99 protein-coding genes, 2 tRNA genes and 1 other RNA gene (1 of these 102 cut by a window edge) are annotated in these 113,527 nt (G+C 63.0%); 61 read left to right on the top strand and 41 right to left on the bottom strand.

The window, feature by feature from the left end:
* On the bottom strand, positions 1 to 575 hold the 5' portion of the coding sequence (thiE, locus tag JKP78_RS06175; protein WP_170032850.1) for a thiamine phosphate synthase. It extends 49 nt beyond the left edge of the window; only the first 575 of its 624 coding nucleotides appear in the window; it begins with the start codon at positions 573 to 575; its stop codon lies beyond the left edge, outside the window.
* Positions 576 to 588: 13 nt separating this feature from the next.
* A complete protein-coding gene (locus JKP78_RS06170) occupies positions 589 to 1,386 on the bottom strand; it encodes a hydroxymethylpyrimidine/phosphomethylpyrimidine kinase (RefSeq protein WP_186686602.1) in 798 nt (265 codons plus the stop codon).
* A 265-nt stretch (positions 1,387 to 1,651) separates the two neighbouring features.
* Here JKP78_RS06170 and JKP78_RS06165 point away from each other — a divergent pair, with 265 nt between their 5' ends.
* The 4 genes from JKP78_RS06165 (at position 1,652) to JKP78_RS06150 (ending at position 7,877) form a co-directional block, all read left to right on the top strand.
* Complete coding sequence (locus JKP78_RS06165; RefSeq protein ID WP_186686605.1) at positions 1,652 to 3,640, top strand: sensor histidine kinase; 1,989 nt, start codon at positions 1,652 to 1,654, stop codon at positions 3,638 to 3,640.
* A 202-nt stretch (positions 3,641 to 3,842) separates the two neighbouring features.
* The gene (locus JKP78_RS06160) at positions 3,843 to 5,495 is read left to right on the top strand and encodes an acyl-CoA dehydrogenase family protein (protein WP_186686608.1); all 1,653 of its coding nucleotides are present in this window, start codon (positions 3,843 to 3,845) and stop codon (positions 5,493 to 5,495) included.
* A 273-nt stretch (positions 5,496 to 5,768) separates the two neighbouring features.
* Positions 5,769 to 7,232: an AMP nucleosidase gene (gene amn / locus JKP78_RS06155; protein WP_170032837.1), complete on the top strand. Its 1,464-nt coding sequence runs from the start codon at positions 5,769 to 5,771 to the stop codon at positions 7,230 to 7,232.
* A 6-nt stretch (positions 7,233 to 7,238) separates the two neighbouring features.
* Positions 7,239 to 7,877: a pseudouridine synthase gene (locus tag JKP78_RS06150; RefSeq protein WP_234454555.1), complete on the top strand. Its 639-nt coding sequence runs from the start codon at positions 7,239 to 7,241 to the stop codon at positions 7,875 to 7,877.
* A gap of 136 nt (positions 7,878 to 8,013) precedes the next feature.
* Here the strand turns inward: JKP78_RS06150 and JKP78_RS06145 are convergent, their stop codons facing one another.
* Positions 8,014 to 8,217, bottom strand: coding sequence for a DUF2788 domain-containing protein (locus tag JKP78_RS06145; protein ID WP_003249787.1), 204 nt, complete (start codon positions 8,215 to 8,217; stop codon positions 8,014 to 8,016).
* A 54-nt stretch (positions 8,218 to 8,271) separates the two neighbouring features.
* On the bottom strand, positions 8,272 to 8,748 hold the full coding sequence (locus JKP78_RS06140) for an Lrp/AsnC family transcriptional regulator (RefSeq protein ID WP_003249795.1): 477 nt from the start codon (positions 8,746 to 8,748) through the stop codon (positions 8,272 to 8,274).
* 398 nt (positions 8,749 to 9,146) lie between these two features.
* Here JKP78_RS06140 and JKP78_RS06135 point away from each other — a divergent pair, with 398 nt between their 5' ends.
* Positions 9,147 to 9,929 carry a DUF6515 family protein gene (locus JKP78_RS06135; protein ID WP_200626258.1) on the top strand — a complete coding sequence of 261 codons (783 nt, stop codon included), beginning with the start codon at positions 9,147 to 9,149 and terminating at the stop codon, positions 9,927 to 9,929.
* A 41-nt stretch (positions 9,930 to 9,970) separates the two neighbouring features.
* Here the strand turns inward: JKP78_RS06135 and JKP78_RS06130 are convergent, their stop codons facing one another.
* Positions 9,971 to 10,843, bottom strand: a complete 873-nt coding sequence (locus JKP78_RS06130) for a cation diffusion facilitator family transporter (protein ID WP_170032833.1) — start codon at positions 10,841 to 10,843, stop codon at positions 9,971 to 9,973.
* A 22-nt stretch (positions 10,844 to 10,865) separates the two neighbouring features.
* Entirely contained in the window at positions 10,866 to 11,285 is a 420-nt protein-coding gene (locus JKP78_RS06125; protein ID WP_200626257.1) for a polyribonucleotide nucleotidyltransferase, read from the bottom strand.
* Between the two features lie 116 nt (positions 11,286 to 11,401).
* Between JKP78_RS06125 and hrpB the strand changes: the two genes are divergently transcribed.
* Complete coding sequence (hrpB, locus tag JKP78_RS06120; protein WP_200626255.1) at positions 11,402 to 13,930, top strand: ATP-dependent helicase HrpB; 2,529 nt, start codon at positions 11,402 to 11,404, stop codon at positions 13,928 to 13,930.
* 14 nt (positions 13,931 to 13,944) lie between these two features.
* Here the strand turns inward: hrpB and JKP78_RS06115 are convergent, their stop codons facing one another.
* Positions 13,945 to 14,439 (bottom strand): hypothetical protein, encoded by a 495-nt coding sequence (locus tag JKP78_RS06115; RefSeq protein ID WP_186686615.1) that lies wholly within the window; start codon positions 14,437 to 14,439, stop codon positions 13,945 to 13,947.
* A gap of 489 nt (positions 14,440 to 14,928) precedes the next feature.
* Between JKP78_RS06115 and JKP78_RS06110 the strand changes: the two genes are divergently transcribed.
* Positions 14,929 to 15,474, top strand: a complete 546-nt coding sequence (locus JKP78_RS06110; protein WP_200626253.1) for a hypothetical protein — start codon at positions 14,929 to 14,931, stop codon at positions 15,472 to 15,474.
* Positions 15,475 to 15,486: 12 nt separating this feature from the next.
* On the opposite strand, the gene JKP78_RS06105 is transcribed toward JKP78_RS06110, so the two are convergent.
* Positions 15,487 to 16,143, bottom strand: coding sequence for a YciC family protein (locus tag JKP78_RS06105; protein ID WP_186686619.1), 657 nt, complete (start codon positions 16,141 to 16,143; stop codon positions 15,487 to 15,489).
* 167 nt (positions 16,144 to 16,310) lie between these two features.
* On the opposite strand from JKP78_RS06105, the gene JKP78_RS06100 reads away from it, so the two are divergent.
* From JKP78_RS06100 to JKP78_RS06090, 3 genes are all read left to right on the top strand, one after another.
* Positions 16,311 to 17,066: a DUF2076 domain-containing protein gene (locus JKP78_RS06100; RefSeq protein WP_200626251.1), complete on the top strand. Its 756-nt coding sequence runs from the start codon at positions 16,311 to 16,313 to the stop codon at positions 17,064 to 17,066.
* A gap of 159 nt (positions 17,067 to 17,225) precedes the next feature.
* Positions 17,226 to 17,705, top strand: coding sequence for a LabA-like NYN domain-containing protein (locus tag JKP78_RS06095; RefSeq protein ID WP_200626249.1), 480 nt, complete (start codon positions 17,226 to 17,228; stop codon positions 17,703 to 17,705).
* A gap of 9 nt (positions 17,706 to 17,714) precedes the next feature.
* Positions 17,715 to 18,320: a 3'-5' exonuclease gene (locus tag JKP78_RS06090; protein ID WP_200626248.1), complete on the top strand. Its 606-nt coding sequence runs from the start codon at positions 17,715 to 17,717 to the stop codon at positions 18,318 to 18,320.
* On the opposite strand, the gene JKP78_RS06085 is transcribed toward JKP78_RS06090, so the two are convergent.
* On the bottom strand, positions 18,317 to 18,766 hold the full coding sequence (locus JKP78_RS06085) for an Lrp/AsnC family transcriptional regulator (RefSeq protein ID WP_015271918.1): 450 nt from the start codon (positions 18,764 to 18,766) through the stop codon (positions 18,317 to 18,319). The two genes, JKP78_RS06090 and JKP78_RS06085, sit on opposite strands and share 4 nt — an antisense overlap.
* 154 nt (positions 18,767 to 18,920) lie before the next feature.
* Here JKP78_RS06085 and yedA point away from each other — a divergent pair, with 154 nt between their 5' ends.
* A complete protein-coding gene (gene yedA / locus JKP78_RS06080) occupies positions 18,921 to 19,841 on the top strand; it encodes a drug/metabolite exporter YedA (RefSeq protein ID WP_200626246.1) in 921 nt (306 codons plus the stop codon).
* Between the two features lie 55 nt (positions 19,842 to 19,896).
* Complete coding sequence (locus JKP78_RS06075) at positions 19,897 to 21,228, top strand: DEAD/DEAH box helicase (protein ID WP_170032812.1); 1,332 nt, start codon at positions 19,897 to 19,899, stop codon at positions 21,226 to 21,228.
* A gap of 136 nt (positions 21,229 to 21,364) precedes the next feature.
* Here the strand turns inward: JKP78_RS06075 and JKP78_RS06070 are convergent, their stop codons facing one another.
* From JKP78_RS06070 to JKP78_RS06060, 3 genes are all read right to left on the bottom strand, one after another.
* Positions 21,365 to 22,606 (bottom strand): TIGR03862 family flavoprotein, encoded by a 1,242-nt coding sequence (locus tag JKP78_RS06070; protein WP_200626245.1) that lies wholly within the window; start codon positions 22,604 to 22,606, stop codon positions 21,365 to 21,367.
* A gap of 148 nt (positions 22,607 to 22,754) precedes the next feature.
* Positions 22,755 to 23,669, bottom strand: a complete 915-nt coding sequence (locus tag JKP78_RS06065) for a histone deacetylase family protein (RefSeq protein WP_186686637.1) — start codon at positions 23,667 to 23,669, stop codon at positions 22,755 to 22,757.
* 284 nt (positions 23,670 to 23,953) lie between these two features.
* Positions 23,954 to 24,640: a histidine phosphatase family protein gene (locus JKP78_RS06060; protein ID WP_186686639.1), complete on the bottom strand. Its 687-nt coding sequence runs from the start codon at positions 24,638 to 24,640 to the stop codon at positions 23,954 to 23,956.
* Positions 24,641 to 24,820: 180 nt separating this feature from the next.
* Between JKP78_RS06060 and JKP78_RS06055 the strand changes: the two genes are divergently transcribed.
* The 4 genes from JKP78_RS06055 to JKP78_RS06040 all read left to right on the top strand — a co-directional run bounded on the left by JKP78_RS06055 (position 24,821) and on the right by JKP78_RS06040 (position 28,118).
* Positions 24,821 to 25,390, top strand: coding sequence for a GNAT family N-acetyltransferase (locus tag JKP78_RS06055; RefSeq protein WP_186686641.1), 570 nt, complete (start codon positions 24,821 to 24,823; stop codon positions 25,388 to 25,390).
* Between the two features lie 95 nt (positions 25,391 to 25,485).
* Positions 25,486 to 26,355: an acyl-CoA thioesterase II gene (gene tesB / locus JKP78_RS06050; RefSeq protein ID WP_170032802.1), complete on the top strand. Its 870-nt coding sequence runs from the start codon at positions 25,486 to 25,488 to the stop codon at positions 26,353 to 26,355.
* A complete protein-coding gene (locus tag JKP78_RS06045; RefSeq protein ID WP_170032800.1) occupies positions 26,352 to 26,942 on the top strand; it encodes an HAD family hydrolase in 591 nt (196 codons plus the stop codon). Before tesB ends, JKP78_RS06045 begins: the two co-directional genes overlap by 4 nt.
* A gap of 165 nt (positions 26,943 to 27,107) precedes the next feature.
* Positions 27,108 to 28,118, top strand: coding sequence for a zinc-dependent alcohol dehydrogenase family protein (locus tag JKP78_RS06040; RefSeq protein WP_200626243.1), 1,011 nt, complete (start codon positions 27,108 to 27,110; stop codon positions 28,116 to 28,118).
* 145 nt (positions 28,119 to 28,263) lie between these two features.
* On the opposite strand, the gene JKP78_RS06035 is transcribed toward JKP78_RS06040, so the two are convergent.
* On the bottom strand, positions 28,264 to 28,971 hold the full coding sequence (locus tag JKP78_RS06035; RefSeq protein WP_170032796.1) for a FadR/GntR family transcriptional regulator: 708 nt from the start codon (positions 28,969 to 28,971) through the stop codon (positions 28,264 to 28,266).
* A 261-nt stretch (positions 28,972 to 29,232) separates the two neighbouring features.
* On the opposite strand from JKP78_RS06035, the gene JKP78_RS06030 reads away from it, so the two are divergent.
* The 5 genes from JKP78_RS06030 to JKP78_RS06010 all read left to right on the top strand — a co-directional run bounded on the left by JKP78_RS06030 (position 29,233) and on the right by JKP78_RS06010 (position 37,177).
* Positions 29,233 to 30,585: an MFS transporter gene (locus JKP78_RS06030; RefSeq protein WP_186686650.1), complete on the top strand. Its 1,353-nt coding sequence runs from the start codon at positions 29,233 to 29,235 to the stop codon at positions 30,583 to 30,585.
* 19 nt (positions 30,586 to 30,604) lie between these two features.
* A complete protein-coding gene (gene gudD, locus JKP78_RS06025) occupies positions 30,605 to 31,960 on the top strand; it encodes a glucarate dehydratase (RefSeq protein ID WP_186686653.1) in 1,356 nt (451 codons plus the stop codon).
* A 486-nt stretch (positions 31,961 to 32,446) separates the two neighbouring features.
* Complete coding sequence (gene gabP, locus JKP78_RS06020; RefSeq protein ID WP_186686656.1) at positions 32,447 to 33,838, top strand: GABA permease; 1,392 nt, start codon at positions 32,447 to 32,449, stop codon at positions 33,836 to 33,838.
* Between the two features lie 196 nt (positions 33,839 to 34,034).
* Positions 34,035 to 36,428, top strand: a complete 2,394-nt coding sequence (locus JKP78_RS06015) for a TonB-dependent siderophore receptor (protein WP_200626241.1) — start codon at positions 34,035 to 34,037, stop codon at positions 36,426 to 36,428.
* A gap of 188 nt (positions 36,429 to 36,616) precedes the next feature.
* A complete protein-coding gene (locus tag JKP78_RS06010) occupies positions 36,617 to 37,177 on the top strand; it encodes a hypothetical protein (RefSeq protein ID WP_200626239.1) in 561 nt (186 codons plus the stop codon).
* A gap of 67 nt (positions 37,178 to 37,244) precedes the next feature.
* Here the strand turns inward: JKP78_RS06010 and JKP78_RS06005 are convergent, their stop codons facing one another.
* From JKP78_RS06005 to JKP78_RS05975, 7 genes are all read right to left on the bottom strand, one after another.
* Positions 37,245 to 37,508, bottom strand: coding sequence for a DUF3077 domain-containing protein (locus JKP78_RS06005; protein ID WP_170032786.1), 264 nt, complete (start codon positions 37,506 to 37,508; stop codon positions 37,245 to 37,247).
* A 95-nt stretch (positions 37,509 to 37,603) separates the two neighbouring features.
* Positions 37,604 to 37,846: a hypothetical protein gene (locus JKP78_RS06000; RefSeq protein WP_170032784.1), complete on the bottom strand. Its 243-nt coding sequence runs from the start codon at positions 37,844 to 37,846 to the stop codon at positions 37,604 to 37,606.
* 385 nt (positions 37,847 to 38,231) lie between these two features.
* Positions 38,232 to 38,623: a transfer-messenger RNA gene (gene ssrA / locus JKP78_RS05995) on the bottom strand.
* 99 nt (positions 38,624 to 38,722) lie between these two features.
* Positions 38,723 to 39,010: a hypothetical protein gene (locus JKP78_RS05990; RefSeq protein WP_186686668.1), complete on the bottom strand. Its 288-nt coding sequence runs from the start codon at positions 39,008 to 39,010 to the stop codon at positions 38,723 to 38,725.
* Between the two features lie 251 nt (positions 39,011 to 39,261).
* Positions 39,262 to 42,072, bottom strand: a complete 2,811-nt coding sequence (locus JKP78_RS05985) for an FAD-binding and (Fe-S)-binding domain-containing protein (RefSeq protein WP_200626237.1) — start codon at positions 42,070 to 42,072, stop codon at positions 39,262 to 39,264.
* A gap of 74 nt (positions 42,073 to 42,146) precedes the next feature.
* Positions 42,147 to 43,292: an FMN-dependent L-lactate dehydrogenase LldD gene (gene lldD, locus JKP78_RS05980; RefSeq protein WP_200626235.1), complete on the bottom strand. Its 1,146-nt coding sequence runs from the start codon at positions 43,290 to 43,292 to the stop codon at positions 42,147 to 42,149.
* A gap of 63 nt (positions 43,293 to 43,355) precedes the next feature.
* Complete coding sequence (locus JKP78_RS05975) at positions 43,356 to 45,026, bottom strand: lactate permease LctP family transporter (RefSeq protein ID WP_200626227.1); 1,671 nt, start codon at positions 45,024 to 45,026, stop codon at positions 43,356 to 43,358.
* Positions 45,027 to 45,282: 256 nt separating this feature from the next.
* Here JKP78_RS05975 and JKP78_RS05970 point away from each other — a divergent pair, with 256 nt between their 5' ends.
* Complete coding sequence (locus JKP78_RS05970; protein WP_170032774.1) at positions 45,283 to 46,050, top strand: FCD domain-containing protein; 768 nt, start codon at positions 45,283 to 45,285, stop codon at positions 46,048 to 46,050.
* Between the two features lie 159 nt (positions 46,051 to 46,209).
* Here JKP78_RS05970 and smpB read toward each other — a convergent pair whose 3' ends face one another.
* Positions 46,210 to 46,692: an SsrA-binding protein SmpB gene (smpB, locus tag JKP78_RS05965; protein WP_186686688.1), complete on the bottom strand. Its 483-nt coding sequence runs from the start codon at positions 46,690 to 46,692 to the stop codon at positions 46,210 to 46,212.
* A gap of 163 nt (positions 46,693 to 46,855) precedes the next feature.
* On the opposite strand from smpB, the gene JKP78_RS05960 reads away from it, so the two are divergent.
* On the top strand, positions 46,856 to 47,290 hold the full coding sequence (locus tag JKP78_RS05960; RefSeq protein WP_170032772.1) for a type II toxin-antitoxin system RatA family toxin: 435 nt from the start codon (positions 46,856 to 46,858) through the stop codon (positions 47,288 to 47,290).
* Between the two features lie 62 nt (positions 47,291 to 47,352).
* On the opposite strand, the gene JKP78_RS05955 is transcribed toward JKP78_RS05960, so the two are convergent.
* Positions 47,353 to 47,886, bottom strand: coding sequence for an outer membrane protein assembly factor BamE (locus tag JKP78_RS05955; protein ID WP_186686691.1), 534 nt, complete (start codon positions 47,884 to 47,886; stop codon positions 47,353 to 47,355).
* Between the two features lie 97 nt (positions 47,887 to 47,983).
* On the opposite strand from JKP78_RS05955, the gene fur reads away from it, so the two are divergent.
* Positions 47,984 to 48,388, top strand: a complete 405-nt coding sequence (fur, locus tag JKP78_RS05950; protein ID WP_012274258.1) for a ferric iron uptake transcriptional regulator — start codon at positions 47,984 to 47,986, stop codon at positions 48,386 to 48,388.
* A gap of 208 nt (positions 48,389 to 48,596) precedes the next feature.
* On the opposite strand, the gene recN is transcribed toward fur, so the two are convergent.
* The gene (gene recN / locus JKP78_RS05945; protein WP_170032768.1) at positions 48,597 to 50,270 is read right to left on the bottom strand and encodes a DNA repair protein RecN; all 1,674 of its coding nucleotides are present in this window, start codon (positions 50,268 to 50,270) and stop codon (positions 48,597 to 48,599) included.
* A gap of 193 nt (positions 50,271 to 50,463) precedes the next feature.
* Here recN and grpE point away from each other — a divergent pair, with 193 nt between their 5' ends.
* From grpE to JKP78_RS05905, 8 genes are all read left to right on the top strand, one after another.
* Positions 50,464 to 51,021, top strand: coding sequence for a nucleotide exchange factor GrpE (grpE, locus tag JKP78_RS05940; RefSeq protein WP_170032766.1), 558 nt, complete (start codon positions 50,464 to 50,466; stop codon positions 51,019 to 51,021).
* A gap of 101 nt (positions 51,022 to 51,122) precedes the next feature.
* Positions 51,123 to 53,048: a molecular chaperone DnaK gene (gene dnaK, locus JKP78_RS05935; RefSeq protein WP_170032764.1), complete on the top strand. Its 1,926-nt coding sequence runs from the start codon at positions 51,123 to 51,125 to the stop codon at positions 53,046 to 53,048.
* A gap of 197 nt (positions 53,049 to 53,245) precedes the next feature.
* A complete protein-coding gene (gene dnaJ / locus JKP78_RS05930) occupies positions 53,246 to 54,370 on the top strand; it encodes a molecular chaperone DnaJ (RefSeq protein ID WP_170032762.1) in 1,125 nt (374 codons plus the stop codon).
* Between the two features lie 13 nt (positions 54,371 to 54,383).
* Positions 54,384 to 55,190, top strand: a complete 807-nt coding sequence (dapB, locus tag JKP78_RS05925) for a 4-hydroxy-tetrahydrodipicolinate reductase (protein ID WP_170032760.1) — start codon at positions 54,384 to 54,386, stop codon at positions 55,188 to 55,190.
* Positions 55,191 to 55,499: 309 nt separating this feature from the next.
* The gene (carA, locus tag JKP78_RS05920) at positions 55,500 to 56,636 is read left to right on the top strand and encodes a glutamine-hydrolyzing carbamoyl-phosphate synthase small subunit (RefSeq protein WP_013974294.1); all 1,137 of its coding nucleotides are present in this window, start codon (positions 55,500 to 55,502) and stop codon (positions 56,634 to 56,636) included.
* Between the two features lie 105 nt (positions 56,637 to 56,741).
* Complete coding sequence (gene carB / locus JKP78_RS05915; RefSeq protein WP_015271865.1) at positions 56,742 to 59,963, top strand: carbamoyl-phosphate synthase large subunit; 3,222 nt, start codon at positions 56,742 to 56,744, stop codon at positions 59,961 to 59,963.
* On the top strand, positions 59,960 to 60,442 hold the full coding sequence (gene greA, locus JKP78_RS05910; protein WP_046613135.1) for a transcription elongation factor GreA: 483 nt from the start codon (positions 59,960 to 59,962) through the stop codon (positions 60,440 to 60,442). The genes carB and greA overlap by 4 nt, the downstream gene beginning before the upstream one ends.
* Positions 60,420 to 60,860, top strand: a complete 441-nt coding sequence (locus JKP78_RS05905; RefSeq protein ID WP_170032758.1) for an MFS transporter — start codon at positions 60,420 to 60,422, stop codon at positions 60,858 to 60,860. The genes greA and JKP78_RS05905 overlap by 23 nt, the downstream gene beginning before the upstream one ends.
* Before the next feature lie 165 nt (positions 60,861 to 61,025).
* Here the strand turns inward: JKP78_RS05905 and yhbY are convergent, their stop codons facing one another.
* Positions 61,026 to 61,334 (bottom strand): ribosome assembly RNA-binding protein YhbY, encoded by a 309-nt coding sequence (gene yhbY / locus JKP78_RS05900; RefSeq protein WP_186686708.1) that lies wholly within the window; start codon positions 61,332 to 61,334, stop codon positions 61,026 to 61,028.
* Positions 61,335 to 61,436: 102 nt separating this feature from the next.
* Between yhbY and rlmE the strand changes: the two genes are divergently transcribed.
* The 16 genes from rlmE to JKP78_RS05820 all read left to right on the top strand — a co-directional run bounded on the left by rlmE (position 61,437) and on the right by JKP78_RS05820 (position 77,417).
* Positions 61,437 to 62,063 carry a 23S rRNA (uridine(2552)-2'-O)-methyltransferase RlmE gene (gene rlmE, locus JKP78_RS05895; RefSeq protein WP_015271862.1) on the top strand — a complete coding sequence of 209 codons (627 nt, stop codon included), beginning with the start codon at positions 61,437 to 61,439 and terminating at the stop codon, positions 62,061 to 62,063.
* A 204-nt stretch (positions 62,064 to 62,267) separates the two neighbouring features.
* A complete protein-coding gene (ftsH, locus tag JKP78_RS05890; protein ID WP_170032756.1) occupies positions 62,268 to 64,172 on the top strand; it encodes an ATP-dependent zinc metalloprotease FtsH in 1,905 nt (634 codons plus the stop codon).
* An 8-nt stretch (positions 64,173 to 64,180) separates the two neighbouring features.
* On the top strand, positions 64,181 to 65,032 hold the full coding sequence (gene folP, locus JKP78_RS05885) for a dihydropteroate synthase (RefSeq protein ID WP_170032754.1): 852 nt from the start codon (positions 64,181 to 64,183) through the stop codon (positions 65,030 to 65,032).
* Positions 65,033 to 65,048: 16 nt separating this feature from the next.
* On the top strand, positions 65,049 to 66,389 hold the full coding sequence (gene glmM / locus JKP78_RS05880) for a phosphoglucosamine mutase (protein WP_186686711.1): 1,341 nt from the start codon (positions 65,049 to 65,051) through the stop codon (positions 66,387 to 66,389).
* Positions 66,390 to 66,454: 65 nt separating this feature from the next.
* Entirely contained in the window at positions 66,455 to 67,210 is a 756-nt protein-coding gene (gene tpiA, locus JKP78_RS05875) for a triose-phosphate isomerase (RefSeq protein WP_186686714.1), read from the top strand.
* 4 nt (positions 67,211 to 67,214) lie between these two features.
* Positions 67,215 to 67,613, top strand: coding sequence for a preprotein translocase subunit SecG (gene secG, locus JKP78_RS05870; RefSeq protein WP_170032748.1), 399 nt, complete (start codon positions 67,215 to 67,217; stop codon positions 67,611 to 67,613).
* A gap of 21 nt (positions 67,614 to 67,634) precedes the next feature.
* Positions 67,635 to 67,720, top strand: a tRNA-Leu gene (locus JKP78_RS05865).
* Between the two features lie 100 nt (positions 67,721 to 67,820).
* Positions 67,821 to 67,897: transfer RNA gene (locus JKP78_RS05860), tRNA-Met, on the top strand.
* Positions 67,898 to 68,027: 130 nt separating this feature from the next.
* Positions 68,028 to 68,486, top strand: a complete 459-nt coding sequence (gene rimP / locus JKP78_RS05855) for a ribosome maturation factor RimP (protein ID WP_003249960.1) — start codon at positions 68,028 to 68,030, stop codon at positions 68,484 to 68,486.
* Between the two features lie 59 nt (positions 68,487 to 68,545).
* Entirely contained in the window at positions 68,546 to 70,027 is a 1,482-nt protein-coding gene (nusA, locus tag JKP78_RS05850) for a transcription termination factor NusA (RefSeq protein WP_170032746.1), read from the top strand.
* 27 nt (positions 70,028 to 70,054) lie between these two features.
* Entirely contained in the window at positions 70,055 to 72,595 is a 2,541-nt protein-coding gene (gene infB, locus JKP78_RS05845; RefSeq protein ID WP_170032744.1) for a translation initiation factor IF-2, read from the top strand.
* Positions 72,596 to 72,711: 116 nt separating this feature from the next.
* Positions 72,712 to 73,110, top strand: coding sequence for a 30S ribosome-binding factor RbfA (rbfA, locus tag JKP78_RS05840; protein ID WP_170032742.1), 399 nt, complete (start codon positions 72,712 to 72,714; stop codon positions 73,108 to 73,110).
* A 3-nt stretch (positions 73,111 to 73,113) separates the two neighbouring features.
* Positions 73,114 to 74,031: a tRNA pseudouridine(55) synthase TruB gene (gene truB / locus JKP78_RS05835; RefSeq protein ID WP_170032740.1), complete on the top strand. Its 918-nt coding sequence runs from the start codon at positions 73,114 to 73,116 to the stop codon at positions 74,029 to 74,031.
* Between the two features lie 147 nt (positions 74,032 to 74,178).
* On the top strand, positions 74,179 to 74,448 hold the full coding sequence (gene rpsO, locus JKP78_RS05830; RefSeq protein ID WP_003249971.1) for a 30S ribosomal protein S15: 270 nt from the start codon (positions 74,179 to 74,181) through the stop codon (positions 74,446 to 74,448).
* A 250-nt stretch (positions 74,449 to 74,698) separates the two neighbouring features.
* On the top strand, positions 74,699 to 76,804 hold the full coding sequence (gene pnp, locus JKP78_RS05825; protein WP_170032738.1) for a polyribonucleotide nucleotidyltransferase: 2,106 nt from the start codon (positions 74,699 to 74,701) through the stop codon (positions 76,802 to 76,804).
* Between the two features lie 262 nt (positions 76,805 to 77,066).
* Entirely contained in the window at positions 77,067 to 77,417 is a 351-nt protein-coding gene (locus JKP78_RS05820; protein WP_170032736.1) for a BON domain-containing protein, read from the top strand.
* Between the two features lie 70 nt (positions 77,418 to 77,487).
* Here JKP78_RS05820 and JKP78_RS05815 read toward each other — a convergent pair whose 3' ends face one another.
* Positions 77,488 to 77,790 carry a putative quinol monooxygenase gene (locus JKP78_RS05815; protein WP_186686717.1) on the bottom strand — a complete coding sequence of 101 codons (303 nt, stop codon included), beginning with the start codon at positions 77,788 to 77,790 and terminating at the stop codon, positions 77,488 to 77,490.
* A 60-nt stretch (positions 77,791 to 77,850) separates the two neighbouring features.
* Here JKP78_RS05815 and JKP78_RS05810 point away from each other — a divergent pair, with 60 nt between their 5' ends.
* A complete protein-coding gene (locus JKP78_RS05810; RefSeq protein WP_170032732.1) occupies positions 77,851 to 78,267 on the top strand; it encodes a VOC family protein in 417 nt (138 codons plus the stop codon).
* A gap of 77 nt (positions 78,268 to 78,344) precedes the next feature.
* Here JKP78_RS05810 and JKP78_RS05805 read toward each other — a convergent pair whose 3' ends face one another.
* From JKP78_RS05805 to dksA, 13 genes are all read right to left on the bottom strand, one after another.
* Positions 78,345 to 81,287, bottom strand: a complete 2,943-nt coding sequence (locus JKP78_RS05805; protein ID WP_200626225.1) for a DUF748 domain-containing protein — start codon at positions 81,285 to 81,287, stop codon at positions 78,345 to 78,347.
* A gap of 78 nt (positions 81,288 to 81,365) precedes the next feature.
* Complete coding sequence (locus JKP78_RS05800) at positions 81,366 to 82,235, bottom strand: oxygenase MpaB family protein (protein ID WP_200626224.1); 870 nt, start codon at positions 82,233 to 82,235, stop codon at positions 81,366 to 81,368.
* A 42-nt stretch (positions 82,236 to 82,277) separates the two neighbouring features.
* The gene (gene acs / locus JKP78_RS05795; RefSeq protein WP_200626222.1) at positions 82,278 to 84,212 is read right to left on the bottom strand and encodes an acetate--CoA ligase; all 1,935 of its coding nucleotides are present in this window, start codon (positions 84,210 to 84,212) and stop codon (positions 82,278 to 82,280) included.
* A gap of 238 nt (positions 84,213 to 84,450) precedes the next feature.
* The gene (gene pgi / locus JKP78_RS05790) at positions 84,451 to 86,115 is read right to left on the bottom strand and encodes a glucose-6-phosphate isomerase (protein WP_186686725.1); all 1,665 of its coding nucleotides are present in this window, start codon (positions 86,113 to 86,115) and stop codon (positions 84,451 to 84,453) included.
* A 184-nt stretch (positions 86,116 to 86,299) separates the two neighbouring features.
* Positions 86,300 to 87,163, bottom strand: coding sequence for a pantoate--beta-alanine ligase (gene panC / locus JKP78_RS05785; RefSeq protein ID WP_170032723.1), 864 nt, complete (start codon positions 87,161 to 87,163; stop codon positions 86,300 to 86,302).
* Entirely contained in the window at positions 87,160 to 87,960 is an 801-nt protein-coding gene (gene panB, locus JKP78_RS05780) for a 3-methyl-2-oxobutanoate hydroxymethyltransferase (RefSeq protein WP_170032721.1), read from the bottom strand. The genes panC and panB overlap by 4 nt, the downstream gene beginning before the upstream one ends.
* Before the next feature lie 259 nt (positions 87,961 to 88,219).
* Positions 88,220 to 88,699 (bottom strand): 2-amino-4-hydroxy-6-hydroxymethyldihydropteridine diphosphokinase, encoded by a 480-nt coding sequence (gene folK, locus JKP78_RS05775; RefSeq protein WP_186686727.1) that lies wholly within the window; start codon positions 88,697 to 88,699, stop codon positions 88,220 to 88,222.
* The gene (locus tag JKP78_RS05770) at positions 88,696 to 90,084 is read right to left on the bottom strand and encodes a polynucleotide adenylyltransferase PcnB (RefSeq protein WP_200626221.1); all 1,389 of its coding nucleotides are present in this window, start codon (positions 90,082 to 90,084) and stop codon (positions 88,696 to 88,698) included. Before JKP78_RS05770 ends, folK begins: the two co-directional genes overlap by 4 nt.
* A gap of 838 nt (positions 90,085 to 90,922) precedes the next feature.
* On the bottom strand, positions 90,923 to 92,362 hold the full coding sequence (locus JKP78_RS05765) for a sigma-54-dependent transcriptional regulator (protein ID WP_170032715.1): 1,440 nt from the start codon (positions 92,360 to 92,362) through the stop codon (positions 90,923 to 90,925).
* Between the two features lie 4 nt (positions 92,363 to 92,366).
* Positions 92,367 to 95,342, bottom strand: a complete 2,976-nt coding sequence (locus JKP78_RS05760; RefSeq protein ID WP_186686733.1) for a sensor histidine kinase — start codon at positions 95,340 to 95,342, stop codon at positions 92,367 to 92,369.
* Positions 95,326 to 95,502 carry a hypothetical protein gene (locus tag JKP78_RS05755; RefSeq protein WP_003250005.1) on the bottom strand — a complete coding sequence of 59 codons (177 nt, stop codon included), beginning with the start codon at positions 95,500 to 95,502 and terminating at the stop codon, positions 95,326 to 95,328. The genes JKP78_RS05760 and JKP78_RS05755 overlap by 17 nt, the downstream gene beginning before the upstream one ends.
* Before the next feature lie 245 nt (positions 95,503 to 95,747).
* Positions 95,748 to 96,635 carry a tRNA glutamyl-Q(34) synthetase GluQRS gene (gluQRS, locus tag JKP78_RS05750; protein ID WP_186686762.1) on the bottom strand — a complete coding sequence of 296 codons (888 nt, stop codon included), beginning with the start codon at positions 96,633 to 96,635 and terminating at the stop codon, positions 95,748 to 95,750.
* Positions 96,636 to 96,697: 62 nt separating this feature from the next.
* Entirely contained in the window at positions 96,698 to 97,141 is a 444-nt protein-coding gene (gene dksA / locus JKP78_RS05745; protein ID WP_046613112.1) for an RNA polymerase-binding protein DksA, read from the bottom strand.
* Positions 97,142 to 97,351: 210 nt separating this feature from the next.
* Between dksA and JKP78_RS05740 the strand changes: the two genes are divergently transcribed.
* Positions 97,352 to 98,524, top strand: a complete 1,173-nt coding sequence (locus tag JKP78_RS05740; RefSeq protein WP_170032711.1) for a pyridoxal phosphate-dependent aminotransferase — start codon at positions 97,352 to 97,354, stop codon at positions 98,522 to 98,524.
* A complete protein-coding gene (sfsA, locus tag JKP78_RS05735) occupies positions 98,524 to 99,237 on the top strand; it encodes a DNA/RNA nuclease SfsA (protein WP_170032709.1) in 714 nt (237 codons plus the stop codon). The genes JKP78_RS05740 and sfsA overlap by 1 nt, the downstream gene beginning before the upstream one ends.
* Here the strand turns inward: sfsA and JKP78_RS05730 are convergent.
* Complete coding sequence (locus JKP78_RS05730) at positions 99,200 to 99,544, bottom strand: Rieske (2Fe-2S) protein (protein ID WP_200626220.1); 345 nt, start codon at positions 99,542 to 99,544, stop codon at positions 99,200 to 99,202. The two genes, sfsA and JKP78_RS05730, sit on opposite strands and share 38 nt — an antisense overlap.
* Before the next feature lie 230 nt (positions 99,545 to 99,774).
* Between JKP78_RS05730 and JKP78_RS05725 the strand changes: the two genes are divergently transcribed.
* A complete protein-coding gene (locus JKP78_RS05725) occupies positions 99,775 to 100,659 on the top strand; it encodes a ChaN family lipoprotein (RefSeq protein ID WP_200626218.1) in 885 nt (294 codons plus the stop codon).
* A 183-nt stretch (positions 100,660 to 100,842) separates the two neighbouring features.
* Here JKP78_RS05725 and JKP78_RS05720 read toward each other — a convergent pair whose 3' ends face one another.
* Both JKP78_RS05720 and JKP78_RS05715 read right to left on the bottom strand, forming a co-directional pair.
* Complete coding sequence (locus JKP78_RS05720) at positions 100,843 to 101,121, bottom strand: TfoX/Sxy family protein (protein WP_170032702.1); 279 nt, start codon at positions 101,119 to 101,121, stop codon at positions 100,843 to 100,845.
* A 239-nt stretch (positions 101,122 to 101,360) separates the two neighbouring features.
* Positions 101,361 to 102,923 (bottom strand): bifunctional aminoglycoside phosphotransferase/ATP-binding protein, encoded by a 1,563-nt coding sequence (locus JKP78_RS05715; protein ID WP_170032700.1) that lies wholly within the window; start codon positions 102,921 to 102,923, stop codon positions 101,361 to 101,363.
* 114 nt (positions 102,924 to 103,037) lie between these two features.
* Here JKP78_RS05715 and mrcB point away from each other — a divergent pair, with 114 nt between their 5' ends.
* The 9 genes from mrcB (at position 103,038) to msrQ (ending at position 112,911) form a co-directional block, all read left to right on the top strand.
* Positions 103,038 to 105,359 carry a penicillin-binding protein 1B gene (mrcB, locus tag JKP78_RS05710; RefSeq protein ID WP_200626216.1) on the top strand — a complete coding sequence of 774 codons (2,322 nt, stop codon included), beginning with the start codon at positions 103,038 to 103,040 and terminating at the stop codon, positions 105,357 to 105,359.
* Between the two features lie 15 nt (positions 105,360 to 105,374).
* On the top strand, positions 105,375 to 106,175 hold the full coding sequence (locus JKP78_RS05705) for a tetratricopeptide repeat protein (RefSeq protein WP_200626214.1): 801 nt from the start codon (positions 105,375 to 105,377) through the stop codon (positions 106,173 to 106,175).
* Positions 106,175 to 106,507 (top strand): YqcC family protein, encoded by a 333-nt coding sequence (locus tag JKP78_RS05700; protein WP_200626212.1) that lies wholly within the window; start codon positions 106,175 to 106,177, stop codon positions 106,505 to 106,507. The genes JKP78_RS05705 and JKP78_RS05700 overlap by 1 nt, the downstream gene beginning before the upstream one ends.
* 408 nt (positions 106,508 to 106,915) lie before the next feature.
* Positions 106,916 to 108,640 (top strand): acetolactate synthase 3 large subunit, encoded by a 1,725-nt coding sequence (locus tag JKP78_RS05695; protein ID WP_170032692.1) that lies wholly within the window; start codon positions 106,916 to 106,918, stop codon positions 108,638 to 108,640.
* Between the two features lies 1 nt (position 108,641).
* On the top strand, positions 108,642 to 109,133 hold the full coding sequence (gene ilvN, locus JKP78_RS05690) for an acetolactate synthase small subunit (protein WP_003250040.1): 492 nt from the start codon (positions 108,642 to 108,644) through the stop codon (positions 109,131 to 109,133).
* A 56-nt stretch (positions 109,134 to 109,189) separates the two neighbouring features.
* Positions 109,190 to 110,206, top strand: coding sequence for a ketol-acid reductoisomerase (gene ilvC / locus JKP78_RS05685; RefSeq protein WP_013974255.1), 1,017 nt, complete (start codon positions 109,190 to 109,192; stop codon positions 110,204 to 110,206).
* Between the two features lie 149 nt (positions 110,207 to 110,355).
* On the top strand, positions 110,356 to 111,207 hold the full coding sequence (gene pssA / locus JKP78_RS05680; RefSeq protein ID WP_170032690.1) for a CDP-diacylglycerol--serine O-phosphatidyltransferase: 852 nt from the start codon (positions 110,356 to 110,358) through the stop codon (positions 111,205 to 111,207).
* A 79-nt stretch (positions 111,208 to 111,286) separates the two neighbouring features.
* Entirely contained in the window at positions 111,287 to 112,300 is a 1,014-nt protein-coding gene (gene msrP / locus JKP78_RS05675) for a protein-methionine-sulfoxide reductase catalytic subunit MsrP (RefSeq protein WP_170032688.1), read from the top strand.
* Positions 112,300 to 112,911 (top strand): protein-methionine-sulfoxide reductase heme-binding subunit MsrQ, encoded by a 612-nt coding sequence (msrQ, locus tag JKP78_RS05670; RefSeq protein ID WP_186686752.1) that lies wholly within the window; start codon positions 112,300 to 112,302, stop codon positions 112,909 to 112,911. Before msrP ends, msrQ begins: the two co-directional genes overlap by 1 nt.
* Positions 112,912 to 113,527 lie beyond the last annotated feature (616 nt).

The following is a 113,527-nucleotide window of genomic DNA, read 5'->3' as shown; positions in this document are numbered from 1 at the left end:
TGCGCGCTGTCGGCACCGAACAGGCCGTGGATCACCGCCAGCAGGTCGGCACCATGGGCGACCAGCGGGGCGGCGTTGTCGAGGGTGATGCCGCCGATCACCGCGATCGGCAGTTTCACCTGGGCGCGGGCCTGCTCCAGCAGTTCGATGCTGGCCGCGGGGGCGCCCGGCTTGGTGACCGAATTGAAGAAGCGGCCGAAGGCCACGTAGCTGGCACCTTCCTTGGCGGCCTGGGCGGCCAGGTCAAGGTTGGCGTGGCAGGTGGAGCCGATGATCGCCTGGCGGCCGAGCAAGGCGCGGGCTGGGGTCAACGGGCCGTCGGTCTGGCCCAGGTGCACGCCGACACCCAGGCGCGCGGCCAGTTCGGCGTCGTCGTTGATGATCAGCTGGGTGCCGTAGCGCTCGCAGAGCTTCATCAGCCCTTCGGCCTCGCGCAGGCGCCGGGCCGCGTCGTCGCTCTTGTCGCGGTACTGCAGCAGGCATACGCCGCCGTCCAGTGCCGCTTCGACATGCGAGAGGAAACGGCCGGCGAGCAGCTGGCTATCGGTGATGGCATACAGACCACGTAGCTTCATTGAAGGCCTCGTATCAGGAGCAGAAATCCAGCGGCAGACGGCGTGGTACGAACTGGCCCTTGCCCAGTTGCTCGGCGTCACGCAGGGTGCGCCAGGTGTAGTCCAGGGCGCTGCGCACGGCACTGTCCAGTTGCTCGCCCAGGGCCAGGCGCCCGGCCAGGGCACTGGCCAGGGTGCAGCCCGAGCCATGGTAGCTGCCCGGCAGGCGCTGGCAGGTCCAGGTGTGGCGCTGGCCGTCGCGGCTGTAAAGACGGTTGTGAATTTCGTCCTCGTCGCCGTGACCGCCGGTAATCAGCAGGTGTCTACAGAATGGCAGCAGTTTTTCCGCACACTCATCGGCGCTGCCTTCGGGCAGTTCGGCCAGGATGCGTGCTTCGGGCAGGTTCGGCGTGGCGATGGTGGCCAGGGGCAACAGGCGTTCGCGCAGGGCGTAGCCCACCTCGTCCTTGCCCAGGCGGCCACCACCACCGGCACGCAGCACCGGGTCGCACACCAGCGGCAGGTGCGGGTGCGCGGCCAGCAGCTCGGCGACGGTGTCGACCATCTCGATCGAGCCGAGCATGCCCAGCTTGACGGCGGCTACCGTGGAGTCGGCCAGCACGGCGTTGGCCTGCGCCAGCACCCACTCGCGGTCGAGCACGCGGAAGTCGGAAACGTTGACGGTATCCTGCACGGTCAGGGCGGTCACCGCGGGTGCGGCGTGACAGCCTTGGGCGAGCAGGGCTTCGATATCTGCCTGCAGGCCGGCGCCGCCACTGGGGTCGTGGCCGGAGAGACAGAGGACAACGGGGCGGGAGCTGTAGATATTCATGGTCGGCGAGCTTACCACCAATCCTGTTTGGGCGAATCGTCCAGCCAATGGGTTTTGTTGATCAAGCAGTCAGTTTTTTCTTTTGCTTAGTTCTGAAAGCATTGATTTAGAGCCTTTTCTTTGTGCAGGGATGTGGCCGATTGCCAGGTTGCAAAGCTATGCTAGAGTGCTCGGATAACTCGACAAACGGGTTCTGCCGGATCAGGTCGTCTCAAACGGATAGGAGGCAACCGCGACTCGACCGGACAGGCCATGCTGGGGCTGTATGCGCTATTTGCTGATTGTGCTTCTGGGGGTATTGCCCTTGCTGGCCGGAGCGGTCGATTTCGACGACGCCACCGGTCATCTTCCGCTGGGCAAGGCGATGCAGGTCTATGAAGACCCCGCTGGCAGCGCCAGCATCGCTCAGGTCACCGCCCCAGAGTTTGCCAAGCGCTTTCGCCCTCACCACGAAGAGGTGCTGAACGCCGGTTATTCCACCTCGGTATTCTGGCTCAAGGTCGAACTGCGCCCCCTGGCTGCACCTGGTGCAGCCGCCCGGCAATGGCTGCTGGAGCTGGCCTATCCGCCGTTGGACCACCTCGAGCTGTACCTGCCTGACGGCAGCGGCGGCTACCGCCTGGCCCGGCGCACCGGCGACGCCTTGCCCTACGACAGCCGGCAGATCCGGCAGAACAACTACTTGTTAGAGCTGCAGCTGCCGCCCGGCCAGGTGACCACCGTCTACCTGCGCCTGCACAGCCAGGGCTCGCTGCAGGCGCCGCTGGCGCTATGGTCCGCCGAGGCCTACCTGGAAGCGCAGCCTACGCGCCTGTACGTGCTGGGCATGATCTATGGCGTGCTGTTGGTGATGCTGGTGTACAACCTGTTCATCTACCTCAGCGTGCGCGACGTCAGCTACCTCTACTACATCCTCTATATCGCTTCGTTCGGCTTTTACCAGGTGTCGGTGAATGGCGCCGGCGTGGCTTACCTGTGGCCTGACAGCCCCTGGTGGGCTAATGCCTCGACGCCGCTGTTCATCGGTGCTGCTGGACTGTTCGGCTGCCAGTTCGCCCGGCACTTCCTGCAGTTGGCCAGCATCAGCCGTGGCTTCGACCGGCTGCTGCAAGCGCTGATGCTGGGGGGCGCGCTGGTCATGGTACTGGCCGTCGCCATGCCTTATGGCGTGGCCCTGCGCATGGCCACGGCGCTGGCACTGTTGTTCACCGTGAGCATCTTCAGCGCCGGGCTGTACGCCTGGTGGCATGGCTTGCGCGTGGCGCGCTGGTTCATCATTGCCTGGACGGCATTCCTGCTCGGCGGCCTGGCCAACACCCTGATGGTGTTGGGCTACCTGCCGAATGTGTTCATCACCATGTATGCCAGCCAGCTGGGTTCGGCGCTGGAGGTGGCCTTGCTGTCGCTGGCCCTGGCCGACCGCATCAACAACTTGCGCGAGCAGCAGGCGCAGACCTTGCGTGACGCCGGGCGGACGCTGGAGCAGTTGAACCTGCAGCTGGCCAGGAGCAACCGCCTGAAAGATGAGTTCCTGGCCAGCGTGACGCATGAGCTGCGCACGCCGATGAACGGTGTGATCGGCTCGCTCGAGCTGATGGACACCCTGCCAATGGAGGCCGAAATGGCCCAGTACCACCGCACTGCAGTGGGCTCGGCGCAGGGCATGATGGACATGGTCGATGCCCTGCTGACCCTGTCCGAACTGCAGGCCGGCCGCCTGCGCGCGCAGCCGGCGCCGTTCAGCCTGCGCTCGCTGCTGCACGGCTTGCGCGCCGGTTATGCCGGGCAGGCGTTGGGCAAAGGCCTCTACCTGAGCCTGGACATCCCGGCCGAGCTGCCGGACGGGTTGCTGGGCGATGGCCAGAAACTGGCCCGTTGCCTGGGTTGCCTGGTGGACAACGGCCTGAAGTTCACCCACCAGGGCGGCGTGCTGGTGCAGGTGCGCGGCCGCCGGGTAGGGCCGCACGACCTGGCGTTGACGTTCATTGTCAGCGACAGCGGCATTGGCTTCGATGACCTGGACCAGTCGACCTTGTATCAGCGCTTCTTCCAGGTCGATGGTTCGATGACCCGGCGTTATGGCGGGCTGGGGATTGGCTTGTCGATCTGTCGGCAAATGGGCGAGTTGCTGGGGGCGAGGTTGGCGCATGAGTCGACCCGGGGGTTGGGGAGCCGGTTCGAGTTGAGTTTGAACATGGCTGTGGCGCAGGTGCAATTGCCCTCGCATACGCTGCAGACGGGGAATTCGTTGTGAGCGCATGGCATCAGGTTGGGTCTGACAGGTGTTCGCCGTGACGGGGGGAGCGCCTGTGGGATCGAGTGTGTTATGGCGAGCCGGTCAACCTGCTGCATTCCCAAGACATGCCCCCCACACGTTTAGTCATTAATGTCACTTTGACTGGCCCACAGGGAGTGCTTCACTGGTGCTTCAAGCTACCCGGATCCAGGAGCCCCCGATGAACCTGCACCAGTACGCTGAAACCCACGAGGTCACCAACCAGCCACCGCCCCTCGACGGTGCCAACCTGTACCGCCTCGACCTGCCGCTACAGGAATGGTCACGGCGTTTCGGTGCCGGTTGGGCCGAGTCGCGGATCGATGCCTACGGTGCCCTGGCCGGCGGTCCGCTGATGCAGGCGGGTTTCCTGGCCAATGCGCACAAGCCGGAATTCAGCAGCCACGACCGTTACGGCCATCGCATCGACCTGGTCGAGTTCCATCCCGCCTACCACGAGCTGATGCGCACCGCCGTCGAGCACGGCCTGCCTTCATTGCCGTGGGCCGAGCCCCGCCCTGGCGCGCATGTGGCTCGGGCGTCGATGACCTACCTGCACAGCCAGGCCGAGGCCGGCAGCGGGTGCCCGCTGACCATGACCTTCGCCGCTGTCCCGGCGCTGCGCCTGCAGCCAGAACTGGCCGAGTACTGGCTGCCGAAAATCCTCGCCTGCGAATATGACCCGCGCAACGTCGGCGACCGCCACAAGGCTGGGGTCACCCTGGGCATGGCCATGACCGAGAAGCAAGGCGGCACCGATGTACGGGCCAACACCACCCGGGCCTATCCAGTCGGCGCGGCGGGCCCGGGCCAGGCCTATGAGCTGGTCGGGCACAAGTGGTTCTGTTCGGCGCCCATGTGCGATGCCTTCCTTACCCTGGCACAAACCGAAAAAGGCCTGAGCTGCTTCCTGCTACCGCGCCATCGCCCGGATGACAGCCGCAACCAGTTCTATATCCAGCGCTTGAAGAACAAGCTGGGCAACCACTCCAACGCCTCCAGCGAGGTGGAGTTCCGCGGTGCCCTGGCATGGATGGTCGGGGAGGAGGGGCGAGGGGTGCCGACCATCATCGAAATGGTGGCCATGACCCGCTTCGACTGCATGGTCGGTTCCAGCGCCCTGATGCGTCAGGCGTTGACCCAGGCGGCGCACCACTGCGCGCACCGCAAGGTTGGCGGGCGGTTGCTGAACGAGCAGCCATTGATGCAGAACGTGCTGGCTGACCTGGCCCTGGAAAGCGAGGCGGCATTGGCCTTGAGCCTGCGCATGGGGCAGGCGCTGGAACAGCCGGACGACCCGCAGCAGGCGCATTTCGCCCGCTTGGTCACGGCGGTGGGCAAGTACTGGATCTGCAAACGTGCGCCAGCCATGATCAACGAGGCCGCCGAGTGCCTGGGCGGTGCGGGTTATGTGGAGGACAGCATCCTGCCACGGCTGTACCGCGAGGCACCGGTCAACTCGACCTGGGAAGGCTCGGGCAACGTGCAGTGCCTGGATGTGCTGCGTGCGTTGTCCAAGGAACCGGGTGTGCTCGACGCGTTGTTCGCCGAATTGGGTGATGGGCACGGCGACCCGCGCCTGGCGGCGCATATCGGCAACCTCAAGGGGGCGTTTGCCGACACTGGCGACATGCAGTATCGCGCGCGGCAGCTGACCGAGGATATTGCCCTGGCGTTGCAGGCCAAGCTGCTGCTTGAGGCCGGGAATGCGCTGGTGAGTGATGCGTTCATCGACAGCCGGCTGACGGGTGGTGGCCGGGTTTACGGGGCCTTGCCGCGGGGTGTAGATGCGCAGGCGTTGGTGATGCGGGCCACGCCAGTCTGGAGCGACTGAGCTGGCGTGGCCCGCTGCAACAGGTCTTGCGCTGCCTCCAAACCATGCACGGAACTTGTAGGAGCGGCCTTGTGTCGCGATGGGCTGCGAAGCAGCCCCGGCAATTTGTGCACCGGCGCTGAACCCCGGGGCTGCTTTGCAGCCCATCGCGACACAAGGCCGCTCCTACAAGGAACAGCGCTGGCCTGCTGATTAACACCGATCAATGGGGGTGTATTTACCCACGAAGGCAGGCAAGATGGTTCACATGCATGTCCAGACAGGAAGCACAGTGTGAGCCAAGCGTTTGTAGTCGTTGATACTCCCGAACAGGCCGTCGACCGTCTGGCGGCCTTGCATGACCAGGCCACCGGGGCCCTCAGCCAGGCCCTCAAGCGTTACCTGAAGGACCGTACCGAGCCGGACGCCGAAGCGCGCGACCTGTTTCGCTACCCCGCGCTGCGCCTGACCTACTACAGCCACGGTGAAGTCGCCGCCACCACGCGCGCCTATGCCAAGGTGCAGGTGGCCGGCACCTACAGTGTCACCATCACCCAGCCAGCCGCATTCCGTGCCTATCTGCTCGAGCAGCTGCGCCCGCTGATGCACGATTACACGGTGACGGTAGAGGTCGGCGTCAGCGAGCAGAACATCCCTTACCCCTACGTGGTCGACCAGGGCGACGAGCTGGCCGGCAGCGGCATTACCGCCGCCCAGTTGGCGCGGGTGTTCCCCAGCACCGACCTGTCGGCGGCCACCGACAATATTGCCGACGGCCTGTACGACTGGGGCGGCGCCGAAACCCTGCCGCTGGCGTTGTTCGATGCCGCGCGAGTCGACTTCTCGCTGCGTCGCCTGGTGCACTACACCGGCAGCGACTGGCGCCACGTGCAGCCGTGGATCCTGCTGACCAACTACCACCGCTATGTCGACCAGTTCATCAGCCACGGGCTCGACCAACTGCGTGATGACCCGCGCTTCGTGCGTATGGTCCTACCGGGCAACGTGGTGATCGAAAAGGGCATGGACCACGGTGAAACCCAGGCCTTGGTGGCCAGTGTGGTGTGGCACCGCTACCAGATGCCGGCCTACCACCTGATCGCCGCCGACGGCGACGGCGTCACCTTGGTCAACATTGGCGTCGGCCCATCCAACGCCAAGAACATCACCGACCACCTCGCCGTGCTGCGCCCGCACTGCTGGTTGATGATCGGCCACTGCGGCGGCCTGCGGCAGTCGCAGACCATCGGCGACTATGTGCTGGCGCACGCCTACATGCGCCGTGACGGCATCCTCGACCGGGTGGTGCCGCCGAACATCCCGATTCCGGCGTTGGCCGAAGTGCAACTGGCCTTGCAGGAAGCCGCCGCGCAGGTCACCGGCGAGCGTGGCGAACAGCTGAAGAAGCGCTTGCGCACCGGCACCGTGCTGACCTACGACGACCGCAACTGGGAGCTGCGCTGGGCTCAGGAGCGGCCGCTGATCAACCTGTCGCGTGCCGTGGCGGTAGACATGGAAAGCGGCACCATTGCCGCCCAGGGTTACCGCTTGCGCGTGCCATACGGCACCTTGCTGTGCGTTTCCGACAAGCCGTTGCACAGCGAAATCAAGCTGCCGGGTTCGGCCAACGCGTTCTACAACCGGGCGGTCAGCCAGCACCTGAAGATCGGCATTGCCGCGCTCGACCTGCTGCGTACCGAGCTCAACTCGCTGCACTCGCGTAAACTGCGCAGTTTCGATGAGCCGCCGTTCCGCTGAGGCCCCATGTCACTGCCCCCCCGTTCCAAGCCGCGCCGCCCCCAGGCGCGGCCTGCCACCGGCCCGCGTCGCCAGCCCAAGGCGCCCCCCGCCGAGCCACGCCTGATCCTGTTCAACAAGCCGTTCGACGTTCTGACCCAGTTCAGCGACGGCGACGGGCGGGCGACGCTCAAGGACTATATCGACATCCCCGGCGTGTATCCGGCCGGGCGCCTGGACCGCGACAGCGAAGGCTTGTTGCTGCTGACCAACGACGGTGGCTTGCAGGCGCGCATCGCCGATCCGAAGCACAAGCTGGCGAAAACCTATTGGGTGCAGGTGGAAGGGCAGCCGAGCGAGGAGCAGTTGCAGTGCTTGCGCGATGGCGTGGCGCTGAACGACGGGCCGACCTTGCCGGCCGAGGCCCGGCGCCTGGAAGAGCCCGAGCTGTGGCCGCGCAACCCGCCGGTACGCTTTCGCAAGAGCGTGCCGACCAGCTGGCTGGAGCTGGTGATTCGCGAAGGACGTAACCGTCAGGTGCGGCGGATGACGGCGGCGGTGGGGTTGCCAACCTTGCGCCTGGTGCGGGTGCGGATCGGCGATTGGGCGCTGGATGGGCTGGAGCAGGGCTGCTGGCGTGAGGTGCCGGCGAAGTTGCAGCGCTAGCAGGGGGCCGCTTTGCGGCCCATCGCGACACAAGGCCGCTCCTACAGGTAGAGCGCAAGCTCAGCATCGTGCGATCCCTGTAGGAGCGGCCTTGTGTCGCGAAAGGAGCGCAAAGCGCTCCCGGCTTTCTCCAGCCCTACACCCCTTCGAGAAATCCCACCACCACGCTCTTGATGATAAAGGCCAACACCCCCAGCCCCAGCACGAAGAACAGGATCAACGTACCAAACTTGCCTGCCTTGGACTTTTTCGCCAGGTCCCAGACGATAAAGCCCATGAAACCGATCAGCACGGTGACCAGGATGATCATCATCCACTCTTCAAATACGGCGGGATCCATCAGTGTTCTCCAGGCAGGCTGAGCAGCCGATTATACGCCGGCTGGCGAGAGCGTTCAGCGCAGGTGGGTCAATGGCAGCTCGGTGCTGGCCAGCACCTGGTTGAGCACGAAGCTCGAGCGCACGCTGGTGACGCCTTCGATACGGGTCAGGCTACCCAGCAACAGCTTCTGATAATGGTCCATGTCCGGCACCACCACCTTCAGCTGGTAGTCGGCATCCATCCCGGTCACCAGGCTGCATTCGAGTACCTGGGGCAGGTTGCGGATGGCCGCCTCGAAGGTTTCGAAGCGCTCCGGGGTGTGGCGGTCCATGCCGATCAGCACGTAGGCAGTCAGGCTCAGGCCGAGCTTCTTGCGGTCGAGCAGGGCCACCTGGCGCGAGATGTAGCCATCATCCTCCAGTTGCTTGACCCGACGCGAGCATGGCGAAGGCGACAGGCCAATGCGTTCGGCCAGTTCCTGGTTGGAAATGCGCGCATCGCGCTGCAATTCGGCGAGGATGCTCAGGTCGTAGCGGTCAAGTTTGCTCATGGTTTATGCCTTTTCTGTTCCGATTGCGGCGAATTATCAATCCGGGGCGAAAAATTGCGCAAGTGCTATTTATCCGAGCAATCTTCGCAATCCGCTGCCGCACCCTGTCCGGTATCTTTATCCACAGAATCACTGCCCGGACATCAGTCCACGGCGACGTGCCCCAGGCGGGCGGTCGCGGCCAGCCATCCAACAGGATGTGCCAGGCCCCCGGGCTACACACCTTCCAGAAGACGGTGTGAGGTGAGCCGGCGCCACAAGTGCCGAGCACGGACGACAAATTTCTGAAGGGAGGCCCTGCGGCCTCCCTTTTTTCATGCCCGTGAAAATTCCTTGGCCCGTGTGTTAGGCGCGGTAGACTGCTTGCCAGCGCCGTTTTTTCTACCGAGAGGAATACCATGAAGTCGCGCATCTGGCAGTTGGCAGGTGTTGGTGTGTTGGGGGTGGGCATCAGCTTCGCGGTGATGGCCGAAGGGCCTGGCGAGGCGCCCGCTCGCGCACTCAACTCGCGCGACGAAGTGCAACAGACGCAGCCGCCACGCCAAGGCTACTACCAGGACATTCCGCGTCGCCATGGTGAACACCGCTACTGGCAAGCCGGCGGCCCGGGGCAACGGCCCGGCGGCGACTGGCAGGGGCGCCCGGATGGGCATGGCGATGGCTGGGGCCCAGGGCCGCAGTATCGCCCTGGGCACACCCTCGATCAGTTCCCGGACCGTTACTGGAAACTGCCCTACCGTGGCGATGACTATTTCTACTCCGGTGGCTACTGGTTCCGCCCGCACGCGGGCAGGTATGTCGTGGTTACCCCGCCCTACGGCATGCGTGTCGAATACCTGCCGCCCTATGCGCGGGAAGTCTGGTTGGGTGGGGCGCTGTTCTTCGTGGTGGCCGATACCTATTACCAGTACCTGGCCGACAGCCGCGAGTACGTGGTGGTCAACCCGCCTGAAACCGCGTCGCCCCCTGTGGGCGGTGGTTATGATGTGGTGGCTTACCCGATGCATGGGCAGGGGCAGGAGCAGCAGGACCTAGACCGTTACCTGTGCCACCGCTGGGCGGTCAGCCAGTCAGGGTTCGACCCGGCGACAGCGGCGTATGCGCCGCCGGCCAATGTGGCCGATAACTATCGGCGAGCGCTGGGGGCCTGCTTCAGTGGCCGAGGCTACAGCATCAACTGACGCGTGGCAGCGGGCTTGCCAGCGACAGGGCCCTGGCAGGTTCACACCGGGTCGGCATGCACCATTACATCGGCCTGCGGATAGCGCTGACGGATGACTTCCGAGGCCTTGACGCACAGGCCATGCGCTTCATCCAGCGGCAACATCCCCGGCAGTTCCAGGTGCAACTGCACGAACCACTGGTTGCCTGATACCCGCGTACGCAGGTCGTGCACGCCTTTCACGCCGGGTATGGCCAGTACCAGCGTGGCCATGTCCTCGCCGACATCGCCGGGCAGTTCCTTGTCCATCAGGATGGCCGTGCTCTCCCTGGCAATCTGCAGCGCGCTCCACAGGATGTAGGCAGCGATGCCCAGGCCGAACAGTGCGTCCAGCTGCGGCCAGCCAAAGCGTGCCAGCAGCAACGCCAGGAGGATGCTGCCATTGAGCAGCAGGTCCGAGCGGTAGTGCAGGGAGTCGGCGCGCACCGCCGTGGAGCCGGTCAGGCGGATGACCTTGTACTGCAAAGCCAGCAGGGCGAGCGTCAACACCAGCGACAGCACCATCACTGCGATGCCGATGTCGGTATCGCCCAACGGCTTCGGGCTATGCAGGCGCTCGGCCGCCTGCACCCCGATCAGCACTGCACTGACCCCGATGAACAACGCCTGTGCCATGCCGGCCAGGGCTTCGGCCTTGCCGTGGCCGTAACGGTGATCGTCGTCGGCCGGGCGCAGCGCATAGTGCACGGCGAGCAGGTTGAGGAACGAGGCAACGGCATCCAGTGCCGAGTCGGTCAGCCCGGCCAGCAGGCTGACCGAGCCGCTCAGCCACCAGGCCACGGCCTTGCTCAGGACCAGGATGCCGGCTACTGCCAATGAAGCGCGCGTGGCCAGGCGCAGCAGGCGCTGGTGTTCAGCCGGGGTGGTGGTCATCCTTGGGCAGTGTCCTTACGGTTCAGGCCGACGGTACCAGGTCCAGGGTGGCAAGTTGTTCGATGCTGCCGCGATGCTGGGTCAGCCGTGGGTCGTTCAACGGCAGGCGTTGGCCCAGTTCGCTCTCGAGGATGGCTTGTAGCTTCAGGTTGTCGACCTTGCCATCGGGGCTGACCGCCTCGCGCAGCTTGACCGGATCGACCTGGGCGCTGCGCCCGCCTGAGTAGTAGATGGCGCCCGTGGCGAAGTCGATGCCGAAGGCGATCAGCCCCGGAATCACATAGAACAGGATGCCGATGGCATCCATTGCAGCAACCACAGGGTCGATCTTGCCGCCGATCTGGCCGCGACGTTCCGGGTAGAGAATGGTGCCGCAGGCAGTCAGTTGGGCCAGCAGGGTGACGATGAGGGCGCTACCGATGACGCGGGTTGGGATGCGCATGTGAATCTCCGAAAAGGTGTTCAGCAGGGCAAGCGAAGCGCCTGCACCTGAAGCTAAGACCATGATAGAGCAGGCTGGGTTCGCCGTTATACTCGCGGGATTGTTCGAGGACCACCATGATTTCATTACCGATCGATGTTGTCTTGCCCGCCTTGCGCGAAGCCCTGCAAAACCGTGACGAAGCGGTGCTCGAGGCGCCGCCCGGCGCCGGCAAGACCACCCGCGTACCGCTGGCGCTGCTCAGCGAGCCCTGGCTGGCCGGGCAGAGCATTCTGATGCTCGAGCCACGGCGCCTGGCGGCCCGGGCTGCAGCCGAGCGCCTGGCCAGCGAGCTGGGCGAAAAGGTCGGCGAAACGGTGGGCTACCGCATTCGGCTGGACAGCAAGGTTGGGCCGAACACGCGCATCGAAGTGGTGACCGAAGGCATCCTCACCCGCCGCCTGCAGGCCGACCCGGCGCTGGAGGGGGTAGGGTTGCTGATCTTCGACGAGTTTCACGAGCGCAGCCTTGACGCCGACCTGGCCCTGGCGCTGAGCCTGAATGGTCGCGAATTGCTGCGGGACGACCCGCCACTGAAGATCCTGCTGATGTCTGCGACTCTGGAAGGGGAGCGCCTGTCGCGCTTGCTGGACGAGGCCCCGGTGGTCAGCAGCCAAGGCCGCATGCACCCTGTGGATATCCGCTGGGGACGCCCCTTCCAGCCGGGTGAGTTCATCGAGCCACGGGTAGTGGACAGCGTGTTGCAGGCGTTGGCCGAGCAAGCCGGTAGTGTGCTGGTGTTCCTGCCTGGCCAGGCCGAGATCCGCCGGGTGCACCAGAGCCTGCAGGAAGCGCTGGGAGAACGGCGCGAAATCCTGCTGTGTCCGCTGCATGGCGAACTCGACCTCGATGCCCAGCGCGCGGCCATCGACCCGGCGCCCAAGGGCCTGCGCAAGGTAGTGCTGGCCACCAATATTGCCGAGACCAGCCTGACCATCGACGGTGTGCGGGTGGTGATCGATGCCGGCCTGGCACGGGTACCGCGCTTCGATCCCGGCAGCGGCATGACCCGCCTGGACACCCAGCGCATCTCGCGCGCCAGCGCCACCCAGCGCGCCGGGCGTGCTGGCCGCCTGGAGCCCGGCGTGTGCTACCGATTGTGGTCCGAGGCTCAGCATGAGCAACTGGCTGCCCATGGCAGTGCCGAAATCCTGCAGGCCGACCTGGCCGGTTTGGCCTTGCAACTGGCGCGCTGGGGCGTGACGCCCGAGCAGTTGCGTTGGCTCGACCAGCCACCGGCTGCCGCGTTCGCCCAGGCCCAGGACCTGCTGGCACGGCTCAATGCCTACAAGCCCGGCAGCCGCGACAGCCTCAGCGAGCATGGCCAGGCCATGGCCGAGCTGCCGGCACACCCCCGTATTGCGCATTTGCTGCTGCGCGGTCAGGACCTGGGGTTGGCACAGATGGCCTGCGACGTCGCTGCGCTACTGGGCGAGCGGGATATTCAGCGGGGCGGCGGTGCCGACCTGCATGGTCGGTTGGCGCTGGTCAGTGGCGAGAGCAAGGCCGCCCGTGGCAGCCAGGGCGGCGTGCAGCGGGCCCGCCAGCTGGCGCGTCAGTACCGTGGTTTGCTGCGCGGCAAGCCGCGGGCGCCGGTGGCCGACCCGGACCACCCACGCTGGCTGGGCGCCCTGCTGGCGCTGGCCTACCCAGACCGCATCGCCCAGCAGCGCCGCGAGGGTGGTGCGGAGTACCGGCTGGCCAATGGCCGTGCGGCGCTGTTTGCCGAGGTCGATGGACTGATGAAGTGCCCCTGGTTGGTGATTGCCGATCTGGGCAGCCGCCAGGGCCAGCGTGAAGAACGCATCTACCTGGCGGCGGAATTCGACCCGGCACTGCTCGATGGCGTACTCGCCGAGCAGGTGGAGCGGGTTGATCTGCTCGACTGGGATGAGCGCGAGCAGGTGTTGCGTGCCGAGCGACAAGTCAAGGTTGGCGAGCTGATCCTCAGCCGCCAACCGTTGCCCGGCCTGGACGACGAGGCGCGGGCCCGGGCGCTGCTGGGGCTGGTCCGGCGCAAGGGTCTGAACCTCTTGAGCTGGACCCCAGAGCTGCGCCAATGGCAGGCACGTGTAGCGTTGTTGCGCCAGCTCGACCTGGCCAAGGAGGGCCACAGCGAATGGCCCGACCTCAGCGACGAGGCCCTGCTCGCCAGCCTGGAAGACTGGTTGCAGCCGTACCTGGGCAAAGTCTCGCGCCTCAGCCATTTCACCGCGCTGGACCTGCCGTCGATGCTGCGCAACCTGTTGCCCTGGCCGTTGCCGCAGCGCCTGGAAGAACAGGCCCCCGCGCACCTGGCAGTGCCGTCCGGGTCGAATATCCGCCTGGATTACAGCGAAAACCCGCCGATCCTCGCGGTGCGCCTGCAGGAGCTGTTCGGCCTGGCCGACACGCCACGCATCGCCAATGGCCGCCTGCAGGTCAAGCTGCACCTGTTGTCACCGGCACGCAGGCCGGTGCAGGTGACCCAGGACCTGGCCAGCTTCTGGCGTACGACCTATGCCGAAGTGAAGAAAGACCTGAAAGGACGCTACCCGAAGCATTACTGGCCGGATGACCCGTTGGTGGCCGAAGCTACCGCACGGGCGAAGCCGCGCGGCACCTGAAGCGAGCGGAGAATTCAGTTTGGCAGGCTACGTTCGATCAAAAACTCGTGTAGCTGCCCTTCGCCTACGGTGAGGTAGGCCCTATGGTCGCAAGCAAACGTTTCCGTGGCCTTGGCCTTCACCTGGTGTCCCAAATGGTCGCGCCAGCGGCATCGAATAAACCGTTCTGTGATTTCCAAGGGCTCGAGCTTGAAGTAGTCGCCTTGTGTTACTGGCAGGTAAAGGCCCAAGTAACCGTTGTCGCTGATCATCAACTGTCGTTTCACGGCGTAATGGGTGCTGAAGATATGATGATGCAGTCGGTCTTTGGTTCTGGAGTGGAACCTGAAGTTGAACCTTGTCGCTTTATCGCCCCCTGACTCCAACCAATCGTTGGCGATCAGGCTTGCTACGGGGATATCGGTTGCCTTGCTGAGATGGATCGGGATCTTGCGATCCCCATGAATCATGTAGATACGGCCATGAAAACTGTGTTCCGGCCAGGAAGTGTCACTGGAAGTATTTTCCATCGGAGTGCTCCACCCGTGAGGTTCAGGTTGACGGTTTCAGCAGGAAGGTCAGATTTGACCTTCGTTGATGCGCTCCTGTGCAGGCATTCAAGGTTCATCACCTTATTGCCAAGGCTGGCCACTACGCAGAACGAAGTCTTTCCTTCATGCCCTGACCGCGAGCTTCGCCTTCCAGCAACATGAACCGGCGGTACAACACCACAGTGCTGAACAGTCGTAAGAAGCCGCTGAGGCTGTCCATGGCCGGATGACCCATTGGTGGCCGAGGCGACGGCACGTGCCAAACCCCGAGGAACATGGGGGAACTGTGGCACTCGAGGCGGCGGGGCGCGCTGCATGGCGCGGGTTATGTGGCGTTCGGAGGGATATCCGGCATGTGAGGCTACCGAGTGGGAACCCTTTCGTGCTGCTGTTGGGCCGCAGCAATGAAAAGAATGGAGTGAGGCGGCGTCAGCTGCCTTTCTTCCCATTCACAAATTGGGGCTCTACATGATGAATCTCAGCGATATCTCCACCGATGATCCGATGTCCTTCGGTACACTGAAAATCTTCGATTGCACCATTCATGCGCTTCACCAGGGAGCCGCCCATCCGATAGTGCTCAGCACAGAGGAAGACTACGCCGAATCCATCGTCCCGGGGCGTTGGGACTGGCTGATCAAAGGCGACCCCCGCCAAGCGTATGACGACGGTCGCCGCATCTTCAAATTCAATTTCCGCTCAAAAACCAGTGATCGGTTGCACTACCTGATTGGTGGTACTTCAAGCCGCAAAGGGCGCCGGCTGGCCTGTAGCCATAAAGGCTATGTCGGTATGTATGTCGCTGCTGATGCGATCAATTTCTTCAAGCTCCAACCCCTTGCGTGGGATGGACGACAGCTTCGTTGCCGGTGGCGAGACCACCTTGGGCAGACTGTGGAAATAGGCGACAACCCGAGCGATGGTAGAAGTTTCGATCGACGAGGTGGTTATCTCGACCACCTGAACGTCAATATTACTGGGACTACCGAGCTCCTGATAACACCGATCAGGTAAGCCTGCTGCCTGTCAGCGCTCAGGTGGGGATTCCAGCAGCATGAACAGCCGATACAGCACTACCGTGCTGAACAGTTGCAGGAAGCCGCTGAGGCTGTCCATGGCCAGTTCCAGGCCGGGCGATGGCTCGGGGAACGCCATCAACAGCAGCCCATCGATCAGCCAGATCGGTGCCAGTACCCCCAGCACGCAAACCATGATGCGCAGGAAGTGTCCGGTAGTCATGCTTGCGCTGTCACGCATCGACTGCACCACCGGCCGGCCGCGCAGCACCAGCAGGTACTCGGCGAACACCAGGTTGATCATGATCCACACGCCCGGGAAGACGAACAGCGCCAAGCCGGCCATGATCAGCAGCGAGCTGATCAGGATCAGCAGGGCCAGTTGCGGCCACAGTTGCACGGCGCGGGCGAACAGGTTGCGCTTGGCGATGTCCTGGCCGTTGCTGCGGGTGTCCAGGTACAGGATCAGTGCGGCGCTGTACAGCGGGTAGAACAGCAGGCTGACCAGCATGCCGTAGGCTGGCGATGCCTGCTCGCCCAGCTGGCGGTACAGCAGTTGGGTGAACAGGGCCTCCAGCACCACCAGGGGCAGGCACAACTGGAGAATGCTCGGCAGGTGGCGGCGGAAGAAGTACAAGGAGTCGCGCAGGACGCTCAGCGGATTCATCAGTCAACATCGCATGGCAGCAAAAACAGGGGCCTAACTTTAGCCCAAAGCAGCCCAGGGGCCGTCATTTGCTGAAAAAAGTTTCACGGCGCCGGTGATTGAATCCCAGGCCTGTACGCCCCATCTTTGACGCTGTCCGTTGTCCCGCTACCCCATGAGGTTGCCCCATGAATACCGAAGAACAAACCCTGATCGACGGCCTGTTCAGCCGCATCAAGCAAGCCGAGGACCCGAGCCAGCCACGTGATGCACAGGCTCAGGCTCGGATCGAGGAGCATGTGCGCCAGCAACCGGCGGCACCTTATTACATGGCCCAGGCGATCCTGGTCCAGGAGGCTGCGATCAAGCGCCTCGACGAGCAGAACAAGCAACTGGAAGCCGAACTGAAGCAGGCGCGTGCCCAGGCTGAGGCTGCACGTGCCAGCAGTGCGCCAAGCAGTGGCGGCGGTGGTTTCCTTTCCAGCATCTTCGGTTCGGGTGGCCGCAGTGCGGCTTCGGCAATGCAACCGCAACCCGCTGTTGCCGCCCCGGCGCCATCGACTGGCGGCTGGCGCGAACCGGCGGCGCCTGGCTATTCCCAGCCGCAAATGCAGCAGCCCGGTTTTACCACCGCGCCGGCGCGCAGTGGTGCCAGCAGTTTCCTGGGTGGGGCGATGCAGACTGCGGCCGGCGTGGCCGGCGGTGTCTTGCTGGCGCAGGGCATCAGCAGCCTGTTCCACCATGATGCGCAGCCGCAGGAGGTTGTCGAAGTGATCAAGGAAGAGCCGGCGCCCGCCAGTGACAGCGGTGGCTGGAACGATACGGGCGCACAGCAGCACGTTGCCGACAATGGTGGTTGGGGCAGCGACCAAGGTGGTTATGCCGACAGCGATTATGGCAGCGATGATGGCGGGTTCTTCTCGGACGACGATCCGTACGTCTGACAGGTCTGGCATACTGCTGGCAATTTTGAGGGCGCTGTGCGCCCCTTCGCGGGCACGCCCGCTCCCACAAGTATCGCGTGAATAACTGTGGGAGCGGGCGTGCCCGCGAAGCGCTGCAAGGCAGCCCCCAGCAATCCCGGCCTGAAAAGAGATGCCCAGGTGAAAAAGATCGCGTTGTTCGCCGATGTGCAGAACCTCTACTACACCGTGCGCCAGGCCTACGGTTGCCATTTCAACTACACCGCGTTGTGGAACGCTGTCAGCCGCGAAGGCCAGATCATCGAAGCCGTGGCTTATGCCATCGACCGTGGCGACAGCAAGCAGCAACAGTTCCAGCAGATCTTGCGTAACCTCGGTTTCGACGTGCGGCTCAAGCCCTTCATCCAGCGCAGCGACGGCTCGGCCAAAGGTGACTGGGATGTCGGCATTACCCTGGACGTGATGGATGCCGCCAGCCGTGTCGACCAGGTGGTGCTGGCCTCCGGCGACGGTGATTTCGACCTCCTGCTGGAGCGGGTGATCCAGCGCCATGGCACCGAGGCGGTGGTGTATGGTGTGCCTGGGCTCACGGCACTCTCGCTGATCCGTGCCGCCACCCATTATGTGCCCATCGAGGGTGCGCTGTTGCTCAAACACTGAGGCCCTTGCATGGAACGTATCGCTGTCATCGACTTTGAAACCACCGGCATCAGCCCCGGCGCCGGCTGCCGCGCCACCGAGGTGGCGGTGGTGATGCTGGAGCGCGGACGCATCGTCGAGCGCTACCAGAGCCTGATGAACGCAGGTGTTCCGGTGCCAGCCTTCGTTGCCGGGCTGACCGGCATCACCACCGCCATGCTGCGCAGTGCGCCGCCGGTAGACGAGGTGATGAACGAAGTGGCCGAGTTCGTCGGCGGCACTCCGCTGCTGGCGCACAACGCTGCGTTCGACCAGAAGTTCTGGGACTATGAACTGAGCCGCATCGGCCGTAGCCGTAGCCAGGCCTTTGCCTGTTCGCTGTTGTTGTCCCGGCGCCTGCTGCCGGCGGCACCGAACCACAAGCTGGGTACCTTGACCCGCTGGGCCGGGCTGCCGCATACGGGGACCGCGCACCGGGCCATGGCCGATGCCGAAATGGCCGCCAACCTGTTGCAGCACCTGGCCGGCGTGCTGCGCCAGAGCCACGGTGTGCAGCAGCTGTCCCACGAGCTGCTCTGCCGCCTGCAGAAAACCCCGGCGGCGAAGGTTCGCGAAACCCTGGCCAGGTACAACTAGGGCTTCTTCTCCAGCTGCGCCAGCGGCACTCGCCGCTCCACGGCGCTGGAAAGAATGATCGAGGTTTTGCTGAAACCGAACTGCGCGACCCGGTTGATCAGCTCTTCCAGCTCGGGCATCGAGCCCACCGCGGCCTGCATGATCACGCAGGGGTCACCGGTGACCCGGTGGCATTCGGTCAGCTGGGGGATCTGCGTCAATGCTTCATAGGCCTGCTGGTTACCGTGGCTGGCCAGGCGTAGCTCGATCACGCACTGGATCGGCAGGCCGATCTTGCTCATGTCGACCTTGGCCTGGTAGCCGGTGATGACCCCGCTGGCCTCCAGCTTGGCCACCCGTTCGGCCACCGCTGGCGCCGACAGGTTCACCTGGCGCGCCAGTTGCGCGAAGGTGGCGCGACCGTTGTCGAGCAGGGCGGCGAGCAGCATGCGGTCGTATTTGTCCATGGGTTGTACCTGCCTGGTTACGATTCGTTTGAAAAGTGCCCGAATAACCATGAAATGCAAAGTGTTCTGGCGATTTAAAGCAGTTTTGTAACTTAAGTTTGAACGCCTGCCTTTCTAAACTAAGCCACCCGTAAACGGATTTCGAGTGTGCCCCATGCCTGCCTCCCGTCGCTTCCCGTTGTTGCTCATCGGCGCTTTCCTGGCCTTGTACCTGGTCTGGGGGTCTACCTACCTGTTCATCCGTATCGGCGTCGAAAGCTGGCCGCCGATGCTGATGGCCGGGGTGCGCTTCCTGATTGCCGGTGGCCTGCTGTATGGCTTCCTGCGCTGGCGCGGCGTGCCGGCGCCGACCTGGCCGCAGTGGCGGGCGGCGGGGGCGATCGGCTTCCTGCTGCTCAGTTGCGGCAACGGCGGCGTGACCGTGGCCGAGCATGCCGGGGTGGCCTCGGGCGTGGCGGCGCTGGCGGTGGCAACGGTGCCGCTGTTTACCTTGCTGTTCGGCCTGCTGTTCGGGCACCGCAACTCCAGGCTGGAGTGGGCGGGCATCGCCCTCGGGCTGGTGGGTATCGGCCTGCTGAACCTGGGCTCCAACCTGCAGGCCAGCCCGATTGGCGCGGCGCTGATCATTTTTGCCGCAGCGTCCTGGGCATTCGGCTCGGTGTGGAGCAAGACCCTGCCGTTACCCCAGGGGCCGATGGCCAGTGCCGCAGAAATGCTGGTTGGTGGTGCCGTGCTGTTGCTGGGCAGCGTGCTGTCTGGCGAGCGCATGACGCAGATGCCTACCGCCGCCGGCTGGGGAGCGTTGGCCTACCTGGTATTGTTCGGCTCGATCCTGGCCTTCAGTGCCTACATGTACCTGCTCAAGCATGTGCGCCCGGCAGCTGCTACCAGCTATGCCTACGTCAACCCGGCGGTGGCGGTGCTGCTGGGCATCGTCTTCGCCGGCGAGCAGATCGGTGCCGAAGAGTGCGTGGCGATGGCGGTGATCATCGGCGCGGTGGTGTTGATCGGCCTGCCGCAGTGGCGCAGGGCGCCCGAACCTGCGCAGCCGCTGAAAGGTGAAATCTGCAAGTAGACAGGGGCGATGCGGTAAACTTGCCGCCTTCGCTGAACCCCCTGACGGTATTGCCATGAATTTCGCCAAACTCGGCCTGATCGAACCGCTGCTGCGCACCTTGCAGCAGTTGGACTACACCACCCCGACCCCGGTGCAGGCCAAAGCCATCCCCGCCGTGCTGGCTGGTCGTGACCTGATGGCCGCAGCCCAGACCGGCACCGGCAAGACCGCCGGCTTTGCCTTGCCCGTGCTGCAGCGCCTGGCACTGGAAGGCGAGAAGGTGGCCAGCAACTCGATCCGCGCGCTGGTGCTGGTGCCTACCCGTGAACTGGCCGAGCAGGTGCACAACAACGTGCGCGAATACGCCGAGAACCTGCCGCTGAGCACCTACGCGGTGTACGGCGGGGTCAGCATCAACCCGCAGATGATGCGCCTGCGTCGCGGTGTCGACCTGCTGGTGGCTACCCCCGGGCGTCTGCTCGACCTGTTCCGCCAGAACGCGGTGAAGTTCAACCAGGTGCAGACCCTGGTACTCGACGAAGCCGACCGCATGCTCGACCTGGGCTTTGCCGAAGAGCTGCAGTCGGTGTACGCCGCACTGCCACGCAAGCGCCAGACGCTGCTGTTCTCCGCCACCTTCTCCGAGCAGATCCGCATGCTGGCGGGCCTGGCCCTGAATGACCCGCTGAGCATCGAAGTCAGCCCGCGCAATGCCACGGCCAGCAGCGTCAAGCAGTGGCTGGTGCCTGTGGATAAAAAACGCAAGGTCGACCTGTTCTGTCACCTGCTGCGCAAGCAGCGCTGGAAGCAGGTGCTGGTGTTCGCCAAGACCCGCAATGGTGTCGACCAGCTGGTGGAGCGCTTGCTGGCCGAGGGTGTGAATGCCGACGGCATCCACGGTGACCGCCCGCAAGCCACCCGCCAGCGCGCCCTGGACAGCTTCAAGGCCCGCGAAATCCAGGTGCTGGTGGCCACTGACGTGGCGGCCCGCGGCCTGGATATCGATGACTTGCCACTGGTGGTCAACCTCGACCTGCCGATCGTTGCCGAGGACTACGTGCACCGCATCGGGCGTACCGGGCGTGCCGGCAACAAGGGCGAAGCGATTTCGCTGGTGTGTGCCGATGAAGTGCAGTTGCTGGCGGCAATCGAAGTGCTGACCCGGCAGACCCTGCCGCGCCATGAAGAGCCGGATTTCATCCCCGATCACCGGGTACCGATGACCGATGCCAGCGGCCAGGTGATCAAGAAGCCGAAGAAGCCCAAGAAGCCGAAGGAAAACAGCGCCAAGCGTGGCTTGGGGCGTTGGATGGACAGTGCCGAGGCGGGTAGTGCAGCGCCAGCGGTGAAGGCGGTACGCAAGGTGCCGAGCTTCAATGGTGGGCCGCGCAAGCGTAAGCCTTGAGGTTTTTTGGGGCCGCTTTGCGGCCCATCGCGACACAAGGCCGCTCCTACAAGGACAGCGCAAACCCTCGGCAATGTGCCGTTTTTCGGGCGCGGCCGGGTGTCGCGAAAGGGCTGCGAAGCAGCCCGGCAATCTGTCAGGAAAGCCGCGTCAGCCAATCCGCCGCCGCCCGCCCGGCGCGCAACCCGCTGGCAAAGCACGCGGTCAGCAGATAGCCCCCGGTCGGTGCTTCCCAGTCCAGCATCTCGCCAGCGCAGAACACTCCCGGCATGCTCTGCAGCATCAGGCCTTCATCCAGGGCCTCGAAACGCACCCCTCCCGCACTGCTGATCGCTTCATCCAGTGGCCGCGTGCGTACCAGCGTGATCGGCAATGCCTTGATCGCCCTCGCCAGCGCGTCAGGGTCGGCAAAGGTCGCCTGGTCGGTCAGTTCGCGCAACAGCGCCGCCTTGACCCCATCGATGCCCAGCTGGCTGTGCAGGTGCTTGGCCATGGAGCGCGAGCCTCGGGGCCTGGCAAGCGCCTGGGCGACTTTTTCCACCGGCTTGTCCGGCAACAGGTCAAGCAGCAACTGCCCTTGGCCGGTACGGTTGATGGCTTCGCGCACCGGCGCTGACCAGGCATACACCAGGCTGCCTTCCACACCCTGGGCCGTAAGAATGAACTCACCTTTGCGCGGCGCGCTGCCAGGGACGCTCAAGGCAATGTTCTTCAGCGGCGCACCGGCAAACTTTTCCTTCAGCAGCGCGCTCCAGCCGGCCACTTCGAAACCACAGTTGCTCGGCTGCAGGGGTGAGATATCCACACCCCGTTCGGCCAGCAGCGCTTGCCAGCTGCCGTCGGAACCCAGTCGCGCCCAACTGCCGCCGCCCAGTGCCAATACCACCACGGCAGGGGTAAGCAACCGTTCTCCCTGTGGATAAGCCATCCGCAACGCCCCTTCGGCATTCCAGCCCAACCAGCGGTGACGGGTGTGGATAACCACCCCGCTGTCGCGCAGGCGCTTGAGCCAGGCGCGCAGCAATGGCGCGGCTTTCATGTCGGTGGGGAACACCCGGCCCGAGGTGCCGACAAAGGTCTCGATGCCCAGGTCATGAATCCACTGGCGCAAGGCCTCGGCGTCGAAGTCGCGCAGCAGGGCGTCGATGTTGTCCTGGCGCTCGGCATAACGGCCGACGAAGGCCGGGTAAGGCTCGGAATGGGTGATGTTCATACCGCCGACACCCGCCAGCAGGAACTTGCGGCCGACCGAGGGCATGGCATCGAACACTTCCACCGTCAGGCCCGCCTGGGCCAGTGCTTCTGCAGCCATCAGGCCGGCGGGGCCAGCGCCGATGACGGCAGCAAGGGAGGGGGCGGCGGGTTTCAGATCGGGCATGGTGGGCAGCAGGCTGTGGAAAAGAGGCGCATTCTAGCGCAGCGTGGCCCATGGAAGCACTGGTCAAAAAATGATCAGGCGCTTGCAGGCCTCGGCCATCAAGGGCTGCAGCGCCTTTCCCGCAGGTTATCCACAAGCGGCTCCACAGTCATTGTGAACAACCGATGACACGCGCCGCACTGTGGTGGAGGATGCCATGACGCTTGGCCAGCGCTACCCGGTCCTTGCTGTAACCGCCGCCGATCACCCCCACCACCGGGATGTCGCGGCCCAGGCAGTGGCGCAGCACCGCTTCGTCACGCGCGGCAACGCCTGCGTCGGTCAGTTGCAGGTAGCCCAGGGCGTCGTCCTTGTGCACATCGACACCGGCGTCATACAGCACCAGGTCGGGACGATACAGCGGCAGCAGGTAGTTCAGGGCATCGTCGACCACCTTCAGGTAGGCCGCGTCACCCATGCCGCGTGGCAAGGGGATGTCCCAGTCGCTCTGCGCCTTGCGGGCCGGGAAGTTCTGTTCGCAGTGCAGCGATACGGTGATGGCGTCTGGCGTGTCGTGCAGGATGCGCGCGGTACCGTCGCCCTGGTGCACATCGCAGTCGAAGATCAGCACCCGATGAACCCGCCCGGCCTCCAGCAGGTAACGGCTGATCACCGCCAGGTCGTTGAAGATGCAGAAGCCGGCAGGGTGATCGTAATGGGCATGGTGGGTGCCACCGGCAAGGTGGCAGGCGATGCCGTGCTGCAGTGCCATCTCGGCGCTCAGCAACGAGCCACCTACGGCGCGGACGGTACGCCGGGCCAGGGCCTCGCTCCAGGGCAGGCCGAGGCGCCGCTGGTCCTCACGGGACAGGTCACCGTTCAGGTAGCGCTCGATGTAGCTGCGGTCGTGAGCCAGGGCCAGGATGTCGTTGGGGCAGATCTGCGGGCGCAGCAGGGCCTGGTCGGTGGTCAGCCCGCTGTCGATCAGGTGGTCGTGCAGCAGGCGGAACTTGTCCATCGGAAAGCGGTGTTCGGCAGGGAACTCCGGGCTGTAGTCTTCGTGGTAGATCAGCGGCAGCGGCATGGCGGTTTCGTAATCGGGGCCAGCGCTGATCTTGCCAGTTCCGGGGGTGTGGTTGCTATCGCAATGCGAGCCCTGCAGGAGCGGCCTTCTGCCGCAAAAGGGCTGCACAGCAGCCCCGTCACGTTGTGCATGTGCGCCAGCACCTTGGGGCTGCTGCGCAGCCCTTTTTCGGCAGAAGGCCGCTCCTACAAGGGCGTAGTGTTATTTCGCGGTACCAGGCCGGGCACAACAAAGGGCGCAGTGTTGTTTCGCGGTACCAGGCCGGCACAGCAAAGTGCGCAGTGCTATTTCGCGATGCTGGACAGTACCCGCTGCCAGTCGGGCTCGTTCAGGCGCCCGAGGATACGCGCCTTGCCATTGCCATCCACCGAGACGAACAGCGCGCTGGCATACCCGCTTTCACGCTCGCCGCCCACCACCTTTTGCTGGCGGGCAAAATGGTCGATGCAACCATTGTGGGTCACCAGCACCAGGTTATGCCCGGGCCGCTTGCGTGCCATCGCTTCCCGAGCGAACTGGCTGTCACACCCTTCCAGCCAGTCCTCACTGGCCACCGCCTGGCCAAGAATGAAATGCGCAGTCTGCCGCGTGCGCAATTTCGGGCTGCTGAGCATATCGGCGTTGGCCAGGCCCAACTGCTGCAGCCCCTGGCCAACCCGGCTGGCGGCCTGGCTGCCGGCCACGGTGATACCGCTGGGGTCGTCCAGGCATGGCCCGGGGGCGCTGTCGCAGCGCTCGGCGTGGCGAATCATCACGATCACCGCACCGTCAGCCCAGTCCTTCAGCAGGCCGCTATCGCTTAGTTGTTGCCCGTTGCCAAGGTCCACGATATGCGTCCTCGTCGCCAGCCAGGTGGTCAATGCCGCCACGACCATGCACAAGCCAAGTGCGGCGCCGAGGGTTTTGCGGGTCAGGCGTCGCTTGCGCCGGGCGTGGATGGCAGGGTGCCCCAGGGTGTTGCTCGATAGCATGCATGGCTCCGTTGGCATGGCCGCGCCTGGCGCGGCGGTGATGGCGGCATCCTCTCAGGCCGCCTGTCGGGGGGCGGTGAAGGCCATGTGAAAATTGCATTCGGGTGTGCACCGGCTAGGTGAAAGCCACGCCCGCGCCTACGCTGTAAACTGCAAGACAGTAAAACCGGAGCACGCCTCATGACCCCCATCCTGCAACTGGAAAGCGCACGCCTGGTGCTGCGCCAATGGCGCGACGAAGACCTGCGCGAGTTCGCCGCGATGTGCGCCGACCCGCAGGTGATGCGCTACTTCCCGGCGCCGCTGACACGCCTGGAGGCGGCTGCGCTGATCGGCCGCGTGCGCGGGCATTTCAACGAATACGGCTTCGGCCTGTGGGCGCTGGAGCGCAAGGACAGCGGTGCGTTCATTGGCATGACCGGGCTGTTGCACGTGGGCTTCGATGCCCATTTCACACCTGCGGTGGAAATCGGCTGGCGCCTGGCACGCCGCCACTGGGGCCTGGGTTTCGCCAGCGAAGCGGCGTGGACCTGCCTGCGTTGTGCTTTCGCCCAATTGCGCCTGGAAGAGGTGGTGTCGTTCACTAGCGAGAGCAACCTGCCGTCACAGAAAGTCATGCAGGCCATCGGCATGCAGCAGGACCTGCACGGCAGTTTCCAGCACCCCCGCCTGCCTGTGGGCGACCCGCTGCGCCCGCATGTGCTGTACCGCATCGACCGTGCACACTGGGAGCGTACCCTGCGCGCCTGAATACAGGCCCATGCCCGGCGCGAATGACAAACCCTGTATCATTTGCCCTCATAACAGCGCTGTAGAGACGTGTTGCCTTGCTAGGAGAACCCCCGATGAGTCATGTGTTGGACGACCTGGTCGACCTGTTGAGCCTCGAGTCCATCGAGGAGAACCTGTTCCGTGGACGCAGCCAGGACCTGGGCTTCCGCCAGTTGTATGGCGGGCAAGTGCTGGGCCAGTCGTTGTCGGCAGCCAGCCAGACGGTCGAAGACGCACGCCATGTCCATTCGTTGCACGGGTATTTCCTGCGCCCTGGCGATGCCAGCCTGCCGGTGGTGTATTCGGTAGACCGCGTGCGCGATGGCGGCAGCTTCAGCACCCGGCGGGTGACGGCGATCCAGAAGGGCCAGACCATCTTCACCTGCAGTGCCTCGTTCCAGTACGACGAGGACGGTTTCCAGCACCAGGCACCAATGCCCGAGGTGGTCGGCCCGGAGAACCTGCCCAGTGAAGTCGAACTGGCCCGGGCCATGGCCGAGCAACTGCCCGAGCGCATCCGCGACAAGGTGCTGTGTGCCAAACCGATCGAGATCCGCCCGGTCACCGAGCGCGACCCGTTCAACCCCAAGCCCGGCGACCCGGTGAAGTACGCCTGGTTCCGCGCCGACGGCAACCTGCCTGACATTCCGGCGCTGCACAAATACCTGCTGGCCTATGCTTCGGACTTCGGCCTGTTGACCACTGCGTTGCTGCCGCATGGCAAATCGGTGTGGCAACGCGACATGCAGATCGCCAGCCTCGACCATTCGCTGTGGTTCCACGGCAACCTGCGTGCCGATGAATGGCTGCTGTACGCCACCGACAGCCCCTGGGCGGGCAACGCCCGTGGCTTCTGCCGTGGCAACATCTTCAACCAGGCCGGGCAACTGGTGGCGTCGTCGTGCCAGGAAGGCCTGATCCGCCATCGCAAGGATTGGGCATGAGCCTGGGCGAGGTCCGCAACTGGGTGTTCGACATGGACGGCACCCTGACCGTGGCCGTGCACGACTTTGCCGCCATCCGCGTGGCGCTGGACATCCCGGCCGAGCACGACATCCTCACCCACCTGGCGGCCCTGCCAGCCGACGAGGCGGCGGCCAAGCATGCCTGGCTGTTGGAGCACGAGCGCGACCTGGCGGTTGCCTCCAGGGCGGCGACCGGGGCGGTGGAGCTGGTGCGCGAGCTGGCCGAGCGGGGTTGCCGATTGGGCATTCTGACCCGCAATGCCCGTGAGCTTGCGCATGTGACGCTGGAGGCCATCGGCCTGGCCGACTGCTTCCCGGTCGAGCACATTCTCGGGCGCGACGAAGCAGCGCCCAAGCCGAGCCCAGACGGGTTGCTGAAGATCGCCAGTGCCTGGGGTGTGGCACCCCATGAGCTGGTGATGGTGGGGGATTATCGGTTCGACCTGGACTGTGGGCGTGCAGCAGGGGCGCGCACGGTGCTGGTGAACTTGCCGGACAACCCATGGCCGGAACTGGTGGACTGGCATGCGGCCGATTGCCGGGCATTGAAGGTGATGCTGGGCTGAGTTTTTCTGTTGGCAGTGCTGGCCCTATCGCGGCCAAGCCCGCTGCCACTGGTAATGCACAACTCCCAGGTCCGATGGCGCCCTTGTGGGCGCTGGCTTGCCGGCGACAGGGCCGGACCTGTCTATGCTGAAGCTCATTCTTTTTCCTGCACGGAGACCCTACCCATGACCAGCAAGGCCATCTACGTACAACCCGGCGGCGGCTACGACAAGGTCGAAGTCGGCACCAGCGAGGCTCCCGCACCCCAGGCCGGCGAGATCACCGTTCGCCTGCACGCCAGCTCCCTCAACTACCACGACTTCGCTGTGGTCAGCGGCATGTGGGGGCCGAGCGAGCGGCGCATTCCCATGGCCGATGGCGCAGGCGAAGTGGTCGCGGTGGGGAGCGGTGTCAGCGAGTTCCAGGTCGGCGACAGTGTGGTCAGCACCTTCTTCCCCGACTGGCTGGATGGCCAGGCCAATGTCGAGGGTTTCGCCAAGGTGCCTGGCGATGGTATCGATGGTTATGCCCGCGAACAGGTCACCGCCCGTGCCAGCGCCTTCACCCTGGCGCCCAAGGGCTTCAGCCACGCCGAAGCCGCCACCCTGACCACCGCCGGCCTCACTGCCTGGCGCGCGCTGATGAGCGATGACCACCTCAAGCCCGGCGATACGGTGCTGGTGCAAGGTACCGGCGGCGTGTCGATCTTCGCCCTGCAGTTCGCCAAGCTCGCCGGCGCCACGGTGATCGCCACCTCGTCCAGCGACGCCAAGCTCGAACGTTTGAAGGCCCTGGGGGCCGATCACCTGATCAACTACAAGAGCACCCCGGCCTGGGGTGAGAAAGCGCGCGAGCTGACCGGCAACCGCGGCGTCGATCATGTGATCGAAGTGGGCGGCCCGGCGACGTTGGAGCAGTCGATGATTGCCGCGCGCATCGGTGGGCATGTGTCGTTGATCGGTATCCTCACCGGCGTGGCCGGGCAGTTGCCGCTGGTGCAGGCGCTGGTGCGGCAGATTCGCCTGCAGGGCGTGCTGGTGGGCAGCCGCGCCCAGCAGCAGGCCATGGTGCGGGCAATCGATGCCAATGGCTTGCGGCCGGTAGTGGACAAACATTTCGAGCTGGAGCAGATCGTCGAGGCGTTCCGCTACCAGGAGAGCAACCGGCATTTCGGCAAGATCTGCCTGACCTGGTAACTACGCCTGCAAGGGCTTCGTGTAGGAGCGGCCTTGCGTCGCGATGGGCTGCGTAGCAGCCCCTCGGCTTGCGCACAGAAGCTGAAAACCGGCGGCCGCTTTGCGGCCCTGTCGCGACGCAAGGCCGCGTCTACCGGAGAGTGGGTCAGGCCTGTTCAGGCAGCAGGCGATCGCGGCTATTGGACAGGTGCAGGCAGATAGCCGCCCGCGCGGCGTCCGGGTCTCGCCGGCGAATGGCATTGAGGATCGCCTCATGCTCGAGGTTGGCCAGGTACGCCTGCCGCGCCAGCTTCGCCCCGCTGCGCTCAGCCAGCGCCATGCGGTTGCGCGGGATCAGGCCATTGCCCAGCTGCAGCAGCATCTCGGTGAAATACAGGTTGCCGGTGGCCTCGGCAATCAACAGGTGAAAGCGCCGGTCGGCCTCGATGCAACTGTCGCCCGCCGCGGCCAGGTCCTGGTAGTCATCCAGCGCCTGGCGCATGCGTGCCAGGTGCCCATCATCACGGCGCAGCGCGGCCAGGGCGGCCGCCTGGCCTTCCAGGCCAATGCGCAGCTCCAGCAGGTCGCGCACATTCGCCGCGCTTTCCGCAGCGATGCGCAGGCCAGCCTGGGCCTGGCGCTCCATCACGAAGGTACCGATGCCGTGGCGTGGTTCCACCAGCCCCGATGCCTGCAGTTTCGACAAGGCTTCGCGGACCACGGTGCGGCTTACCCCGTGCTCGCGTACCAGGGTGTTCTCCGAGGGCAGTTTGTCGCCGGGCTTGAAGGTGCCCAGCAAGATCTGCTGGGTCAGGCTGGAGACTAGGTCGTGAGCACGGCTGTGGCCATGTTTGCGCAGGCGTTCGGGTTCCATGATGTGATCCGTTGCTGTCAGTGCTTGTATGACAAGTTAATCGATAGAAATATTTTTTGCTGATTTTTGCCACGCTCCAGGCGTTTCATAGCGTCGCGATTCCGGCACGTTTTCGAAAATTTTGTATTTTGACAGCTTGTATTTTGCAATTTTGACGACATTGTTGAGCTTGTCGTACAACTGCGCCGCGCATATGCTCCCTCCCACTGTCATGTCAGACAACTCCGCCCCGCACAAAAACAATTAGTGGGAGATCCGCAAGTGAACGATACCCTCGCTCCGTCGACCCGGAATGAAGGCGACGCCCTGGCCTGTGCCGTGGCCAAGGTCAAGCGCCACGTCCTGCCGCTGTTCGTCATCATGTTCATCGTCAACTACCTCGATCGCGTCAACATCGGCTTTGTCCGCCCGCATCTGGAAAGCGACCTGGGCATCAGTGCCGCGGCCTATGGCTTTGGCGCCGGGTTGTTCTTCATCGGTTATGCGTTGTTCGAGGTGCCTTCGAACATGCTGCTGCAAAAGGTTGGCGCGCGCCTGTGGCTGACCCGCATCATGTTCACCTGGGGGCTGGTGGCCACGGCCATGGCCTTCGTGCAGAACGAAACCCAGTTCTACGTGCTGCGCTTTCTGCTCGGCGTGGCCGAAGCAGGCTTCTTCCCCGGGGTGATCTATTACTTCACCCGCTGGCTGCCTGCCGCCGAGCGCGGCAAGGCAATTGCCATCTTCCTCAGCGGTTCGGCGCTGGCCTCGCTGATTTCCGGGCCGCTGGCCGGGGCGCTGATGCAGCTTCAGGGCCTGGGCATGCATGGCTGGCAATGGATGCTGTTCATCGAAGGCATGGCCTCGGTGGTGCTGTGCTTCTTCGTGTTCTTCTGGCTCGATTCCAGGCCGCAGGATGCCAAGTGGCTGAGCCAGGCCGAGCAGGACGCGCTGGTGGCCACCATCGATCGCGAGCAGCGTGAGCGTGAAGCCGTTGCAGCGGACAAGCCATCGGCCTGGAGCCTGCTCAAGGACCGCCAGATCCTGCTGTTCTGCCTGATCTACTTCTGCATCCAGCTGACCATCTACGCCGCCACCTTCTGGCTGCCCAGCATCATCAAGCGCATGGGCGACCTCAGCGACCTGCAGGTCGGCTTCTTCAACTCGATCCCCTGGCTGATCTCGATCCTGGCCATGTATGCCTTCGCCGCCGGCTCCGCGCGCTGGAAGTTCCAGCAGGCCTGGGTGGCCGGGGCACTGGTGGTCGCGGCCATCGGCATGTTCATGTCCACCACCGGCGGGCCGGTGTTCGCCTTTGTTGCAGTGTGCTTCGCGGCGATCGGTTTCAAGTCGGCGTCTTCGCTGTTCTGGCCGATCCCGCAGGGTTACCTGGATGCACGCATTGCCGCAGCGGTGATCGCCCTGATCAACTCGGTCGGCAACCTCGGTGGCTTCGTCGCACCCACCACCTTCGGCCTGCTGGAACAGCAGACCGGGTCGATCCAGGGCGGCTTGTACGGCCTGGCGGTGACCTCGGTACTGGCCGCGATTGCCGTGTTCTTCGTACGCACGCGCCCGAAGGGCGCCCCTTCCGACGACCTCAAGGCCCCTTCGGCCCTGGGCCAGAGCCACTGATGACTGCGAGACAACAACCATGAACCTGCAGACAACCCCCGCTATCCACACCGGCACCCCGGTAGTCACCGACCTGCGCGTCGTCCCCGTCGCCGGCCATGACAGCATGCTGCTCAACCTCAGTGGTGCGCATGGCCCGTTCTTCACCCGTAATGTGGTGGTGTTGCGCGACAGCGCTGGCAATACCGGCCTGGGCGAAGTGCCCGGTGGCGAGAAGATTCGCCAGACCCTGGAAGACGCCCGCAGCCTGGTGCTCGGCCAGCCGATCGGCCATTACCAGCGCGTGCTCAATGCCATGCGCCAGACCTTCGCTGGCCGCGATTCGGGCGGGCGTGGCCTGCAGACCTTCGACCTGCGCATTACCGTGCATGCGGTAACTGCCATGGAGTCGGCGCTGCTCGACCTGCTCGGCCAGCACCTGAACGTGCCGATGGCTGCACTGCTGGGCGAAGGGCAGCAACGCGACGCGGTGAAGATGCTCGGTTATCTGTTCTACATCGGTGACCGCCGGCAGACCAACCTGGCCTACCGCAACGAAGCCGACAGCGACGATGACTGGTTTCGCCTGCGCCACGAAACAGCACTGACCCCCGACGCAGTGGTACGCCTGGCCGAGGCCGCCGAGGCACGCTACGGCTTCAGCGACTTCAAGCTCAAGGGCGGGGTGCTGCGAGGCGAGGAGGAAATGGAAGCGGTGACGGCCCTGGCCGACCGCTTCCCGCAAGCGCGCATCACCCTCGACCCGAACGGCGCCTGGTCGTTGCAGCAGGCCATTGCCCTGTGCCGTGACAAGCACGCTGTGCTGGCTTACGCCGAGGACCCGTGTGGTGCCGAGGACGGTTATTCGGGCCGTGAGGTGATGGCCGAGTTTCGCCGCGCTACCGGCTTGCCCACGGCCACCAACATGATCGCGACCGACTGGCGGCAGATGGGCCACGCGATCCAGTCGCAGGCAGTGGACATTCCGCTGGCCGACCCACATTTCTGGACCTTGCAGGGCTCGGTGCGGGTGGCGCAGATGTGCAACGACTGGGGGCTGACCTGGGGTTCGCACTCCAATAACCACTTCGATATTTCGCTGGCGATGTTCACTCAGGTGGCGGCGGCGGCGCCGGGCGAGATCACCGCAATCGACACCCACTGGATCTGGCAGGACGGCCAGCGCCTGACCCGCGAGCCGCTGCGCATCGTCGATGGCCATGTGCGTGTGCCGGCCCGGCCAGGGCTGGGGGTGGAGCTGGATGAGGCGCAATTGGCCAAGGCCCATGAGTGCTACCGTAATATGGGCCTGGGCGCGCGCGATGACAGCGTGGCGATGCAGTTCCTGATTCCTGGCTGGCGCTTTGATAACAAGCGGCCGTGCCTGGTGCGCTGACCCAGGTACAGGCCAGGTGTTGCGAATGGGGCCTCGGGAAACCGGGGCTTTTTTGTTGAGGCTGAATGTGGCGGTGCCTGTGCCGCCCTCTTCGTGGGCAACCTACAGCTTATTGCGAAGGCCTGAAGTGTACGCAGCAGCAGTGGGAGCGGGCTTGCCCGCGCAGGGCTGGCACAGGTCGCACATCCAAATGAAAAACAGAAGCCTCAGATGGACCGTTGTCGCCAGCGGGCACGCCATCGGCAAAATCTGGCGCTGGTGAAAACGGCCTGTCGTGATCGAACAGTTCCGGGGCGTTCTCGTGTAATTTCCCACAGCCCTGCGCGGCTTAAATGAACCCCGACCTATGCGGACACCTGCTCTGTGACGCGCGCCAAATATCAACAACAGCGCGCAAGTAATGTGTCGACTTATTGATTTCAAAGGAGATATTTTCGCCTACGCCTGCCCGTCCTTCCTTGTGTCAGCAAAAAGAGAACAACATCAATGAACACCGTGGGATCTGATGGCAACCTTGCCCAAGGTTTCAAGCCTCGTCATGTAACGATGCTGTCCATCGCCGGCATCATCGGCGCCGGACTTTTCGTCGGCTCTGGCCATGCCATCGCGGCAGCCGGGCCAGCTACCATACTTTCCTATTTCGTGGCCGGGGCCCTGGTGGTGCTGGTCATGCGCATGCTCGGCGAAATGGCCGTTGCACACCCTGACACTGGTTCGTTTTCGACCTATGCCGACCAGGCCATCGGCCGTTGGGCCGGCTACACCATCGGCTGGCTGTACTGGTGGTTCTGGGTACTGGTGATCCCCATCGAAGCGCTGGCCGCCGGCCATGTACTGAACGTCTGGTTCCCGCAGGTAGACAGCTGGATCTTCGCCCTGGCCTCGGTGCTGCTGCTGGCCGGCACCAACCTGTTCAGCGTGGCCAAGTACGGCGAGTTCGAGTTCTGGTTCGCGATCCTCAAGGTCACCGCCATTCTCGGTTTCATCGGCCTGGGCTTCGCTGCCCTGATGGGCTGGTTGCCCAACCGCGAAGTCAGCGGCCTGAGCAGCCTGATGGCCGAGCATGGCGGCTTCGCACCGAAGGGCTGGTCGGCGGTGGTCGGCGCGTTCATCACCGTGATGTTCAGCTTCATCGGTACCGAGGCGGTGACCATCGCCGCCTCCGAGTCCAGCGACCCGTCGCGCAACATCGCCAAGGCCACCCGCTCGGTGATCTGGCGTATCAGCACCTTCTACATCCTGTCGATCTTCGTGATCATTTCGGTGGTGCCGTGGAACGACCCGCAACTGGCAGTGGTGGGCTCGTACCAGCGCGCACTGGAGATCATGAACATCCCCAACGCGGCGTTCATGGTCGACCTGGTGGTGCTGGTGGCCGTGACCAGTTGCATGAACTCATCGATCTACATCGCCTCGCGGATGATGTACTCGCTGGCCAAGCGTGGTGACGCGCCGGCCATGCTCAACAAGACCTCCAAGGTCGGCGTGCCGCGTGCCGCAGTGTTCGGCAGCACCCTGATCGGCGCGGCCATCGCCGTCCTCAACTACTTCGCGCCGAAGGGCGTGTTCGAGTTCCTGCTGGCCAGCTCCGGTGCCATCGCCTTGCTGGTGTACATGGTCATCGCCATCTCCCAGCTGCGCATGCGCCGCCGCCTGGAACGCGAGAACACCGAGCTGAAGTTTCGCATGTGGCTGTTCCCGTACCTGACCTGGGCGGTGATCCTGTTCATTGCAGGAGCACTGGCGGTGATGATGTACACGCCTGAACACCGGGCGGAGGTCAGCTCGACGTTGGGCCTGGCGATCATTATTTCCTTCCTGGGAATCGTGACTTCGCGAGGCCACGCGCAACCCGTAGGGGTGCGTTCGATGGGGTGATTGGGTTCACCTGGCGGTAAGGCAAAGGGCACCAGTGGAGGGTGCCCTTTGTTTTTTCCGGTTTACCGCAACCAGGAATAAGTCTCACCGCGTGAGGCTGTCTCGAAAATAAATGAGGTGATTTCTCATTCTCGTTCGGCATCTAGGGAAGGCCGGATTATAGGCCAGTCTGCCGATCCCTCTACGGAGCGAGAAAATGAGTTCGACCCCGGTTCCACAGCGCCATCCTTTGAGCCGTGCTTTGCATGGTGTTTTCCTGGGCCTGGTTGTCAGCAGTTGTGCGCTACCTGTGCTGGCGCAATCTGCAATGTCTGAGCCTGACAGCCAGCTACAGCAGTGGAATATTCCTGCCGGCCCGCTGGCGCCAGCGCTTGACCGCTTTGCCCGCCAGGCAGGTGTCAGCCTGTCCTTCGATGCACAGGCCGTGGCCAACCGCAGCACTGCAGGGGTGCAGGGGACGCTGGGCACCTCGGCTGCACTCTCGTCACTGCTACAGGGCACCCAGCTTCAGGCGGAGCAACAAGAACCGGGCGCCTATTTGGTGGTGTCACAACCCGCGCCTGCCGGCCCGCTGGAGCTTGGCGCCAGCGAGGACTACCGCCTGGCACCGGTCATCATCAACGCCAAGGTCAAGGCCAGCGCCGACGATGACAGCAACTCGGTGGTCGCCAAGGAGCTGTGGGTGGGCGGCAAGGTGGCCACCAGCCTCCTCAATACGCCCGCTTCCGTGTCTGTGGTGACCAGCAAGGAAATGCAACAGCGCAGCGTCAGCACCACGGAAGAAGCGCTGCAATATACGCCGGGGGTGGTCAGCGACTACTACGGTTCGGACGACCGCAACGACTACTTTCTGATCCGTGGCTTCCAGGCCACCACCTACCGTGACGGCCTGACCTTGAGCTCGATGCGGGGTGTGCGGGAAGACCCATACGCCTACGAGCGCATCGAGGTATTGCGCGGCGCCAACTCCACCCTGTTTGGCCCCGCAGACCCGGGCGGCTCGGTCAACTTCGTGAGCAAGCAGCCGCGCTTTGAGCAGTTTGGCCAGGGCTACGTGACGTACGGCTCGTTCGACCATGCCGAAACCGGCATCGATGTCGGCGATGCGCTGAACGAGGAAAAGACCTTGGCCGGGCGCTTCACCGCCAAGATGCAGAACAGCGACCGTGAGTATGACCACTCCCAGGACGACAACCGCTTCGTCATGGGCGGCCTGACCTGGGCCCCTACCGACTACACCTCGGCCACGATGATCGTGGACTACCTGAAAACCGACAGTTCGCCGAACAGCGGTGGCTATCCGCTGGACAAGCAATACGACCGCAGCGATTTCTATGGTGAGCCAGGCTACAACTTCCATGACGTGGAGCGCACCAGCCTCAGCGGCAACATCACCCACGACTTCGACAATGGCTTTGTGCTGCGCAGCAACCTGCGCTACAGCGAGTTGAGCGATGACTTCGGCTACGCCTACCTGAGCGACAGCCCGGCGCGGGTCGGCACCGTCATCCCGCGTTACGTGTTCGGCACCGACAGCGATGCCGACCAGCTCAACGGTAACCTGATGCTGCAATACGATGCGCAGTTCGAGCATGTCGACAGCAGCACGTTGGTCGGTGTGGAGTACCTCGATTCGACTACCAGACAAAGCTCGATCTACGGCCTGGCGCCCTCCATCGACATTGCCAACCCGGTATTCACCGGCGTACCGGGCGGCCTCACGCCCTATACCCGGCAGAAGAACGACGCCACTACCAAGGCGGTTTTCCTGCAGCAGAACCTGTCGTTCTACGACCGCGTGATCGCCACTGCCGGCGTGCGCAATGACTCGATGGACCTGTCGAGCAAGGAATACGTCGGCGGTGTCCAGGAAGAGAAGGACACCTTCTCGGAAACCTCCTACCGGGCTGCGTTGACCTACATCGTCAACGACGAGGTTTCCACCTATGTGAGCATGGTGGAATCCGTATCGCCGCCCCAGGTTGGCGTTACACCGCAAACGGGCAAGCAGTACGAAGTGGGCGTGAAGTATTCGCCGATGGGGATGGACGCGTTGTTCTCGGCGGCGGTGTATGACCTCACCCAGGAGAACGTCACCATCGCCGTGGTACTGCCCAGCGGCATCATCGAGCAACAGACGGTGGGCGAGTCGCGCGTGCGCGGCCTGGACCTGGAAGCCAAGGCGCAGATTACCCAGGACTTCAGCGTGATTGGCGCCTATTCGTACATGCAGTCCGAGGTGCTGCGCGGGGCGTTGTACGACGGCTCTTCGCTCAAGGGCAATGAATTCGCCACGGCGCCGAAGCACTCGGGTTCCCTGTGGGGCTACTACAGCATTCCGGGCACCGACGTGAGCGTTGGCCTCGGAGCGCGCTATGTGGGGGCTTATTACATGGATGCGGCTAACACCAAGAAGAGCGATGGCACTACGTTGTTCGACGCTGCGCTGAATTACCAGATCGCCAAGGGGACTGACCTGGCGCTTAACGTCAGCAACCTGTTTGACGAGCAGCATGTGGTGGGCTCGGGGACAGCGAACTACTACAACCCGGGGCGGGAGGTGACGGCCAAGCTGAGTTATAGCTGGTAAGGCTGAGGGCGCCGCATCCCGGCCTGACGCCGGGATGCCGGGCGTGCGCTAGTGAAATTTCGGGATACCGCACCGATGGGGGAGCGACGAGATAACTTTGCAACATATTGTTGCAACAGTTAATCGCTATCATTAACATTCGCCACGCAAGGAGCGCATTTGTCCCTATAAAAACAAGGTCGAAAAGAATGCTGAAGATGCTCCTCGTGTACGTTCACCTGATCGCCACCTGTATTGCCCTGGGCAGGGTATTGCTTGCCGATCACAAGCTTTGGAGCTGGCGCAAAGAGGCGTTGGACCAGGCAAAGCATGAGTACCTGGAAGAAACCAGGAAAATTGCCACCCTCGCATTACTGGCCCTCTGGGGCAGCGGTCTGCTGTTGGTACTTCAGGGGTATCTTCTTGAGGGCACGGCCTACTTGCTCAACCAGAAACTCTGGGCCAAGGTTGCCGTCGTCACGCTGCTGACGCTGAACGGCGGTCTGTTGCATCGCATCGGCTTCCCGTTGTTGCAAAAAGCGCCTTTCGTCCTCTTGCCGCGTTCGGACCGTGGCCGTCTGGCACTCCTGGGGGCGTTCTCCATGAGTGGTTGGTTGTTTGCCGCTTTCCTGGGGGTAGCTCGTGCCTGGAACCATGTCATGCCATGCATGCATGTGTTGGCGGTGTTCACGGCCTTCGCTTTGCTGGCTTGTATCGTCGCGCTGGTGGTCGCCAGCAGCGCCGGTACGCTGGAGACCACCGCTTCATAGTGGCGGACCGACTTGGTTGAGGCTGTTTCCGAGGATGGCCCTGCACCCTAGCAGGGCCGTGCGGTGTTCAGCGCATCATGCCCAGTTCGGCATCATCCAGCAGCGCCTTGCCCAAGGCGCACAGGTAATGCGCGGCCCAGATCAGCTTCGGTTTATCTTCCATCAAACCCTCGATTGTCAGGTCCCGCGCATAGCCCATCAGTTCCGAGGCTTGCTCGCGGGCGTTCTGGCAGGGGATGCCGGGCTCGATGCGGAACAGTGGGTGGGTCTGGTTTTCACCTTGGTAAAAGATGGTTTTACCGACGGTGCATTTGTTGTCTTCGGTAGCCATTGAGCGATTTCCCTGGTGTGGTAGATGCCTGGGCTGGCGCTATCGCCGGCAAGCCGGGCTCCCACGCGTTTGGCGCCAGCCAGCCTGTTGGCTGATCAGTGCACTTGCTGCGGGTGCGCTGGCTTTTGGATCTGCGCCAGCGCTGAATCGAGCAGTTTGCGCAAGGCTTCAAGCTCGTGCATCGATGCCGTGATCAATAGCGATACCGGCGATCGCGGCTGCATCAGTACCGCCTGCTGGGCTACCGCTTCTGCGCAGAGCGCGTAGTCCGAGGCCAGCATGAGCGTGTCTTCCAGGGAGTGGAGGAAATGGGGCGGATCAGGGACGATCTTCAGCATGGTGTGGCTCCTGTCGTAGTGAAGCGACCACCCGCCGCGGCTAAACAGTAGGGTGGCAGCTGTACGCGGGTTAGCCGACCGGGACGTCAGGCACCCGGCGCACCCGAAGGTGCCCCACGCACAGCCGCCATAAGGCGCCAATGCCGATTGCTCGGAATTGCACGGCTGTGGTGTCTGACGATGTCGGGCGGCTAAACCCGGTCGTTGAAGGGCAACGACACGCCGAGACTAGAGCCCGCATCCAGCACGTGCAATGGAAAACAGGCGCTGGGAGTATCTTTGGGAAACGGCCTACAAGGAAGGGGATAAATCCGATTTTTTCGGGCGCATGCGCAAAAATCCAGGCAAAAAAAAGACGCCCTAGGGCGTCTTCTTCTCTGGAATTTGGTGGAGCCGGGGGGATTTGAACCCCCGTCCGCCAGTACTCCGCTGTCGGTACTACATGCTTAGCCGTGTCTACTGAGTTAATCCGCAGCCGCCCGACGGGCAGGGTGCTTTGGACGAGTTGGGTAAGTTTTAGTCGCTTTGCCCCCAACGTGCTACACGACGATCCTGTTCTGTATGACAATCATTTCGGGTTTACAGGCATCCCCTGATGATTGCTGGAGCCGAAGCTACCAGGAGAGCGGGCTCAGCTGCTTACGCAGCGAGAGCGTAACCCTCGTAGTTTTCGTCATTGGCAACTATAGAAAGTTGCAACAGTGGATTTACGAGTTCTGTTACCAACTCGGCATGCACCTAGAGTTTCGCTACCGGCGTCGAATCCTAATCGGCCCCACACTAGCTCTAAGCTAACGCACCTTACGGTACGTGAGGCGGAGTATACGCCATTGTGCGGGCGACGTCGACAGCAGGGCCCGTCGCCCGCGCCTGGGGTCACGAGCCGCTGTTGCTGTCGCTGCCTTTTTCGGTCTTGTCCAGGCGCTCCAGCACCTTGCTGGTGATGGCGATACATTCCTTGGTTTCGCCTGCGGCCTGGGCGGCCTTGGCCTTGTCGACGTGCTCGGTGATGGCCTTGTCCAGGCCTTCGGAGGTGGCGCCGAGGGTGGCCATGTTGTCGTCGATCTTCTGCAGGTTGGTGGCGCAGAGGTCTTCGGCGGCGAACACCGGTGAAGCCAGCAGGGTGGCGGCCGCGAACAGGGCCGAAAGCGCGGTACCTTTCATGGGAGTCTCCTCTGGGGCCTCTGGAAGGTGGGCCTGTAAGGTGGACTGCGGGGGATTGGCGGGGGTTCAATCGGATGACGGTGGAGGATCTGGCGCCAGGCGCGGGTCTACGCCGTCCTGTAGGAGCGGCCTTGCGTCGCGAAAGGGCCGCGCAGCGGCCCCGGGATTTCAGCTCCGCCGCACCAAGCCTGGGGCCGCTTTGCGGCCCTTTCGCGACGCAAGGCCGCTCCTACAGGGGATCGTGTCAGCCGTCAGATACTGCGGGGGCGGGTGACGCGGTCTACCAGGTAGACCAGGCCGTGGTAGTCGATGCCGCTATGGCTGGACAGCCCGATCTCGCAGGTGCGGCTGGTGGAAATGCCTTCGCTGCAGTACTGCACCGCGTCCTTGAGGCTGCGCAGCGAGTGGGCGTTTAGCTCGGGGGTGGTGAAGCCTTTGTCGCCGGCAAAGCCGCAGCAATGAATGCCTTCGGGGATCACCACCTGCTTGCTGCAACGCCGCGCCAGGTCGATCAACGCCTGGCTTTCCCCCAGGTGCTGGGTACTGCAGGTCACGTGCACGGCCACGGGCTCGTCCTGAGGGGTAAACTCCAGGCGGTCGAGCAGGTGGGTGCGGATGAAACGCACCGGGTCGTACAGGTCCAGCCGGCTTTCACCCAGGTCCTGGACCAGGCGCAGGGTGCACGGGCTGGTGTCACAGTAGACCGGGTCAAGGCCACCGCGGCTGGCGTGCAGCAGGGCATTGATCAGCTCCTGGCGCTTGTGTTCGGCCTGCTCGGGGTAGCCCTTGGAGGCGAACGGCTGGCCGCAGCACAGGCTGTCGGCGTTGTCGGGAAACACCACCTGGTAGCCGGCCTTTTCCAGCAGCGCGCGGGTCTTGTCCAGTAGCGAACTTTGCTCGCGGTCGGCATAGGCCGGGCCCATCACCCGTGAAACGCACGCCGCCAGGTACACCACGCGCGGGCGGGCGTCGTGACTGGCCGGGCCGACGGGCAGCGGGCGCAGGGGTTGCGGCATGGCCGGGGTCCACTGTGGCAGGCGGCCCTTGCTGGCCTTGCTCAACGTGGCGCTCAGGCGGCCCAGGCGCGGGGCCCCCAGCAGTTTGCGCGCGGTGTTGGCAGCGCTCAGGGTCAGGCGTGCGCCGCCAAGGGCGGTGTGGAAGTTGTCGGCCAGCCAGTCGGCGGTCTTGGTGTGGTCAGCGGCCTGGCTGCGCAGTTTCTTCACCAGTTCGCCGGTGTTGATGCCCACCGGGCAGCGCTGGGCGCACAGGCCGGTGGCGGCGCAGGTGTCGATGCCCTGGTACTGGTAGGCCTGGCGCAGCTCCCGGGTGTCGAGGCCGGCGCGTTGCTTGGCCTGGATGTCACGCCACATGACGATGCGTTGGCGCGGGCTGAGCGTCAGGCCCTTGGAGGGGCACACCGGCTCGCAGAAACCGCACTCGATGCACTTGTCGACGATCTCGTCGGCGGCGGGCAGCGGCTTGAGGTTCTTCAGGTGGATGTCCGGGTCTTCGCTCAGCACCACGTCGGGGTTGAGGATGCCGTTGGGGTCGAGCAGGCGCTTGAGTTTCCACATCAGCTGGTAGGCGTCGCTGCCCCATTCCAGCTCGACGAACGGCGCCATGTTGCGACCGGTGCCGTGCTCGGCCTTGAGCGAACCGCCGAACTCCACCGCCACCAACTGAGCCACGTCGTCCATGAACGCCTGGTAACGGGCGACTTCCGCGGCGCTGTTGAAGCCTTGGGTGAAAACGAAGTGCAGGTTGCCTTCCAGCGCGTGGCCGAAAATGATCGCTTCGTCATAGCGGTGCTTGTCGAACAGCTGGATCAGGCGGTTGACGCCTTCGGCCAGCTGCTCGACCGGGAAGGTGACGTCTTCGATGATCACCGTGGTGCCGGTCTGGCGCACGGCGCCGACGGCGGGGAAGGTGTCCTTGCGGATTTTCCACAACTGGTTGTACACGGTCGGGTCTTCGCTGAAGTCGACCTGCTGTTCCAGCGGGAAGTCGGCGATCGCGGCCATTACCTGTTGCAGCTGTTCGTGCAGCAGGCTCTGGCTGGCGGCGCGGGATTCGATCAGCAGGGCGCAGGCGTTGTCCGACAGGCCTTTTACCCACAGCGGCATGCCGGGCATGTTCTGCACCGAGCGCAGGCTGCGGCGGTCGAGCAGTTCTACCGCCGAAACCGGTTGCTGCTTGAGCACAGTCACCGCGCGGCAGCAGCTTTCGACGCTGGGGAACACCAGCAGGGCGCTGGCCTTGTGCGGGTGGTCGGGCACGGTGTTGTAGGTGACTGCACTGATGAAACCGAGGGTGCCTTCGGAGCCGACCAGCAGGTGCTGCAGGATGTCCAGCGGCTGGTCGTAGTCGACCAGCGCATTCAGCGACAGGCCGGTGGTGTTTTTCAGCCGGTACTTGTGCCGGATGCGCTCGGCCAATGCGGTGTTGGCACGGGTTTCGCGGCCCAGGCGGGCCAGCGCTTCCAGCAGCTCGGCGTGGCTGGCTTCGAAGGCGGCGACACTGGCCGGGTCTTCGCTGTCCAGGCGCGTGCCGTCTGCCAGCACCAGGCGCAGGCCGGCCAGGGTGTGGTAGGTGTTCTGCGCGGTGCCGCAGCACATGCCACTGGCATTGTTGGCGACGATGCCGCCGATCTTGCAGGCGTTGATCGAGGCCGGGTCGGGGCCGATCTTGCGCCCGAACGGGGCCAGCCAGGCGTTGGCCTGGGCGCCGATGACCCCTGGCTGCAGGCGGATCTGCTCGCCCTGGCCGCGGATTTCACGGCCGTTCCAGTTGTCGCCTAGCACGATCAGCACCGAGTCGCTGATGGCTTGGCCGGACAGGCTGGTGCCGGCGGCGCGGAAGGTGACCGGCACCCGCTCGCGCTGGGCCAGTTTGATCAGGCCGACCACTTCGTCCTCGGTCTCGACGCGTACCACCAGCTTGGGGATCAGCCGGTAGAAGCTGGCGTCGGTGCCGAAGGCCAGGGTGGAGGTAGGGTCGTCGAAACGGCGTTCGGCGGGGATCAGGCGCTCGGCATCACGCAGGAACGCGGCAGGCAGGCTCATGCAGTCTCCTCGCGGGGCTGTGGCATCTGTGCACCACATGCCCCGGGTCAATCAGGCGGTCGTTCTTGCAGGCGTCAGGCGCCCAGTTCGCGTACCAGCGAATCGCGGGTGATTTCGCTGATCGACTTGGCACCAGTCAGCACCATGGCCACTCGCATTTCCTTCTCGAACAGCTCCAGCAGGTTCTTCACCCCGGCCTGGCCGTGTACGGCCAAGGCGTAGAGGAAGGCGCGGCCGATCAGCACGGTGTCGGCACCCAGGGCGATCATGCGCACCACGTCGAGGCCGCTGCGGATGCCGGAGTCGGCGAGAATCTTCAGCTCACCTTTGACGGCGTCGGCTATCGCCGGCAGGGCACGGGCGCTGGACAGCACGCCGTCGAGCTGACGGCCGCCATGGTTGGACACGACAATACCGTCGGCACCGAACCTGACCGCATCGCGGGCATCATCGGCATCGAGGATGCCCTTGATGATCATCGGGCCGTCCCAGAAGTCGCGGATCCATTCCAGGTCTTTCCACGAAATGGACGGGTCGAAGTTGTTGGCCAGCCAGCCGATGTAGTCGGCCAGGCCGGTAGGGTTGCCACGGTAGGCGGAAATATTGCCCAGGTCGTGCGGGCGGCCCATCACACCGACATCCCACGCCCACTCGGGATGGGTCATGGCCTGCAGCACGCGGCGCAGCGGGCCGTGCTTGCCGCTCATACCGGAGTGGGCGTCGCGGTAGCGGGCGCCGGGGGTGGGCATGTCGACGGTGAACACCAGGGTCTTGACCCCGGCAGCCTTGGCCCGCTCCAGGGCATTGCGCATGAAGCCGCGGTCCTTGAGCACGTACAGCTGGAACCACATCGGCCGGTCGATGGCCGGCGCCACTTCTTCGATCGGGCACACCGACACCGTGGACATGGTGAACGGAATGCCATGCGCCGCCGCCGCGCGCGCCGCCTGCACTTCGCCCCGGCGGGCGTACATGCCGGTGAGGCCGACCGGGGCCAGGGCCACCGGCATGCTCAGGATTTCGTCGAACAGGCGGGTCTCGAGGCTGAGCTCGGACATGTTCTTCAGCACGCGCTGGCGCAGGGCGATGCCGGCCAGGTCGGAGACGTTGTGGCGCAGGGTGTGCTCGGCGTAGGCACCGCCGTCGGCATAGTGGAACAGGAAAGGAGGCAGCTTGCGTTGGGCCGCGGCGCGATAGTCGGTAGAGGCGGAAATGATCATGGATTCTCGCAGCGTTGCTTGTGGGGATTGCCGGGCGCACCAGGGCGCCCGGCCCCTTTCACTTTAGTGATGGACCAGCATGCCGGTCAGCCAGTAGGCCTGGATCAGGGTGATCAGGCCGACGATGGTGGCGAAGAACAGGCTGTGCTTGACGGTGAAGCGGAACAGGTCGGATTCCTTGCCGACCAGGCCGGTGGCGGCGCAGGCCACGGCGATCGATTGCGGCGAGATCATCTTGCCGGTTACCCCGCCGCTGGTGTTGGCTGCAACCAGCAAGGTGTCGTTGACCCCGATCTGGTGCGCGGTGGTGGCCTGCAGCGAGCTGAACAAGGCGTTGGACGAGGTGTCCGAGCCGGTCAGGAACACCCCCAGCCAGCCGAGGAACGGCGAGAAGAACGGGAACGCCGCGCCGGTACCGGCCAGCACCAGGGCCATGGTCGAGGACATGCCCGAGTAGTTGGTGACGAAGGCGAACGCCAGCACCATGCCGATCGACAGGATCGGCCAGCGCAGTTCCCAGAAGGTTTCCTTGAAAGTGGTCAGACCAGTTTTGAAGTTGATCTTCAGCACCGCCATGGAAATCAGCGCCGAGAGGAAGATCGCGGTGCCGGTGGCAGAGATCGGGTCAAGCTTGAACACCGCAGGCATGGCGGTTGGCGCAGCCACGATCGGTGCGGCCTTGATCACCAGCTGGTCGAGGTGCGGGATGGCGAAGTTGAACACGAAGTTGTACATCGAGCCGCCTGCCGCGAAGGCCGCCTTGAACGGCTTCAGGGTCCAGATGGTGACCAGTACGGTGAGGATCAGGAACGGCGACCAGGCCTTGAAGATCTGGCCAAGGCTGTAGGGGCTTGGCTGGCTGCCACTTGGCTGCACCACGGCGGCGCCCACGCTGCCTTTGGCTTCGGCGAACGAGCGCTTGGGCTGCCAGACTTTCAGGAACAGGGTCAGGGCGATCAGGCTGGCCAGGGCCGAGGTGATGTCCGGCAGCTCCGGGCCGATGAAGTTCGAGGTGAAGTACTGGGTAACGGCGAAGCTCAGGCCGGCAACCAGGGCGGCAGGCCAGGTTTCCTTCACGCCGCGCAGGCCGTCCATCATGAATACCAGCCAGAACGGCACGAACAGCGACAGCAGCGGCAGCTGGCGACCGGTCATGGCGCCGATGTGGAAGGCGTCGATGCCAGTGACCTGGCCGGCCACGATGATCGGGATGCCCAGCGCGCCAAAGGCCACTGGCGCGGTGTTGGCGATCAGGCACAGGCCGGCGGCATACAGCGGGTTGAAGCCCAGGCCCACCAGCAGCGCGGCAGTGATTGCCACTGGTGCGCCAAAGCCCGCCGCACCTTCCAGGAAGGCACCGAAGCAGAAGCCGATCAGCAGCACTTGCAGGCGCTGGTCGTCGGTAATCGACAGCACCGAGCTGCGGATCACTTCGAACTGGCCGCTCTTGACCGTGAGTTTGTACAGGAACACCGCGGCAACGATGATCCAGGCGATTGGCCAGAGGCCATAGAGGAAGCCGTACCCTGCGGCGGCGAACGCCATGTCGACAGGCATCTGGAAGGCAAAGATTGCCACCAGGATCGACAACGCCAGGGTGATGCTGCCGGCCACGTGGCCTTTGAGGCGGAACACGGCCAGGGCAAGGAAGAAGAACACGATGGGGATGACCGCCGCCAGTGCGGACAGGCCGAGACTACCAAGCGGGCTATAGAATTGTTGCCAGGTTTGCATATGGGGTGGCCCCTAATTGTTGTTGGTCAGGCACTGGCATTGGATAATTGGTAAGACCAATTTACAATGACTGGTCGCTAGGTTAAAAGCGCTGTCGTGGGTGTGTCAATTTGTCCCGTGCAAAACTTTGGTCGTGTGCCGATGAGTGGGCGCCTGATGGGCAGGGAAAAACGTCACCTGATGGTGTTTGCACAGCCCTGGATCGGCGAGAATAGGCACCCCCGGAAATCTGCCGGGGGTTTGTGGAGAGCATGTGATGGTTTTTGATCAGGTCCGCCAACGGCGCCTGTCCGATGACATCGTCGATCGGTTGGAAGGGATGATTCTGGAAGGCACGCTGACCTCCGGGCAGCGGCTGCCGGCCGAGCGCGTCCTGGCCGAACAGTTCGGCGTGTCCCGCCCGTCACTGCGTGAGGCGATCCAGAAGCTGGTGGCCAAGGGACTATTGGTCAGCCGTCAGGGCGGGGGCAATTTCGTTGCCGAGTCGCTGGGCTCGACCTTCAGCGACCCATTGTTGCAGTTGCTCGAACACAGCGCCGAGGCGCAACGTGACCTGCTTGAGTTTCGCCATACCCTGGAAGCTTCCTGCGCCTATTACGCCGCCCAGCGTGCCACCGAGCCAGACCGGGCGCGGCTGAAGGCGGCCTTCGATGCATTGCAGGACTGTTATGCCCGGGCCGATGAGGTGACCCGCGTGGAAGAGGGCGCAGCCGATGCGCGCTTTCACCTGGCGATTGCCGAGGCCAGCCATAACGCCGTGCTGCTGCATACCATCCGGGGTTTGTTCGACCTGCTCAAGCGTAACGTGGTGACCAACATCGGTGGCATGTACCAGCAGCGTGCCGAGACCCGCGACATGCTGATCAGCCAGCATCGGGAGCTGTACCTGGCCATTGTCGAGGGCAGGGCGGACGACGCGCGGGAGGTGTCCAGCCGGCACATTCTGTATGTGCAGGAGGTGCTGGAAGAAGCGCAGGAGGAAGCGCAACGGGTTGCGCGGGCGGAGCGGCGGAGCGGGCGCTGATGCAGTTTCTTCAGGCTTGGTGTAGGAGCGGCCTTGCGTCGCGATGGGCTGCAAAGCAGCCCCAGCTATTTCGGCCGATGACCGATGCCTTGGGGCTGCTTCGCACCCCATCGCGACGCAAGGCCGCTCCTACACTGACCGTGTCGCCGGGTGGAGAGGTCAGTCTCCCTTGCCCTTGTTGCGCACGGCCCGCTGCAGCTCGCGGTTGGAATCGCGCTCGCGCATGGTGTCGCGCTTGTCGAATTCCTTCTTGCCCTTGCCCAGTGCGATTTCGCACTTGATCAGGTGCTTGCTCCAGTACAGCGCCAAGGCCACGCAGGTGTAGCCTTTTTGCGCCACGGCCGCTTCCAGGCGTTCGAGCTCACGCTTGTTCAGCAGCAGCTTGCGCGTACGGATGGGGTCGGCGATGACGTGGGTGCTGGCCGTGGTCAGCGGGGTGATGTGGCTGCCGAACAGCCAGGCTTCACCATCCTTCAGCAGTACGTAGCTGTCAGTCAGGTGGGCCTTGCCGGCTCGCAGGCTTTTTACTTCCCAGCCGGACAGGACCAGCCCGGCCTCGAACTTGTGTTCGATGAAGTAATCGTGTCGCGCCTTCTTGTTTTGCGCGATGGTCCCGGTCGGATGTTTTTTTTGCTTAGCCATAGGGGCGGCATTATAGGCAAGTCGGAGCGTCGTCCGCTATGGGATTTCGGTGTGCTTGAGCCACCGGAATGAATACCGGACAATACGGACGCTGTCATAGCTACACAAACTGTTTTCGGCACGCTGCGAAGCACCGCCACCCAGCCCTGGAAGTGACGCCTGGATGACTACCCATATTCAACGCTCCGCCCTGCTGCCATACCCCGCCAAGGCGCTCTACGACCTGGTCAACGATGTCGCCAGCTACCCGGAATTCTTGCCTTGGTGCTCTGACTCCACGGTGCTCGAAGCCAGCGACACGCAAATGCGCGCCAAGCTTGAAGTGGCCAAGGGTGGCATGAGCCAGCAGTTCGTCACGCGTAACGTGCTGGTGCCGGGGCAGTCCATCGAGATGAACCTTGAGGAAGGGCCATTCACCCAGCTGCATGGGCTGTGGGTGTTCAAGCCGCTGGGGGAAAAGGCCTGCAAGATCAGCCTCGACCTGTCCTTTGATTACGCCGGGCCGATCGTGCGTGCCACGCTGGGCCCGCTGTTCAACCAGGCGGCCAATACCCTGGTCGATGCGTTCTGCCAGCGTGCCAAGCAACTGAACAGCTGACTGCAAAAGCGGCAATAAAAAAGCCCGGAACTGGTCCGGGCTTTTTTGTACCTGCTCGCCGCTTACTGAGGCGAGGTTTCCAGCGGTGCGGGGGTTGGCACCGGGGTGGTCTCGATGGTGTCGATCTCGCGCTGGATGGACTCTTCCACCGAACCTGGCTTGGCCGGTTTCTCTTCTGGCTGCGCGTTAGGCTGCCCTGGTTGAGTGGCCGGGCTGACCGTGGTGTCGCCGCTGCCACCGAGGATTTCCTGGTCGCGGCTGACGCCTGGCATGAAGTCGCCGGACAGGCTCACCAGCTGGTCGCTTTCGTTGAAGAACACGCTCATGCGTTCCTGCTGACGTTTGCCGCCGCCTGGCTGGATGCTGTACAGGTAATCCCAGCGATTGGTGTGGAAGGTGTCCTGGATCAGCGGGTTACCCATGATAAACCTTACTTGCCGACGGGTCATTCCGGGGCGCAATTGGTCTATCATGTCTTGCGTAACGACATTGCCCTGCTGGATGTCGATTTTGTAAACCCCGGGAAACGAGCAACCGGCGAGTGCGAGCAGTCCCACTAGGGTGAGGCTGGTTAGCAAGAGCTTGGTGTTTTGCATCGGTGGGCGACTTCCACTATCTTGGCTGGACAACGTAAACCCCGATCATACCCGTATTAAGAGAAGCTGCGAAGCAGCATCGGCGAGAAAGCTGACCATGGTTGAAAATAGCGAATTGCGCAAAGCCGGTCTCAAGGTGACCCTGCCTCGAGTCAAGATCCTACAGATGCTCGACTCGACCGAGCAGCGTCACATGAGCGCCGAGGATGTCTACAAGGCGCTGATGGAGGCTGGCGAAGACGTGGGCCTGGCCACCGTCTATCGCGTACTGACCCAGTTCGAAGCGGCGGGTCTGGTGGTTCGCCACAACTTCGACGGCGGTCACGCAGTATTTGAACTGGCTGACGGTGGCCACCACGACCATATGGTCAACGTGGATACCAGCGAAGTCATCGAGTTCATGGATGCCGAGATCGAGAAGCGTCAGCGCGAAATCGTGGCCGAGCATGGCTATGAGCTGGTGGACCACAACCTGGTCCTTTACGTGCGTAAGAAGAAGTAACGATTTAATCGTTATGGATAGCAAAGGCGACCTTCGGGTCGCCTTTGTGCTTTCTGCGTTCTTGAAGTGTTGCGGGCTTCTGTAGGAGCGGCCTTGTGTCGCGAAGGGCTGCAGAGCAGCCCCGGCAATCGATGCATCGATACCGAAATCCTGGGGCCGCGTTGCGGCTCTATCGCGACGCAAGGCCGCTCCTACACGAAGCGCGCTATCAGGCCTTGCCGCTTACCACCATCTTGCGCGCATGCGCCAGCGATTCCTTGGTCAGGTCGATGCCACCGAGCATCCGTGCCACTTCCTCGACTCGCTCGCGCTTGCCCAGGCTGGTCACGGCAGTGTGGGTAGTGTCGCTGTTACGCACCTTGTGCACGAACAGGTGATGATGCCCTTGTGCGGCAACCTGCGGCAGGTGAGTCACGGTCAGCACCTGGCCGCGTTCGCCCAGGCGGCGCAACAGCTGGCCGACGATTTCCGCAGTCGGCCCACCGATCCCGACGTCGACTTCGTCGAACACCAGCGTGGGAATGCGCGAGGTCTGCGCGGTAATGACCTGGATCGCCAGGCTGATGCGCGACAGCTCACCACCTGACGCGACCTTGGCCAGGCCCTTCAGCGGCTGGCCGGGGTTGGCGCTGACCAGCAGTTCGATCTGCTCCAGGCCATGCGGTGACAGGTCGCTGCCCTCGTTTGGCGTCAGGGCGATGCAGAAGCGCCCGCCGGGCATGCCCAGGCGCTGGATCTCCTGCTCTACAGCTACCGCCAGCTGTTGCGCGGCCTGCTGGCGCAGGGCGCTGAGCTCGCGGGCCTTTTCTTTATAGTGCTGGGCGAAGGCAGCCAGCTCCTCACCCAGCCGCTCGATCGATTCGTCACTGGCGTTCAGGCTTTCCAGCTCTTCCATCAGCTGCTGCTGCAGGTGGGGCAGTTCGGTGGGGTGCACGCGGTGCTTGCGCGCCAGCGTATAGATGGTGTCGAGGCGTTCTTCCAGGGCCTGCAGGCGCATGGGGTCGGCGTCGAAGTTGTCGAGGAAGCGGTTGAGCTCGCCGACGGCTTCCTCGACCTGGATCTGTGCGCTGGCGATCAGGTTGGCCGCCTCGCTCAGTGCCTTGGGCGCGTGGGTGGCGGCACCCAGCCGGTTGAGGCTGGCGGTGAGGGCGCTGAGCACGTTGCCCGAATCGCTTTCGCTGCATTGGTCGATGACCTGGCGGCAGATGCCGAACAGTGCTTCGGCGCTGGTCAGTTGCTTGTGTTCCTGCTCCAGTTGCTCCAGTTCGTGCTCGCCCAGGCCGAGGTTGTCCAGCTCTTCCAGCTGGTAGCTGAGCAACTGGTGGCGGGCGCGTTGCTCATCGCCGGAATTGGACAGGCGCTCCAGCTCCAGGCGGGTCTGGTTCCAGCGCTTGGCGGCCAGCTGCACCTGGCGGGCCAGGTCGACGGCGCCGGCGTACTCGTCGAGCAGGCGACGGTGGGTGTCGGTCTTCAGCAGCGACTGGTGCTCATGCTGGCTGTGGATGTCGATCAGCAGCTCGCCCAGCGCCTTGAGGTCGCCGAGCGGGCAGGGCGTGCCGTTGATGTAGCCGCGGCTGCGGCCTTCGGCGGTGATCACCCGGCGCAGGATGCACAGGCCGTCGTTGTCCAGGTCGCGCTCGGCCAGCCAGGCATGGGCCTCGGGGATGTCCACCAGGTCGAAGGTGGCGAGGATGTCTGCCTTGTCCGTGCCGGGGCGCACCACGCCGCTGTCGGCCCGGTCGCCCAGGGCCAGGCCGAGGGCATCGAGCATGATCGATTTGCCGGCGCCGGTTTCGCCGGTGATGACGGACATGCCGCGGGCGATTTCGAGGTCGAGGTGTTCGACGATGGCGTAGTTGTGAATGGACAGGTGCACCAGCATGAGGGCAGCTCCCGAAAGTCAGATCTGGTTATTTATACAGTACTTTTTTCAGGCCTGCCAATGCCCTTTGCCGGATTGTGTTGCCGGGCGGAAAACCACCTTGCCCCCTTGAAGCTGGTTTTTCCGGCCCCATATAGCCGTCATCCAAGGCGAGCGTGGCTCGCAGTCCACAAATTTGCGCAGGAGAGACCCCATGGCTGATGAGCAGCTGAACGAGAAAGACCTTAACGTGGAAGAAGCCGGTGCAGGCAATGCTGCTGACGCCCGTGTTCTGGAACTCGAGGAACAGCTGGCCGCAGCCAAGGATCAGGCGCTGCGCGCCGTTGCCGACGTGCAGAATGCGCGTCGCCGTGCCGAGCAGGATGTCGAGAAGGCCCACAAGTTCGCCCTGGAGAAGTTCTCCGGCGACCTGCTGCCGGTGATCGACAGCCTGGAACTGGCCCTGGCCCACTCCAGTGCCGATGACGAGAACGTCAAGCAGATCCGCGAAGGTGTGGAGCTGACCCTGAAGATGTTCCAGGACACCCTCAAGCGCTACAACCTCGAAGCCATCGACCCGCACGGCCAGCCGTTCAACCCTGAGCATCACCAGGCCATGGCCATGCAGGAAAACGCCGAGGTCGAGCCGAACAGCGTGCTCAACGTGTTCCAGAAGGGTTACCTGCTCAATGGCCGTCTGCTGCGCCCCGCCATGGTGGTGGTCAGCAAGGCGCCGAGCGCGCCGCAACCCTCTATCGATGAAAAGGCTTGAAATCCTTCCGGGCATCCCCATCTAGGTGTCAAGCCTTCAAGTATTACCGCAGTTGGCCAAAGTAGTCGCTGCTACCAAATTCAAGTTTCGGGAGAGTTAACATGGGCAAAATCATCGGTATCGACCTGGGGACCACCAACTCGTGCGTCTCCGTTCTGGAAAACGGTAACGTCAAGGTCATCGAAAACGCCGAAGGCGCGCGTACCACCCCTTCGATCGTGGCCTACGCCAACGACGGCGAAATCCTGGTAGGTCAGTCGGCCAAGCGCCAGGCTGTGACCAACCCGCACAACACCCTGTTCGCAGTGAAGCGCCTGATCGGCCGCCGCTTCGAAGAAGACGTCGTGCAGAAAGATATCAAGCTGGTGCCGTACAAGATCGTCAAGGCTAGCAACGGCGACGCCTGGGTACAGGCCAGTGGCAAGGACATGGCACCGCCGCAGATCAGCGCCGAAGTGCTGAAGAAGATGAAGAAAACCGCCGAAGACTACCTCGGCGAGCCCGTCACCGAAGCGGTCATCACCGTTCCGGCCTACTTCAACGACAGCCAGCGCCAGGCCACCAAGGACGCCGGTCGCATCGCCGGCCTGGACGTGAAGCGCATCATCAACGAACCGACCGCCGCTGCGCTGGCCTATGGCATGGACAAGGCCAAGGGCGACCACACCGTCATCGTCTATGACCTGGGTGGTGGTACCTTCGACGTATCGGTCATCGAAATCGCCGAAGTCGACGGTGAGCACCAGTTCGAAGTACTGGCCACCAACGGTGACACCTTCCTCGGTGGTGAAGACTTCGACATGCGCCTGATCGACTACCTCGTCGACGAGTTCAAGAAAGAGTCCGGCATGGACCTGAAGAACGATCCGCTGGCTCTGCAGCGCCTGAAGGAAGCTGCCGAGAAGGCCAAGATCGAGCTGTCGTCCTCGCAGTCGACCGACGTCAACCTGCCGTACATCACTGCTGATGCTACCGGTCCGAAGCACCTGAACGTGAAGATCTCCCGCGCCAAGCTGGAATCGCTGGTCGAAGACCTGGTTCAGCGCACCATCGAGCCGTGCCGCATCGCCCTGAAAGACGCTGGTATCGACGTCGCCAAGATCGACGACGTGATCCTGGTCGGCGGCCAGACCCGTATGCCGATGGTGCAGAAGGCCGTTGCCGACTTCTTCGGCAAGGAAGCTCGCAAGGACGTCAACCCGGACGAAGCCGTGGCCATGGGTGCTGCCATCCAGGGCGCCGTACTGGCCGGTGACGTCAAGGACGTACTGCTGCTGGACGTCAGCCCGCTGACCCTGGGTATCGAAACCATGGGTGGGGTGATGACTTCGCTGATCGAGAAGAACACCACCATTCCGACCAAGAAGTCGCAGGTGTTCTCGACTGCCGACGACAACCAGGCTGCCGTGACCATTCACGTGCTGCAAGGTGAGCGCAAGCAGGCTGCGCAGAACAAGTCGCTGGGCAAGTTCGACCTGGCTGACATCCCGCCGGCTCCGCGTGGCGTACCACAGATCGAAGTGACCTTCGACATCGACGCCAACGGCATCCTGCACGTCAGCGCGAAAGACAAGGCCACCGGCAAGTCGCAGTCGATCGTGATCAAGGCCAACTCCGGCCTGTCGGACGAAGAAATCGAGCGCATGGTGCGTGACGCCGAGGCCAACGCCGAGGAAGACCGCAAGTTCGAAGAGCTGGCCGCTGCCCGTAACCAGGGTGACGCGCTGGTTCACTCGACCCGCAAGATGGTCGCTGACGCTGGTGACAAGGTTACCGCCGAAGAAAAAACCGCCATCGAGGCTGCCGTGGTTGCCCTGGAAGCCGCTGTCAAAGGCGACGACAAGGCTGCCATCGACGCCAAGGTCGAAGAGCTGTCCAAGGTTTCGGCACCGGTTGCCCAGAAGATGTACGCCGAGCAGTCGGCCGAACAGCCTCAGGGTGGCGCGCAGCACGCCGAGCCGGAAGCCAAGCACGATGACGTGGTTGACGCCGAGTTCGAAGAAGTGAAAGACAACAACAAGCAGTAATCCCTGCATGTTGTCGGCCAGTTCACCGTCGTTTGCCGGTGAGCTGGTAGGATGTCGCCGCGCGGGGGCTTGCTCCCGCGTTGGCGTATCTGGAATTCGAGAATCTTTACAGCATCTGTCAGCGGCCCCCGTGGGCAAACGGCAGGTGCTGATGGCGTGGCGCAGATGCCAGACGCCCAACAAGGTGCAAATGACCTATGTCCAAGCGTGATTATTATGAGGTCCTGGGTGTCGAGCGCGGCGCCAGCGAAGCTGACCTCAAGAAGGCTTATCGCCGTCTGGCGATGAAGTACCACCCTGACCGCAACCCCGGCGACAAAGAGTCGGAAGACAAGTTCAAGGAGGCCAACGAGGCCTACGAAGTACTGTCTGACGCGAGCAAGCGCGCGGCGTTCGACCAGTATGGTCATGCTGGCGTGGACCCGAGCATGGGTGGCGGTGGTGCCGGTTTCGGCGGTGCCAATTTCTCCGACATCTTTGGCGATGTGTTCAGCGACTTCTTCGGCGGTGGCCGCGGTGGTGGACGTGGCGGTGCCCAGCGTGGCAGTGACCTGCGCTACACCCTGGAACTGAACCTGGAAGAAGCGGTGCGTGGCACCACGGTCAGTATCCGTGTGCCCACCCTGGTCAACTGCCAGCCTTGCGATGGCTCCGGTGCCAAGAAGGGCTCCACGCCGTCGACCTGCCCGACCTGTGGCGGTATCGGCCAGGTACGCATGCAGCAGGGCTTCTTCTCGGTGCAGCAGACCTGCCCGCGCTGCCATGGCCAAGGCAAGATCATCACCGACCCGTGCACCTCGTGCCACGGCGAAGGGCGTGTCGAGGAATACAAGACACTGTCGGTCAAGGTGCCGGCCGGTGTCGATACCGGCGACCGTATCCGCCTGTCGGGCGAGGGCGAAGCGGGTACCCATGGTGGCCCGACCGGCGACCTGTACGTGGTGATCAACGTGCGTGAGCACGAGATCTTCCAGCGTGATGGCAAGCACCTGTACTGCGAAGTGCCGATCAGCTTCACTGATGCCGCCCTGGGTGGCGAGCTGGAAGTGCCCACCCTCGATGGCCGGGTGAAGCTGAAGATCCCCGAAGGCACCCAGACCGGCAAACAGTTCCGCCTGCGCGGCAAGGGCGTTGCCCCGGTGCGCGGTGGTGGTGCCGGTGACCTGCTGTGCCGGGTGGCGGTGGAAACCCCGGTCAACCTCAGCCGCCGCCAGCGCGAGCTGCTGGAAGAGCTGCGTGATTCACTGGAAGGCGACAGCTCCCACTCGCCCAAGGCCAGTGGCTGGTTCGATGGCGTGAAGCGCTTCTTCGGCGACCTCTGACAAGGAAATGGCTATGCGACGTATTGCAGTGATGGGCGCGGCAGGGCGAATGGGCAAGACCCTCGTCGAGGCCGTGCAGCAACAGGCGCCACAGGCTGGCCTGACCGCGGCGATCGATCGCCCGGACAGTACGCTGGTGGGGGCTGATGCCGGTGAGCTGGCGGCCCTGGGTCGTATCGGCGTGCCAATTTCCGACGACCTGGCCAAGGTGGTCGACGAGTTCGACGTGCTGATCGACTTCACCCACCCCTCGGTCACCCTGAAAAACCTGGCGTTCTGCCGCAAGGCGGGCAAGGCCATGGTCATCGGTACCACGGGCTTCACGCCGGAAGAGAAGCAGCAACTGGTCGACGCCGGCAAGGAAATCCCGATCGTCTTCGCGGCCAACTTCAGCGTTGGCGTCAACCTGTGCCTGAAGCTGCTGGATACCGCGGCGCGCGTGCTGGGTGACGATGTGGATATCGAAATCCTCGAGGCGCATCACCGGCACAAGGTCGATGCACCGTCGGGTACTGCGCTGCGCATGGGTGAAGTGGTTGCCCAGGCGCTGGGCCGTAACCTCCAGGAAGTGGCCGTGTACGGTCGTGAAGGGCAGACCGGTGCGCGTGAGCGCCAGACCATCGGCTTCGCTACCGTGCGTGCCGGTGACGTGGTGGGTGACCACACCGTGCTGTTCGCCGCCGAAGGTGAGCGGGTGGAGATCACCCACAAGGCCTCCAGCCGCATGACCTTCGCCAAGGGTGCCGTGCGTGCGGCGCTGTGGCTGGACGGGCGCGAGCCTGGCCTGTACGACATGCAGGATGTGCTCGAGCTGCGTTAAGCAGTTCGAGCGGTGCTGGCTTCTTCGCGGGCTTGCCCGCTCCCACACGGATTGTGAAGCTCCTGTGGGAGCGGGCAAGCCCGCGAAGAAGCCAGCGCCGATGTCAGCCTGTCGCATTGATAGGTTTTAGAGACACATCTGCGGTAGACCGAAAACGCACTTTTCTGTAAGCTACAGCTTTAGTGTGTCCACTAAAAGCGCGCAGCGAATTGAATTCAGCACATGAAAGCGGGGTGACGTGTCCATACGTCACTCCGCTTTTTTGCAACCTGCGATCGCCCTTTCATGCTTGATTAACGGGAGGTCTTCTTGACAAAGCCAGCCATACTCGCCCTTGCCGACGGCAGTATTTTCCGCGGTGAAGCCATCGGTGCCGACGGTCAGACCGTTGGTGAGGTGGTCTTCAACACCGCTATGACCGGCTACCAGGAAATCCTTACAGACCCTTCCTATGCGCAGCAAATCGTTACCCTGACCTACCCGCACATCGGCAACACCGGCACTACCCCGGAAGACGCCGAGTCCAACCGTGTCTGGTCCGCTGGCCTGGTCATCCGTGACCTGCCGCTGCTGGCCAGCAACTGGCGTAACACCCAGTCGCTGCCGGAGTACCTCAAGGCCAACAATGTCGTCGCCATCGCCGGCATCGACACCCGTCGCCTGACCCGAATCCTGCGTGAAAAGGGCGCTCAGAACGGTTGCATCCTCGCCGGTGACAACATCAGCGAAGAAGCCGCCATCGCCGCCGCCCGTGCCTTCCCGGGCCTTAAGGGCATGGACCTGGCCAAGGTCGTTTCCACCAAGGAACGCTACGAGTGGCGCTCCAGCGTGTGGGAGCTGAAGACCGACAGCCACCCGACCATCGAAGCCGCCGACCTGCCGTACCACGTGGTCGCCTTCGACTACGGCGTCAAGCTGAACATCCTGCGCATGCTGGTCGCCCGTGGCTGCCGCGTGACCGTGGTGCCGGCCCAGACCCCGGCCAGCGAAGTGCTGGCACTCAACCCGGACGGCGTGTTCCTGTCCAACGGCCCTGGCGACCCCGAACCGTGCGACTACGCCATCCAGGCGATCAAGGAAATCCTCGAGACCGAGATCCCGGTGTTTGGCATCTGCCTCGGCCACCAGCTGCTGGCCCTGGCCTCCGGCGCCAAGACCGTGAAGATGGGCCACGGCCACCACGGCGCCAACCACCCGGTGCAGGACCTGGATACCGGCGTGGTCATGATCACCAGCCAGAACCACGGCTTTGCCGTTGACGAGGCCACCCTGCCGGGCAACGTCCGCGCCATCCACAAGTCGCTGTTCGACGGCACCCTGCAGGGTATCGAGCGCACCGACAAGAGCGCGTTCAGCTTCCAGGGTCACCCTGAAGCGAGCCCTGGCCCGACCGATGTCGCGCCTCTGTTCGATCGTTTCATCGATGCCATGGCCAAGCGCCGCTGAGCATCCTGCTTCAAGGCCCCGGGCCGGCTAGCGCCGCGCCCGGAAGCGCCTGACCCAGATTGTTCAAGGCGGCTTGCCGACTGACCCCGGATTTGAGTGACAACCATGCCAAAACGTACAGACATCAAAAGCATCCTGATTCTCGGCGCCGGCCCGATCGTGATCGGCCAGGCCTGCGAGTTCGACTACTCCGGCGCCCAGGCCTGTAAAGCCCTGCGCGAGGAAGGTTTCCGCGTCATCCTGGTGAACTCCAACCCGGCCACCATCATGACCGACCCGGCCATGGCCGACGCCACCTACATCGAGCCGATCAAGTGGCAGTCGGTGGCCAAGATCATCGAGAAAGAGCGCCCTGACGCGCTGCTGCCGACCATGGGTGGCCAGACTGCCCTGAACTGCGCCCTGGACCTGGAGCGCCACGGCGTTCTGGAAAAGTTCGGCGTGGAAATGATCGGTGCCAACGCCGATACCATCGACAAGGCCGAAGACCGCTCGCGCTTCGACAAGGCGATGAAGGACATCGGCCTGGAGTGCCCGCGCTCCGGTATCGCCCACAGCATGGAAGAAGCCAACGCGGTGCTCGAGCGCCTGGGCTTCCCGTGCATCATCCGTCCGTCGTTCACCATGGGCGGCACCGGTGGCGGCATCGCCTACAACCGTGAAGAGTTCGAAGAAATCTGCGCCCGTGGTCTGGACCTGTCGCCGACCAAGGAACTGCTGATCGACGAATCGCTGATCGGCTGGAAGGAATACGAGATGGAGGTGGTCCGCGACAAGAAGGACAACTGCATCATCGTCTGCTCGATCGAGAACTTCGACCCGATGGGCGTGCACACCGGCGACTCGATCACCGTTGCCCCGGCACAGACCCTGACCGACAAGGAATACCAGATCATGCGCAACGCCTCGCTGGCGGTGCTGCGTGAGATCGGTGTGGAAACCGGCGGTTCCAACGTGCAGTTCGGTATCTGCCCGAACACCGGCCGCATGGTCGTGATCGAGATGAACCCGCGTGTGTCGCGTTCCTCGGCACTGGCCTCCAAGGCCACCGGCTTCCCGATCGCCAAGATCGCTGCCAAGCTGGCGGTCGGCTACACCCTCGACGAGCTGCAGAACGACATCACCGGCGGCCGCACTCCGGCATCGTTCGAGCCGTCGATCGACTACGTCGTCACCAAGCTGCCACGCTTCGCCTTCGAGAAGTTCCCGAAAGCCGACGCCCGCCTGACCACCCAGATGAAATCCGTGGGTGAAGTCATGGCCATCGGCCGTACCTTCCAGGAGTCCCTGCAGAAAGCCCTGCGCGGCCTGGAAGTCGGCGCCTGCGGCCTCGACCCGAAAGTCGACCTGGCCAACCCGGAAGCCTCCAGCATCCTCAAGCGCGAGCTGACCGTACCGGGCGCCGAGCGTATCTGGTATGTGGCCGATGCCATGCGCGCCGGCATGACCTGCGAGCAGATCTTCGACCTGACCGGCATCGACATGTGGTTCCTGGTGCAGATGGAAGACCTGATCAAGGAAGAAGAGAAGGTCAAGACCCTGGCCCTGTCGTCGATCGACAAGGACTACATGCTGCGCCTCAAGCGCAAGGGCTTCTCTGACCAGCGCCTGGCCAAGCTGTTGGGTATCACCGACAAGAACCTGCGCCGTCACCGCCACAAGCTGGAAGTGTTCCCGGTGTACAAGCGCGTCGACACCTGCGCTGCCGAGTTCGCCACCGACACCGCCTACCTGTACTCCACCTACGAGGAAGAGTGCGAGGCCAACCCGTCGACCCGCGACAAGATCATGATCCTGGGTGGTGGCCCCAACCGTATCGGCCAGGGTATCGAGTTCGACTACTGCTGCGTACACGCCGCGCTGGCGCTGCGTGAAGATGGTTACGAGACCATCATGGTCAACTGCAACCCGGAAACCGTCTCCACCGACTACGACACCTCCGACCGCCTGTACTTCGAGCCGCTGACCCTCGAGGACGTGCTGGAAGTGTGCCGCGTCGAGAAGCCGAAAGGCGTGATCGTCCACTACGGCGGCCAGACCCCGCTGAAACTGGCCCGCGCCCTGGAAGAAGCCGGCGTACCGATCATCGGCACCAGCCCGGATGCCATCGACCGTGCCGAAGACCGTGAGCGCTTCCAGCAGATGGTGCAGCGCCTGAACCTGCTGCAGCCGCCAAACGCTACCGTGCGCAGCGAAGAAGAAGCCATCAGCGCTGCTGGCGGCATCGGCTACCCGCTGGTGGTGCGCCCGTCCTACGTGCTGGGTGGCCGCGCCATGGAAATCGTCTACGAACTGGACGAGCTCAAGCGCTACCTGCGTGAAGCCGTACAGGTGTCGAACGACAGCCCGGTACTGCTCGACCACTTCCTCAACTGCGCCATCGAGATGGACGTGGATGCGGTGTGCGACGGTACCGACGTGGTGATCGGCGCCATCATGCAGCACATCGAGCAGGCCGGCGTGCACTCCGGTGACTCGGCATGCTCGCTGCCACCTTACTCGCTGAGCAAGGAAGTGCAGGACGAAGTCCGCGTACAGGTCAAGAAAATGGCCCTGGAGCTGGGCGTGGTCGGCCTGATGAACGTGCAGCTGGCCCTGCAGGGCGACAAGATCTACGTGATCGAAGTCAACCCGCGCGCCTCGCGTACCGTGCCGTTCGTGTCCAAGTGCATCGGCACCTCCCTGGCGATGATCGCAGCCCGCGTCATGGCCGGCAAAACCCTGAAAGAGCTGGGCTTCACCCAGGAAATCATCCCCAACTTCTACAGCGTCAAGGAAGCCGTCTTCCCGTTCGCCAAGTTCCCAGGGGTTGACCCGATCCTCGGCCCTGAGATGAAATCGACCGGTGAAGTCATGGGGGTCGGTGACAGCTTCGGTGAAGCCTTCGCCAAGGCCCAGATGGGTGCCAGCGAAGTGCTGCCGACCGGCGGTACCGCATTCATCAGCGTGCGCGACGACGACAAGCCGCAAGTGGCTGGCGTCGCCCGCGACCTGATCGCCCTTGGCTTCGAAGTGGTCGCTACTGCCGGCACCGCCAAGGTTATCGAGGCGGCTGGCCTGAAAGTGCGCCGTGTGAACAAGGTGACCGAAGGCCGTCCGCACGTGGTCGACATGATCAAGAACGACGAGGTGTCGCTGATCATCAACACCACCGAAGGCCGCCAGTCGATCGCCGATTCCTACTCGATTCGTCGCAATGCGCTGCAGCACAAGATTTACTGCACCACCACCATTGCGGCCGGTGAAGCCATCTGCGAGGCGCTGAAATTCGGTCCGGAAAAGACCGTTCGTCGCCTGCAGGATCTGCACGCAGGATTGAAAGCATGAGCATTACCAAGTACCCAATGACCGTCCAGGGCGCTCGCGCCCTGGAAGAGGAACTGCTGTTCCTGAGCAAGACCGAGCGCCCGCGCCTGAGCCAGGCCATTGGCGAAGCGCGCGAGCTGGGTGACCTCAAGGAAAACGCCGAATACCACGCCGCTCGTGAAGAGCAGGGCATGGTCGAGGCGCGTATCCGCGATATCGAAGGTCGCCTGCAGAACTCGGTGGTGATCGACGTGACCACCATTGCTCACACCGGCAAGGTGATTTTCGGCACTACCGTGGTGTTGGCCAACACCGAAACCGATGATGAAGTGACCTACCAGATAGTTGGCGAAGATGAAGCCGACGTGAAGAAAGGCAAGCTGTCGAACAGCGCCCCGATCGCCCGTGCCATCATCGGCAAGGAAGAAGGGGATACCGTTGTCGTGAAGACGCCGAACGGTACGGTCGAGTACGAGATTGTCGAAGTCAAGCACATCTGACCGGCGCCTGCGGGCGCCATCCCTCGAGGGGATCCTCTGGCAACTGGCCCAGGTTTTCTGGGTCGGGGGCCTGTGGGTGTTCCACGTCGGGTTGGTGCCTGCGCTCAAGGTCAGTGGCCTGGCGCCGCTGCTGGTGCAGGACATCGCCGGGCAGATCGACCGCTGGTTGATCGGTGTGGCGATGCTTGGCTTGCTGATCCAGTTGGCCGTGCTGGCCAGAGTGGACGGCCTGGCGGCCTGGTGGCGGCAGTTCCGGGGCCAGATGCTGTTGCTCGGCCTTGGCGCCTGCGTGGGGTATTACACCTTGCGCTACGGCATTTCCGTGGGCGAGCGCTGGCAGATGTTCTGCTTCCTGGTGCTGGGCTTTTCAGGGATTGTGCTGGTGGCCCAGCCGGTTCCGGTCAAAGTGCGCCGCTAGCCCAGGCTGTCACGGGCGTTGTAGGAGCGGCCTTGTGTCGCGATGGGCTGCGAAGCAGCCCCCTGGATATCAGCTTCGCCGCAGATACTGCAGGGGGCTGCTTCGCAGCCCATCGCGACACAAGGCCGCTCCTACAGGTAGCCCGCCGATCCGGGCGCCAAGCCGTTATTTGTAACGGTGGATGTTGGACAGCTGCTTGTTCGGCTGCGGGTTCTTGCGGTAGATCAGGGCTTTCTTGCCGATGGTCTGCACCAGCTCGGCGCGGCCGGCCTTGCACAGCTCGGCAATGGTCTCGGCGCGTTCTTCGCGGTCTTCCGAACGAATCTCGACCTTGATCAGCTCGTGGTCGACCAGGGCGCGCTCCAGTTCGGCAATGACGCCTTCATTCAAACCTTTGCCAGCAACGATCAGGACCGGCTTCAGGTCGTGACCAATGGACTTGTATTGCTTCTTCTGCTCGTTATTGAGCGGCATAATCTGACCCTTTCCGTCTGATTCTGTAAAATTGACCGGCATTTTACCCGAGGGCCACCGGCTCCGCCCAGTCAATCACGACGCATATCATCGAGGTGCCCCGTGGTACAACGTTCCAAAAGCAGCGCCAACTGGCTGCGAGAACACTTCAACGATCCTTTTGTGAAACAGGCGCAAAAGGACGGCTACCGCTCGCGTGCGAGCTACAAACTGCTGGAGATCCAGGAAAAGGACCGGCTGATCCGCCCAGGCATGAGCGTGATCGACCTCGGCGCCGCCCCCGGCGGCTGGTCGCAGGTGACCAGTCGTCTGATTGGTGGCCAGGGGCGACTGATCGCTTCCGACATCCTGGAGATGGACTCGATCCCCGACGTGACCTTCATCCAGGGCGATTTCACCCAGGACGAAGTGCTGCAGCGCATCCTCGAGGCGGTCGGCGATTCGCACGTGGACCTTGTGATTTCCGACATGGCCCCCAATATGAGTGGTACGCCCGCGGTGGACATGCCGCGTGCCATGTTCCTCTGCGAGCTGGCCCTCGATCTGGCAACCCGCGTGCTGAAGCCCGGCGGCGATTTCCTGATCAAGATCTTCCAGGGCGAAGGCTTTGACGTATACCTCAAGGACGTGCGCAGCAAGTTCGACAAGGTGCAGATGCGCAAGCCGTCGTCGTCGCGGGACCGTTCCCGCGAGCAGTACCTGCTGGGCAGGGGTTTCAAAGGGGCATGAAAGGTCTCCAGCGGGGTCGCCGATAGTTATTTCCAATCGGCCCTTCGCGTCAGGATCGCCCGAACTTCGTGTAGTCTAGCTTTCACAAAGGGTTACAGACGGTGCCTGCGTCTGCGTAGGTAATGTAGTAAGTTAGGGCGATGAATATCATGCGAGGAACGGCTGCGTCGTGCGCCGACCTCAGAGGGTAGCGAATTGAACGACATGGCAAAGAATCTGATCCTGTGGTTGATCATCGCAGCTGTCCTGGTGACAGTGATGAACAACTTCTCCAGCCCTAACGAGCCGCAGACCCTCAACTACTCCGACTTCATCCAGCAGGTCAAGGATGGCAAGGTTGAGCGCGTGACCGTCGACGGCTACATCATTACCGGCAAGCGCGCCGACGGCGACAACTTCAAGACCGTGCGCCCGGCCATTACCGACAACGGCCTGATCGGTGACCTGGTGGACAACCACGTCATCATCGAAGGCAAGCAGCCCGAGCAGCAGAGCATCTGGACCCAGCTGCTGGTGGCCAGCTTCCCGATCCTGGTGATCATCGCCGTGTTCATGTTCTTCATGCGCCAGATGCAAGGCGGTGCGGGCGGCAAGGGCGGGCCGATGAGCTTCGGCAAGAGCAAGGCGCGCCTGCTGTCCGAAGACCAGGTCAAGACCACCTTGGCAGACGTTGCAGGGTGTGACGAAGCCAAGGAAGAGGTGGGCGAGCTGGTCGAATTCCTGCGCGACCCGGGCAAGTTCCAGCGCCTGGGTGGCCGTATCCCCCGTGGTGTGCTGATGGTCGGCCCACCCGGTACCGGTAAGACCCTGCTGGCCAAGGCCATCGCCGGCGAGGCGAAGGTGCCGTTCTTCACCATTTCCGGCTCCGACTTCGTGGAAATGTTCGTGGGTGTCGGTGCCAGCCGTGTGCGCGACATGTTCGAGCAGGCCAAGAAGCACGCCCCGTGCATCATCTTCATCGACGAGATCGACGCCGTTGGTCGCCACCGTGGCGCCGGCATGGGCGGTGGTCACGACGAGCGTGAGCAAACCCTCAACCAACTGCTGGTGGAGATGGACGGCTTCGAAATGAACGATGGCATCATCGTGATTGCCGCCACCAACCGTCCGGACGTGCTCGACCCGGCGCTGCTGCGCCCGGGCCGTTTCGACCGCCAGGTGGTGGTCGGCCTGCCGGACATCCGCGGCCGCGAACAGATCCTCAAGGTGCACATGCGCAAGGTGCCGGTCGGCGAGAACGTCAACCCGGCGGTCATTGCCCGTGGTACCCCTGGCTTCTCCGGCGCCGACCTGGCCAACCTGGTCAACGAGGCCTCGCTGTTTGCCGCGCGTGCCAACAAGCGCCTGGTCGAAATGAAAGAGTTCGAGCTGGCCAAGGACAAGATCATGATGGGCGCCGAGCGCAAGACCATGGTCATGTCCGAGAAAGAGAAGCAGAACACCGCCTACCACGAAGCTGGCCATGCCATCGTCGGTCGCCTGGTGCCTGAACACGATCCGGTCTACAAGGTTTCGATCATTCCGCGTGGTCGTGCCTTGGGCGTGACCATGTTCCTGCCGGAAGAAGACCGCTACAGCCTGTCCAAGCGCGCACTGATCAGCCAGATCTGCTCGCTTTACGGCGGTCGTATTGCCGAGGAAATGACCCTGGGCTTCGACGGTGTCACCACCGGCGCGTCCAACGACATCATGCGTGCCAGCCAGATCGCCCGAAACATGGTGACCAAGTGGGGCCTGTCCGAAAAACTCGGCCCGCTGATGTACGCCGAGGAAGAAGGCGAGGTGTTCCTGGGCCGCAGTGCTGCCAGCCAGCACGCCAGCGTTTCCGGCGAAACCGCCAAGCTGATCGACTCGGAAGTTCGCAGCATCATCGACCAGTGCTATGCCACGGCCAAGCAGTTGCTCACCGACAACCGCGACAAGCTCGACGCCATGGCCGAAGCGCTGATGAAGTACGAGACCATCGACGCCGAGCAGATTGACGATATCATGGCCGGCCGTACCCCTCGCGAACCGCGCGATTGGGATGATGACTCTGCTTCGGGCAAGCCTGCTACCCAGGGCGATCGCCCGGAATCGCCGATCGGCGGTCCGGCGGCTCAACACTAAGGGCGTCTATGAGCTCAGTGCAGTACCCGACCCGGTTGCCTTGCGGCAACCGGGTTCTTGATTTGTCGCGTACCCATGTCATGGGTATTCTCAACGTCACCCCCGATTCCTTCTCCGACGGTGGCCGCTTCAACCAGCGCGACGAAGCGTTGCGCCATGCCGAAGCGATGGTTGCCGCTGGTGCCACGCTGATCGACATCGGCGGAGAGTCCACGCGGCCAGGCGCGCGCGCGGTATCGGTGACCGAGGAACTGGAACGGGTGGCGCCCATGGTCGAGGCCATCAACAGCCGCCTCGACGTGGTCATCTCGGTCGATACCTCCACGCCAGCGGTCATGCGCGAAGCGGCGCGCCTCGGTGCCGGGCTGATCAACGACGTACGGGCCCTGGAGCGCGATGGCGCCCTGGACGCTGCTGCAGATACTGGCCTGCCGGTGTGCCTCATGCACATGCGTGGCGAGCCGGGGAACATGCAGGACAACCCCCAGTACCAGGATGTGACCGCCGACGTTGCGCGTTATCTTGAACAGCGGATGGCCGCCTGCGCTGCGGCGGGTATCGACGCTGACAGAATCATCCTTGACCCGGGCTTTGGTTTCGCCAAGACACTGGCGCACAACCTGAGCCTGTTCAAGCACATGGAAGCGCTCTATCGCCTTGGGCGCCCGCTGCTGGTGGGTGTTTCACGCAAGAGCATGATCGGCCTGACGCTGGAACGTCCGGTCGGCGAGCGGTTGTACGGCAGCCTGGCGCTGGCGGCATTGGCCATGACCAAGGGGGCGAGCATCCTGCGTGTCCACGACGTGGCCGAAACCGTTGATGTGGTGCGCATGATCGCTGCGGTGCAGAACGCCGAATAAGAACATTGGAGTCCCTATGAGCAGAAAATACTTTGGTACCGACGGCATCCGTGGCCGTGTCGGCGAATACCCGATCACGCCTGACTTCATGCTGAAGCTCGGCTGGGCAGCCGGCATGGCTTTCCGCAAGCAGGGCCACTGCCGGGTGCTGGTGGGCAAGGACACGCGTATCTCCGGCTACATGTTCGAGTCCGCACTCGAGGCCGGCCTGTCTGCGGCGGGTGCCGACGTGATGCTGCTCGGGCCGATGCCGACGCCGGCCATCGCCTATCTCACGCGTACCTTCCACGCCGAAGCCGGTATTGTCATCAGCGCCTCGCACAACCCGCACGATGACAACGGCATCAAGTTCTTCTCGGGCCAGGGCACCAAGCTGCCGGATGAAGTCGAGCTGATGATCGAAGAGCTGCTCGACCAGCCCATGACCGTTGTCGAGTCGAGCAAGCTGGGCAAGGTTTCGCGCATCAACGATGCTGCCGGTCGCTACATCGAGTTCTGCAAGAGCAGCGTGCCCAGCAGCACCAGCTTCGATGGCCTCAAGCTGGTGGTCGACTGCGCCCATGGCGCTACCTACAAGGTTGCACCAAGCGTATTCCGCGAGCTGGGTGCCGAGGTGACCGTGCTGCATGCCCAGCCGGACGGCCTGAACATCAATGAAGGCTGTGGCTCGACTCACATCGAATCGCTGCAGGCTGCCGTGCTGGTCGGTCATGCCGACCTGGGCATCGCCTTTGACGGTGATGGCGATCGCGTGCTGATGGTCGACCACACCGGTGCCATCGTCGATGGTGACGAACTACTGTTCATCATCGCTCGCGACCTGCAGGAGCGTGGCAAGCTGCAGGGCGGAGTGGTGGGTACGCTGATGAGCAATCTGGGCCTGGAGCTGGCGCTGAAGGACCTGGATATCCCGTTCGTACGGGCCAAGGTCGGTGATCGTTACGTCATGGCAGAGTTGTTGGAGCGTGAGTGGCTGGTCGGTGGCGAAAACTCCGGGCACGTCGTGTGCTGCAACCACACCACCACTGGTGACGCGATCATCGCTGCGCTGCAAGTGCTGATGGCGCTCAAGCGTCGTGGCGAAACCCTGTCCCAGGCTCGTCAGGCCCTGCGTAAATGCCCGCAGGTGTTGATCAATGTGCGCTATGGCGCCAGCAAGGTCGACCCGCTGCAGCATCCGTCGGTCAAGGAAGCCAGTGCCAAGGTGACCGAAGCGTTGGCCGGTCGTGGTCGGGTGCTGCTGCGCAAATCCGGTACCGAGCCTTTGGTGCGGGTCATGGTCGAGGGTGAGGACGAAAGCCAGGTGCGTGCCCATGCCGAAGCGCTGGCCAAGTTGGTCGGCGAAGTTTGTGTCTGAAGGCGCTTGCCAGCGCAGATAGGGTTGGGTACTATCTGCGCCCACTTTGACCGACGAGGTAAAGCATGCGTCGCCCCATGGTAGCTGGTAACTGGAAGATGCACGGTACCCGCGCTAGCGTCGCTGAGCTGACCGAAGGCTTGAGAAATCTGGCCTTGCCGAGCGGAGTGGAAGTCGCGGTGTTCCCACCGGCCTTGTTCATCAATCAAGTGATCGATGGTCTGGCAGACAAGGGAATCATCGTCGGCGCACAGAATTCTGCAATACAGCCCGAACAGGGTGCGCTGACCGGGGAAGTTGCTCCGGAACAGCTGGTTGAAGCAGGTTGCAAGTTGGTCTTGATTGGTCATTCGGAGCGTCGCCAGATTATTGGTGAGACCGACGAAGTGCTCAATCGCAAGTTTGCAGCTGCCCAGGCCAAAGGTTTGAAGCCAGTGCTTTGCATCGGGGAAACCCTGGAAGAGCGCGAGGCCGGCAAGACGCTCGAAGTTGTCGGGCGTCAACTAAGCAGTATCATCGAAACATTCGGTGTTAAGGCTTTTGCCAATGCAGTAATTGCCTATGAGCCTGTATGGGCCATTGGCACCGGCCTTACGGCCACGCCACAGCAGGCTCAGGATGTGCACGCAGCCATCCGCAGCCAGCTGGCGGCAGAAGATGCTGAAGTGGCTGCGAAGGTGCAGCTGCTCTACGGCGGCAGCGTGAAGGCGGCCAATGCGGCCGAACTGTTCGGCATGCCGGATATCGATGGGGGGCTCATTGGTGGGGCTTCCCTGAACGCAGACGAATTCGGTGCAATTTGTCGCGCCGCAGGAAACTGAACAAATGCTGGAAACAGTCATCGTTGTTTTTCATCTGTTGGCAGCGCTGTCGCTTGTAGTGCTGGTTCTGTTGCAACAGGGTAAGGGTGCGGAAGCAGGTGCATCTTTCGGCGCGGGTGCTTCAAATACCGTGTTCGGGAGCCAGGGTTCTGCAACGTTCCTGAGTAAATTAACTGCTGTACTCGCTGCCACTTTCTTTTTGACAGCACTTGGGTTAGGATACTTCGCGAAGCAACAAGCTCACCAGCTTAGCCAAGCAGGTCTTCCAGATCCAGCAGTGCTAGAAGTGAAAGAGCCGCAGAAACCGGCAGTTAATGATGATGTACCGGTGCTCCAGCAGCAGAAGAGCGAAACCACCACTAACACTGGTGATGTACCTCCTCCGGCACAAGAGCAGAAGTAACGGGTTTCAAGTAGTAGTATTGCCGAGGTGGTGGAATTGGTAGACACGCAACCTTGAGGTGGTTGTGCCCATAGGGTGTAGGGGTTCGAGTCCCCTTCTCGGTACCAATTAAAGCTTGAGAGCCCGCTTTAGCGGGCTTTCTTGCAGGTGAAGGTTCGGATTTGACCCTCGAGAGGGTTCGGTCTTATACTTTTGCCCCAGCTTTGTCGCGGGGTGGAGCAGCTTGGTAGCTCGTCGGGCTCATAACCCGAAGGTCGTTGGTTCAAATCCAGCCCCCGCAACCAGCTTCAGCGGAGCCCCTTTTCAGGGGCTTTTTGCTAACCGAACAGTTTTCGGCGTCGTTGTCCAACGGCGCTTTCAGGGATGGGCGCTTTGCCCATTTTTTATTTGCACAGCATGCACGAGGGGGTTCAGGTGTCGAGCAAGCTAGAACAGTTGCAGGCCTTGTTGGCCCCGGTTGTCGAGGGTCTGGGCTATCAATGCTGGGGGATCGAATACGTTTCCCAGGGTAAGCATTCGGTACTGCGCATCTACATCGACAAGGAAGGCGGTATCCTGGTGGACGACTGCGAAGCGGTCAGCCGTCAGGCCAGCGCAATCCTCGACGTAGAAGATCCGATCAGCAGTGAGTACACCCTCGAGGTGTCTTCTCCAGGCATGGATCGCCCACTGTTCACTCTGGAACAGTTTGCCTCGCATGCCGGCGAACAAGTGAAGATCAAGCTGCGCTCACCCTTCGAGGGTCGTCGTAACTTCCAGGGCCTTCTCCGTGGTGTGGAGGAGCAGGATGTGGTGGTCCAGGTGGACAATCAGGAATTCCTGTTGCCGATCGACTCGATCGACAAGGCCAATATTATTCCCAGTTTTGACTGAGACGTGCCGGGCCCGGCGGATTATCCGGGCCCAATGGCTTGCGCAAGGCGAGGCGTACGATGAGCAAAGAAGTACTGCTGGTTGTTGAATCGGTATCCAACGAAAAAGGTGTACCGCCCGGCGTCATTTTCGAAGCGCTGGAAGTGGCCCTGGCCACTGCAACCAAAAAACGTTTTGAGGACGAAGTCGACCTGCGTGTGGAAATCAACCGCCACACCGGTAGCTACGAGACCTTCCGTCGCTGGACCGTGGTCGACGAAGCCGATCTTGATGATCCGGCGATCGAGACCTGGCTGGACAAGATCAAGGACACCCACCCTGAAGCCAAGGTCGGTGACGTGATCGAAGAGAAGATCGAGTCGATCGAGTTCGGCCGTATCGCCGCCCAGACCGCCAAGCAGGTCATCGTGCAGAAGGTCCGCGAGGCCGAGCGTGCCCAGGTGGTCGATGCCTACCGCGAACGCGTTGGCGAGATCATCTCCGGCACCGTCAAGAAGGTTACCCGCGACAACGTCATCGTTGACCTGGGCAACAACGCCGAGGCCCTGCTGGCCCGCGAAGACATCATTCCGCGCGAGACCTTCCGTGTTGGCGTGCGCCTGCGTGCGCTGCTCAAGGAAATTCGCACCGAAAACCGTGGCCCACAGCTGATCCTGTCGCGCACCGCGCCGCAGATGCTGATCGAGCTTTTCCGCATTGAAGTGCCGGAAATTGCCGAGGGCCTGATCGAAGTCATGGCTGCCTCCCGTGATCCGGGTTCGCGAGCCAAGATCGCCGTCCGCTCCAAGGACAAGCGCATCGACCCGCAAGGTGCCTGTATCGGCATGCGTGGTTCGCGCGTCCAGGCCGTATCCGGGGAGCTGGGTGGTGAGCGTGTGGATATCGTCCTGTGGGACGATAACCCGGCGCAGTTCGTCATCAACGCCATGTCGCCGGCTGAAGTCGCGGCGATCATCGTTGATGAAGATGCCCATGCCATGGACATCGCCGTCGCCGAGGACAACCTGGCCCAGGCCATTGGCCGTGGCGGTCAGAACGTTCGCCTGGCCAGTCAGCTGACCGGCTGGACCCTGAACGTGATGACCGAGAAGGACATCCAGGCCAAGCAGCAGGCCGAAACCGGTGACATCCTGCGCAATTTCATCGATGAACTGGAAGTCGACGAGGAGCTGGCCCAAGTGCTGGTCGACGAAGGCTTCACCAGCCTCGAAGAAATTGCCTACGTACCGTTGGAAGAAATGCTCAACATCGATGGCTTTGACGAAGAGATCGTCAACGAGCTCCGCGCTCGAGCCAAGGACCGTTTGTTGACCAAGGCCATCGCTACCGAAGAAAAACTGGCAGATGCCCACCCAGCCGAAGACCTGCTCTCCCTCGAGGGCATGGACAAGGACCTGGCGGCGGAACTGGCGGTGCGCGGCGTGGTTAACCGCGAAGACCTGGCCGAGCAGTCGATTGACGATCTGCTCGACATCGACGGCATCGACGAAGAGCGTGCCGGCAAGTTGATCATGGCCGCCCGAGCCCACTGGTTCGAGTAATTAGGCGCGGCCTGAGGAGAGAAGTGCATGACGCAAGTCACGGTGAAAGAACTGGCCCAAGAGGTCGAGGCACCGGTAGAGCGCCTGCTGCAGCAGATGCGTGAGGCAGGTCTGCCGCACACCGACGCCGGTCAGGTAGTGACCGACAATGAGAAGCAGACCCTGCTGACTCATTTGAAGAGCAGCCACAAGAGCAAGGCGGAAGAGCCGCGCAAGATTACCTTGCAGCGCAAAACCACCAGCACCCTGCGTGTCGCCGGTAGCAAGAGCATCAGCGTAGAAGTACGCAAGAAGAAAGTATTCGTGCAGCGCAGCCCGGAAGAAATCCAGGCTGAGCAGAAGCGTGAGCTGGAAGAGCGTCGCGCGGCCGAAAACGCCGCTCGCGAGAAGGTCGAGGCCGAAGTTCGCCAGCGCAACGAAGAGCAGGCTCGCCGTCAGGCTGCCGAAACCGCTGCTGCCGCACCTGCACCTGCTGCCAAGCCAGAGCCGGCACCTGCCGCTGCCCCGGCCCCGGTAGTTGCCGACGCCCCGGCCTCCGAAGACGCCGCAGCCCGTGCTGCCGAGCGCAAGAAGGACGAAGCCCGTCGTAACGAAGGTCGCACCCGTGACGAAGACCGTCGTGGTGGCGAGCGTCGTGGCGAGGCCCCGCGCGTGTCGATCAAGGTCAAGGTCAAGGAGAAGGAAAAGGCTCCGACGCCTCGTGCCGCGCCGCGCACCACCGATGAAGAGAGCGATGGCGTACGCCGTGGCCGCGGTGGCAAGAGCAAGCTGAAGAAACGCAACCAGCACGGCTTCCAGAACCCGACCGGTCCGGTCATTCGTGACGTGACCATCGGCGAGACCATCACCGTCTCGGAACTGGCCCAGCAGATGTCGGTCAAGGCCGCTGAAGTGGTCAAGTTCATGTTCAAGCTGGGTACCCCGGTCACCATCAACCAGGTGCTCGACCAGGAAACCGCTCAGCTGGTCGCCGAAGAACTGGGCCACAAGGTGACCCTGGTCAGCGATACCGCCCTGGAAGACTCCCTGGCCGAATCGCTGAAGTTCGAAGGCGAAGTCGAATCGCGTGCACCGGTCGTTACCGTCATGGGTCACGTTGACCACGGTAAGACCTCGCTGCTCGACTATATCCGTCGTGCCAAGGTTGCCGCAGGCGAAGCCGGTGGTATTACCCAGCACATCGGTGCCTACCACGTGGAAACCGACCGCGGCATGGTCACCTTCCTCGACACCCCGGGCCACGCTGCGTTCACCGCAATGCGTGCCCGTGGTGCCAAGGCCACCGACATCGTCATCCTGGTGGTGGCAGCGGACGACGGCGTGATGCCGCAAACGCGCGAAGCCGTTCAGCATGCCAAGGCAGCTGGCGTTCCGCTGGTGGTCGCGGTGAACAAGATCGACAAGCCGGGTGCCGACATCGATCGCATCCGCAACGAGCTGGCCGTCGAAGGCGTGACCTCCGAGGACTGGGGTGGTGACACGCCGTTCGTCAAGGTTTCGGCGAAGATGGGTACCGGCGTTGACGAACTGCTCGAAGCCGTCCTGCTGCAGGCCGAGATCCTCGAGCTGACCGCTACCCCGACCGCTCCAGGTCGTGGCGTGGTCGTCGAATCGCGCCTGGACAAGGGCCGTGGCCCGGTGGCGACCATCCTGGTTCAGGACGGTACCCTGCGTCAGGGCGACATGGTCCTGTGCGGCTCCAACTATGGCCGCGTGCGTGCCATGCTCGACGAGAACGGCAAGCCTGTGAAGGAAGCCGGCCCATCGATCCCGGTCGAGATTCTCGGCCTGGACGGTACCCCGGAAGCCGGTGACGAGCTGTCCGTGGTGGCCGACGAGAAGAAGGCCCGTGAAGTGGCCCTGTTCCGTCAAGGCAAGTACCGCGAGGTCAAGCTGGCCCGTGCTCACGCCGGCAAGCTGGAAAACATCTTCGAGACCATGGGTCAGGAAGAGAAGAAGACCCTCAACATCGTCCTCAAGACCGATGTGCGTGGTTCCCTGGAAGCACTGCAGGGCTCGCTGTCGGGCCTGGGCAACGACGAAGTTCAGGTACGCGTGATCGGTGGCGGCGTCGGTGGTATCACCGAAAGCGATGCCAACCTGGCGCTGGCTTCGAATGCAGTACTGTTCGGCTTCAACGTGCGTGCCGATGCCGGCGCGCGCAAGATCGTCGAGCAGGAAGGTCTGGATATGCGTTACTACAACGTGATCTACGACATCATCGAAGACGTCAAGAAGGCCCTGACCGGCATGCTCGGCAGCGATGTTCGCGAGAACATCCTGGGTGTCGCCGAAGTGCGTGACGTGTTCCGTTCGCCGAAGTTCGGCGCCATCGCTGGCTGTATGGTCATCGAGGGTACCGTGTACCGCAACCGTCCGATCCGCGTACTGCGCGAAGACGTTGTGATCTTCGAAGGCGAGCTGGAATCGCTGCGTCGCTTCAAGGATGACGCCTCCGAAGTCCGTTCGGGCATGGAGTGCGGTATTGGCGTGAAGAGCTACAACGACGTCAAGGTCGGCGACAAGATCGAAGTCTTCGAGAAAGTCCAGGTGGCTCGTACCCTGTAAGGGGCGAGCGTGGTGCGGGCCCCGCCCCAGGGCGGCTGGCAGCACCTCTGAAGGTAGCGCCCGGTCAGGCTTCAGCCTGACCGGGCGTTTGCCGCTTTAAGTTACAGGTAGCAAGAATGGCAAAAGAATATAGCCGTACCCAACGCATCGGCGACCAGATGCAGCGCGAGCTGTCGGAGCTGATCCGCCGTGAAGTCAAAGACCCACGCGTCGGCCTGGTGACCATCACGGCCGTCGACGTCAGCCGCGACCTTGGCCACGCCAAGGTGTTCATCACCGTGATGGGCGCGGACGGCAGCGACGCCGTACCGCAGACCCTCAAGGCCCTGACCAGCGCCGCAAGCTTCCTGCGCCTGCACCTGGGCCGGGTAATGCAACTGCGCAGCGTGCCGCAACTGCATTTCCACTTCGACGAAAGCGTCAGCCGTGGTGCCCACCTGTCGGCACTGATCGAGCGCGCGGTCGCCGAAGACCGTCAGCACAAGGATGCCGACCAGCCGGACACCGAGGAGTAAGCGGTGGCCCAGGTCAAACGTATCCGCCGCAACGTCAGCGGCATCATCCTGCTCGACAAGCCGCTGGGCTTCACTTCCAACGCTGCGCTGCAAAAGGTGCGCTGGCTGCTCAATGCGGAGAAGGCCGGCCACACCGGCAGCCTCGACCCGTTGGCCACCGGCGTGCTGCCGCTGTGCTTTGGCGAGGCGACCAAGTTTTCGCAGTACCTGCTCGATTCGGACAAGGGCTACGAAACGGTCATGCAGATGGGGCAGACGACCAACACCGGCGATGCCGAAGGTGAAGTGCTGCAGACCCGCGAAGTGACCGTTGGTCGTGCCGACATCGAGGCACTGCTGCCGCGTTTTCGCGGCCAGATCAGCCAGATACCGCCGATGTACTCGGCGCTCAAGCGTGACGGCCAGCCACTGTACAAGCTGGCACGTGCAGGAGAGGTAGTGGAGCGCGAGGCGCGTTCTGTTACTATTGGCCGCTTGGAGTTGCTCGAGTGCGAAGGCACCCGTGCACGGCTGAGCGTAGGATGCAGCAAAGGCACCTATATCCGCACCCTGGTGGAGGATATCGGCGAAGCCCTTGGCTGCGGCGCCTATGTCGCCGAGCTGCGCAGGACCCAGGCCGGGCCCTTCGTGTTGGCACAGACGGTCACCCTCGAGGAACTCGAACAGGCCCACGCCGAAGGTGGTAACGAAGCGCTCGACCGCTTCCTGATGCCTTCGGACAGCGGCCTGCAGGACTGGCCACTGGTGTGCCTGTCCGAGCACAGTGCCTTCTACTGGCTGCATGGCCAGGCGGTACGCGCGCCGGACGCACCCCAATTTGGCATGGTCCGGGTACAGGATCACAATGCACGCTTCATCGGTATCGGTGAAGTGAGCGAAGACGGGCGCATTGCGCCGCGTCGGCTGATTCGGTCGGAATGACCGAAACCGTAGGGCCAGGCAACCGCCAAACCCCACGGCAACAAGGGTGGCTGTCAGTAGGCACGGTCACACCTTTTTTATTAATACAGGGATTTGTCCCTGGCCTATTGGACCCCGCGTGCGGGATCCGTTATCAGGAGAAGCCACATGGCCCTCAGCGTTGAAGAAAAAGCTCAGATCGTTGCCGAATACCAGCAAGCCGCCGGCGATACCGGTAGCCCGGAAGTGCAGGTTGCTCTGCTGACCGCCAACATCAACAAGCTGCAAGGCCACTTCAAGGCCAACGACAAAGACCACCACTCCCGTCGTGGTCTGATCCGTATGGTCAACCAGCGTCGTAAGCTGCTGGATTACCTGAAGGGCAAAGACACCACTCGTTACAGCGCCCTGATCGGTCGCCTGGGTCTGCGTCGCTAATAGCGGCCTGACCAGTGGTGTGCATGGCGTGTCGCAGGCTTCGGCAGGGCTGTTTTGCAGTGCTGCCGTTGGACACGCCACGCGTATCTCCGAGGTTGGCAGCCTGGCAATGCTGAGCGGATCTTCCGTTTGGTGCCAGGCTCCCAGCCTCGTGTTGTATCTGGACGGTCAATGGGGCCGATTCCCCGTTCTGCCCAAGAATTCGCAAGAAACCAGTTCCCCCAGAGCCACTGAAAAAAGGTAGGAAACCGTGAACCCGGTAATCAAGAAATTCCAGTTCGGTCAATCGACCGTTACTCTCGAAACGGGCCGTATTGCCCGTCAGGCAACCGGCGCCGTGCTGGTTACCGTCGACAACGACGTCACCGTGCTGGTGACCGTGGTCGGTGCCAAACAGGCCGATCCAGGCAAGGGCTTCTTCCCACTGTCGGTCCACTACCAGGAAAAGACCTACGCCGCCGGCAAGATCCCGGGTGGCTTCTTCAAGCGTGAAGGCCGTCCTTCCGAGAAAGAGACGCTGACCTCGCGCCTGATCGACCGTCCGATCCGCCCGCTGTTCCCAGAAGGCTTCATGAACGAAGTGCAGGTCGTCTGCACCGTGGTTTCCACCAGCAAGAAGACCGACCCGGACATCGCCGCGATGATCGGTACCTCGGCTGCCCTGGCCATTTCCGGCATTCCGTTCGAAGGCCCGATCGGCGCCGCCCGCGTTGCCTTCCACGAAAGCACCGGCTACCTGCTGAACCCGACCTACGAGCAGCTGGCTGCCTCGAGCCTGGACATGGTCGTTGCCGGTACCGAGTCGGCTGTACTGATGGTTGAATCGGAAGCCAAGGAGCTGACCGAAGACCAGATGCTGGGCGCCGTGCTGTTCGCCCACGACGAATTCCAGGCCGTGATCCAGGCCGTCAAGGAACTGGCTGCCGAAGCCGGCAAGCCAACCTGGGACTGGCAGCCAGCCCCGGCCAACACCGAGCTGATGAACCTGGTGCGTGCCGAGTTCGGCGAAGCCGTTTCGCAGGCCTACACCATCACCCAGAAGGCCGACCGCTACAACCGCCTGGGCCAGCTGCGCGACGAGGCCGTTGCCCGTCTGAGCAACGAAGAGACCGGCCCGTCCGCCGGTGCCATCAAAGAGATCTTCGGCGAGCTGGAATACCGCACCGTCCGCGAGAACATCGTCAACGGCAAGCCGCGTATCGACGGCCGTGACACTCGCACCGTGCGCCCGCTGAACATCGAAGTCGGCGTTCTGCCGAAAACCCACGGTTCGGCACTGTTCACCCGTGGCGAGACCCAGGCCCTGGTCGTCGCGACCCTGGGTACTGCCCGTGACGCCCAGCTGCTGGACACTCTGGAAGGCGAGAAGAAGGACGCCTTCATGCTGCACTACAACTTCCCACCGTTCTCGGTAGGTGAGTGCGGCCGCATGGGCGGCGCTGGCCGTCGTGAAATCGGCCACGGTCGCCTGGCCCGTCGTGGCGTGCAGGCCATGCTGCCGAGCGACAGCGAGTTCCCGTACACCATCCGCGTGGTTTCGGAAATCACCGAATCCAACGGTTCCAGCTCCATGGCTTCGGTGTGTGGTGCTTCCCTGGCCCTGATGGACGCCGGCGTGCCGATGAAGGCGCCGGTTGCCGGTATCGCCATGGGCCTGGTCAAGGAAGGTGACAAGTTCGCCGTCCTGACCGACATCCTGGGTGACGAAGACCACCTGGGCGACATGGACTTCAAGGTAGCCGGTACCGCCAAAGGCGTCACCGCGCTGCAGATGGACATCAAGATCAACGGCATCACCGAAGAGATCATGGAAATCGCCCTGGGCCAGGCCCTGGAAGCGCGCCTGAACATCCTCGGCCAGATGAACCAGATCATTGCCCAGTCGCGCAGCGAGCTGTCGGCCAACGCCCCGACCATGATCGCGATGAAGATCGACACCGACAAGATTCGTGACGTCATCGGCAAGGGCGGCGCCACCATCCGCGCCATCTGCGAAGAGACCAAGGCTTCGATCGATATCGAAGACGATGGCTCGATCAAGATCTTCGGCGAAACCAAGGAAGCGGCAGATGCTGCCAAGCAGCGCATCCTGGGCATCACCGCCGAGGCCGAGATCGGCAAGATCTACGTCGGCAAGGTCGAGCGCATCGTCGACTTCGGCGCCTTCGTCAACATCCTGCCGGGCAAGGACGGCCTGGTGCACATCTCCATGCTGAGCGATGCTCGCGTCGAGAAAGTCACCGACGTGCTCAAGGAAGGCCAGGAAGTCGAAGTACTGGTACTGGACGTGGATAACCGCGGCCGTATCAAGCTGTCGATCAAGGACGTTGCCGCGGCCAAGGCCTCGGGCGTCTAAGCGACTGCCAAGCAATGGAAAAGGGCCCTTCGGGGCCCTTTTTTCATGGCCGCAAGGGAACCTTTTGCGGACTTGCATCTTGCATGCAGGTTTACCGTGCAGATTGCAAAATGCACGACCCCGGGCGCTTTCTGATGTTTGTAACTCATTGATTTATAAGGGAACAAGCGAAACGGTAAAGCTGGCATAGCGCATGCAACTACTCTTGTACCTGTCGCCAGGACATACGGCGCAGACCTTTCGAAAAACAGGAGTGACCCACATGAAGAAGTTCGCCATTGCTGCCGCTACTGCTACCGCTCTGACCCTGACCATGGCTAACGCGGCATTCGCCCAGCAATCCACCCAAGCCCCGATGACGCTGGCGGCCGGTGAGGTGACCAAAACCAAGGAAGCGGCCTCCGATACCTGGATCACCACCAAGGTGAAAGCTGACCTGATGACCGAGAAAGGTGTGCCTGGAAGCGATATCAAGGTCGAAACCAACAAAGGCGTCGTGTCGCTGTCCTCTGACACGCCGGTGACCTCTGCACAGAAAGAGATGGCGATTTCCATCGCCAAGAAAATCAAAGGCGTACAGGCTGTTTCGGCTGATGGTCTGAAAGCCGAATAAGGAATGTCCCGTCGGCCAAAGGGATTTGGCCACCTCTTCCGGAAGGGGCCGCTGTGCGGCCCCTTTTCAATTACAGCATCGGGTTGCGTGACAGCACATCGCTTTCGAAGCATTCCTGCTCGATGATCAATGGCTCCACCAACGGGCGGCTATCGCGAAAATGCGCCGTGCGGGTATGCGCTTCATAGGCAGCGTCGTCACGGTAGATCTCGTACAGGTAGATCACCTCCGGGTCGACCCGGTCCTGTGCCACATCGAAGACCAGACAACCGGGCTCGGTAGCAACGGAAGCCTCGGCATTGGCTTTGATCGCGGCCAGGAAGTCCTCCACGAAACCGCGTTTCACGCGGGTCTTGATGAACAGGCTATACACAAGGTGTTCCTTTTGTTTTAAATTCGTTTTCGAATTGTATACAAAAAAGGAGCCCTGCCAATGTCCGAATTGCCTGCCCGTCCTGGTCGCTTGAACGGCCTGCGCCACATTGCCTTGCTGGTACCCAACCTGGAGGAGTGCGAGCGCTTCTACGTCGATGTGCTGGGCATGGAAGTGCTGAATCGCGCCAACGAGGACCTGGTGTACCTGACCTGTGGTAACGACAACCTGTCGCTGGGGCGTGGGGCAGGGGCGGCCAATGGCTTGCAGACCCTCGACCACTATGGGTTCATCGTCGACAGCGTGGAGGAGCTGGAGGCTTGGTACCAGTACTTCAAGGCGCGTGGCGTGACCTTGCTCGACAAGCCGTTCAACCACGGTGACGGCGCGCGCAGCTTCCACCTGTTGGACCCGGCCGGGAACAAGGTGCAGCCGCTGTATCACCCGGCGGTGTCAGGGCAGCGGTTGGTCCAATAGGTTATTACGCGGGCATTGTAGGAGCGGCCTTGCGTCGCGAAAGGGCCACTCCTACAGATCCGCGGCCAGGCTGCTATCTACTCAGCATCCAGGTGCATCGGCGTTACCACCCGCCCATCGCTCTCAGGTTGCCCCAGGTTGGTATCGATGAAATACACCCGGTCATCTTCCAGCTGGCCTTTGTCGACCAGGTAATCCTTGATGCTGCTGGCCCGTTCCTGGCCCAGCGTGCGTAGCAGCGCAGTGCTCTCGGCCCACGACTTGATCACGGCCTCGCGCAACTTGGCAGTACGCTCTTCGCGGCCCAGTTGCTCCCATTCGGCAGGTGGTTGCTGCTTCAGGCGGTTGCGGTAGATACCTTCGAGCATCGCCGGTTTGTCACTCTCATCGACCACCAGCATGGACGCATTGGCCGGCACCTTGTCACCCCGGCGTTGCAGGATCTTGTACCAGGTAGCCTGGTATTCGCGTTCCAGCCGTTGCTGGGCGATCAGCGGGCCGTCGCTGGCCTGGGCGCTGGTGCCTTCGATTTCCAGGCGCAGCTCCGGGCGTTCCTTCAGCGCCGAAGCCAGCTTGTCCAGCGAGGCTTGGGCGTCCTGGCCTAGCTCGCTGGAACCCGGGGCGAAGGCCACGCTGCCCAGGTCCTCAGAGCCACCGCCGCTCACCAGCCCGCCAATGAACTTGAATGGCGCCTGTGCTGCGCGCAGCACCAGGTTGCGCAGGGTCTGCCAGACGATCGGCATTATGCTGAACTGCGGGTTGTTGAGGTCGCCGGACACCGGCAGCTCGATCGAGATCTTGCCCTCGGTATCCTTCAGCAGCGCCACCGCCAGACGGATCGGCAGGTCCACTGCATCCGGGCTGTCGACCTTCTCGCCCAACTGCAGCTGTTCTACCACCACCTTGTTCTCGGCCTTGAGCTGGCCATTGGTGATCAGGTAGTGCAAGTCGAGGTTGAGCCGGCCCTTGCGGATGCGGAAACCGGCGAACTTGCCAGAATACGGCGTCAGGGTGGTCAGCTCGACGCGCCTGAAACTGGTGGCGATGTCCAGGCTGGCCAGCGGGTTGAACGGGTTGAGTGCGCCTTTGATGGTGACCGGTGCGTAGCGATCGACCTTACCCTTCACATCGACCTTGGCCGGTACCGGCTTGCGGTTGTCGATGGTGCCGATCCGGCCGTTGAGCTGCTGGATGGCGGTGGCGAAGTTGGGTGTGAGGGACAGGTCGGCGAAGTTGGCCGAACCGTCGTTGATGTCGATCTGGCCGATGTGGATGCCCAACGGCTTGTCGCCGCTGGCAGCGGCCGGCTTGGCCGAGGCCGGTGCTGAACTCGGGGCGCCGGCTGGCTGCGGGATCAGCAAGTCGTTGATGTTGGTGGTGCGGTCTTCGTTGATGATGAAGCGCGCATAGGGCTGCAGCAGGGTGACCTTGTCGATCGACAGCGCGTCGCCATGGACATAGGACAGACCGTCGACATTCACCTGCTGCCATTTGACGAAATCGCGGCTCTTGATGGTATCGAGGGTATGCAGCTGGCTCACCTGTGCCTTGCCGGTGACGCTGAAGGTCAGCGGTGCGGTGTTCTTCAGGTCGACATTGAGGTCGCTGGAAAGCATGCCGCTGCGCAGTTCCAGCAGGATGAACGGGCTGATATAGGCCTGGGCCACGCGCAGGTCGATGTCGCGGGTGCTGACGTCCAGCTTGGCCCAGATCGGCGCCAGGTTGACCTGGCCGGTTGCCTGCAGCTTGCCTTGTCTTCCCACGCCAGTGTCGAGCTTGAGGCTGAAGGGTGACTGGTTGAGGCTGTCGAAACCTTGCAGGTCGGCGTTTAGCGGGCCCACGTCGAGAGCCACCGGCTCCTTTTGTGTACGATCTGCCAGGTGCACCAAGTAGTTACGCAGCTGTACGTCCTTGAGCAGTACCTGCCAGGGCTTGCTCGGCTCTTTCGCCGCCTGCTCCTTTGGGGTGGGCTCGGCGGCGGCCGGTTCGGTCTTTTCCTTCGGCGTGGCCTTGGCCGGCTGGCTGGCGAACAGCTTCTGCCAGTCGAGCTGGCCGTCTTTTTCCAGCGCGGCCCAGGTCTCGAGTTTTTCGCTGCGGATCTTGCCCACGGTGACCAGCTGCTTGACCAGGTCGACTGAGGTTTCGCTCACCTCCAGGCTGGCAAGGCGGGCCAGCGGGCGGCCATCCGGAGCCTTGATGGCGAACGGTGCGATACGTAGCGACGCGTTGTCCAGCAGCAGTTCGGTCTGCTTGGCGAGGTTGAGCTTGTAATGGGTATCGAGGCTGACCACACCCTCTTCCAGTACCAGTGGCACGGCATCGCGTACATAGGGCCAGAACGCCTTCATCTTGCCTTCGGTGATTTTCAGCGTGCCCTCGGAGGCGATCGGCGCCAGGCTCAGTGTGCCTTTCCAGTCGATGCGCCCGCCATTGGGGCCATTCGCCACCAGGGTCATGTCGGCATTGTCGTTGGGCAAGGTGCTGAGGTTTTTCAGCTCCAGGTTCATGTTGTCGTAGAGGAATTCGATCGGCTCGCTCGGGCGCAGGTCTTCGAAGTGCAGGTAGCCTTCGCTGAGCTTGATGCTGGCGATGCGCAGCGGGAACGGGTCGCTGGGCGGCTCGTCGGGCTTGGCCTGGCTGGCGGGTAGCTTGAACAGGCGAGTCAGGTTGAGCGTACCGTCCTTGGCGAACAGCACTTCGTTGCGTGGCTTGACCAGTTCCACTGCTTCCAGATGCAGTGCGCCGCTCCACAGGCTGTCGAGCGAGAGGTTGGCATACAGCCGGTCGAAGCCGACCTGCTCCTTGCCAGGCTCGCCGATCTGCAGGCCCCAGACAGTCAGTTCGAGGCTGAAGGGGTTGAGCTCGATTCGTTCGAGGTGGGCAGGCACGGTCGCGTACTGAGCCAACTGCTGGTTGGCGATGCGCAGCGCGACACCGGGAAGGACGAGAAAGCCAAGAAGGCTGTAGAGGGCTACCAGGGCCAGCAGTGCGCCTGCGGCGCGAGTCAATCCTTTGTACATGTGTCGCTTCGTCTGTCTAAGCAGGAGAGCTTGGAGTATGGCACGTTAAATCAGTTCCGCTGAGGCGACCATTTGTCCTTATTCGATGCCCATGCGCCGTTTCGCCCGCTGCGCCGAGCCGTTACGCATTGCCCAGCGCAGCAGCGGCGCGGTGCGTCGCAGGCCTAGGCGGATCATGCGCCGCTGCAGCGGGCCGTGCTGCAGGCCGAGCATGGCCTGGGCCCAAGCAGGTAGCAGGTCGAGGCCAGCGTGCAGCATCAGCTTGCCCACCGGCTGTGCCAGGCGGCTGGGGGCGGGGGCGTCGAGCAGGATATCGAGCACCTGGAGGCTGCGGGCATCGCAAAGCAACTGCGGGCGCATACGCAGCAGGTAATCCTCGACCTGCTGGCGCGAGCGCGGCACGTTGCGCGCACCCAGGCGCTCGGCAATCAGCGCGATCTCAGCGTAATAGGCGTCCTGTTCGGCAACTGCAAGGTGCGGGTTGCAGTAACGCAGGTGGGCACTCAGGAAGCTGCTGACTTCGGCCACATGCACCCAGGTCAGCAAGTCCGGGTCGCTGGCCGCATAAGGGCGGCCGTCCGGCGCGGTACCGGTTACCTGCAGGTGGATGGTGCGGACCTTGTCGATCAGCCATTCGGCATCGCCGGTGGCGCCGAAGGTGGTGCCGGAAATGAACTGGCTGGTACGGCGCAGGCGCCCTAGCAGGTCTTCACGGAAATTGGAGTGGTCCCACACCCCGGCCAGGGCCAGCGGGTGCAGGAGCTGCAGCATGAGGGCGCTGATGCCACCGACCAGCATGCTCGGGAAGTCGCCATGTACCCGCCAGCTGATGCTGTGCGGGCCGAACAGGCCAGGGTCGCCCTTGGGGGATTCCAGGTCGAGCTGGCCGAGGGCCAGCCCGGTAAGGCTCATGACCTGGGTTTCGATGCGGCGGCGAAGGGCTTCCATGGCGACCTGCGAGGCAGGGCGGCCACGCACAGCGGCCGCCGGTTACTGGTTGAGGCGTTTGTCGATCAGGCCCTGCACCACGCTGGGGTCGGCCAGGGTCGAGGTATCGCCCAGGTTGTCCAGCTCGTTGCAGGCGATCTTGCGCAGTATACGCCGCATGATCTTGCCTGAGCGTGTCTTGGGCAGTGCCGGGGCCCACTGGATCAGCTCGGGTTTGGCGAAACTGCCGATTTCCTTGCTGACCAAAGCCAGTAGCTCGGCCTTGAGCGCCTCGTCCGGTGTTACCCCGTTCATCGTCGTGACGAAGGCGTACACCCCCTGGCCCTTGAGGTCGTGGGGGTAACCAACCACGGCCGCTTCGGCAACGCTGTCATGCAGCACCAATGCGCTTTCCACCTCGGCGGTACCGATGCGGTGCCCGGAAACATTGATCACGTCGTCGATGCGCCCGGTGATCCAGTAGTCGCCATCGGCATCGCGGCGAGCGCCATCGCCGGTGAAGTAGTAGCCGGGCATGGGCTTGAAGTAGGTGTCGACCATGCGCTGGTGGTCGCCATAGACACTGCGGATCTGCCCTGGCCAGCTGGCCTTGATGACCAGCAAGCCGGCACCCGGGCCTTCGATCAGCTTGCCCTTGTCATCCAGCAGCAGCGGTTGCACGCCGAACATGGGCTGGCTGGCGCAGCCGGGCTTGAGTACCTGCGAGCCGGGCAGCGGGGTAATCATGATGCCGCCGGTTTCGGTTTGCCACCAAGTATCGACGATGGGGCAGCGCTTCTGGCCAACGGCTTCGAAATACCATTCCCAGGCTTCCGGGTTGATCGGCTCGCCGACGCTGCCGAGCAGGCGCAGGCTTTGGCGTGAGGTGCCCTGCAGCGGCCCGTCGCCTTCGCGCATCAGGGCGCGCAAGGCGGTTGGGGCGGTGTAGAAGATGTTCACCTTGTGCTTGTCCACCACCTGCCAGAAGCGCGAGGTGTCGGGGTAGTTGGGCACCCCTTCGAACATCAGCGAGATCGCGCCATTGGCCAGCGGGCCATAGACGATGTAGCTGTGGCCGGTGACCCAGCCGACGTCGGCAGTGCACCAGAACACCTCGCCATCACGGTAGTCGAACACCACCTTGAAGGTAAGGGTGGCCTGCAGCAGGTAGCCGCCAGTGGTATGCAGCACGCCCTTGGGTTTGCCGGTGCTGCCGGAGGTATACAGGATGAACAGTGGGTCTTCGGCCTCCATCGGCTCGACAGGGCAATCGTCGCCGGCCTTTTCCGTCGCCTCGTGGTACCAGAGATCGCGGCCTTCGGCCCAGGCGACATCAGCGCCAGTGCGGCGTACCACGAACACGCTGCCGACTGCGGGGCAACTGGCCAGGGCCTTGTCGACATTGTGTTTCAGCGGGATGCGCTTGCCGCCGCGCACGCCTTCATCAGCGGTGATCACGGTGCGGCAGTCGGCATCGAGAATGCGGTCGCGCAGGGCATCGGGCGAGAAGCCCCCGAACACCACCGAGTGGATGGCGCCGATGCGGGTGCAGGCGAGCATGGCGAAGGCGGCCTCGGGGATCATCGGCATGTAGATACATACCCGGTCGCCTTTCTTCACCCCTCGCGCCTTGAGGGCATTGGCCAGGCGGCAGACCTGACGGTGCAATTCGCGGTAGGTGATGGCCTTGGCATCCTTGGGGTCGTCACCTTCCCACAGCAACGCGGTCTGGTCGCCGCGCCGGGCCAGGTGGCGGTCGATGCAGTTGTAGCTGACATTCAGCTGGCCGCCGTCGAACCAGCGCGCCTGGCCGGTCTTCAGGTTGCATTGCTGCACACTCGACCAGGGCTTGATCCAGTCCAGGCGCCGGGCTTGTTCGGCCCAGAAGGCGTCGGGGTCGTCGACCGACTGGCGGTAGAGGCGGCGGTAGTCGTCGGGGGAAAGTGCGGCGGACTGGCTGACAGCCAGGGCCTGCGGGTAGTTGCGGATATCGAACATGGCGGGTGGTCCTGCTCTTGTAAGGGGCGATGGACTGCAACGGCTATTCGATAGGACAGTGTAGCTACAGGTGGTGTTCCTGAGGATGGGCCTGGTCCCTGTAGGAGCGGCCTTGTGTCGCGATGGGCCGCGAAGCGGCCCCGACAATTGGCGCACCAGAGCTGAAATCCCGGGGCCGCTTCGCGCCCCATCGCGACACAAGGCCGCTCCTGCACGGAGCGACCGAGTGGCGTTGGGATCAACCGCGGTGACGGCCGCGGAAGTAGTTGATCAGGCCCTGGGTGGAGCCGTCCTCGGCGCTGTCTTCCAGGCTGCCGACCAAGCGCTGGTAAACGCCCTTGCCCAGCTCCTTGCCCAGTTCCACGCCCCACTGGTCGAAGGCGTTGATACCCCAGATCACGCTCTGCACGAACACCTTGTGTTCGTACATCGCCACCAGGGCGCCCAGACGGCGTGGGCTGATGCGCTCCACCACCAGGGTGTTGCTCGGGCGGTTGCCCGGGATCACCTTGTGCGGTGCCAGCTTCTCGATGTCCGTTTCATTCAGGCCCTTGGCGCGCAGCTCGGCCTCGGCTTCCTCGCGGGTCTTGCCCAGCATCAGCGCCTGGCTCTGCGACAGGCAGTTGGCGTACAGCCACTGATGATGGTCGGCGACCGGGTTGAAGCTCACCACCGGCACGATGAAGTCGGCCGGAATCAGCTGGGTGCCCTGGTGCAGCAGCTGGTGGTAGGCGTGCTGGCCGTTGCAGCCGACGCCGCCCCAGATCACCGGGCCGGTATCGGTCTTCACCGGGGTGCCATCCTGCAGCACGCTCTTGCCGTTGGACTCCATGTCCAGCTGTTGCAGGTGCTTGGTGATGTTGCGCAGGTAATGGTCGTACGGCAGGATCGCGTGGCTGTTCGCGCCCCAGAAGTTGCCATACCAGACGCCCAGCAGGGCCAGCAGCACTGGCATGTTCTTTTCGAACGGTGCGGTCTGGAAGTGCTGGTCCATGGTGTAGGCACCAGACAGCAGTTCCTTGAAGTTGGCCATGCCGATGGCCAGTGCAATCGGCAGGCCGATAGCCGACCACAGCGAGTAGCGCCCGCCTACCCAATCCCACATCGGGAAGATGTTCTCTTCGCGGATGCCGAAGGCCACGGCGGCGGCCTTGTTGCTGGAAACGGCGATGAAGTGGCGGTACAGCTCGGCTTCCGAGCCGCCCTGGGCCAGGTACCAGGTGCGTGCAGCCATGGCGTTCTTCAGGGTCTCGAGGGTGTTGAACGACTTCGACGAGACGATGAACAGGGTGGTTTCAGCACGCAGGTTGGCCGACAGCTCGTGGAATTCGCTGCCGTCGATGTTCGCCAGGTAGTGGCAGCGCACGCCGCGTTGGGCATAGGGCAGCAGCGCTTCGGAGACCAGTTCGGGGCCGAGGAACGAACCACCGATGCCGATGTTGACCACGTCGGTGATCGGCTTCTCGCTGTAGCCGCGCCATAGGCCGTCATGGATGCGACCGACCAGTTCGGTGATCTGGTTGAGTACCTTGTGCACTTCCGGCATGACGTTCACGCCGTTGACGCTGAGCTTGTCGCCCACCGGGCGGCGCAGGGCAGTGTGCAGCACCGGGCGGCCTTCGGAGGCGTTGATGATTTCGCCGCTGAACATCGACTTGATGGCATCTTGCAGGCCGACCTGGTCGGCCAGGTTCACCAGCAGGTCACGGGTCTGTTCGGTGATCAGGTTCTTCGAGTAGTCGAGGAACAGGCCACAGGAACTCAGGGAGAACTGGTCGAAACGTTTGGCATCGGCGGCGAAGGCTTCGCGCATGCTGAAGCCTTGCATGGCGTCGCGGTGTTGCTGGAGCGCCTGCCAGGCGGGCAGGGCCGTCACATCGTGGGGTGTACGGTAATACGCCATTGCGCGGGGTTCCCTTGGTGCGTGGTGATGCCTTGGACACGGCAGTCATTGCCGGGTTCAGGCTGGCATCATTATAGGCAAAGGCCACTGGCAGGGAATGGCTATGGCAGAGGTAATTTGGGGCGTTTTGCGCCCCTGCAGGAGCTGGCTTGCCTGTGAATGGGCTGCAAGGCAGCCCATGCAGTTACGCGGTCTTCTCTTCCACATGCAAGTACAGGTTGTCGATCAACCGCGTGTTGCCCAGGTAAGCCGCCGCGATCACCACCAGGTCGCGGTCATCGATCATTGCCGGACGCAGGCTCACGGCATGGCGCACTTCCAGGTAGTCCGGGCGGAACCCCGCGGCAGTCAGTTGCGCCTGACCTTCGGCAACCAGCGCCGCGAAATCACGCTGGCCCCGGCCAATGGCCGCAGCGATATGCTGCAAGGTGCGGTATAACGCCGGTGCCGCAGCCCGCTGCTCAGGTGTCAGGTAACCGTTGCGCGACGACAGCGCCAGGCCATCTTCGGCACGCACGGTAGGCTCGCCGATGACCTGGATCGGCATGTTCAGGTCGCGCACCATGGCGCGTATCACCGCCAGCTGCTGGAAGTCCTTTTCGCCGAACACGGCAAGGTCGGGCTGGACCATGTTGAACAGCTTGGTGACCACGGTAGCCACGCCTTCGAAATGCCCGGGCCGGCTGGCGCCGCACAGGCCTTCGGAAAGCTGGGGAACGCTGACGCGGGTTTGCACGCTCATGCCGTCGGGGTACATTTCGTCGACGGTGGGCGCGAACAACAGGTTGCAGCCGGCCTGCAACAGGCGCTCCTGGTCGGCGGCCAGGGTGCGCGGGTATTTGTCGAGGTCTTCGTTGGCGCCGAACTGCAGCGGGTTGACGAAGATGCTGGCGACCACGAAATCGGCCCGCTGCGCGGCCTTGGTTACCAGGGCCGCGTGGCCGCTGTGCAGGTTGCCCATGGTCGGCACGAAGCCGATGCGCTTGCCTTCACTCCGGGCGCGGGCAACGGCGGCACGCAATTCGCGGACGGTCTTGACTGTATTCATGCACTGAACCCGTGTTCGCTGCCAGGGAAGCTGACCTGCTTGACTGCCTCGACGTAGGCGACGAGGGCGCTGTGGATATCCGGCTGGCCTTGCATGAAGTTCTTCACGAACTTCGGTACGCGACCGCTCAGCGACAGGCCGAGCATGTCGTGCAGGACCAGCACCTGGCCATCGGTGCCGCTGCCGGCACCAATACCGATTACCGGAATACCGACGGCACTGGTGATTTCCGCCGCCAGTTCGCTGGGCACGCATTCGAGCAGCAGCATGGCCGCACCAGCCTGCTCCAGGGCGATGGCGTCGGCACGCATCTGCCGGGCCTGGGCTTCCTGGCGGCCCTGGACCTTGTAGCCGCCCAGGACGTTGACGGTTTGCGGGGTCAAGCCCATGTGCGCGCATACCGGCACGCCACGCTCGGCCAGCAGGCGGATGGTCTCGGCCAGCCAGGCAGCCCCTTCGATCTTGACCATGTGGGCGCCGGCCTGCATCAGCGTGGCACTGTTGGCAAAGGCCTGTTCCGGGGTGGCATGCGCCATGAACGGCAGGTCGGTGAGGATCAGCGCGCCGTCATTGCCGCGTTTGACGCTGGCGGTGTGGTAGGCCATGTCCGCGGTCGTTACCGGTAGGGTGCTGTCGTGGCCTTGCAGGACCATCCCCAGCGAGTCACCCACCAGCAACACTTCGACACCGGCCTGGCTGGCGGCCTTGGCGAAGGTCGCGTCGTAGCAGGTCAGCATGGTGATTTTTTCACCCTTGGCCTTGAGGCCATTGAGGGTGGTCAGGGTTACTTCAGGCATGTAGGAAATTCCTCGTTCAGGCGCTGTAAAAAACGACTGCATTCAACGCGTAGTCATCTTCCGGAGCGGCACATCATCGCGCGTGATGTTCGGGCACAGGTCCGTCCGGGCCTAAATACGGGTAGCGGCACTTCGGTGCCACACGGGACGCCTATAGTCGTGAGCGAGGTGGGGGAAGTCAATCACCCTGTTACCGCATTGTTACGTTCAGGGTGTTACTGGCGTTACCGCGCCGCTGTACACGGCTGAAACGCCCGGTCTACAGGCGTTCGAGGCCGACGAACGGGCACTCTTCGAGCAATTGCGCCAGGGCGCGGCCGTCGGCCAGACGGAAATCGCCCGGTACCAGTTCGGCCAGCGGATACAGCACGAAAGGCCGGGCATGCATGTGGTAATGCGGCACCTTCAGGCGCGGTTCATCCAGCACCTGGTCGCCGAACAGCAGAATGTCCAGGTCCAGTGTGCGCGGGCCCCAGCGCTCCAAGCGCACACGGCCCTGGTCATTTTCGATGGCTTGCAGCGCATCGAGCAGGGCCAAGGGCGGCAAGGCGGTGTCCACGGCGGCGACGGCATTGGTGTAGCGCGGTTGCCCTGGCAGCAGCGAGTCACTGGTGTAGAGGGCCGAGGCCGCCACCAGGCGCGTGCTTTCTACCTGGTCCAGTGCCTGCAGGGCATTGCGCAGCTGCTCGGCAGGTGCGTCCAGGTTGCTGCCCAGGCCGATATAGGCGCGGGTGGTCACTCGAATGCCTCGTCGCCGCCGCGCTTGCGCTTGCCCCCGCTGCGCTTGCGTTTACGTGGGCCGGCGCCGGTGCCTTCATCACGGCTGCCCAGCTCGCGGATCATCTCGCGGCGCTCGCTGTCGTTGGCATCCTGGTAGTCGGTCCACCACTGGCCGAGTTCGTCGGTTTCTTCCCCGGCGCTTTCGCGCAGCAGCAGGAAGTCGTAACCGGCGCGGAAGCGCGGGTTGTCCAGCAAGATATCGGCGCGCTTGCCGCTGCGCCGTGGCAGACGTTCCTGCATGTCCCAGATCTCGCGGATCGGCAGGGTGAAGCGCTTGGGGATGGCGATGCGTGCGCATTGCTCGGCGATCAGGTCGTGGGCTGCACCGTTCATGGCCGGGATGGGCGGCACGCCCTGGGCTTGCAGGTGCAGCACGCGGGCCGGCAGGGCTGGCCACAGCAGCGCGGCGAAGAGGAACGCCGGGGTTACCGGTTTGCCTTGCTTCACGCGCAGGTCGGTGTTGTGCAGCGCCTGGCTGATCAGGGTATGGGTGTAGGTCGGGCGCTCGTCCAGGGCATGTGCACTGGCCGGGAACAGCGGTTCGAACAGCTGCAGGTCGACCAGCATTTCGAAGGCGATGGCGCCCTGGCCGGAGAGGAACAGCTTGAGGCTCTCCTCGAACAGGCGCGCCGGCGGAATCTCGCGCAGCAGCGGTGCCAGTTCGCGCACCGGCTGGACCGTGTGCTTTTCGATACCGAAGTCGAGCTTGGCGGCAAAGCGCACCGCGCGCAGCATGCGCACCGGGTCTTCCTGGTAGCGATGGGTCGGGTCACCGATCAGGCGCAGCAGGCGGTTACGGATATCGTGCACGCCATTGGCATAGTCGAGGATGCGCTCGCTGACTGGGTCGTAGTACAGGGCATTGATGGTGAAGTCGCGGCGTTGCGCGTCCTCTTCCAGGGTGCCGTACACGTTGTCACGCAGGATACGGCCGCTGGCATTGTGCGACGAGCGGTGGCTGTCGCCCTGGTCGTCTTCCGAGTGGTGGGCGCGGAAGGTGGCGACTTCGATGATCTCACGGCCGAAATGCACGTGGACCAGCTTGAAGCGGCGACCGATGATGCGCGCGTTGCGGAATTCGGCACGGACCTGTTCGGGGGTAGCGCTGGTGGCGACATCGAAGTCCTTGGGGGTGATGCCAAGCATCAGGTCGCGGACACAGCCACCGACCAGGTAAGCCTGGTAGCCGGCGCTCTGCAGGCGTTCCACGATGTTCACCGCATGGCGGCTGAACTGGTGGCGCTGCAGCGAATGCTGGCTCTTGTTGATCACCTCAGGTGTGGTACGCCTGTGATGCGGGCCCGGTACGGGCGGGCGGAACGACTGGAACAGCTTCTTCAGCATGGGATGCACTGTTTGAAGGAATGTTCGGCCAAGAATAGGAGAATGGCCGCATGATGGGCGGGGATTCTAGCATTTACTCAAGGAATGGTGTAGGCGGGTAGCAGGATGCCTGCCGGAACGGTAGAAACGACAAGGGGAGCCTAAGCTCCCCAAGAAGTCGTTGCGTGCTCTTATTGTTTTTTTGCTGGGCTTCTTGTTTTTGTTGAGCGCCCTGTCCACAAATCTCGAAGCTTGTGGACGACCCCCAAGCCAGGGGTTAAGAGCAAACGGATTGCTTTGGCCGCTGATGTCACGTTGATCGGTTGATCCAACCAGTTCAGGCGCTGCTTTGAGTGCAGTTTTTGTTGTTCTCTGCCTGGTTGTGGGGCAAACCCCAAACACGCATCCTCTCCAAAAGAATCAGTTAGCTGCGCCTCCGCCGTCTTGTTTTTATTGTGCGTGAGCCGTTTCGTCTTGTTCTTATTCTGAGTTGCAGTGCTTGTTATTGTTCTTGTACCAGACATATAGCAGGTGCCGTGCCAACTTTTGAAAACCCAGCAAAATCAAGGGTTTGAGGCGTTCGTGGGAAATTTCGCAGGCTGAAAATGTCGAAATTTCGTTACCGTATGCCTCGGCAACTGTTACGGCGGTCAAGGCCGGGTAACAGATTTCCGTGGGGGCTGATGTGTTACCTGGGGTGGGGGCGCTGGTTTTGCCGGCCCTTTCGCGGGCAAGCCCGCTCCCACAGGAGTTGCCACCCTCTAGGGCAGGGAAATTCCTGTGGGAGCGGGCGTGCCCGCGAAGAGGCCGGAGAGGTTGTAGCCAGGGGCAGGAGGAACCTCCCGCCCCGGTAGATCGGTTACTCGCTGGTAGCGTTGCTCTTGCGCCGCGGTATGCCCAGGCGCTGGCGGCGTTCCCACAGGCACTTGCGGCTGACCCCGAGCTTGCGGGCCAGCTCGGTTTCGGTCATGTGGTCCTGGTGCTCGAGCACGAAGTGCTGGAAGTAGTCTTCCAGCGACAGGTCCTCGGTCGGTTCGTGGCTGGCGTTGGCCGCACTCGACACAGCCAGGGCGTTGTCGAGGATCTCGTCCTCCTCCAGGTCGCTCAGCTCGATATCGATGCCCAGCAGGTCGGCGGAAATTTCTGCACTCTCGCTGAGGATTACCGCGCGCTCGACGGCGTTTTCCAGCTCCCGCACGTTACCCGGCCAGCTGTAGTGACGAATGGCCTGCTCGGCTTCGGCCGAGAAGTGCAGGTCGTCACGGCCGATACGCGCGCTCTGGCGGGCCAGGAAGGCGCTGGCAATTTCGTTGACGTCACTGCCGCGCTCGCGCAGGGCCGGCAGCTTCAGGGCGATCACGTGCAGGCGGTAATACAGGTCTTCACGGAACTGGCCGGCCTTGGCCAGGTTCTTCAGGTCGCGGTGGGTTGCGGCGATCAGGCGCACATCGACCTTCTGCGACTGCACCGAACCGACCCGGCGAATTTCGCCTTCCTGCAGCACACGCAACAGGCGGGCCTGGGCTTCCAGCGGCAGTTCGCCGATTTCGTCGAGGAACAGGGTACCGCCGTCGGCGGCTTCCACCAGGCCCGCCCGCCCGGCACTGGCGCCGGTGAACGCGCCTTTTTCGTGGCCGAACAGCTCGGACTCGATCAGCGTTTCCGGGATGGCTGCACAGTTCACCGAGATCATCGGTGCCTTGGCCCGGCGTGACAGGTTGTGCAGGGCGCGGGCCACCAGCTCCTTGCCGGTACCCGACTCGCCCTGGATCAGCACGTTGGAGTCGGTGGGCGCGACCTTGCGGATCTTGCTGTACATATCCTGCATCGGTGGGCAGGAACCGATGATGCCGATTTCGCCATTGGCCGGGGCGCTGCCCTTGTCGGCCGGGGCCGCCTTGCCATTGCTGGCGCGCGGCTCGGCAACCGGTGCGCTGGCCGGGGCGTTCTGCCGGTCGCGCAGGATACGTGCCACGGCCTGGAGCATCTCGTCATGGTCGAAGGGCTTGGCGATATAGTCCACCGCACCCATTTTCATCGAGTCGACCGCCGAGCGCAGGCTGGCATAGCTGGTCATGATCAGTACCGGGGTACCTTGGCCGAGCTTGATCAGTTCGGTGCCGGGTGCGCCTGGCAGGCGCAGGTCGCTGACGATCAGGTCGAAGGTGGCAATGCTGAAGCGTTCCTGGGCTTCCTGCACCGAGCCGGCTTCGCTGACCTGGTACTGGTTCCGTTCGAGCAGGCGACGCAAGGCCGAGCGGATGATGGTTTCGTCTTCGACGATCAGAATGTGCGGCATTGATTCAATTCTCTCGACGGTCTCGAATTTCAGGGGACGTCGCTACGACATGCCGGGGCAGGGTCACGCGGATCCGGGTGCCACGTTGCCGTTCGATATCGGCAGGGCTGTCGATGGTGATTTGCCCATAATGCTCTTCCACGATGGAATAGACCAGAGCGAGCCCCAGTCCGGTTCCTTCGCCCGGGTCCTTGGTGGTGAAGAAGGGTTCGAACAGGCGGTCCATGATGTTCTTCGGGATCCCGCTGCCTTCGTCCTCGACGATCAGGTCGACGGTGTGCTCGTTGACCTCGCTGCGCACGCGCACGGCACTGCCGGGCGGCGAGGCGTCGCGGGCGTTGGAGAGCAGGTTGATCAGCACCTGGGCCAGGCGCTGCGGGTCCCCTTCGACCCAGTGGTCCGGGTCGCAGAGGTTGAAGAACTGTACTTCGAAATTGCGCCGGTTCAACGCCAGCAGACCAATGGCGTCCTGCGCCACTTCGGCCAGGCACACCGGCTCTTCGCTGTTCTGGTGGCTGCCGCCGGCATGAGCGAAGCTCATAAGCGACTGGACGATGCGCGAAACCCGCTTGGTCTGTTCCAGAATCTGGCTGGACAGCTCGATGATTTCACCGTCGTCCTCGCGTTCCTCGCGCAGGTTCTGTGCCAGGCAGGCGATGCCGGTGATCGGGTTGCCGATCTCGTGGGCCACGCCAGCCGCCAGGCGGCCGATGCTGGCCAGGCGTTCGGAGTGTACCAGCTTGTCCTCCAGCGCCTGGGTTTCGGTGAGGTCCTCCACCAGCAGCACCAGGCCGCTGTTGCCTGGTGCCAGCGGCTCGTCGATCGCCGCCTTGTGCAGGTTCAGCCAGCGCGGCTGGCCATCCAGCGCCAGGCGCTGCTTGTGCAGGTGTTCGTCGGGCACGTTGATGAACCCTTGCAGCAGGCCGCGCCAGGGCTCGTCGATGGTGACCAGGCGCGAGCCGACCACGTGCTTGGCGGCGATGCCGGTGAGCTCCTCCATGGCCTTGTTCCACATCAGGATTTCCTGGTCCTTGGCCAACGAGCAGACGCCCATTGGCAGTTCTTGCAGGGTCTGGCGGTGGTAGCGGCGCAGGGCGTCGAGTTCGGCGGCCAGGCCGGTCAGGCGCGAGTGGTAGTCTTCCAGGCGGCTTTCGATGAAGTGGATGTCCTCGGTCACGTAGTTTTCGTTACCGGACTTGTACGGCAGGAAGGTCTCGACCATGTCCTGCGCCACACTCGGCCCCATCAGGCCGGACAGGTTGGCCTCGATACGGTCGCGCAGGCGGCGCAAGGCATAGGGGCGGCGCTCATCGAACGGTAGATAGAGGTCGCGCAGGGCCTGTTCCACTTCCTTTTGTGCGGCCTTGGCGCCCAGTGGCTTGGCCAGCTGAGTGGCGAACTCCTGCGGCGAGGCGGCGTGCAGCTCGCGGCGTTGCGGGCGGCGCACGTTGTCCACCGCGCAGGCCTCGGCTGCGCTGACTTCTTCGGTACTGGCATTGGTGAACAGCGAGATCAGGGTGAACAGCAGCACGTTGGCCGCCAGCGAGGCGATCGCCGCCATGTGCCAGCTGGTGTCGTCCAGTACGTAGATCATGTCCAGCAGCGGGATGTAGAAGCCCTGCAGGTTGCCCAGCAGCGGCAGCAGCATGGTCACCATCCACACCAGGGTACCGGCCAGCAGGCCGGCGATGAAGCCGCGGCGGTTGGCGGTGGGCCAGTACAGCACCGACAGCACGCCGGGCAGGAACTGCAAGGTGGCGACGAAGGCGACGATGCCCAGGTTGGCCAGGCTCTGGTGGTTGCTCTGGGTCAGGTAGAACATGAAGCCGGCGGTGATGATGGCGACGATCAGCGCGCGGCGGGTCCACTTCAGCCAGCGGTAGATATTGCCTTCGGCCGGCGGCTGGTACAGCGGCAGCACCAGGTGGTTGAGGGCCATGCCGGACAGCGCCAGGGTGGTGACGATGATCAGCCCGCTGGCAGCCGACAGGCCGCCGATATAGGCCAGCAGTGCCAATGCCTGGTTGTTGGCGGCAATCCCCAGGCCCAGGGTGAAATACTCGGGATTGGTGCTGGCGCCCAGGCGCAGACCGGCCCACAGCACCAGCGGTACGGCCAGGCTCATCAGCAGCAGGAACAGCGGCAGGCCCCAGCTGGCACTGACCAGCGAGCGCGGGTTGAGGTTTTCGGTGAAGGCCATGTGGTACATGTGCGGCATGACGATCGCCGAAGCGAAGAACACCAGCAGCAAGGTGCGCCATGGCCCTTCCTGCAGCGGGGTATGCAAGGCCGCCAGGGCAGTCTGGTTCTGCAGCAGCCATACCTCCAGCTGGTGCGGGCCGCCGAACACGCCATACAGGGCATACAGGCCGATGCCGCCCAGCGCCAGCAGCTTGATCACCGACTCGAAGGCGATGGCGAAGACCAGCCCTTCGTGTTTCTCGCGGGTGGCGATGTGCCGCGAACCGAAGAAGATGGTGAACAGGATGATCAGGGTACAGAAGGCGAAGGCCACCCGGGCCTTGACTGGTTCGCCGGTGAGGATGCTGATCGAATCGGCCACTGCCTGGATCTGCAGGGCCAGCAAGGGCAGCACGCCGATCAGCATGAAAATCGTGGTCAGCGCCCCGGCCCAGGTACTGCGGAAGCGGAACGCCAGCAGGTCGGCCAGCGATGACAGCTGGTAGGTGCGGGTGATCTTGAGGATCGGATAGAGCAGTACCGGTGCCAGCAGGAACGCGCCGGACACGCCCAGGTAACAGGCGAGGAAGCCGTAGCCGTACTGGTAGGCCAGGCCGACCGAGCCATAGAAGGCCCAGGCACTGGCGTATACACCCAGCGAAAGGGTGTAGGTCAGCGGATGGCGAATGATCGAACGTGGGATCAGGCCCCGTTCGCTGATCCAGGCCACGCCGAACAGCACCATCAGGTACGCGGCGCTGATCAGGATCATCTGGGTCAGGCTAAAGCTCATCGGCATCTCGTTGGCTCTGCAGGATGAAGGTGACGACGATCAGGATCAGCCAGAGCAGGTAAGGGCGGTACCAGGCTCCGGTCGGTTCGATCCACCAGTCCATGATGGCCGGGGAGAACAGGTAGATCCCCACGACCAGAAGCAGGACCAAACGATAGATGTACATGCTGGCCTCGATGGTTGGGCGCTGCGGGCTTGGACTTATTATTGGCGCAAATGGCTGGGGGGATGCTAGCGGGAATCCATGGGGTTCGCCAAGGGGTTGAATTTATTGGGCTTTTGTTTTTGCGGGGTGGGTTGCCCGTGCCGGCCTCTTCGCGGGCGCGCCCGCTCCCACAGGTAAACCACAAATCTTGAAGGTGGTGTAGTTCCTGTGGGAGCGGGCGTGCCCGCGAAGAGGCTGGTAATGCCTCAGCGCAAATCAGCCTCTGGCACCGTGGTGCGCTGTGCAATCGCCTCGGGTTTCCACTGCTTGCGGGCCACTGCCAGCACTTCGGCCGGTGTCGCCAGCAACAGCTCGGGGTCGGTCTCCTGGCCCAGCGCCCGCAATGCCCGCAGCAACAGCGGCGTGGCATGCTCCGCCTGCAGCGGCGGCGAACGGTACGATTTGCCCAGTTTGTGTCCATCCGGCTGGACGATCAGCGGTATATGCAGGTAGCGCGGTTGCGAAAAGCCCAGCAACTCTTGCAGGTACAGCTGGCGCGGGGTGTTGTCGAGCAGGTCGGCGCCGCGCACGATGTCGGTAACACCCTGCCAGGCATCATCCAGTACCACCGCCAGCTGGTAGGCATACAGCCCGTCGCGGCGCTGGATGACGAAATCCCCTACCTCACGCCCCAGGTGTTGCTGGAACTCGCCCTGCACCCGGTCGGTAAAGCGATAGATCAGTTCCGGTACCCGCAAGCGGATCGCCGCGCCTTCACGCGCATGCCCGGCGTTGCGACAAAAACCGGGGTAGATGCCGTTGTAACCCTCCAGCTGCTTGCGCGAGCAGGTACAGGCATAAGCCAGGCCCATGTTGAACAGGCGATCGACCACTGCGCCGTAGGCGTCGTGCCGCTGGCTCTGGAACACCACTTCGCCATCCCATTCCAGGCCATAGCGCTCCAGCGTTTGCAGGATGGCATCGCGGGCACCGGGCATTTCCCGCGGCGGGTCGGTATCCTCCATGCGCAGCAGCCAGCGGCCGTTGACGGCGCGGGCATCGAGCCAGGAGGCGAGGGCGGCGACCAGCGAGCCGAAGTGCAGGAAGCCGCTGGGAGTGGGGGCGAAACGCCCGATGTAACGGGTATCGGTCATGGTCAGGCTGGGCATGAAATGAAACGGGGCGCATGATGCGCCCCGTCCGGATGGAAGAAGGATCAGCCTTTGCCGACCGTCTTTTCCTTTTTCTCGGCAATTTCCTTGCAGTCGAAGCACAGGTCCGCAGTAGGACGGGCTTCCAGGCGACGCAGGCCGATCTCGATGCCGCACGATTCGCACCAGCCGTACTCGTCGGCCTTGATCTTTTCGAGGGTCTTGTCGATCTTCTTGATCAGCTTGCGCTCGCGATCGCGGTTGCGCAGCTCCAGGGCGAATTCTTCTTCCTGGCTGGCGCGGTCGGCCGGGTCGGGGAAGTTGGCTGCCTCGTCCTTCATGTGGTCCACAGTGCGGTCGACACTTTCCATCAAGTCTCGCTTCCAGGCGCCGAGAAGCTTGGTGAAGTGCTGTTTCATGGGCTCGCCCATGTACTCTTCACCCTTGGTTTCTACGTAGGGCTCGACACCGTACATGGTCTGGGCTTTTTGCTTTTCTACGGTGGACATGAATAGACCGCCTCTCACTCATCTGATCCAATGCGCAGGCTGCTCCATCTCCGGCACCCGCCGGCCCTGCGACTGCGAGCCGCCGAACTTACCAGATAGATCGGGGGTGCGCTACCCCGCCCGATCTTGCTGATTGACACCGGCCTGAGCGGTACGTTCGATCGCTCGCAGAGGTAGAATCTCCAGTTTAGACCCTATTGAGAGAAGGTCATGGCCCACCCTTACAGCGCGCGCAGCCGCGCCATCGAACCCTTCCATGTCATGGCGCTGCTGGCCCGGGCCAACGAGCTGCAGGCGGCCGGGCACGACGTGATCCACCTGGAAATCGGCGAGCCGGACTTCACCACCGCTGCGCCGATCGTCGCCGCTGGCCAGGCGGCACTCGCCGCCGGGCACACCCGGTATACCGCCGCTCGCGGCCTGCCGGCGTTGCGCGAAGCGATTGCCGGTTTCTACGGCCAGCGTTATGGCCTGACTGTCGACCCTGAACGCATCCTGATTACCCCGGGTGGCTCCGGGGCACTGCTGCTGGCCAGCAGCTTGCTGGTCGACCCCGGCAAGCACTGGCTGCTGGCCGACCCGGGCTACCCGTGCAACCGCCACTTCCTGCGCCTGGTCGAAGGCGGCGCGCAACTGGTACCGGTCGGCCCGGAGGTCAACTACCAGCTGACCGCCGACCTGGTGCAGCGCCATTGGGACAAGGACACCGTTGGTGCCCTGGTTGCCTCGCCAGCCAACCCCACCGGCACCGTGCTGGGCCGGGACGAGCTGGCCAGCCTGTCCACAGCCACCCGGGAGCGCCACGGCCACCTGGTGGTGGACGAGATCTACCATGGCCTGACCTACGGCATGGACGCGCCCAGTGTGCTGGAAGTGGATGACTCGGCGTTTGTGCTGAATAGTTTTTCCAAGTATTTCGGCATGACCGGTTGGCGCCTCGGCTGGCTGGTAGCGCCGCCCGGCGCCGTGGCAGACCTGGAAAAGCTGGCACAAAACCTGTACATCAGCGCGCCAAGCATGGCCCAGCATGCCGCGCTGGCGTGCTTCCAGCCCGAGACCCTGGCCATTTTCGAAGAGCGCCGCGCCGAGTTCGCCCGCCGTCGCGACTATCTGTTGCCCGCCCTGCGCGAGCTTGGCTTCCGCATTGCCGTCGAACCGCAGGGGGCCTTCTATCTGTATGCCGACATCAGTGCCTTTGGTGGTGATGCGTTCGCCTTTTGCCGGCATTTCCTGGAAACCGAGCACCTGGCCTTTACCCCAGGCCTGGATTTCGGCCGGCACCTGGCCGGCCATCATGTGCGTTTCGCCTATACCCAGAGCCTGCCGCGCCTGGAGCAGGCGGTGCAGCGGATTGCCCGCGGCCTGCGGAGCTGGCAGGGCTGATGCAGTTCTTTCCTCCACTCGAACAGGGTCGCCTGCTGCGCCGCTACAAGCGTTTTCTCGCAGACATCGAACTGGCCAGCGGCGAACAGCTGACCATCCACTGCCCGAATACTGGCTCCATGCTCAACTGCATGCGCGAAGGCGGGCAGGTGTGGTTCAGCCGCTCCAGCGACCCCAAGCGCAAGCTGCCGGGCACCTGGGAAATCAGTGAAACCCCACAGGGGCGGCTGGCCTGCGTGAATACCGGGCGGGCCAACGGGCTGGTCGAAGAAGCCCTGCGTGCCGGGGTGATCGCCGAACTGGCCGGTTTCACCGCGCTCAAGCGTGAAGTGGCCTATGGCGAGGAAGGCAGCCGCATCGACTTTCGCCTGGATTTCGACGGCGCCCCGGCCTATGTCGAAGTCAAGAGCGTGACCCTCGGCTACCCCGACAGCCTGGTTGCGGCGTTCCCTGATGCGGTAACCCAACGCGGTGCCAAGCACCTGCGCGAGCTGGCCAAGCTGGCCCGGCAGGGGGTACGCGCCGTGCAGTTGTATTGTGTGAACCTGACCGGCATCGACGCCGTGCGCCCAGCCGCGGAAATCGATGCAGCCTATAGCCAGGCCCTGCATAGCGCAGTGGCCGACGGTGTGGAAGTGCTGGCCTATGGCACGCGCCTGGACGCCGCAGGTATCGTCATCGATCGCCGTCTGCCGGTGCTGCTTGGCCCTTGAGCCAGATTCCCTGGCTGTCTTCATAGCAGCTCAGGGCCTGCAACTGCTTGCCCTCGCAGGGCCCGGCCACGCATTCGCCGCTTTCGATCAGGAACAGCGCGCCATGATGGGCGCAGTGGATCAGGCTGGCGCTGTCGTCGAGAAATTCATCCTCGGCCCAGTTCAGCGGTATGCCGCGGTGCGGGCACAGGTTGCGGTACAGATGCACCTGGCCCTGGCGACGCACGCCGAACAGTTCGATGCCGTCTACGCTGAAGGCGCGGCTCTGGCCTTCGGCCAGGCCTTGGGAGGTACAAAGGAAATGCATGGCAGGGATGGCCCGTGAAAGCAATGGTAGCCTGACGCACCAAGGCGAGTGATTGTTCAATCGCCCGCATGGGTTGCGCCTGGTTGCCTATGGTGCGCAGTTCCGCCGCCCGCTACAAGGCGCGCGGCCAGCCTGGGGAAGGAAAGCTGAGCGGGTTTGCCCGCGACAGTTGTGCAGCCACAGCGCTGCAGGCAAGTGCATGTGCATGCCAATGAACAAGAGGTACACCCATGCGTCATCCGCTGCTCTCCGGTTTCTTGCTGTGCCTGGTGCTGGCCCTGGGTGGCTGCCAGGCCAGCCTGCCGCCGCTGCCCGCCTGGCAGAGCAGTGAAGGGCGCAGCCATGCCGAACTGGGGCATATCGTCGAGCTTGCCAGCGGCCAGTTGATCAGCCCTGAGCAATTGCTGCAGCGGTTGTCTGCCGCCCCACGGGTGCTGGTTGGTGAAAAGCACGACAACCCCGACCACCATGCGCTGCAACTGTGGCTGTTGCGCGCCCTGCAAGGCCAGCGGACGCAAGGCAGCCTGTTGCTGGAAATGCTGCAGCCCGAGCAACAACCGTTGGTGGACAAGCTTGCCGGGCAACCGGTGCCGGCAGACCTGCCCCGGGCCCTGGCCTGGCAGGACGGTTGGGATTGGCAGTTGTATGGGCCGATCATCACCGAAGCCCTGCGACAACACGTGCCTTTGCTGGCAGCCAACCTTTCAACCGCCGAGATGCGCCAGGCTTATCGGCAGCCGGCTTTGTTGCTCGGTGAGCGTTCCAACGCGCCTGCGGTCCAGGCTGCCCTGCTGGAGCATGTGCGTGCCGGGCATTGCGGGATGCTGCCGGAAAGCCAGTTGCCGGCGATGCTGGCCGTGCAACAGCAGCGTGACCGGCGCATGGCCGAGCGCTTGCTGGCGGCGCCGCAGCCAGCGCTGCTGTTTGCCGGGGCCTATCACGTGCGCAAGGATCTGGGCGTGCCGTTGCACCTGGCTGACCTGGGCGCGCAAGGAGAAAGCACGGTGCTGGTGTTGGCGGAGGTGGGCGACCGGGTCGAGGCGACCGAGGCCGACTATGCCTGGTATACGGCGGCGACACCGGAGCAGGACTATTGCGCGCAGATGCGGCGCTAGCTCAGGTAGAAAACACTGGCCAAAAAAAGACCCGGCAAACTGCCGGGTCAATAACCGTGATTAGCCTGATGAGGAGATAATCTGAGAGTCCGAACCAGGGGCTCTTAGTTTATCCAACCAGTCTCGCGACCAGTTGTGATAATCATAACTATTCTCATTTCGAGGTCAATCCCTTTACCACGATTATTTCGGATTTTTTTGCGGCGGGCATTTTGCGTCCAGCTGCTGGTTGAGCGCTTCTTTGCGTTCTAGCGGCAAATCGTTCCAGTGCATGTCCAGAAGCGCGCCTTCAATGGCATACAGCAGCACCTTCGATGCGCGGAACCCTCGCGTCTTCACGGCCTGGTACGCACCCACCGCGCCCAGTCGTCGCAGATCCGATGCACTGTGGATGCCCGCTGCATGCAGCCACTGCGCAGAGGTCTTGCCAAGGTTCTTCAGATGCTGCAATTCATCGTTCATCGAGCCTCCTTGCGATGGCTGAACGGGTCATGGGGGATAAATCGCGAGCAGGTCAGAGAGGAGTGTAGCGGGGGTTGGGAAATGCGCGGCCTTTTGCCATTGGGTGCGACGAGATGACCCGTGAGGGCCTCTTCGCGGGCTTGCCCGCTCCCACAGGTGCGGCACAGCTTTCAAGGCCTGTGCTGTACCTGTGGGAGCGGGCAAGCCCGCGAAGAGGCCCCCACGGGAAAGCGCTGAACTTACAGCCCAGGCAAGCGCTGACGAACCTGTTCGATCACCTGGTCCATGCTGGCGGCGTCCTGGGTATCGACGCGTTTGCTCTGGGCCAGTTCCTGGGCATCCAGTGGCTCCCGGTTGGCCTGCTGGGCCTTGATCACGTCCAGCGTGGCATCCGATGGATCGTTGCTTTCGGCCTGGCGCTGCTCCAGCCAGCTGGCAATGACCGCGTCCGGTGCATGGCAGTCGAGAATCAGGAACGGCACACCGGTCTGGCTGGCCACATCGGCTGCCGCCTGGCGCTGCTCACGCTTGAGGTAGGTGGCATCCAGCACTACCGGGAAGCCGGCACGCAGCACGGTTGCTGCGACTTCGTGCAGGCGCTGGTATGTCGCGGTACTGGCGTCCTGGGCATAGATGCCACTGCTCAGCTGGCCCGCGTCGGCCTGCTGCTGCTCGCCAAACAGGCGCTTGCGCTCGACGTCCGAACGCACGCGGACGGCGCCCAGGGCCTCGACCATCCGCATGGCCACGTGGCTTTTGCCCACCGCCGAAACGCCATGGGTAATGGCCAGCAGGCGCGACGGGATGGCGCTGTAGCTTTCTGCCAGGTTGGCGTAGTTGCGGTAGGTGCGCAGGGTGGTTGCACGCTGCACGCCATCGGCGTTGGCCGGCATGCTGAACAATGCCACCTTGGCGCGTACCAGCGCGCGGTAGGCCTTGTAGAAGTTGAGCAACTCGAGGCCCTGGTAGTCACCGGTCAGTTCCAGGTACTGGCTGATGAAGCGCCGGGCCAGGCATTTCAGGCCGCGGTCCTCCAGGTCCATGGCCAGGAAAGCGGTGTCGGCGTAGACGTCGGTCAGGCGGAACGGTTCGTTGAACTCGATGCAGTCGAAGATCACCACCTGGCCATCGATCAGGGTGGCATTGCCGAGGTGGATGTCACCGTGGCATTCGCGGATGAAACCGTTGGCCTTGCGCTGTTCCAGCAGGCCATGCAGGCGCTCGAAGCTGCTGCGTGCCCAAGCCGCGAGGGCGTCGAGCTGTTGCAGGTCGGCCTTGTCGCTGAGGAACGGGCGAATCTGCTCGAAGTTCTGTTCCACCGGCGCCATCACGCTTTCTGGCGTGCCCAGGGGGTGCTCTACCGGCACGCGGGGCGCCTGCAGGTGGAACTCGGCGATCTGCCGGGCCATCTGGTCGATGTGCGCGGCGTTCAGTTCGCCATTGGCCTGCAAGGTGTTGAGCATCTGCCCCTGGGGGAACTGGCGCATCTTCAGCACGTACTCGATGGCTTCGCCTTCACCACCGATCTGCGGCGCCTCGACGCTGCCGGTAATTGGCAACACTTCCAGGTACAGGCCGTCGGTCAGGCGCTGGTTCAGGCGCAATTCTTCGTTACAGAAATGCCGGCGCTGGTCCAGGCTGGTGAAATCGAGGAAGCCGAAGTTCATCGGCTTCTTGATCTTGTAGGCATACTCGCCGGTGAGCAGAACCCAGGAGATATGCGTCTCGATCAGCTGGAACCCCTCCACGGGGTGAGGGTACAGGGCAGGGTTCTGCAGCGCGGTGATAAGGGCTTGGCTCACGGGAAATCCTTCCGGGGCAGGGAATTCGAATGCGCCATTATGGTCAATGGTGCCGCCCCTGCCTACCGCCGGGCCGTCTGCCCAGCCTTTATAAAGTGCGTATAATCCGCCGCCATGACTCGAACCCGAAATCCCCGTACCCCTCAGAAACGCCCGACCGGCCGCTCTCGCGCCTGGCTGGGCTGGGCCTTGAAGCTCAGCCTGGTCGGCCTGGTGATCGTTGCCGGCTTCGCGGTTTACCTCGATGCCGTTGTCCAGGAAAAGTTTTCTGGCAAGCGCTGGACCATCCCGGCCAAGGTGTATGCCCGGCCGCTGGAGCTGTTCACCGGGCAGAAGCTGAGCAAGGACGACTTCCTCACCGAGCTGGATGCGCTCGGCTATCGGCGTGAAAGCGCAGTCAACGGCCCCGGTGCGGCATCGGTCAATGGCAATACGGTCGATCTCAACACCCGGGGCTTCCAGTTCTACGAGGGCATGGAGCCGGCACAGTTCGTGCGGGTGCGCTTCTCGGGCGACTACGTGGCGGGACTTTCCGGGGCCAACGGCAAGGCGCTCGATGTGGTGCGCCTGGAGCCGCTGATGATCGGCGGCATCTACCCGAAAAACCTCGAAGACCGCATCCTGATCAAGATCGACCAGGTGCCCAAGTACCTGCTCGAAACCCTGGTGGCTACCGAAGACCGTGATTTCTACAGCCACTTCGGCGTATCGCCCAAGTCCATCGCCCGCGCCGTGTGGGTCAACACCTCGGCCGGCTCGATGCGTCAGGGTGGCAGTACCCTGACCCAGCAGCTGGTGAAGAACTTCTACCTCACCAGCGAGCGCAGCCTCAGCCGCAAGCTGACCGAGGCCATGATGGCCGTGCTGCTGGAGCTGCACTACGACAAGCGCGAGATCCTCGAGGCCTACCTCAACGAAGTGTTCGTCGGCCAGGACGGCCAGCGTGCGGTGCACGGCTTCGGCCTGGCCAGCCAGTTCTTCTTCAGCCAGCCGCTGTCGGAGCTGAAACTGCACCAGATCGCCTTGCTGGTGGGCATGGTCAAAGGCCCGTCCTACTACAACCCGCGACGCTACCCCGACCGCGCCCTCGCGCGCCGCAACCTGGTGCTCGACCTGGTGGCCGAACAGGGTGTGGCCAGCCAGGCCGAAGTGGATGCAGCGAAGAAGATGCCGCTGGGCGTGACCAAGCGCGGCAGCCTGGCTGACAGCTCGTTCCCGGCATTCCTCGACCTGGTCAAGCGTCAGCTGCGCCAGGACTACCGCGATGAAGACTTGACCGAAGAAGGCCTGCGCATCTTCACCAGTTTCGACCCGATCCTGCAGATGAAGGCCGAAGCCTCGATGAGCGAGACCTTCAAGCGCCTGGCAGGTCGCAAGGGGGCTGACGAGGTCGAGTCGGCGATGGTCGTGACCAACCCGGAAACCGGTGAAGTGCAGGCGCTGATCGGCAGCCGCCAGGCCGGTTTCGCTGGCTTCAACCGCGCCATCGATGCGGTGCGCCCGATCGGCTCGCTGGTCAAGCCGGCGGTTTACCTGACCGCGCTGGAGCAACCGACCAAGTACACCCTGACCAGCTGGGTGCAGGACGAGCCGTTCTCGGTCAAAGGCGCCGACGGCCAGGTCTGGCGGCCGCAGAACTACGACCGCCGCCCGCACGGCACCATCTACCTGTACCAGGGGCTGGCCAACTCCTACAACCTGTCGACCGCCAAGATCGGCCTGGAAGTCGGCGTGCCCAACGTGATCAAGACCATTGGCCGGTTGGGCGTGAACGTTGACTGGCCAGCCTTCCCGGCCATGCTGCTGGGTGCCGGCGGCATGTCGCCGATGCAGGTTGCGACCATGTACCAGACTATCGCCAACGGCGGCTTCAATACGCCGATGCGCGGTATCCGCAGCGTGCTCACCGCCGAGGGCGAGCCGCTCAAGCGCTATCCGTTCCAGATCCAGCAAACCTTCGACCCGGGTGCCATCTACCTGGTGCAGAACGCCATGCAGCGGGTAATGCGCGAAGGTACCGGCCGCTCGGTATACAACACCCTGCCGCGCACGCTGACCCTGGCGGGCAAGACCGGTACCAGCAACGACTCGCGTGACAGCTGGTTCTCCGGTTTCAGCCAGGACCTGCTGGCCGTGGTGTGGATGGGCCGAGACGACAACGGCAAGACGCCGTTTACCGGCGCGACCGGTGCCCTGCAGGTGTGGACCAGCTTCATGAAGAAGGCCGACCCGCTGCCGTTGGACATGCCGCAACCGGATAACGTGGTACAGGCGTGGATTGACCCCTACAGTGGCCATGGGTCTGATGGCAGCTGTCCGGGAGCGGTGCAGATGCCGTATATTCGCGGGAGTGAACCGCCCGCCGGTGCGACCTGTGGCGGCGAGCAGGATCCGGTTGAATCGGTCATGGACTGGGTCAAGGGCTGGATGAATTAAGCACAGGCTGCATTGATGAGGTGTGACGTGAACAAGTGGCTGTTTCCTGCCGTGACGGCGCTGGCTGTGCTCCAGGGGTGTGCCAGTGTGCCGCGCGGCAATATTCCGGTGGTCGACTCGAGCACCCGTGTGTCCAATAGCGAGCGCATGACGGCCAAGCGCACGACGGCTGGCTACAACGCGGGCACTGCACAGGCGCAAACGCTGCCCGAGGACTCCGGCGTCACCGTGATGATCCCGCAGGGTGCGGGTGCCTCCGGCATCCAGACATTCCCGGCCAACGGCTCGGCACCGATCAGCACCTCGCCGATCACGCCGGGGCCGATCACAACCGGCCCGGTCAGTTCGGCACCGATGACCACCAATCCAAACCCGATCGCCGACGAACCGTTCGATATCGCTGCGATGAACAGCACTTCGCAAAGCACCAGCGCCCCAACCGGTATCCCGCGTAGCGGTGCCGCTGCAGGCGGGCTGTCGGCAGATGAGCAGCTGGACGGTCCGGTACTGGCGTTGCTGACCACTGCGCAGTCGCAACAGGGCAGTGGTGACTTCAACGGCGCTGCTTCCAGCCTGGAGCGTGCCCAGCGCATTGCCCCGCGCGAGCCGCAGGTGCTGTACCGTCTGGCCCAGGTGCGCCTGTCGCAAGGTGATGCGCCGCAGGCCGAGCAGCTGGCGCGTCGCGCCCTTACCTATGCCAATGGCCGCCCGAGCCTGCAGGCGGAGCTGTGGAACACCATCGCCCAGGCCCGCGAAAAGCAGGGTGATAGCGCTGGTGCTGCGCTGGCCCGGCAAAAGGCTCGGGTCAACTTGTGATGATCGAGCAACGCATTCTGGATATTGCCGACCACCTGATGCTGATCGAGCGTGAGTTGCAGGTACAGGGCTGGTGGGATGCCGAGGCGCCAAGCGACGAGGCACTGGCCAGCACCGTGCCGTTCGCCGTCGATACCCTCAGCTTCGAGCAATGGCTGCAATGGGTCTTTCTGCCGCGCATGAAGATCATCATCGAACTGGGCCACCCGCTGCCCAGTGCCTCGGGCATCCTGGTCATGGCCGAAACCGTATTTACCGACCGCCCGGAACAAAGCCGCGAGCTTCGCCGCCTGTTGGCAGCTTTCGATCAATTGATTGCTCCTTCCGCCTGATTTCTTCAGTTTTTCCTTCAAGGGCCGCAGATTGTGGCCCTTTTTTATGGAAATCTTATTAATTCTGCTGCTGAAGCGATTTTTAGTGGTGGCAGGAATTCATCTTGGCGAAAAATTGGCAATAATTTTTCTTGACTTGTTGGCGCCGAATCAGAAGAATCCAATCTCCGCTGTAGAGGGACTGCCAGAAGCAGACCCGCTAAGCAGATCATGAGGCGCACACCCGCGCCGACCTGTTACACCCCGCAACGCGTTACCTCGCGCTGGGTGGGAAAACCCCGCAACACTCTGGGGCGCTCCCAATACTTGCTCAGTCAGTGCTGACGTTCGCTCATGCTCTGCTTGGCAGTAAACCTATTAAGACCCGTCCAGTGAGGGCGGTATTCTGGCGTTTTAGAGGTGAACAACGTGGAGCTTTTATCTGGCGCTGAGATGGTCGTCCGCTTCTTGCGTGACGAAGGCGTTAAGCACATCTACGGGTACCCTGGTGGTGCTCTCCTGCATGTTTACGACGCGCTGTTCAAGGAACCGGAAGTCGAGCACATCCTGGTTCGTCATGAGCAGGCGGCTACCCATATGGCGGACGGCTACGCCCGTGCCACCGGCAAGGCCGGCGTGGTACTGGTAACTTCCGGGCCTGGTGCGACCAATGCCATTACCGGTATTGCCACTGCCTACATGGACTCGATCCCGATGGTCATCCTGTCTGGCCAGGTGCCTAGCACCATGGTCGGTACCGATGCCTTCCAGGAAACCGACATGATCGGTATTTCGCGGCCGATCGTGAAGCACAGCTTCATGATCAAACATGCCAGCGAAATCCCGGAAGTTCTGAAAAAAGCATTCTACCTGGCGCAATCCGGTCGCCCAGGTCCGGTCGTGGTCGACATTCCAAAAGACATGACCAACCCGGCCGAGAAGTTCGAATACGTCTACCCGAAAAAGGTCAAGCTGCGTTCCTACAGCCCGGCCGTTCGTGGCCATTCCGGGCAGATCCGCAAGGCTGCGGAGATGCTGCTGGCGGCCAAGCGCCCGGTGGTGTACTCCGGTGGCGGCGTGATTCTCGGCGGTGGCTCCGAGGCCCTGACCGAAATCGCCAAGTCGCTGAACCTGCCGGTCACCAATACCCTGATGGGCCTCGGTGGCTTCCCGGGTACTGATCGCCAGTTCCTCGGCATGCTCGGCATGCACGGCAGCTTCACTGCCAACATGGCCATGCACCATGCCGACGTCATCTTTGCCGTCGGCGCCCGCTTCGACGACCGTGTGGTGAACGGCCCGGCCAAGTTCTGCCCGAACGCCAAGATCATTCACATCGACATCGACCCGGCGTCGATCTCCAAGATGATCAAGGCCGACGTGCCGATCGTCGGCCCGGTCGACAGCGTCCTCAGCGAGATGCTCGGCATCCTCAAGGAAATCGGCGAGCAGCCTGACAAGGCGGCGCTGGATGCCTGGTGGAAGCAGATCGATGAATGGCGTGGCAATGGCGAGCTGTTCCCCTACGACAAGGGCGACGGCAACGTCATCAAGCCGCAGAAGGTCATCGAGACCCTGTGCGAAGTGACCCATGGCGACGCCTTCGTCACTTCCGACGTTGGCCAGCACCAGATGTTCGCGGCGCAGTACTACCGTTTCAACAAGCCGAACCGCTGGATCAACTCCGGTGGCCTGGGCACGATGGGCTTCGGCTTCCCGGCGGCGATGGGCGTCAAGCTCAACTTCCCCGACCAGGACGTGGCCTGCGTGACTGGCGAAGGCAGCATCCAGATGAACATCCAGGAGCTGTCCACCTGCATGCAGTACGGCCTGCCGGTGAAGATCGTCAACCTGAACAACGGTGTGCTGGGCATGGTCCGCCAGTGGCAGGACATGTCCTACAACGGTCGTCACTCGCATTCGTATGTCGAGTCGCTGCCTGACTTCATCAAGCTGGCCGAGGCCTATGGCCATGTGGGTATCCGCATCACCAGCCTGAAGGACCTCAAGCCGAAGCTGGAAGAAGCGTTTGCGATGAAAGACCGCCTGGTATTCATCGACATCGCGGTTGACCGCAGCGAGCACGTCTATCCGATGCAGATCAAGGATGGCTCGATGCGTGACATGTGGCTGAGCAAGACGGAGCGTACCTGATATGCGGCACATCATTTCCCTGCTGCTGGAAAACGAACCAGGTGCGTTGTCCCGTGTGGTCGGCCTGTTCTCCCAGCGTAACTACAACATTGAAAGCCTGACCGTGGCGCCGACCGAAGACCCGACCCTGTCGCGTCTGACGCTGACTACCGTTGGCCATGACGAAGTGATCGAGCAGATCACCAAGAACCTGAACAAGCTGGTCGAAGTGGTCAAGCTTGTCGACCTGTCGGAAAGCGCTCACATCGAGCGTGAACTGATGCTGGTCAAGGTCAAGGCTACCGGTGCCCAGCGCGCCGAGATCAAGCGCACCACGGACATCTTCCGTGGCCAGATCGTCGACGTCACCGCCAGCGTGTACACCGTGCAGCTGAGCGGCACCAGCGACAAACTGGACAGCTTCATCCAGGCGATCGGCACTGCATCGATTCTCGAAACCGTGCGCAGCGGCGTTACCGGCATTGCCCGTGGCGACAAAGTGCTCAGCATCTGAATTCCACAAATTAGCGATGGCTCCGCAGGGGCCGAGATATAACCAGGGGTATTTTCATGAAAGTTTTCTACGATAAAGACTGCGACCTTTCCATCATCCAGGGTAAGAAAGTCGCCATCATCGGTTACGGTTCCCAGGGCCACGCTCAGGCGTGCAACCTGAAGGACTCCGGTGTAGATGTCACCATCGGTCTGCGTAAAGGTTCGGCCACCGTTGCCAAGGCAGAAGCCCACGGCCTGAAAGTGACCGACGTTGCCTCCGCCGTCGCTGCTGCCGACCTGGTCATGATCCTGACCCCGGACGAATTCCAGGGCCAGCTGTACAAGCAGGAAATCGAGCCGAACATCAAGAAGGGCGCTACCCTGGCCTTCTCCCACGGCTTCTCGATCCACTACAACCAGGTGGTTCCGCGTGCCGACCTCGACGTGATCATGATCGCGCCGAAAGCCCCTGGCCACACCGTTCGCTCCGAGTTCGTCAAAGGCGGTGGCATCCCTGACCTGATCGCTATCTACCAGGACGCTTCGGGCAACGCCAAGAACGTCGCCCTGTCCTACGCCTCGGGCGTGGGTGGCGGCCGTACCGGCATCATCGAAACCACCTTCAAGGACGAGACCGAAACCGACCTGTTCGGCGAGCAGGCTGTTCTGTGCGGTGGTACCGTCGAGCTGGTCAAAGCCGGTTTCGAAACCCTGGTCGAAGCTGGCTACGCGCCGGAAATGGCCTACTTCGAGTGCCTGCACGAGCTGAAGCTGATCGTTGACCTCATGTACGAAGGCGGCATCGCCAACATGAACTACTCGATCTCCAACAACGCCGAGTACGGTGAGTACGTTACCGGTCCGGAGGTCATCAACGAAGAATCCCGCAAGGCCATGCGCAACGCCCTGAAGCGCATCCAGGACGGCGAGTACGCGAAGATGTTCATCTCCGAAGGTGCTACCAACTACCCATCGATGACCGCCAAGCGCCGCAACAACGCCGCTCACGGCATCGAAATCATCGGCGAGCAGCTGCGTTCGATGATGCCGTGGATCTCGGCCAACAAAATCGTCGACAAGACCAAGAACTAAGTCTGTCGAAAGATGAAAAACGCGGCTTCGGCCGCGTTTTTTCGTTCTGGCAGCCGGCTTCTGGTATAAAGCAGACCAGTGGCTTGCTGTTAGAACCTGTCTTGCGGGCCCGTGTCGAACATTTTCCATCCTGTTGCAAGGTACCCTCCATGAGCGAACGTCCCGAAGAGCCGAACAAGCCCTCCGACGCCGAAAGCCTGCTACCTGTCGATGAGCACGTTGAAGAAGGGCATGATGCCGAAGGGCGCAAGGTGCGCCACCGTGGCATCTATCTGCTGCCCAACCTGTTTACCACCGCCAACCTGTTTGCCGGTTTCTACTCCATCATCAGCTCGATGAGCGCGCAGAGCGCCCTGAGTGCCGGTGACCCGCGCGAGGCGAGCAAGTACTTCGCCTTCGCTGCCATCGCCATCTTCGTGGCCATGGTGCTCGATGGCCTTGATGGCCGTGTCGCGCGCATGACCAATACCCAGAGCGCCTTCGGTGCCGAGTACGATTCGCTGTCGGACATGGTCGCCTTTGGTGTGGCCCCGGCCTTGCTGGCCTTCGGCTGGGCGCTGGGCGACATGGGCAAGGTCGGCTGGATGGTCGCCTTCATCTATGTGGCCGGTGCGGCGTTGCGCCTGGCACGTTTCAATACCCAGGTCGGTACAGCCGACAAGCGCTATTTCATCGGCCTGGCCAGCCCGGCCGCTGCGGGCGTGGTGGCGGGTACCGTATGGGCGTTCAGCGACTACGGCATCCAGGGTTCCAAGCTGTCGTTCCTGGTGGCGCTGCTGGTGGCTGCTGCCGGCATGCTGATGGTCAGCAACATCAAGTACAACAGCTTCAAGGAGCTGGACCTCAAGGGCCGCGTGCCGTTTGTAGCGATCCTGGCCGTGGTGCTGGTATTTGCCGTGGTGTTCAGCGACCCGCCGCGCATCCTGCTGCTGATCTTCCTTGCCTATGCGGCTTCGGGGCCGATCCAGTTCCTGCTGAAGGGGCGTCGGCGTAAAGCCTGACAGCCCGTTAATGTTGGAATAACCCTCCGGCTCCATAGTCTTACTGGTACATCCGCTATCCAGTGCTATGGAGCCGCCCATGCTCATCAAGCTATCCAGGTCTTCCGAATGCAAGGCATCGGAGATCACCGCAGAAAGCCTCTATCTTTCCCGGCGCGCCCTGATGGGCGGTTCCCTGGCGGCTCTGGCCCTGGGGGCGCTGCCGGGCCGGGTGGGCGCGGCTGAGGTTTCGCGTTATGCCGACGTACAGGCCGGGCGTGCGCCGGCCTGGTTTGCCGACAAGCTTGCGGCCACGCAGTGGCAGGCGGTAACGGTCAAGAACGAGGCGATCACGCCGTTCAAGGATGCGACCCATTACAACAACTTCTATGAGTTCGGGCCAGACAAGGGCGACCCGGCGGCCAATGGCGACAGCCTGAAAACCGAACCGTGGAGCGTCGTGGTCGATGGCGAAGTGGGTAAGCCTGGGCGCTATGCGCTGGAAGACTTCGTCAAACCGTACCAGCTTGAGGAGCGCATTTACCGGCTGCGTTGCGTAGAGGCATGGTCGATGGTCATTCCATGGCTGGGCTTTCCATTGGCGCAGGTACTCAAGCAGGTCGAGCCGACTTCCAGGGCTCGCTATGTTCGCTTCGAGACCTTGAAGGATCCGGAGCACATGCCCGGGCAGCGTTCGGGTTTCGCCTTGATCGACTGGCCCTACAGGGAAGGCTTGCGCCTGGATGAGGCGATGCACCCCTTGGCGATCCTGGCGGTGGGCATGTATGGCCGCGAACTGCCCAACCAGAATGGTGCGCCGTTGCGCCTGGTAGTACCGTGGAAGTACGGTTTCAAGAGTATCAAGTCGATCGTGCGTATCAGCCTGGTGGCCGAGCAGCCTGGTACTACCTGGCAAGGCCTGGCGCCGGACGAGTATGGCTTTTATGCCAATGTGAACCCGACGGTCGACCATCCACGATGGAGCCAGGCGCGTGAGCGGCGGCTGCCCAGCGGGCTGTTCAGCCCCAATGTGCGGGAAACCCAGATGTTCAATGGCTATGCCGATGAAGTGGCATCGCTGTATACCGGGCTCGACCTGCGGAAGAACTATTGATGCGTTACCCCTGGTTTCGTCTGGGCATCTTCATCGTGGGGTGCCTGTTCCCGGCGTGGTGGCTGTATGAGGCTGCGCTGAATCTGCTGGGGCCGGACCCTGGCAAGATCCTGATGGACCGCCTCGGGCTTGGGGCGCTGACCTTCCTCCTGGTCACCTTGGGCATGACGCCGCTGCAGAAGCTGACGGGTTGGCCGGGTTGGGTCGTGGTGCGCCGGCAGCTGGGGTTGTGGGTGTTTGCCTATATCGTGCTGCATATCCTGGCGTATCTGTTCTTTATCCTCGGGCTGGATTGGGGGCAGTTGGCGGTGGAGTTGCGCAAGCGGCCTTACATTATTGTGGGTGCGCTGGGTTTCCTTGGGTTGCTGGCCTTGGCGGTTACTTCGAACAGGTATAGCCAGCGGCGAATGGGGGCACGATGGAAGAAGCTGCACAGGTTGGTGTATGGCGTGCTTGGGTTGGGGTTGCTGCATTTCTTGTGGATCGTGCGCTCCGATCTGCGGGAGTGGGCGATCTATGCGTTCATCGGCGGCTTGTTGATGGTGTTGCGGATTCCGCCTGTTTCACGGGTGCTTCCGAAGATTGCCAGGCGGCAGGGGAGGGCAGTCTGAGGGTCGTGGCTTGCAGGCGCTGAAGATGTTGTGGTGAGCACCTGGTGGCTTTGCTAGGGTCTTCGCCTGGAATACTTCAGATTAATGAAATTAAAGGTTGACGCGGTTTCGAATGCCCTTATAATGCGCCCCACTTCCAGCGACATCGGAACGAAAAACTCCTTGTTCATCAATGAGTTAAGTAGTGATGAAGAAGCTGAAAGGGCTACGATCGAATGATCGGCAGCGGTCGAGATGAAGGTTGACAGCGTTTCAAAACGCTGTATGATTCGCCTCCCGCTACGAGAGATCGCAGCGAGTCAAGTGTTTGAAGCTAAACGAGTTTCTCGCAAAAAACTTCAAAATAAACGCTTGACAGCAAATGAGGAAAGCGTAGAATGCGCGCCTCGGTTGAGACGAAGCGCTCTTAACCAAACGCTCTTTAACAAATCGAATCAAGCAATTCGTGTGGGTGCTTGTGAGTACGGACTGATAGTCACAAAGATTATCAGCATCACAAGTGGCCATGCGAGAAATCACATAGTCATTTGAGATTGCTGAGCCAAGTTTAGGGTTTCTTAAAAACCCAAGCAGTATTGAACTGAAGAGTTTGATCATGGCTCAGATTGAACGCTGG

The sequence above is a fragment of the Pseudomonas sp. LAM2023 genome, from assembly GCF_016620375.1.
GTDB classification, from domain to species: domain Bacteria; phylum Pseudomonadota; class Gammaproteobacteria; order Pseudomonadales; family Pseudomonadaceae; genus Aquipseudomonas; species Aquipseudomonas anuradhapurensis.
The sequence above is the reverse complement of the archived record's forward strand: the minus strand, read 5'-3'. Positions and strand labels throughout refer to the sequence as shown.

What these genes read in the sequence shown, in the direction of transcription:
- JKP78_RS06170 (WP_186686602.1), bottom strand. Translation starts at nt 1,386, where the DNA reads ATGAATATCTACAGCTCCCGCCCCGTTGTCCTCTGTCTCTCCGGCCAC.
- JKP78_RS06165 (WP_186686605.1), top strand. Translation starts at nt 1,652, where the DNA reads ATGCGCTATTTGCTGATTGTGCTTCTGGGGGTATTGCCCTTGCTGGCC.
- JKP78_RS06160 (WP_186686608.1), top strand. Translation starts at nt 3,843, where the DNA reads ATGAACCTGCACCAGTACGCTGAAACCCACGAGGTCACCAACCAGCCA.
- JKP78_RS06150 (WP_234454555.1), top strand. Translation starts at nt 7,239, where the DNA reads ATGTCACTGCCCCCCCGTTCCAAGCCGCGCCGCCCCCAGGCGCGGCCT.
- JKP78_RS06145 (WP_003249787.1), bottom strand. Translation starts at nt 8,217, where the DNA reads ATGGATCCCGCCGTATTTGAAGAGTGGATGATGATCATCCTGGTCACC.
- JKP78_RS06140 (WP_003249795.1), bottom strand. Translation starts at nt 8,748, where the DNA reads ATGAGCAAACTTGACCGCTACGACCTGAGCATCCTCGCCGAATTGCAG.
- JKP78_RS06135 (WP_200626258.1), top strand. Translation starts at nt 9,147, where the DNA reads ATGAAGTCGCGCATCTGGCAGTTGGCAGGTGTTGGTGTGTTGGGGGTG.
- JKP78_RS06130 (WP_170032833.1), bottom strand. Translation starts at nt 10,843, where the DNA reads ATGACCACCACCCCGGCTGAACACCAGCGCCTGCTGCGCCTGGCCACG.
- JKP78_RS06125 (WP_200626257.1), bottom strand. Translation starts at nt 11,285, where the DNA reads ATGCGCATCCCAACCCGCGTCATCGGTAGCGCCCTCATCGTCACCCTG.
- hrpB (WP_200626255.1), top strand. Translation starts at nt 11,402, where the DNA reads ATGATTTCATTACCGATCGATGTTGTCTTGCCCGCCTTGCGCGAAGCC.
- JKP78_RS06115 (WP_186686615.1), bottom strand. Translation starts at nt 14,439, where the DNA reads ATGGAAAATACTTCCAGTGACACTTCCTGGCCGGAACACAGTTTTCAT.
- JKP78_RS06110 (WP_200626253.1), top strand. Translation starts at nt 14,929, where the DNA reads ATGATGAATCTCAGCGATATCTCCACCGATGATCCGATGTCCTTCGGT.
- JKP78_RS06105 (WP_186686619.1), bottom strand. Translation starts at nt 16,143, where the DNA reads ATGAATCCGCTGAGCGTCCTGCGCGACTCCTTGTACTTCTTCCGCCGC.
- JKP78_RS06100 (WP_200626251.1), top strand. Translation starts at nt 16,311, where the DNA reads ATGAATACCGAAGAACAAACCCTGATCGACGGCCTGTTCAGCCGCATC.
- JKP78_RS06090 (WP_200626248.1), top strand. Translation starts at nt 17,715, where the DNA reads ATGGAACGTATCGCTGTCATCGACTTTGAAACCACCGGCATCAGCCCC.
- JKP78_RS06085 (WP_015271918.1), bottom strand. Translation starts at nt 18,766, where the DNA reads ATGGACAAATACGACCGCATGCTGCTCGCCGCCCTGCTCGACAACGGT.
- yedA (WP_200626246.1), top strand. Translation starts at nt 18,921, where the DNA reads ATGCCTGCCTCCCGTCGCTTCCCGTTGTTGCTCATCGGCGCTTTCCTG.
- JKP78_RS06075 (WP_170032812.1), top strand. Translation starts at nt 19,897, where the DNA reads ATGAATTTCGCCAAACTCGGCCTGATCGAACCGCTGCTGCGCACCTTG.
- JKP78_RS06070 (WP_200626245.1), bottom strand. Translation starts at nt 22,606, where the DNA reads ATGCCCGATCTGAAACCCGCCGCCCCCTCCCTTGCTGCCGTCATCGGC.
- JKP78_RS06065 (WP_186686637.1), bottom strand. Translation starts at nt 23,669, where the DNA reads ATGCCGCTGCCGCTGATCTACCACGAAGACTACAGCCCGGAGTTCCCT.
- JKP78_RS06060 (WP_186686639.1), bottom strand. Translation starts at nt 24,640, where the DNA reads ATGCTATCGAGCAACACCCTGGGGCACCCTGCCATCCACGCCCGGCGC.
- JKP78_RS06055 (WP_186686641.1), top strand. Translation starts at nt 24,821, where the DNA reads ATGACCCCCATCCTGCAACTGGAAAGCGCACGCCTGGTGCTGCGCCAA.
- tesB (WP_170032802.1), top strand. Translation starts at nt 25,486, where the DNA reads ATGAGTCATGTGTTGGACGACCTGGTCGACCTGTTGAGCCTCGAGTCC.
- JKP78_RS06045 (WP_170032800.1), top strand. Translation starts at nt 26,352, where the DNA reads ATGAGCCTGGGCGAGGTCCGCAACTGGGTGTTCGACATGGACGGCACC.
- JKP78_RS06040 (WP_200626243.1), top strand. Translation starts at nt 27,108, where the DNA reads ATGACCAGCAAGGCCATCTACGTACAACCCGGCGGCGGCTACGACAAG.
- JKP78_RS06035 (WP_170032796.1), bottom strand. Translation starts at nt 28,971, where the DNA reads ATGGAACCCGAACGCCTGCGCAAACATGGCCACAGCCGTGCTCACGAC.
- gudD (WP_186686653.1), top strand. Translation starts at nt 30,605, where the DNA reads ATGAACCTGCAGACAACCCCCGCTATCCACACCGGCACCCCGGTAGTC.
- gabP (WP_186686656.1), top strand. Translation starts at nt 32,447, where the DNA reads ATGAACACCGTGGGATCTGATGGCAACCTTGCCCAAGGTTTCAAGCCT.
- JKP78_RS06015 (WP_200626241.1), top strand. Translation starts at nt 34,035, where the DNA reads ATGAGTTCGACCCCGGTTCCACAGCGCCATCCTTTGAGCCGTGCTTTG.
- JKP78_RS06010 (WP_200626239.1), top strand. Translation starts at nt 36,617, where the DNA reads ATGCTGAAGATGCTCCTCGTGTACGTTCACCTGATCGCCACCTGTATT.
- JKP78_RS06005 (WP_170032786.1), bottom strand. Translation starts at nt 37,508, where the DNA reads ATGGCTACCGAAGACAACAAATGCACCGTCGGTAAAACCATCTTTTAC.
- JKP78_RS06000 (WP_170032784.1), bottom strand. Translation starts at nt 37,846, where the DNA reads ATGCTGAAGATCGTCCCTGATCCGCCCCATTTCCTCCACTCCCTGGAA.
- JKP78_RS05990 (WP_186686668.1), bottom strand. Translation starts at nt 39,010, where the DNA reads ATGAAAGGTACCGCGCTTTCGGCCCTGTTCGCGGCCGCCACCCTGCTG.
- JKP78_RS05985 (WP_200626237.1), bottom strand. Translation starts at nt 42,072, where the DNA reads ATGAGCCTGCCTGCCGCGTTCCTGCGTGATGCCGAGCGCCTGATCCCC.
- lldD (WP_200626235.1), bottom strand. Translation starts at nt 43,292, where the DNA reads ATGATCATTTCCGCCTCTACCGACTATCGCGCCGCGGCCCAACGCAAG.
- JKP78_RS05975 (WP_200626227.1), bottom strand. Translation starts at nt 45,026, where the DNA reads ATGCAAACCTGGCAACAATTCTATAGCCCGCTTGGTAGTCTCGGCCTG.
- JKP78_RS05970 (WP_170032774.1), top strand. Translation starts at nt 45,283, where the DNA reads ATGGTTTTTGATCAGGTCCGCCAACGGCGCCTGTCCGATGACATCGTC.
- smpB (WP_186686688.1), bottom strand. Translation starts at nt 46,692, where the DNA reads ATGGCTAAGCAAAAAAAACATCCGACCGGGACCATCGCGCAAAACAAG.
- JKP78_RS05960 (WP_170032772.1), top strand. Translation starts at nt 46,856, where the DNA reads ATGACTACCCATATTCAACGCTCCGCCCTGCTGCCATACCCCGCCAAG.
- JKP78_RS05955 (WP_186686691.1), bottom strand. Translation starts at nt 47,886, where the DNA reads ATGCAAAACACCAAGCTCTTGCTAACCAGCCTCACCCTAGTGGGACTG.
- fur (WP_012274258.1), top strand. Translation starts at nt 47,984, where the DNA reads ATGGTTGAAAATAGCGAATTGCGCAAAGCCGGTCTCAAGGTGACCCTG.
- recN (WP_170032768.1), bottom strand. Translation starts at nt 50,270, where the DNA reads ATGCTGGTGCACCTGTCCATTCACAACTACGCCATCGTCGAACACCTC.
- grpE (WP_170032766.1), top strand. Translation starts at nt 50,464, where the DNA reads ATGGCTGATGAGCAGCTGAACGAGAAAGACCTTAACGTGGAAGAAGCC.
- dnaK (WP_170032764.1), top strand. Translation starts at nt 51,123, where the DNA reads ATGGGCAAAATCATCGGTATCGACCTGGGGACCACCAACTCGTGCGTC.
- dnaJ (WP_170032762.1), top strand. Translation starts at nt 53,246, where the DNA reads ATGTCCAAGCGTGATTATTATGAGGTCCTGGGTGTCGAGCGCGGCGCC.
- dapB (WP_170032760.1), top strand. Translation starts at nt 54,384, where the DNA reads ATGCGACGTATTGCAGTGATGGGCGCGGCAGGGCGAATGGGCAAGACC.
- carB (WP_015271865.1), top strand. Translation starts at nt 56,742, where the DNA reads ATGCCAAAACGTACAGACATCAAAAGCATCCTGATTCTCGGCGCCGGC.
- greA (WP_046613135.1), top strand. Translation starts at nt 59,960, where the DNA reads ATGAGCATTACCAAGTACCCAATGACCGTCCAGGGCGCTCGCGCCCTG.
- yhbY (WP_186686708.1), bottom strand. Translation starts at nt 61,334, where the DNA reads ATGCCGCTCAATAACGAGCAGAAGAAGCAATACAAGTCCATTGGTCAC.
- ftsH (WP_170032756.1), top strand. Translation starts at nt 62,268, where the DNA reads ATGGCAAAGAATCTGATCCTGTGGTTGATCATCGCAGCTGTCCTGGTG.
- folP (WP_170032754.1), top strand. Translation starts at nt 64,181, where the DNA reads ATGAGCTCAGTGCAGTACCCGACCCGGTTGCCTTGCGGCAACCGGGTT.
- glmM (WP_186686711.1), top strand. Translation starts at nt 65,049, where the DNA reads ATGAGCAGAAAATACTTTGGTACCGACGGCATCCGTGGCCGTGTCGGC.
- tpiA (WP_186686714.1), top strand. Translation starts at nt 66,455, where the DNA reads ATGCGTCGCCCCATGGTAGCTGGTAACTGGAAGATGCACGGTACCCGC.
- secG (WP_170032748.1), top strand. Translation starts at nt 67,215, where the DNA reads ATGCTGGAAACAGTCATCGTTGTTTTTCATCTGTTGGCAGCGCTGTCG.
- nusA (WP_170032746.1), top strand. Translation starts at nt 68,546, where the DNA reads ATGAGCAAAGAAGTACTGCTGGTTGTTGAATCGGTATCCAACGAAAAA.
- infB (WP_170032744.1), top strand. Translation starts at nt 70,055, where the DNA reads ATGACGCAAGTCACGGTGAAAGAACTGGCCCAAGAGGTCGAGGCACCG.
- rbfA (WP_170032742.1), top strand. Translation starts at nt 72,712, where the DNA reads ATGGCAAAAGAATATAGCCGTACCCAACGCATCGGCGACCAGATGCAG.
- rpsO (WP_003249971.1), top strand. Translation starts at nt 74,179, where the DNA reads ATGGCCCTCAGCGTTGAAGAAAAAGCTCAGATCGTTGCCGAATACCAG.
- JKP78_RS05820 (WP_170032736.1), top strand. Translation starts at nt 77,067, where the DNA reads ATGAAGAAGTTCGCCATTGCTGCCGCTACTGCTACCGCTCTGACCCTG.
- JKP78_RS05810 (WP_170032732.1), top strand. Translation starts at nt 77,851, where the DNA reads ATGTCCGAATTGCCTGCCCGTCCTGGTCGCTTGAACGGCCTGCGCCAC.
- JKP78_RS05805 (WP_200626225.1), bottom strand. Translation starts at nt 81,287, where the DNA reads ATGTACAAAGGATTGACTCGCGCCGCAGGCGCACTGCTGGCCCTGGTA.
- JKP78_RS05800 (WP_200626224.1), bottom strand. Translation starts at nt 82,235, where the DNA reads ATGGAAGCCCTTCGCCGCCGCATCGAAACCCAGGTCATGAGCCTTACC.
- acs (WP_200626222.1), bottom strand. Translation starts at nt 84,212, where the DNA reads ATGTTCGATATCCGCAACTACCCGCAGGCCCTGGCTGTCAGCCAGTCC.
- pgi (WP_186686725.1), bottom strand. Translation starts at nt 86,115, where the DNA reads ATGGCGTATTACCGTACACCCCACGATGTGACGGCCCTGCCCGCCTGG.
- panC (WP_170032723.1), bottom strand. Translation starts at nt 87,163, where the DNA reads ATGAATACAGTCAAGACCGTCCGCGAATTGCGTGCCGCCGTTGCCCGC.
- panB (WP_170032721.1), bottom strand. Translation starts at nt 87,960, where the DNA reads ATGCCTGAAGTAACCCTGACCACCCTCAATGGCCTCAAGGCCAAGGGT.
- JKP78_RS05770 (WP_200626221.1), bottom strand. Translation starts at nt 90,084, where the DNA reads ATGCTGAAGAAGCTGTTCCAGTCGTTCCGCCCGCCCGTACCGGGCCCG.
- JKP78_RS05765 (WP_170032715.1), bottom strand. Translation starts at nt 92,362, where the DNA reads ATGCCGCACATTCTGATCGTCGAAGACGAAACCATCATCCGCTCGGCC.
- JKP78_RS05760 (WP_186686733.1), bottom strand. Translation starts at nt 95,342, where the DNA reads ATGCCGATGAGCTTTAGCCTGACCCAGATGATCCTGATCAGCGCCGCG.
- JKP78_RS05755 (WP_003250005.1), bottom strand. Translation starts at nt 95,502, where the DNA reads ATGTACATCTATCGTTTGGTCCTGCTTCTGGTCGTGGGGATCTACCTG.
- gluQRS (WP_186686762.1), bottom strand. Translation starts at nt 96,635, where the DNA reads ATGACCGATACCCGTTACATCGGGCGTTTCGCCCCCACTCCCAGCGGC.
- dksA (WP_046613112.1), bottom strand. Translation starts at nt 97,141, where the DNA reads ATGTCCACCGTAGAAAAGCAAAAAGCCCAGACCATGTACGGTGTCGAG.
- JKP78_RS05740 (WP_170032711.1), top strand. Translation starts at nt 97,352, where the DNA reads ATGGCCCACCCTTACAGCGCGCGCAGCCGCGCCATCGAACCCTTCCAT.
- sfsA (WP_170032709.1), top strand. Translation starts at nt 98,524, where the DNA reads ATGCAGTTCTTTCCTCCACTCGAACAGGGTCGCCTGCTGCGCCGCTAC.
- JKP78_RS05730 (WP_200626220.1), bottom strand. Translation starts at nt 99,544, where the DNA reads ATGCATTTCCTTTGTACCTCCCAAGGCCTGGCCGAAGGCCAGAGCCGC.
- JKP78_RS05725 (WP_200626218.1), top strand. Translation starts at nt 99,775, where the DNA reads ATGCGTCATCCGCTGCTCTCCGGTTTCTTGCTGTGCCTGGTGCTGGCC.
- JKP78_RS05720 (WP_170032702.1), bottom strand. Translation starts at nt 101,121, where the DNA reads ATGAACGATGAATTGCAGCATCTGAAGAACCTTGGCAAGACCTCTGCG.
- mrcB (WP_200626216.1), top strand. Translation starts at nt 103,038, where the DNA reads ATGACTCGAACCCGAAATCCCCGTACCCCTCAGAAACGCCCGACCGGC.
- JKP78_RS05705 (WP_200626214.1), top strand. Translation starts at nt 105,375, where the DNA reads ATGAGGTGTGACGTGAACAAGTGGCTGTTTCCTGCCGTGACGGCGCTG.
- JKP78_RS05700 (WP_200626212.1), top strand. Translation starts at nt 106,175, where the DNA reads ATGATCGAGCAACGCATTCTGGATATTGCCGACCACCTGATGCTGATC.
- ilvN (WP_003250040.1), top strand. Translation starts at nt 108,642, where the DNA reads ATGCGGCACATCATTTCCCTGCTGCTGGAAAACGAACCAGGTGCGTTG.
- ilvC (WP_013974255.1), top strand. Translation starts at nt 109,190, where the DNA reads ATGAAAGTTTTCTACGATAAAGACTGCGACCTTTCCATCATCCAGGGT.
- pssA (WP_170032690.1), top strand. Translation starts at nt 110,356, where the DNA reads ATGAGCGAACGTCCCGAAGAGCCGAACAAGCCCTCCGACGCCGAAAGC.
- msrP (WP_170032688.1), top strand. Translation starts at nt 111,287, where the DNA reads ATGCTCATCAAGCTATCCAGGTCTTCCGAATGCAAGGCATCGGAGATC.
- msrQ (WP_186686752.1), top strand. Translation starts at nt 112,300, where the DNA reads ATGCGTTACCCCTGGTTTCGTCTGGGCATCTTCATCGTGGGGTGCCTG.